Origin of the sequence: Clostridium sp. DSM 17811 (genome assembly GCF_018861905.1) — a bacterium.
GTDB classification, from domain to species: Bacteria; Bacillota; Clostridia; order Clostridiales; family Clostridiaceae; genus Clostridium_AD; species Clostridium_AD frigoriphilum.
Window position 1 is genome coordinate 173,015 of the sequence record NZ_JAHLDU010000002.1, and the last position, 115,343, is coordinate 288,357.

A 115,343-nucleotide genomic window follows, 5' to 3' on the forward strand; every position below is an offset into this window, starting at 1 on the left:
TGACATGGGAAGTACTGGAGTTACAGTTTTGGGTATAGCACTGGTATCAATTAAAAGGTTAGGAAATGATTTTGTTGATGTGACGATAAATGACAAGATTATAAGTTTATTTAATGCACATAAACATACTGTTATGGATGTGATGATGCAAGAGGGTATAAATCCTAAGATATTGATTGGTAAAAATGGACGCAATATAAGATTTATAGTTGATGGAATAAAAAGAGTGGCATTTGGAAGCTTAGCTACGAGCGCTGAAATTAAGATTAATAACTTGCTTAGTAATATTGATTCTGAAGTGGCTGAAGGTGATATCATTGACGTTAGCTTTAGTGTAGATGGGAAAAGTGCTGAGCCTAAAATTATGGATTATGTAAAAAACATTCAAACTGTAAGTTTCTATTTTGAAGATGTAATTCGTAATATTGAGCCTGTAGCATTTATTAATGGTATAAGAACTATAATAAATGGTGTAATAAAAGAAGATGATGATGTTTCAATAGTAATACCTACTACAATTAGTGAATATGAAAAGTATTTTGGTGATGATACTCGTGGCTTAGCTTTTATGATAGATAATAAAAAATTACTTTCGGATTATGTTATAAAAGAAGGGGACAGAATATATAAAGTAGCAGAAATTACTAAAGAAATTAAGGTGGAAAAAAAAGATAATAAAAATGAACAAAAGGAAACACAAAGTTTGAATGTTAAAGTGAACAAAAATATGATAGATCTTAAAGGAAAAGATAAATACATATTTGTAGATATTTTTAATTATGTGGATTTTGATTTGACTATTTCAAAAGGAAACTTAATATTAAAGCTTAATGGTAGTAAAGCTGATTATTATCAGCCGCTAAATAATGGAGATGTAATTGAAATATATTGGGAAAATATTATTGGCACAGAGGAAACAAAAATAAAAATAGGATGATTTAACATAGGTGAAGGGGTGATTGCGGTGAATTTTTTAAATATGGCAAAAAATATTGAGAGTGAGTTAATAGATATTAGGCACGATATACATCAAAATCCAGAATTGGGATTTGATTTATTTAGAACTAGCCAAAAGGTAAAAGATTTTTTGAAGGCTGAAGGCATTGAATTTTATGAGGTAGCACAAACTGGAATCTGTGCTATTATTCGAGGTAATGGTAAAAAAACGGTTGCTTTAAGAGCAGATATGGATGCACTTCCACTTCAAGATAAGAAGGTTTGTGATTACTCATCTAAGATTAATGGTAAAATGCATGCTTGTGGACATGACGCTCATACCACTATACTTTTAGGTGCAGCTAGGATATTAAATAACATGAGGGATGAACTCAAGGGAAATGTTAAATTGTTTTTTGAGCCAGCAGAAGAAACTACTGGTGGATCACCTTTAATGATTAAAGAGGGAGTACTTGAGAATCCGAGTGTTGATGCTGTTATTGGGCTTCATGTAGAAGAGTGGCTAGAAGCCGGAACTGTTGGTTTAAAAAGAGACATCGCGTACGCAGCATCAAATCCATTTACTATAAAAATAATAGGTAAAGGTGGACATGGTGCAAGCCCACATGTGACTATTGATCCTATTGTAATAGCAAGCAACGTTATAGTTGCACTTCAAAGCATTGTAAGTCGCGAGATTCCACCTACAGATCCTGCAGTTATAACTGTAGGTTCAATTCATGGTGGCACAGCTCAAAACATTATACCTGAAGACGTGACAATATCAGGGATTATTAGGACAATGAAGAGTGAACATAGAGAATACATAAAGATAAGATTAGTCCAGGTAGTGGAAGGTATAGTTAAAGCCATGAGGGGAAAATGTGAAATTGAAATTGAGGAAAGTTATCCATGTCTTCATAATAATGATGAACTTTCAGATATGTTTGATAATAAGTCAAAAGAACTAATCGGAGAAAGTAATGTTTATAATTTAGATAAGCCTACTATGGGTGTGGAAAGTTTTGCTTATTTCTCTATGGAAAAACCATCGCTATTTTATTTCTTAGGGAGTGGAAACAAGGAAAAAGGTATAATAAATCCGGCTCATGGAAGTTTATTTGATATAGATGAGAGCTGTTTATCCATAGGTGTAGCTATGCAATGTACGTTAGCTTATGAATTTCTATTGAAATCATAATGCAACTTAGTATATAATTGATACTTGATGTGAATTATGTATAGAAGTTAATCAATAGATAAAAGAGATCTAGGAGGATATGTATGAGGATAGAAATTGGAGCAAATGAAGCAGGACAAAGAACAGATAAATTTATGAGGAAGGTACTTGGAGATGTGCCACTCAGCAAAATATATAAAGCTTTTAGAAAAGGTGATATTAGAGTTAATGGTAGCAAAATTAAGGAAAAACATTCATTAGTAGAAGGTGATATTGTTGAAACAAAATATATCACTAGTGAGTTTAAGAAAGATGAATTTGTAAGAATTGATAATAAACTTAAGATAACTTTTGAGGATGCTAATATATTAATGGTAGAAAAATGGCCAGGGGTTTTAGTTCATGCTGATAAAAAAGATGGAGAACCTACTTTAACAGATTATGCACTTTCTTATTTATTTGATAAAGGTGATTATAAACCAGAAAATGAAATAACCTTTACGCCAGCACCTTGTAATAGATTAGATAGAAACACTTCAGGTATGGTTATATTTGGTAAGAATTTTAAATCTCTTAAACTATTGAATGAAATGATAAGAGATCGTAACATTGAAAAATACTATATGGCACTTGTATCAGGAAGAATTAAGGATGGAATTTATGAAGGCTATATATATAAAAACGAAGATGCCAATATATCTCAAGTATTTAAAGAACCAAAGCCAGATACTAAAAGAATAGCAATGGACGTTAAAACTATAGAAAGTTGTGGTACATTCTCTTTACTTGATATTAACCTTTTAACAGGCAGAAGCCATCAACTTAGAGCCCATTTGAGTATGCTTGGTAATCCTATTCTTGGTGACCCTAAATACGGGAATAAAAAAATAAATAGTTTTTTTAATAACAAATATGGTTTGGATTCTCAATATTTGTATGCATATAAATTAATATTTAAGAATTGCCCAGAGGATTTGTCTTATATGGAGAATAAAACTATTGCAGAGAGCTTACCACCAGCATTGAAAAAGATTAAGAGAGATATATTTAAATTTTAGAGGGTGAATTTATGGGTGAAAAAGCAAAGTTAAATAAACAATCTACCACAAAAGGTTTTGCAATATTAACTGCAGCAAGTTTTTTGGTTAAGTTTTTATCATTGCTTTACGTTCCTTTTTTAGGAAAGATATTAGGAGATATTGGGATAGGAGTATATGCTTCGGCGTACAATATATTTACATATATATATATATTAACCAATGCGGGCATTCCTGTGGCTATTTCGAAAATCGTGTCAGAACTTATAGCTCTCGGAAATTATAAGGATGCTGTAAAGACTTTTAAAATAGCTAGATTTTTACTCTTTATATTAGGAATGATTATGTCAATTCTAATGCTTATATTCGTATCACCTATAGCTAATTTAACGAACAGTGCTCCTTCAAAATTAGCTATTATGGCACTTGCCCCAACTATTTTACTTACTTCTGTTTTATCAGCTTATAGGGGTTATTTTCAAGGAAGAGGTAATATGACACCTACTGCAGTATCACAAGTGTTTGAACAGGTTGCAAATACTGTATTTAGTTTAGTTTTTGCAGCGTGTTTTATAAAATATGGAGTAGAAGCAGGGGCTGCAGGTGGAACTATTGGAACATCTGTAGGAGCACTGGTTGCTGTAATTTATATGATCCATTTTTATGAAAAAAACAAAGTGTTTAGAGTTCCTAAAGGATATAATCAGTTAGGTATAAAAAGATTTACTACTAAAAAAATAATAAAAAAGTTATTGGGTGTTGCAATTCCTATGACGATATGTTTAGGAATACAACAATCGGGATTATTTATTGATTTGTGGTTAGTTAAATTAAGGATGATATCTTTTGGAATGACTAAAGTACAAGCGGATGTTTTATGGGGTGTGTTATTTAAATATACAACATTAATAAATGTGCCTATAGCTATTATTTCATCACTTGCCATAACTATATTGCCATCTATTTCTAGTTTAATGGCACTTAGAGACAAAAAGGCTGTAAGAAATAAAATTAATTATGCTTTTAGGCTTTGTTTTTTAGTTGCAGTACCTTGTGCAGTTGGACTTGCAGTTTTAGCGGGCCCTGTAGTGAATCTAATCCAATATGGTACTAGTGTTGCACGATTACTAATATATGGATCAGTTGTGATATTACTTATGGCTGTGGTTAGTATTCAAACGTCAATTCTTCAAGGAATTGGAAAAGTTTATTTAGTTACTGTATATGCATTTTTCGGAATAATTGGAAAAATAATTACTAATTATATTTTTGTAGCAATTCCAAGCATTAATATATTAGGTGCTATTATGGGAAATGCAGTAAGTTTTGCAATACTTCTAATATTGAACTATATTACTATCAATAAAGTTCTAAAAATTAAAATAAAATTATTAAGTCATGCAATTAAGCCTATACTGGCCTCGGTAGTTATGGCAATAATTGCAAAGTTAATGTATAGTAATTTTAATTATATATTTAGTTATGTTAAGGAAGGGTATTTTGCTAATGCTATTGCTCTATTAATTTCTATAGTCTTTGCGATAGTAACTTACTTTTTCACATTAGTGCTTCTAGGTGGATTAAGTAAAGAAGATTTAGAAATATTCCCTAGTAGAATTACAAAGATTATACCTAAGTCTATTTTAGGTAGACTTAAATAGGTAGCAAACAAATCTAAAGCACATCATCTTGTATGATGTGCTTTAGATTTTTCTGATTTTTTTGTGAGAATTAGAGAAAATAATAATAGAGAGAAGCCAGTTAGAATAATTATTATGTTCTTAGTAATAAAAATAGAATCAGGTATAGTATTACTTAAAATTTTTAATATAAAATATAACAGGATACTAAGACAAATATCAATTAGAAACTCACTCCCTGAAAAATCTATATAACAGCATTTTTCGATTGATACAATATTCATTATAGCGCTTAAAATAGAGCTTATAAGGAGAGCAATACCATAACCTAAAATATTAATACTTGGAATGCCAAGTAGTATATATAGTAAAACTAGTTGGACAATAGAAGTTACTACAGAATTTATTAGGAGAGATTTTTGTTTGCCAAGTCCATTTAAAATTCCAAAGGTTGATCCAGACATATACATGAAGGGTGCACTTACCGCTGCAAGCCTAATATATACGCCTAGGTCATATCTATCAAAAAATAATTTTCCAAGGGAGGATCCTATACATAAACATATTATCATAGTTGAAATTCCTAGTAAAAAAGAAATTTTGATTACTTCGTGGATTCTATTTTCTAAAGCGTTATAATCATTTTTACTTATACTTTTAGAAATGTCGGGAGTTAACATGGTAGACATTGACATCACAATAATAAATGGGAAAAATACAATACTCATAGCCATACCAGAAAATTTACCAATTAAAGATAAGCTCTCGGTATATTCTATTCCAGCTTGGACTAGCCTGCCAGGAACAATTAGGGTTGATAGTGCTGAAATTACAGTGTTTAAAAAGCCGTTTAGGCACAAGGGAAATGAAACAATAAGAACATTAAATAAAAGTTGAGCTCTTCCTTCGGTCTTTTTTATAATTACCTTAAATTTATTTTTGCTCTTTTCATAAAATACATATAGAAGAATAAAACTTATAAGTTCTCCAATTGACAAAGAAATATATGTAGCAGTTACTGTAGTAGTTACATTTGTTAGAGCAAAGAAATTTATTAATCCAAGTATTATGGCCATTCTTGCAGTTTTTTCAACAATGTCTATTATTGCAGGTACTTTAACATTAGAAATGCCATAAAAATAGCCCTTGTATATAGAAGATAGGGCAACAAAAATTAATGCGGGACAAATTATCCAGAGGGAGTATAGTGTTCTTTGGTCTTTTATTATATATGTACTGATATACGGTGAGAAAAAAAACACTAAAATTGCTATGAATATAGATAAAACAAAATCAAAAACTAATGCAGTATGTATAGATTTGTTAAGGTTACCGTAATCATTTATTCCATAATAGGATGAAGATTCTTTTGAAATAGCTGTTACCATACCACCGCAAATAAGGCAAGTGAATAAATCGTATATAGGCATTACAAGGCTATATAAGCCCATTCCTTCTGCACCTAATTTTCTTGAGAGCAATATTGAAAACATAAATCTTAATATGCCAGCAACCAAATTTGAAACCGTAAGTATTATTGAATCTCTGTAGAAATCGTCTTTTATCATAAAGGGTCCTCCCTGCGGTTAAACTTAAATATATTACAACTATTAATAATTAATATGTTAAGTTTTACGATTATATTCTAAATGCATCTGATTATGGATAACAATTAAATATACAAATGTCATATAATTTCTACATATACGCGAACTTATATAAATATATATAGATTAGAGATTTATAATTTAGGGGGAGAAGTATGAAAAAGACCATTGGATTTATAATTATTTTAGCTTTGATGGCTTTTGCACTATTTTCATTGAGAAGTTCTTTTAAAGAATATAGGGTTACAGGGAAAGAGGGGAGTATTAAAACACAAATTTTATATAAAGGATTAAGTAATTCAGTAGATTTCACTAAAGATAATGAGGGGAATTATTATATTGCTTTTAAAGATAGAATAGAGTACATAGATAAGTCAGGTAAAGCGTATAATATATTCGTAAATAAGAAGTTAAATATAACTAGCTTAGATTACAATAATAAAATATTGTATTATGCTTCTGGTACAAATGTCTATTCATATAATTTAATATCAAAGGAAAGTAAAGAAATAATAAAGAATATACCGAATTACGGAGATTATAATAATAGTTTGGTTCGAATCAATGGGGATTACTTATTTGTTACTATAGGGTCAGCTACAAATTCTGGGGTAGTTGGACTCGATAATAAGTGGTTGGATAATTATCCTCAAAATCATGATATTACTCCAAAGAGTATAACTATAAGAGGAATGAACTTTGGAGGGAGAAAAACAGGAGCATTTGTTCCATATCAAACTAGAAACATAAAGGGGCAAATTATAACGCAGCATGTAATTGGAAATTCATCAGTAATAATTTATAATTTAAAAACTGGTGCACAAGGAAACTTTGCTTGGGGTATAAGAAATATGATGGGGATAGATTTTAATAGTGAGGGCAAAGTATTAGTTACAGTTGGAGGAATGGAGGAAAGAGGATTAAGAACAGTGAAAGGTGATAGTGATTATATTTACCAAATCAAAAAAAATTCATGGTATGGGTTTCCTGATTACTCTGGAGGTGATCCAATAAGCTCACCAAAATTTAGAGATTCGTTTAATAAGACTATACCAGCTATTCTAGATAATCACCCTACAATAAATCCACCTGCACCAATATACCAACATAAATCAGTAGGTAGCTTAATAAGTTTGGCAATAGACAGGTCAGGAAAACTCGGGGATAAAGATTGTATATATTTTTATGAAAAGAATGATAATAGTATATATAGTTTAAACAAAAACAGTGCTCTTAAGGAAAAAGCAAATTTTGAAGAGGATGCATATATATCTAGCATGAAATTTTTTGATAATTTGATAATATTAGATTCTAAAAATGGATATTTAATTAGTATGGAAAAAGATCAATATAATAACACAAACATTGGAATGCATAGGTTTTATTACTTTTTGTTAACAATAGTTATAACTTTAATAGTAGGAATACTTGTTGGTTTAAGAAAAAAAGACTAGAATATAGTAAGAATATATTATTATGGTAAAATTAAACATGTTTTTAAAGTATATTTAGCGTATACTAAATTGAGAGGTGAACAGGTTGAAGAAACAATTTGAAGCTACATATGGGAAAACTTTAAAAGGTTTAATGGTAACAATAAATCCAATTAAAAAAAGAATTATGAAAACTCATTGTATTGTTCACAAATTTATTAATATTCAAGCTATAGAGATATTAAAAAATAAGGGATACCGTGAAGTTCATACTTTTTACAAAAGTTATGTAAAAGAATTAAACAATGGGGTTACTTGGGCAGACCAAGATTTTAAGAGTTCAAATCATTTTTATCATCACATTACGGGTACAGGGTTATATGGATTTTCGAATGCATTAACAGAATTTAACAAATACTACAAATGTGCGTTAAGGTTTGTAGAAGCTGGTGATCTACGGCAAGCAATGTTTTATTTTGGAGCAGCGTGCCATTTGATTCAGGATGCAACTGTTCCTCAACATGTTAACAATAAACTACTTAAAAATCATAGAAATTTTGAACTTTGGATTATAGGTAGATTAATGAGTGATTATTCGTTTCCTATTTTCAATGAAATAATTAAGCAAGATAATATAGAAGATTATATAAAAAACAATGCAACATTTGCAAGTGATACTTATATTTCACATGTGCATATAAAAAACAAGGAAGAGCGATATAGGAAAGTATCTACGCTTATAGTACAGAGAGCACAAAAGACTACTGCGGGCTTAATGTTAAATTTCTATAACGAAATTTACAAATAATTCCTTTATTTTAGAGGAATTATCTTATTTTTGAAGAATAGATTTTAAATAAGTATTTATAAAAATTTTATAAAAAGGGGGATAACAATTGAAGAAGGAGGTTTTGTTAAATTTAGAAAAGGAGATTTTTAAAGGGAATCTATTAGATATAGGGTTTTCTAATCATGGTATCATATATAATATATACAAAGAGTACGTTGATGATAGTAGTAGTGTAGATTATGTAGAAGGAAAAGTGGAAAAGAAGGCAATAGAGGAAGGCGTATATGATACTTGCGCACTATTTTTCACTTTAAGTGATATAAAACTTACATATAATAAAAGAAAACTGGTACAAGATATATATAAATATTTAAAAGTTGATGGATTGTTATATATTTGGGATATTGATAAAGGAATTGCTAAAACTTTTAATAAGGAAATTAAAATTGTGTTACCAGATAAAAGTACAAAACAAATAAATTTAAGAGATTTAAACATATTTAAAAATAGTTCTAAAGATAAAACAATGAGAATTTTAGAACCATATTTTAAGGTGGTAACATTAAAAAATTCAGACAATGTTTATTATATGATATGCAAAAAGAAAGGCAAAAGGAAAGATTGAAGTAAAACTAATAGACGTTGTTAAAGATTTATTAGCCTCTCTGGACATATCTTTGAGTTGTCCAGTAAGGCTTTTGATTTTTTTGTATTATTACAAAATTCATTTAATGTGAAATCTACAGCTTAATCATAAAAGCAACTAGGATATAATTGCTTTTATGCAAACTAATATTGTATACTGTACAAAATAGATGAGTTAAGGAAGGAATTAAAAATGAAAGTATTGTTGGTTGGAATAAATTCGAGGTTTACACATAGTAACCTTGCAATTAGATATTTAAAAGCCTTTACTGAGGATCTATCTTATGAGTCTTTTATAAGAGAGTTTTCTATAAATGATAGAGTAGAAAGAATTGTGGAAGAAATTATATCAGAGAAAGCGGATATAGTAGTTTTATCTTGTTACATATGGAATAAATATTATGTTAAACAGATATCTAATTTAATCAAACTCATAGATAATAATATAAAATTGTTATATGGAGGGCCAGAAGTATCATTTGATAGTGAGAACTATCTAAAAGATAGTCTTTCAGATTATTTAATTGAGGGAGAAGGAGAAGAAACATTTAGAGAGTTTATAAAATGTATGATAGGGAATATTAGCCTAAAAGGTGTTAAAGGCTTGTACTATAAAGAAAATGGAAAAATACTTTATGGTGGAAAAAGAAAACTTATGGACATAAATAACATTGTGTTCCCCTATACTAAGGATGATGATTTAAACAATAAAATAATATATTTTGAATCATCTAGGGGATGTCCATTCAATTGTAAATACTGTCTTTCTTCAACTATACGTGGAGTTAGGTTCATGAATTTAGAAAGGGTTAAAAGGGATTTAAAATTTTTAATAGATAAAAAAGTGAAACTCATAAAATTTGTTGATAGAACTTTTAATTGTAGCGATGAATTCGCCATGGGTATCTGGGGATATTTAATGAGCATAGATACCGAAACTACGTTTCATTTTGAAATTTCAGCAGATATACTAAATGATAAGCAACTTAAACTTTTAGAAAAAGCTCCTAAGGGTAGGTTCCAATTTGAAGTTGGAGTGCAGACTACAAATAATGAAGTATTAAAAAATATAAATAGATTTGTAGTTTTTGAGGATATAAAAAAGCAGGTCGCTCAGCTAAATAAGTATGGTAATATAAAGCAGCATCTAGATTTAATTGCAGGACTACCCGGAGAAAATCTTGAATCATTTAAGAAGTCTTTTAATGATTTATACACAATAGAGCCGGATGAAATACAACTTGGATTCCTTAAGATATTAAAAGGTGCTCCTATGAAAGATGAAGTGGAAAAATGGGGAATGGTATATGCTCCATATCCACCTTATGAGATCTTAAAGACAAGCGATATAAGTTATGAGGAAATTATTCTTTTAAAACGAGTTGAAGAGGTAGTGGATAAATATTATAACTCTCGTAAATTTAAAACTATATTAAAGTATTTTATCCCTAAGTTTGATAATGTGTTTGATTTTTATTTAAGACTAGGTACGTTTTTTTATGATAAAGGATATCTAAGTAGAAGTATATCATCTGTGGATTATTATAAAGTATTTTTAGAGTTTAATGATGAACATCTCAATTTAGATAATAAGATCTTAAAAGAAATTGTTAAGTTTGATTATTTGCAGTTTAATAAGAAAAAGTATATGCCTAATTTTCTTTTAAGAGATCCTAGTAAAAATTTTGAAAGATATCTAAAGGATTCACAAAGAAAAGGTGATATAGAACTACCATATATGGATTATCATTTAGAGAATTTTAAGATAGACATTATTAAGTTTTTGGATAATGGACAAATAAGTGAAGGCGAATTTTATCTGATTTTTGATATGAGTGAAGCTGAAAACATAACGGATATATCTTATTTCATCAATGAAGAAAAAACATTAAAATAAAGTTTTATGAGCCTGGAAGTACTAATATAAAAAGAGGAGAAGATAAATGGCGGTTAGAGAAATATTACAATATGGTGACAAACGTCTTAATTCAATTTGTGAAAAGGTTGGAAAAGTAGATAGAAAAATTTTAAATTTAGTTGATGATATGATGGATACTCTTTATGAGGGAAATGGAATAGGTCTTGCTGCACCTCAAATAGGTGTTTTAAAAAGGGTGGTCCTAATTGATCTAGGAGAAGAAGAGGGAGAGCCAATAGTTATTATAAATCCTAGAATAACGGCTCAATCTGGAAATGAGAAGGATTATGAAGGATGTTTAAGTTATGTGGGATATGAGGGCGAAGTTTACAGGCCAACAGATGTTACGGTTGTAGGAATTAATATTAAAGGGAAACCAGTCACTTATAATGCTACAGGATTACTTGCAAGAGCATTTTGTCATGAAATTGATCACTTAGACGGAATAATGTATATGTCTAGAGCTGAAGAAACACATGAATTAACTGAAAAATAATTTTAAAAATTTATTATAAAAATTTTATGAAAAGTATATTTCTTGATTATTAATATCAAGGGGTATGCTTTTTTATTTTATTAACGATTGATATCTTATTACACAAATGATACTATAATATAGAAAACAAGTGTATATACAGTAGCATATACACAAAAAGAGAGGTGTATAAGTAATGCAAGAGTTAAAAGAAAAAATTCAGAAATTAAAAGCAGAGAGAAACGCTATAATTTTAGCACATTATTATCAAAATGATAATATTCAAGAAATTGCTGATTTCGTGGGAGATTCTTATTATCTTAGTAAAATAGCCAAAGAATGTAGCGAGCAAATCATAGTGTTTTGTGGAGTAAAGTTTATGGCTGAGAGTGCAAAAATACTATCACCGGAAAAAACAGTGCTATTACCCAATAATGACGCAGGTTGTACTATGGCAGATATGATTAATGGAGAAGATGTTAGAGAACTAAAAAAACAACATCCGGGTGCAAAGGTTATATGCTATATAAACTCAACGGCAGAAGTAAAATCAGAAAGCGATATATGTTGTACTTCTTCAAATGCATTAAAAATAGTTAATAAATTAAATAGTGATGAAATAATATTTATACCAGATAAAAACCTAGGTGATTATATAAATGAAAAAGCTCATGTTAAAAACATGATATTTTGGAATGGTTTTTGCCGCGTACATGAATTTGTTGATGCTAAGGAAATTATTAATGTTAAAAATTCAGATAAAGATATTAAGATTTTAGTGCATCCTGAGTGTAATCGTGAAATTAGAAAATTAGCTGATTTTATAGGAAGCACGGGGGAAATAATTAAATTTGCTACCGACGATACGTGTCAAAAATATATGGTTGTAACAGAAGAAGGTATACTCTATGAGCTTAAAAATAAAAATCCGAATAAACAATTTATAACTCCAAAATCCCCTATGACATGCTGTAGTATGAAGAAAACTACCCTAGAGGATGTTTACAAAAGCCTTCTTAATAAGCAATATGTTGTAACATTAGATGAAAATATAAGACAAGCAGCGCACAAATGTTTAAGTGCTATGCATGAAATGGTGAGGTGATATTATGGATATATCTGTAGATGTATTAATAGTTGGAACGGGGGCAGCAGGTTTATATGCTGCATTAAATCTAAACGAAGATCTAAATGTACTTTTAATAACTAAGGAGGCTGTAGACAAATGTAATACTTCATTAGCACAAGGTGGAATAGCGGTGGCTAAAGATGAAAAGGATTTTGATTTATTTGTTCAAGATACTTTAAAAGCAGGAAAATATAAAAATTCTATGGAAGCAGTAAAAACTTTAGTATATGAATCAATAGATAATATAAATGAAGTAGTTGATTTTGGAGCACATTTTGACAAAGTAAATGAAAATTTTAAGTATACAAAGGAAGGGGCACATAGCACTAGTAGAATTGTGCATACCAAAGATGAAACTGGAAAAGAACTATTTTTATCTTTACTCGGGGCACTTAAAAATAAAAAAAATGTAAGAATATTTGAAAACACTACTTTACTTGACCTTATTACTAAAGATAATATATGTTTCGGTGGCACAGCGATTAGAGGTAAAGAAAGAATAAACATATATTCTAGGGAAACAATTTTAGCTACAGGGGGAATTGGAGGACTATTTAAAAATTCGACTAGTAGGCGAAGATTAACCGGGGATGGAATAGCTATTGCATTAAGGCATAATATTAAAACTTCTGATTTAAACTATGTGCAATTTCACCCAACTGCTTTATATGATGATAAGGTTAATTGCGAGAAGTTTCTTATATCAGAGTCACTAAGGGGGGAAGGTGCCAAACTCTTAAACGAGCGTGGGGAAAGATTCGTAGATGAACTTTTACCAAGAGACGTGGTTGCAAAAGCAGTTTATAATGAGGAAGAAAAAAGTAAGAAGCCTTATGTTTTTTTAGATATTTCGTTTAAAGGAAAGGAATATATTATAGATAGATTTCCAGGAATTTATAAAAAATGTTTAGAGTGTGGTATAGATATTACAAAAAATAAAATTCCAGTTACACCGGTTCAGCATTATCATATGGGAGGAATAGCTGTTGACCTAGATTCTAAAACATCTATGAATCATCTGTTTGCATGTGGTGAGGTAAGTTGCACAGGTGTGCATGGAGCAAACAGATTAGCAAGTAATTCATTGTTAGAAGCCTTAGTTTTTTCTAGAAGGGCTTCAAGATTTATAAATAAATCTATTTGCAGGATCACTACATTAAATTGTGGGGACATAAAAAGTATAAAAAGTCTTAGTGATTATAGCGAAATTAATAAGGGTGTAGTGTTAAATAAATTTAGAGAAATGGGAGATGAGATAAGCAGTGAATTGGTTAATTATTGATAAACTAATTATAGATGCTATAACAGAAGATGTACCTCAAAATGATATTACAACAGAATTTATTATAAGTGATGAGTGTAACTGTAGTGTTGATTTAATAGCCAAAGAGAGTGGCGTAATTGCTGGACTTTATGTATTTGGGAGAGTTTTTAAAATACTCGGAGAGGTAAATATAGAGTTTTTTAAAAAAGATGGAGATTTAGTATGCGGTGGAGAGTCTATTGCAAGATTAAGAGGAAAAACAAAACATATATTGACCGGAGAAAGAACTGCATTAAATTATCTACAAAGAATGAGTGGTATTGCAACGTTGACAAAAACATATGTGGATAAATTAGCAGGCACCGGAGTGAAAGTCCTTGATACAAGAAAAACCACACCTGGTATGAGAATATTTGAAAAATATGCCGTAAAAGTTGGTGGAGGTTATAATCATAGATATAATCTCTCAGACGGTGTATTAATAAAAGAAAATCATATAAGTGCAGCTGGAGGAATAAGGCGAGCTGTAAACATTATACGTGAAAATGTATCTTTTATTAAAAAGATTGAAGTTGAAATTGAATCTTTAAATCAGATAAATGAGGCCCTAGAAGTAAAAGCAGATATTATAATGTTAGATAACATGGACAATGAAACTATGAAGAAAGCCGTAGGGATAATTAATAAAAAAGCCCTAGTAGAAGCATCTGGAAACATAACATTAGATAATATACTCGAAGTCGCAAATTGTGGCGTAGACTATATATCGGTAGGGGCATTAACTCACTCATGTAAAATTTTAGATTTGAGCATGAAGAACTTAGTTAATATTTAAAGTATCTAATTTTTCATCAATGACTTGCAAAAGAACTTGAAACATGAAATTTAATTAAGAAATTCTAATCTTTTGTAAATATAAAATTCTCTGCCGCTCACACTCGACGTCCTGTCTCGGGTTCACTAGCTTCCACTTCCTGTGGAAGCTTACGAGAATGTTATATTTACAAAAGAAGAATTTCTAAATGAAATTTCAATTGTTTCTTCATTTCTTTTGCAAGTCACTTCTGAAAAAAAATAAACATAAATATTAAACTATCTGATAGGCTCCCACATTATTAATTTCCATGATTATAGATTTTCTGTAATATACTACTACTACTACTACTACTACTACTACTACTACTACTACTACTACTACTACTATGATGATGATGATGATGATGATGATGATGATGGGTATTTTAGAAATAAAATATTTTTCTTTGATTATGCTAACAAAAGTATATATTGCGTAAAATGCGTTTGAACAAGCCTTAGTAATTCTTAATTTATTATATTTGAATTTGCGTAAGAAAACCGCATGTTTGAGCGAAGCGAGTTTGCGGGTTTTAGCAACTGAAAATATAATAAATTTTAGAATTACAAGGCGAAGTGAACGCATCTGTAGCAATATATGCTTTTGTTTTTGCAAGATCTAAGGAAAGCTTGATACATAAAATATATGTGATACTTAAACTTTAAAGCATTTATTGATATACTCGCGAAGTCTATCATCCCAAGGAGCAATCTCAATACCCAAAGCTTCTTTTATATGTGAATTATCTGTGCAAGTATATTTAGGTTCCTGAATGAGATTAGATAAAAGTTTATCTGAACTTACAACTAAAGGAACATTTAGATTACCAAATTCTATTATGCTATTTATTAGTCTCGATTTTGATATACAACCCTCATTAGTATAGTTATATACCCCATATTTATCAGTTCCTAATAATCCTTGGATAGCTAAAGTTAAATCCTCAATATAAGTTACACAAAGAGTTGGATTTGAAAATAGATAAATTGCTGAATGTTTTCCATTTATGAGTTTTCTAACAAAACAATCATTGCCACCAAATATAGTTGAACTGCGGATAATAAAATATTTTTGACAAATAGTTTGAATTAATTCCTCTCCACCAAGCTTACTCTTGCTAAATACATTTATTGGAAAACATTTATCAACTTCGCTGTAAGGCATTGAACTATTATCACCGTATACATCTGTGCTAGAGAGGTATACTATAGGTATATTAAGGTCATTACAGCAATTAGCAATATTTAATGTTCCTACAGTGTTTACATCGTATGCTAAGGTCTCATTGTATTCACAAATATATTTATTAGTTATGGCTGCAGTATGGATTACAGCATCTGGTTTTAATAAATTCAAGGTTTTTTCAGTACTTAGTTTGTCTACTATGTTAAGTTCAGTTTTATCTAATCCATATACAGTATGTGATTTTGACAATACATTACATAAATAAGTTCCTATATTACCATTTGCACCAGTTATTAAAATATTCATAGATCCCTCCTGAAAATTCATTTTATTAAAGTATATGACACAATAATAATATTATTAAGAATTTTGGGTATTAGATTTTATTTAAAATAAAAACTATTAAAAAAATTCTAGAGAATATTATAATATTTACGTGACAAACTATTTAAAATAAGTATTTATATATACAAAATATATGCTAGTTAATAACCATTGTTAGTTGAACAGAACTGGGAAATGTGGTAAAATAAATTATAATAAGAATCATATAATTATGTAGATAAATAGAAAAGGTAATAATTATCTACTGAGAGAAGTTTGAGGAGGATTTTTAAGATGGAAACAACAAAATTAAAAGACAATATTTATTGGATTGGGGTAAATGACCCAAAGCTCAAGGTATTTGATATTATAATGGAAACAAAAAAAGGAACTACATATAACTCATATCTAATAGATGATGAAAAGATAGCTATAATAGATTCCGTTAAAAATGGCTTTCTTGATGAATCTTTAAGTAAGATAAAAGGAGTTATTGGAGAGAAAAAAGTTGATTATATAATTGTTCAACATACTGAACTTGATCATAGTGGTTCTTTAAGTAAACTCTTAGAAGTTTATCCAGAAGCTGTTGTTGTTGCATCAAAAGCTGCTATAATTTATTTAAAAGAAATTATGAATAAAGAATTTATTAGCCAGCCGGCAGTAGGAGAATTATCATTAGGAAAAAACACATTACAATTTATATCAGCACCTAATTTACATTGGCCTGATACAATGTTCACATATGTTAAGGAACAAAAAATATTGTTTACTTGTGATGTAATGGGTTGTCATTATTCACCAACTAGTTGTATAACAGATGCTTGCTCCGGTGATTATTTTGATGAGATGAAATATTATTTTGAGGTTATAATGGGACCTTTTAAGAAATTCGTAAATTCAGGACTTGATAAAATTGAAAATTTAAAAATAGATATAGTAGCACCAAGTCACGGACCTGTACATATAAATGATGTTAAAATGTATATAGATCTTTATAGACAATGGGCTAAAATTTATGAAATAAAAGAAAAAAATATTCAAATATTCTATATTTCCGCTTATCATAATACCGAAGAGATGGGAAAATATATAGCTAAAAAAATTAACGATGCAGGTGTAAAGGCCGAGGCTCATGAAATTACATCTATGAAATTAACTGATATTGTATCATTGATTGAAAAAGCATCTGGTATTATGATTGGATCACCAACCATTAATCAAGATGCGGTAAAGCCTGCATGGGATGTTTTATCACTTGTATGCCCAATAACTAACAAAGGTAAAGTTGCAGCGGCTTTCGGCTCATATGGATGGAGTGGAGAGGGAGTTCCTATGCTTACACAAAGATTAAAATCTTTGAAATTTAAAGTTGTAGAGGAAGGACTTAAGTTCAAATTTGTACCAGCCAAAAAAGAGTTTGAACAAGCTGATAGTTTTGTAGAGAAGTACTTAGAGATTTTAAATAAATAATTACTAATAAATATTAGTTTACAAAGTTATATAATAAAAAAGAAAATCTCACTTTCGTAGTGAAATCTTTCTTTTTTTTTATAATGAATGATGTATGGAGGCGATATATTTGAATAAACAATATATAGTAAATTTTTTAAGCAAAAATGATTTAAGTGATATAGCTGAAATTCAATATAAAAAAGAAACCATAGCTCTTAAATTCAAATATTATTATGATGAGGCAGAAATTGAGGCAGCTACATCTTATGCAGATGATGAAGGCAATTTCAAAGAAGAAAAAGAAGATTGGTATGAAGAATTTTTTCTTCCTTATTTAAGTGATATTTCAGCAGATAATGTTGAAGATATTATGGAAGAATGTGCTGAAAAAATGGAAATTGAATACGAATTCATTGGCTGTGACATATCCGAGGATGCATATGAATTTAATGAATTCGCTGTAGTTTTTTATGGTAAAGAATCAGATATTGATACTGATGATATCTTGCTTGAATTAGATTTCTAAATTTATGCTTGTACCAAAAAAAGTGGATGTGTTAAGCTGCTTTCTTACAAGTAGCTTTAACTTTTTGATATTTAACTATAACTTCATCTAATTGCTGACTGCAACATACAACCATTTTATCAGTTGGGTCTTTATGATTTAATAAAAAATGTAACAATGCTCTTAACGATTCTAGTTCTTTATTTATGATTTTTAATTTAAGATTCATGTATTTCTCCTTATTTATGTATTTGTGAGGCAAGTACATAATACCATATTATTCTAAGTATGTTAAATTTAATGTTAGTCATTAAAATGTAATAAATTACAAAATACACTATAATCTTATGAAAAACACAACGAAGAAATGGTAAAAAATAACATTATAAAGCATGTAGGTGTTGAAAAAAGCTACTTGGAATAATATGTAAATGACGAAAAAAGTCTTAAAGTTTTTGTAATACAATCATAAAAAGTAGAATATGTTTGATAGCTACTAGTTATGCATAAAATATTTTAATATAATAAAATAGGTCAAAAATAATAGAGGGGTGGTATTATTAATACAGATGAATTAACTAACAGGATAAATTATCTTTATAAGAAAAGTAAAGAAGAAAAGCTTACGGATGAAGAAATATTAGAGCAAAAAGAATTAAGACAAAAGTATATTGATAATGTTAAAAGAAATTTTCGTGCGCAACTAGATACAATCAAAAAAGTATAATATAAACAATAAATTATTAGGAATGGGGGGATTATTTTGGCTGTTACCATAGAGGAACTAATAGAACATTTTAGTTTAGAAGTTTTGGTAGAGGGTGGTAAGGGGAAGTTAATTAATGTTAGTGATATTAATAGACCAGGATTACAAATTGCCGGCTTTTATGAATATTTTGGTAATAAAAGGGTGCAACTAATAGGCATGGCAGAGTGGAGTTTTTTAGATTGTATGGAAGAGGACCTTAGGCAGAAACGATTAAATAAATATTTCAAATTGGAAACGCCTTGTGTTATATTGACTAGAGATTTGCAGCCGCATAAGGAAATCATTAAGGCGGCAGAGGAAAATGGTCAATGGCTTTTACGAACAAAATTAATTTCTACAAGATTTAGTAGTAAGCTTACTAATTATCTAGATGCAGAGTTAGCACCAGAAACAAGGCTTCATGGTGTCCTATTAGATGTTTATGGTATAGGAATATTACTAACTGGGGAAAGTGGAATTGGTAAAAGCGAATGTGCTTTAGAACTAATAAAGAGGGGCCATAGGTTGATTGCAGATGATGCAGTAGACATAAAAGAAGTTGATGGTGTGTTACTCGGAAGATGCCCTTACATAACCTCTGGAATGCTTGAGGTAAGAGGAATGGGAATAATAGATATTCCAGCAATTTATGGAATGAGTTCAGTTTTAAACACTAAGACCATTAGTTTACTTATTTCGCTTACGCAGTGGAATGAGAGCGAGGAATATGATAGACTTGGTATAGATGATCAATTTATGGATATACTAAATGTGAATTTAAGGAAAATAACGTTGCCAGTTAGGCCAGGGAGAAATATAGCAGTTATTATTGAAGCTGCTGCAGCCAATTATATATATAGTTTAAATTCTAAGATAACCCCTGTAGAAACTATAAATATGAGAATAGAGGAAGTAACTAAAGCGCGTATTGATTAACTAGAAATTATAGTGAAAAGCAAATAACAAAATATTTAATATTTGAAATTTAAGGAAAAATTTAGTAATATAGTAGATGCGAAAAGTAATTATTGTATGGAGGTAGTAAAAATGTCAGATGTTAAAAGTTTAGAAAAAACATATGAAGTAGCTTGGGACAAATATAATAAAAATGATCTTGAAAAAGTATTTACATTATCTGATAATTATATAGATTTTATGTCAAAATGCAAAACTGAAAGAGAATGTGTAACAGAGTTTATTACACTTGCTAAAAAAAATGGTTATAAAAATATTGATACTTATATAAACGAGGGTACTAAATTAAAAGCTGGTGATAAAGTTTATGCAAGTAGCATGGGAAAAACTTTAGCATTATTTTTAATTGGGTCTGAGCCTATTGAAAAGGGTTTTAAAATTTTAGGTGCTCATATTGACTCACCAAGACTTGATTTAAAACCAAATCCACTATATGAGGATTCAGATTTAGCATTAGTTAAAACACATTACTACGGTGGTGTTAAAAAATACCAATGGGTTACGTTGCCTCTTGCTATACATGGTGTTGTAGTTAAGAAAGACGGAACAGTGGTAAATGTAGTAATAGGAGAAGATGAAAAAGAACCAGTAGTTGGAATTTCGGATCTTCTAATTCACTTATCTGCAGATCAAATGAAAAAAACTTTAGATAAAGCTATTGAAGGCGAAGATTTAAATGTATTTATGGGAAGTATACCAATAAAAGATAAAGATGCTAAAAATAGAGTAAAGTTAAATATTTTAAAACTTTTAAATAATAAATATGGTATAGATGAAGAAGACTTTGTATCATCAGAATTAGAGGTAGTACCTGCAGGTAGGGCTAGAAATTATGGCTTAGATAGCAGTATGGTTATGGCTTATGGACATGACGATAGAGTTTGCGCTTATACTTCATATGAAGCATTAATGAACATGAAGCAAACAGACAAAACATGTATAGTTTTACTTGTTGATAAAGAAGAAGTTGGAAGTATTGGGGCAACTGGAATGCAATCAAAATTCTTTGAAAACACAGTAGCTGAAGTTGTTAATTTACTCGGAAAATACAGTGAGTTAAAAGTAAGAAGGGCACTTGCAAATTCAAAAATGTTGTCTTCAGATGTAACTGCTGCATATGACCCAACATTTCCATCAGTTATGGAGAAACGTAATTCTGCATATTTTGGTAAAGGTATAGTTTTAAACAAATATACTGGAGCTCGTGGAAAAAGCGGATGCAACGATGCAAATCCAGAATTTATTGCAGAGCTTAGAAGCATAATGGAAAAGCATAATATAACATGGCAGACATCAGAACTTGGAAAAGTAGACCAAGGCGGTGGAGGCACTATAGCTTATATATTAGCTGAGTATGGCATGCAGGTTATTGATTCAGGAGTTGCTCTTCATAATATGCATGCACCATGGGAAATTGCAAGTAAAGCAGATATCTATGAAGCATGTAGAGCCTATGAAGCATTTTTAATAGAGGCATAAAAATAAGAAAGTATATATTACTAGCGCTTGATCAAATGCACTTTACGTAATATATACTTTCTTTACCCTTCTAAAGGAAAAAAAGGAGATGTGAAAAACATCTCCTTTTATGATTCTAGTGCGTTTACAAAGATAGCTAGTTCTTCATTACTTAAGGAAACTGAGCCAACAAGGCCATGACCTGTGTCAGATGTTGAAATTCCATGAAAATCTGAACCGGCAGTAATAAATTTGTTGTATTCTTTAGCTTTTGATTTTAGTAGCGATTTTTGTTTTTTTGTGTTTAGTGGATAAACTGCTTCAATACCGTCAAAATCAAATCCTAACATCTCATCTATAGAAGTTTTTTTAATTAAAACTGGATGTGCAAGTACAACTAATGCGTTAACATTCTTTAATAGTCTTATACCATCAGCTGTTGGAATTCTTTTAATGTGCACATATGCAGGGCTATCGTTTGAAAGAAAAGTATCAAATATGTAGTTCCAATCATATTTATAGCCAGCATCAATTATGGCTTTAGCTATATGTGGCCTAGCTATTACCCCTTTTGCCTGATCTAGAACCTTTTGGTAGTCTAATTTTATTTTGAAAAATAGATCCAGATTTTCTACTATTTTTCTGCCTCTAAATACTCTGGAATCATCTATATCTTTTAAAAAATTTTGAAAATCTAAATTTTTATATTCATCGTCTTTAAAATATCCAAGAATATGGATGCTTTCATTGTTATGAACTGTAGATAATTCTATACCAGGTATTACCCTTATATTATTATTTATACCTTCTCTAATTCCTTCTTCGACATTTAAAGTAGTGTCATGATCAGTTATTGCAATAATATCTAATCCATTTAAAGAAGCTTCGTGAATTAATTCCTTAGGACTTAGTTTTCCATCAGATGCATTTGTATGAAGATGGAAATCACCTCTGTTGTACATATAATCACCTCTAATTTATTGTTTAACATAGTACCATTTTAACCAATCTTTACGTATATTAAAAGGGGTTTGTTATAAATAATAATTATTATTAGTTATCAAAGAAATTTTATTTGGGTGACTATAAAGCATATTAGTCACTTTCAATATTTTATTACTAATGATTTTGTGTAAATTATTTGATATAATAGGTAATTATAAGAGAATAGGAGATCGTTTATGTTTTTAATGATAGATAATTATGATTCATTTGTATATAACCTAGTTAGATATTTTGAAGAATTAGGTGAGCAGGTATTAATATATAGAAACGATAAGATTACATTAGCTGATATAAAGAGAATTAAACCAGAAGGAATAATTATTTCGCCAGGCCCAAAATCTCCAGAATATGCAGGAAAGTGCATGGAAATAGTAGAAAAATTTAAAGGATACATACCTATTTTGGGGATATGTTTAGGGCATCAGGTTATTGCTAAAGTTTTTGGTGGTGAGATAGTTCCTGGACGTGAACCTGTGCATGGGAAGGTATCTGTAATTAAACATAGTGGAAAATATATTTTTAAAGATATAAAGAGCCCAATGAAGGTTACAAGGTACCATTCATTAATAGTGGAAAGAGATTCGCTACCTGAGGTATTAGAAATTACTAGTGAAACCGATGATGGAGTTATAATGGGAATAAGACATAAAAATTATTTTATAGAAGGATTACAATTTCACCCAGAAGCTGAGCTTACGCAGTATGGACACGAAATTCTTGAAAATTTTATTAATGAAGTTAGAAGTCAAAACAAATTAGTTAAAGTTTAAGGAGAAAAAATGAAACTCACAATTGAAAAAGTACACACTAAACTTGATGGCTTTGATATATATACTTTATTTAAAGAAAATCTTGATACTATATTATTAGATAGTGTTAGGGATAAAGAAACATTAGGGAGATATTCTTTTATAGGAGTTAATTGTTTTTTAAAATTTAAAAGTAAAAATGGTATGTGTAATACTTTCGGTGAAGCATATGCAGGGGATACATTTGAAGAGTTAAATAAAATTCTAAAAGAATATTATATAAAAAATAATACAGAATTACCATTTGTGGCTGGTGGCATAGGATATTTTTCATACGACCTAGGTAGGGAACTTGAAGAGTTACCGAATACAGCAAAGGAGGATATAGATATACCTCATTGCTGTTATAACTTTTATGATAATATAATTATTATAGATAATCTTAAAAAAAACACTTATATATCGGCACTAGGAATGCTTAAATCTCAGAAAGACAGTATTTACGATATAAAAAGCCGTATACAAAATGGTAATAAAGTTATATATGAAAAAGTAGGAGACATAATAAACAAATTTACATCTGATTTTCAAAAAAGTAAGTACATTAATACTCTATCAAGGGTAAGAGCTTATATAAAAAGTGGAGACATATATATTACAAATTTGTCACAAAGGTATAGTTGCAGCATAAAGCAAAACGCATATGAAATATATAAAGATTTAAGACATATAAATCCGGCACCATTTGCTGCTTTTATGAATTTTGAGGATTTTAATATAATATGTTCTTCACCAGAAAGATTTCTAAGTATAAAGGATAGAATGGTAGAAACTAGACCTATAAAGGGAACTATGCCAAGGGGTAAAGATGTAGATGAGGACATCAAAAATAAAAATATATTAATAAATAGTGAAAAGGATAAAGCTGAACTTTTAAATGTGGTTGATTTAGAGAGAAACGATTTAAGCAAGGTTTGTAAACCCAATTCAGTTAAAGTAACACAGCTTTTTAAATTAGAGGAGTATAGTACAGTCTTTCATTTGGTATCTACAGTAGTAGGTAAATTAAAAGAGGAAGTAGGTCCAATCGAATGCATTAAAGCATGTTTCCCCGGAGGATCTATAACAGGGACACCTAAAATACGTTCCATGGAAATTATCGAGGAATTAGAACCAGTGCGGAGAAATATATATACGGGCGCTCTTGGATATTTGGGATTTGACGGGAATGTAGATTTGAATATAATTATTAGAACAATTTTAATAAAGGGAAATAAAGCCTATTTCGGAGTAGGTGGAGGTATAACTTGGGATTCTAACGAAAAATCAGAATATGATGAAACTCTAGATAAGGCGAGGGCATTAATGAGAGTCCTATAAATTATAAAAGAAAGAATAATTAAACTTGCCACTTGCCACGTGGGTGGCACCGAAAAAGGAGGGTATTATGATACTTATGAATGGTGAAGAGAACGAGGATAAGCTATCTTTAGATAGTGGATTTTTCTTTGGTAGGGGAGCGTTTGAGACAATACTTATCAAAGAAGAGCCAATTCTTCTTGCAAATCATATAAAAAGGTTAAACAGCGGGCTAACTACACTAGGCGTAAATAAAAAGATTACCCAGGAAGAAATTTATGCAGCTGTTTTAAAGCTTAATTGTAAAAATTGCGTGCTTAAAATTATGGTATCTGAAAGGAACACTATAATTACTACAAGGCAAATTCCGTATAAGAAGAGTGACTATGAAAATGGATATTCATTAGGGTTAAGTGAAGTTAGGCGAAATGCATATTCTAATTTGACATATATTAAATCATTTAATTATGTTGAAAATATAATTGAACGAGGTATTATTATAGATAAAGGATATAATGAGGCATTATTTTTAAATACTGATGGACTTTTAAGTGAGGGAGCGGTAAGCAACATATTTTTTATTAAGAATGGAATTATATATACTCCTAAAATTAAATGTGGTTTACTACCAGGTATTGTGAGAGAGTTTGTTGTTCAAAATTCATCAGCTATGGGATTTATTGTAGAGGAAGGAGAATTTACATATGATCAATTGGTGGATGCTGAGGGTGTATTTATAACTAATAGTATTATGGGTATAATGAAGGTGAGTAAAATTGATGATAAGGTTCTTAATCAAAGCACAGTTGTATCTGAAATAAAAAGGTATTACGATACATATGTACAAAGATACAAGGGTTAAGGCTACTCTAAAGGGGTGGGAATCATAAATAACAGTTTAATAGATGATAAAGTAGATCTTATTATAAAAAATAATATATTTCAGTATAACTTAAGGAAAATAGAAGACTTAGAAAAAAACAGAAAATACTGTAAACATGATATGCAACACTTTTTGGATGTGGCAAGAATTATGTATATAATTAGTTTGGAAAATGATTTTAATATACCCAAATACATAATTTATACAACTGCACTTTTGCATGATATAGGTAGGGGAGAGCAATATGAAAATGGGACAGCCCATAATATTGCGAGTGTACTAATTGCTAAAGAAATACTGCACCAGTGTGAATATGGTGATAAGGAAATAGAGGAAATTTTAGAAGCTATAGGAAACCATAGAAATGACACTGAGAGTTTTGAAGGTTTGAGTAATTTATTATATAAATGTGATAAACTTTCAAGAGATTGTGTCCATTGCGAGGCAAGCGAGGGATGTAAATGGCCTTTAGGCAAGAGGAATTTTAAGATGAATTATTAGAACTGATTATATATAGCAAAAAAAAATTTAGGGGGAAATTTATGATAATAGGGAATAAAGATTTTGAAATAGGTAAAAGGACTTACATAATGGGGATTTTAAATGTTACTCCTGATTCGTTTTCAGATGGGGGTAGATTTAATGATATCAGCGCAGCTATAAACCGTGCTAAGATAATGGTTGCGGAGGGAGTAGATATTATTGATATTGGTGGAGAATCTACAAGGCCAGGTCATGAAGATGTTAGTGAGGAAGAAGAAATTAAAAGAGTAGTTCCGATTATAAGGGAATTAAAGAAGCAGCTAGATATTCCTATTTCTGTGGACACATACAAAGGGAAAGTTGCAGAGCTCGCAATAAAGGCTGGGGCAGACATGATTAATGATATATGGGGATTTAGGATGGACCCATATATTGCAGTAGTTGCTGCTAAATATAATGTACCTTGCTGTTTAATGCACAATCGTGATAATAAAAACTATAAAAATTTAATGCAAGATATAATAAATGATTTAGGTGAAAGTATAATTATTGCGCTAGATGCGGGAGTAAAGAGAGAGAATATTATTTTAGACCCAGGTATTGGTTTTGCTAAAAGCTATGAGGATAATTTAAAAACAATGAATAACTTAGAAAAGTTAAAAAGCTTAGGGTATCCGGTGCTCCTTGGAACATCAAGAAAATCTATGCTAGGAATTGAACAAGGACTAGATACTAGCGAAAGGCTTGAGGGAACACTTGCAACTACAACTATAGGGATAATGAAGGGCTGCGAATTTATAAGAGTACATGATATAAAAGAGAATAAAAGGGTTTGTGTTTTAACTGATGTTATATGTAAAAGTTAAATAAATATTTGTTCTCAAGATATAAAAAGGAGATAATACTATGGATAAAATGTACATAAAAGACTTAGAAGTCTATGCTCATCATGGAGTTTTTCAAGAGGAAAAGGTACTCGGACAACGATTTTTAATTTCTATAGAGCTGTTTTTAAGTTTAAGAGAGGCTGGAATCTCTGATGACATAACAAAAACTGTTCATTATGGAGAGCTTTGTCACAAGGTCGAAGAGGAATTTAAAAAAGAAAACTATGATTTAATAGAGAAAGCTACAGAGAAAGTAGCCGAATTTATACTATTAAATTATGATTTAGTTCAAAGAGTAAAGCTTAAAATAAAAAAGCCATGGGCTCCCATTGGAAGACCGCTTCTTTATGCAGCTGTAGAAATAGATAGAAAATGGCATACTGCATATATTGGTGTAGGTGGGAATATGGGGGATAAAGATAAAAATGTGAAAAGTGCTTTAGAGCTTATAAACAACTCTTATAATACCAAAATAACAAAAACATCAAAATTTTATAATACAAAGCCTGTGGGATATATAGATCAAGAAGACTTTTTAAATTGTGTTATTGAAGTGAAAACACTTTTAACTCCACTAGAACTTGTAAGATTCCTACTATCCATCGAAAAGGAATTAAAGAGGGAAAGAGTTATAAGATGGGGTCCTAGAACAGTAGATTTAGATGTATTATTATTTGATGATATAATTAGTTCAATAGAAGAAATAATATTGCCTCATCCGAGAATGCATGAGCGAATGTTTGTAATAGAACCGATGTGTGATGTAGCACCATATGTTTTGCATCCAATTTTGAATAAAACTATGATTCAAATAAAAGAGGAAATAAAAGCGCAGTAGGCTTTTATTTCCTCTTTTATACTTTAGTGATAATATAATCTTTTTTGAAAAACAAATACCTTATTTAGGTATAAGATATTTGCATAGACCATAGAGGTTATAAGCTTTGAACATTTTACTTGTATCAATGTAATCCATTTTGTAATCACCATCCCAGGGATATATGGAGATATATTTTTCGTTATATATATTTAATACGTACTTATTTTTACTAAAGGTTAAAAATATTTTATATAATGGCTTAGTAGGCAAGGTTGTCGGCTTATCTATAAAGCTAGTATTAGTTAATGAATTAAAGAAATTGACGAATGTAGTTGAATCCTCCTTTGAAAAATCTTTTTTCTTATAAAAATTCATATATATAGCATAAAGTTCTTTAGGTGTCTCTAAAGATAAATCATTCATTAATAACTTGGTATAATAATGATTGCTTGGTTTATTTTTGGTGAAAATGCTTTTATTAAAATTATATTTACATCCGAAGAGGCTTAAGGAAAAGGAAATACACATTATTAGTAAAACACATTTCTTTATATTAAATCTCAAATAATCACATCCTTTAATTATATCCATTAAGTACCTTATCTAATTACCTTTATCAAACGCATTATTTATGCTCCCTATAAATAAAATATGTTAGATAATTATATTTTAGTACACAAAATGAATACATTGGAATATTGTAGAATATGGTTGAAAAATTTATCTAAGATTAGAGCAAAAAATATGGAGGTGATTGCTTTGAAGTACGGTATTGATATTGGTCACAATTGCCCACCCTCAGATATAGGATATGTGGGTATAAGAAAAGAAGATGAGCTAAATAAAGAGGTTGGAGTTAAGGTAATAGCAAAGCTTAAAGAACTTAAGCATGAGGTAGTGTACTGCACCCCAAGTGCTGACTCTAGTTTAAGTAATTCACTTTATAGAAGGGTAAATAAGGCAAATGAAGAAAATGTAGATTTATATGTGTCTATTCATTTCAATGGAGGAAGAGGAGACGGAACAGAAGTATTTGCGATATCGGAATCAAGTAAAAAAACGGCTAAAAGAGTTGTGGATGAGATAGCCCAGCTGGGATATGTTAATAGGGGAGTAAAAGATGGAAGCTTTTTATATTTACTAAAAAACACGAAAATGCCTGCAATACTTGTGGAAGCGGGATTTTTGGATTCTAAAGATGATATGGAAAGGTTTAATGCAGAAAACATAGCAAATGCCATTGTAAATGGAATAACTACATTTTAGAAGGAAAGAAACTTATTTTTATAGCTTAATACAATAAAAGCACTAGGAATAATATTAGTAAACATAAACTATGTAATTAGTAAAACGGGCAACCATAAGGCTGCCCGTTTACATAGAAATATACTTAGCTTTTCATAAAAATTATTATTTTTAAAACCTGAATTTATTTATTAATTTTATCAATTCATTAGCCTTATCATTCAATCCCTCAGCCAAAGAATTCATTAAGGTATTTGACTCCGCTTGAGTTTGAATTGTTGCTGTGACTTCCTCAGTTGCTGCAGTATTCGCTTCAGAAATTGACGCAATACTATTAATAGAATCATTTAAGAGGTTTTTACTTTCATCAATCACGTTAATGGAGTTCATACTAACTTCCATAGCACTTGAAATATTTGAAATTGATTCTTTAATTTTACCAAAGGATGTTATTGTACTGCTAACCTGGACTAGTTCTTCTTTAAATAGCTTTTTAGCATTTTCAGATATTTCTAAAGAGGCTCCTATAGATTGATTAACTTGATCTACAATTGTCCCTATTTCTGAAGAAGCACTTTGAGACTTATCTGCTAGTTTTCTTATTTCGTTTGCAACTACTGAAAATCCCTTGCCAGCATCGCCCGCTCTTGCCGCTTCTATAGAAGCATTTAAGGCAAGTAAATTTGTTTGTTTAGTGATGTCGTTAATCTTGTTTAATATTGTAAGTATGCTCTTAGTATTATCATTTAGAGTTTCAACTGTACTCGCAACCTTTGTCATAGCATTTGAATTATTTTCAGAAGTTTTACTTAAGTTGTTGATAATATTTGTACCTTCATTAATAATGTCAATAGATGCTTTAGTAGCATTGGTTACATTTCCAAGAGAAAAAATGGAACTAGTTATTTCATTATTAAAATCATCAGATATTTTAGAGCATCCAATAGTTTCTTCTGTTTGTTTTGAAGAACCACTAGTAATTTCTTCAACGGCTATAACAACTTCTTTGGAACTATCAGAAATAGTGTTAGATAAATTTAAAATTTTAGCAGCTGAGTCTGTGGTTTCTTTAGTAAGTCCCGCTGTTAAGGAAAGCATTTCTTTTAATTTCTTTATCATATTATTAAAATTAAGACTTAATTCGTTTATTTCATGTATAGCATACTTATTTGTTTTAACCGTAAAGTCTCCATTTGAAACCTTTTCAGCAACCGCAATAATATCATATATAGGTGTTGTTATTTTGCGAGTAGTAAAAACTGAAAGGATCGCTGTAAAAATTAGGCAAAGAATTATTATCGGTATTGATAAAGCACCCACGCTATTTGCAGTAGAGGCTAACTCTGCTTTTGGCACAACTGCTACTATTTTCCATCCTCTAGTATCATAAGAGCTTTCAACGCCATACATGTTTTTTCCTGCTTGTTTATATTCAAAGGAACCTTCTTTTAGGCTTTTTATTTTAGACCAAATTGTGGAATCTACTTTCTTTCCTAAAAAAGTTGGATCCTTGTGTGCTATAATTTGTCCCTTTTGATCTACTATAAACATATAACCATTTTTACCTATCTTTGCATTTTTTATAGAAGAAGAAAAAACTTGAGGGTCTACATTTATTTTTAAAATAGGAGCTGATTCTGAACTAGATGTAGATATTAATCGTCTCATAAGACTAATATTTTTATTATCTGGGCTAGTATTAAAAGTGTCAACTTGAACATTAGTCCACTGTGACTTACCATCTGATTTAATTATATTAGTATAATCTTCTGAAGTTTTAAAAGCAGAATATTTAACGGCATTGGTATCACTATTACTTACATCTACATTTCCACCAGAAGATACAGATAAACCATTATCTCTTAATATGTACATACTTTTAATGAATTTAGAGTTACTGGTTAAATTATTCAAACTATCTTGGACTTTTTGTACAAGTTGCCATTTAGTATATTGGTCTCCTGTAATAGTATTAAAACTATTACTTATATCTTTATTAGATAAGACTTGCATGGATAACTCTTCTAGGGATGCATCTACAACATCAATATAGTTTTTGTTTTGATTTAGGATTTGCATAGTGGAATTCTCAAAATCTGTTGATACCTTTTGCTTAGTAACTTGATAGGTAAGTAGAGCTGATATTGATAATGTTATTAAAGATAATACGGTAAACGTTAACACTAAACGTTTAAATAAGCCACCTTTTATTTTAAAAGTCTTAATAAGTTCATTGTTTATAAGTCCATTTTTATTGATGTTTTTGAAGCGATTTTTTGTAGTTTTTTTTGATTTTATTGATTTTGGTTTCTTTAAAAATTTTCTTTTCATAGTCATTTTCTCCTTGTTTGCTATAATTATAGTAATTTGATGTATAAATTGTTAAATAAATCTTATTTAATTATATAGTTCGACAATAAATATGTAACTCCTTTTTTATAAAAAATATTTTGTATGAATTTATAAAAAAAAACAAATATTGTTTAAAGTTCCTATTATAATTGAATATTGCAGCTCCGCAGGAGATGATTTAACCAAAGCAACATTAAATTTGTTAAATGAGCAAATATCACATGAATTTAATAACCACACTATTTATAGAAATATACAATCAATAGAGAATAGATACTTGACGTATGACGTAAAAACACCGTAAATTCAGTTATGAATAATACGATGTTTTAATGGATTATTAGGTTTTAGTAGTTGTGACTGTCAATATACATATGCTTCTAGAAATCTGTAGAATGCATTTTTTTAAACTCGATGTTACCTAGTTTATTAAAATCATACCACCGCTGTATCATTTCCTCAGAATCTAGATGGAGTTTACTGAAAATGAGTCTAGCAAATTCAAGAGGTGCTGATCCATTTGCAGTTATAATGTTACCATCCATCACAGCAGGTTCATTTACATAACCTTGTGCATTGGTATATTCCTTGGCAGCATATTTTTCTAAGTCCTCTAAATCGTTTGAAGTATGCTTAACATCATTAAGAAACTCATGCTTCGCCAGAAAAACCGAACCATCACAAATTCCTGCAACAGGCTTGTCATTTTGTAATGTTGCTTTGACCAAAGGTACAACTTTCGTGGACTCAGATGCCCGCCAGCCTGTACCACCAATAAGTATCAGCGCTTCATAATCGTCAGGTACTGTCTCTAGAGAATAATCAGGTAATACCCTTATTCCTCCTATTGAGTACACTGGCTCCTTGGATATGCTGATGGTTTTAATACAGTAAGGATTGCTATCATCATCACAATTCAATTCAGCAGCTACATAACCGGCTTCCCAATCGGCATAATTGCTTAATAAAAATAGTAATACTGTCTTTTTCATATCATTTCATCCTCCTCGTATAATGTAAATTATCATTATTTCACAATGTTTTATAAAATTGATTTAAGTCTATAGAAATTATAGCATATTTTAACAAATATAAATTTCTATAATTGTAATAAAAAAGCTAAAAATTAAAGGTATTCTTGTTACGAATTAAAATGAACTTTGAGAAATTATATGATATTTCAGCTAGAGTGGATTGGTGTATTGAAAAGGAGTATATTGCTATCGAATATTATATTCCGATTTTTATATTGCTTTATGCCCTCAGCTATTATTTGAAAACGTAAGTTACAACTGATTTTGAGGCAATATTTTTAGATGAGTTTTTAGAAGAATATAAAAAAAAGCTTTAGTAAATCCACTACGATTTACTAAAGCTCTTGCTATAACTGGTGCCGGAGGCGGGAATCGAACCCGCACGGTATTGCTACCACTGGATTTTGAGTCCGATGTATTTCTTATTAGATAATTTTATTAGAAATGTTCACTATCAACATTTCAAGTCAAAGCCTGCAATTGCTAGTAAATGTTGCTTATTAGAAACTTTACGATGCACCGAAAAATCGTTACGATGTTTAATAAAGTTTTGTGCACCTTTTCGTGCACCTTTTTGAATTATAGTGTGTTAATCTTTTTAATAATCTCATCGTTGTATTTCTTTGCTGTATCATCGCCAATATGTTGATAAACTTTTTTGATTGTTTGTAAATCATCTCCAAGTCTTTGAGCAGCAAATAGATCTGGTATACCATTTTTATATAACCAGGTAGCGTGATAATGTCTCAAATCATGAAATCTAATATCTAATTTCAATTTAGTCATACATTCAGCAAACCAACTTGAGAAAGAATCGGGCCTACTTGGGAATATTCTTTCTTTTATAACTTTTTGTTTTTTTCTTTTTATTTCAAGCAACTCAAAAATTTCTTCAGGAGCTGCAATGGTCCTGAAACCATTATTACTTTTAGTTTTTTTCTCTACATAACCATTATCTGAAATACATAGGGCTTGATCTATTCTAATTGTTTGAGCTTTATTATCTATATCATCCCATTTAAGCGCAAATATCTCTCCTCTACGCATACCGCATAATGCTCCTAGCAATATTATAGGTTCATAAGATTTGCCCCTAAAAAACTCACGTATAGTCTTATATTCATCATCGGAAACAATATGATATTCATAATGCGCCACCTCAGGAATTTCAATATATTTGCATGGATTTTTATGCTTAAGTATATCTTCCAATATGGCACTTAAAATATATATGTGTTTTCTAACTGTAGTTGAAGATAATGTTTTTAGTTTTTCAGCAATATATCTTTTAATCATTAGTTCGGTAATTTGAGAAATCTTATATTTTCCAAAGTAGGGCTCAAAATGTTTATTAATATATATTCTGTAACTTTGGAGTGTGGATGGAGAGATCCGACTTTCTCTAAGCTCAAGCCATTCCTTTGCCCATTTTGAAAATCTCATTTTCTTAGTATCAACATAAAGGCCATCTTCATATTCTTGCTCTATTACTCTAGCCTTATTTTTGCACTCTTTTTCAGTAGAGGCATAAAGTGTTTTTCGTATTTGTTTATTATTAGCATCACGGCCTAAACTAACTGTAGCTTTAAATGAGCCATTTTCCATTTTTCTTATGCTTGCCATTAATTTCACCTCACACTTTAAATTTTACAAATTTAACTTTGCCTAGTATTTTAAAGTATTTGTCTTTTGCATTAAATTCCATTTCACTTAAGGATGGATTTTCTGGTCTTAATATAACTGTATTACCATATTTGAAATACCTTTTAAGAGTTGCGTTCTCTCCATCTACAAGGGCCACTACAATATCACCATTATCAATAACTGAGTTTTTATCTACATAAACTATGTCCCCCTCATATATTCTAGCACCAATCATACTATCACCCTTAACTCTCAAACAAAAATCTATGGTGCTATCTTCTGTATGCTCATAACCTTCAATACATTCAGTTGCTATAATTGGACACCCTGCCGCTATAACACCTAAAATGGGAACAGTTTTTTTATAGTCAAGTTTGTCAATACCAGCATACTTGTCATCATCTTTACCAATTAAATATTCAATTCTTACATTAAAAAATTCTGATAAACTTTTAACTGTAGTAAACTTTGGTTCTTGTAGACCATTTTCATATTTTGACAATGTACCCTTATTTAAATTCCCATCAAACTTAGAATTATATAGATCACAAAGGGAATCTAACGAGTAATTATTATCGTTCCTCAATTCTTTAAGTCTTTTTCCAAAACCTATTGTAATTTCTTTTTTCATATACATCTCCTCTAATAGAAAAACTAACTTTATTGAATTGATTGTATCATTACGTTTCCTATTTTACAACAATTAATTCCGATTTATTTAAAAAAGTTATTGACATGGCAACAATGGAAGATTATACTAAGGTTGCGAATAAGAAACGAAACGAAAGGGGTGAGGCTAAATGAAAAGAAAGAGAAATAAGGTACATGAACCATATAATAATTTAAAAGGTTGGCTAAGAGGCAACTCACTTAAATATGAAGACATCGCAGAATTGCTAGGAATCAGAATCGGTACTGTGTCCGATAAGATTAATGGACTATCTGATTTCCACTTATATGAAGTGGAAAAAATAGTATCCAAATATGGTACAAGTTATAATATTTTTTTTAATTAAAAGTTGCGTAAAAGAAACACTTCTTCAATATATATTATTCGATACATTTCAAAAATATTACAGTATATCAAACAAAATAAAGCGCAATGCTTAAATGAAGTTAAGGGGGATAAGCCATGGACAATGAAATGCTAAAAGTTTACCAAAGAGATATTACAATTTTAAAAATGCAAAAGAAAGGTTTGTTGAAACAGCTTGCAAAAGTAGAAAAGGGAATAATTGAAACTCAGGAATATTGCAGACAAATTTTAGGGGGAATTAATGTGGACATGTTAGTGAGAAGTAGAGCTTCGAAGGAATTAAGCAAAGCGATGTTCATAAGTAAAAAAGAAGCAAATAAAATTATGAACAACATGGTACGCGAAGTTAAAAGTACTAAAAAGATATAGGAGGATTGGAATGCAGGAAGAATTGATTCAACAGTTTAAAAATGGGAATAGACAAGCTGGAGACGATTATTACAAAGCAAATTTGGGTCTTGTATATCGAATAGCTATAAAATATAAAAACTTGAGCATTGATGAAGAGGAGATTTTAGCCATAGTTAACCAAGCATTTGCTTATTCATTAAAAAAAGTGAATTTAAAAAAAGCAAAGTTTTCCACATATTTCGAGATAGTTTCAAAGGGATTGATATTAAGGCATTTCAGAGATTGTGAAAGAAATATAAGGACCCAGAGAAGAGATGTGACATCAAAAAAAATAGTATATTGTGATAGTTTAGATGAAGTATTGTTTCAAAGCGAAACTAAAGATATTACGAAAGGTGATTCCATTGGTACGGATGACGATTGTACAAGTGTATTGGTCTGTGAAGCTTTGAATAAACTCAATAAAAGAGATAGACAAGCATTTGAATTGAAATTATATCGGGGACTTTCACAAACCCAAATTGCGAAGCTGCTTGAAACTAGCCAAGTGGACATAAGCAGGCGTTTAATAAGAGCAAAACAAAGGCTAAAAGTAATTTTGAAAGAGGTGAGTTAAATGGCAATACGAAAGACTAGATGTAAACAGTGCATTAGTAAAGATAAAAAGGCAACTCAAGAACCTTGTAACAAATGTGCAGAAATTCTCTCTTCACCAATACATGATTATGAAAATGAATTTCTAGATGCAAGTAGAAATTTAATGCCAGAAAGTAAGGAGAATATTGATGAGAAAAACTAAATCTAAAAATTTCCAAACTAACTTAATATATGTTTTTAGTTATAAAAAGTATAAGGAAAGTAAAAAAATGAGATTCGAGATATCTAATTGGGTAAAGGAATTAAATGGACGTTTAGTTACCCAAAACGTAAATCCCAATAGAGCTGGTACGATATTAGGAACTGGTTATTCAATCAATATTAAATGGTGTAAATGCATCGGAAGGAAAAATAACGATGAAAAACGAAATCGTCCAAGCCATCATAGAGCTTAAGCAAGCAGAACAAAATTTCCAGTATGCAGATGAGGAGTTTGTAGAAGTAGCTATACATCAGTTAAGAGCTACAGAATGTAAAGTAAACCTACTGCTAGCGCTTAGACTAGAAGAAAAAAAGAAAGCAGATTCTCTCGTAAAGAATCCACTTAAAATTGATTGGTTAAAAAAATTATCCATTGATAGTATACCACAAAAAAGGCGGGTGATTAAACGGAAAATTAAAACTGAAACCGTTAATGTTGGAAATATTGATGCAAAACACTTAATGACTATAGGCAAAAATTTCTAGGAGGTAAATATGAGGGAAAAAGATACTAAAAATTTGATTGAATCACTGGGAGATTATAAATTTACCATTACGGAATGTGCAAAGTCTTTGGATGATTATATGCAGATAGTTGAATACCAGGATGACGAGATTCTAACTTTAAAAAAGCGAATTGCTGAGCTTGAAGAAAGCTGTGAAAACATGAATGAAGTTGAGAAAAATTTGCGTGGGAAAATTAAAGCATTGGATTCAAATACAACATGGCTCAGAAGGGCACTTGTAGACAGTGATAATGCGTTGAGAGAAGCTGAAGAATTAAATATAGGACTTAGGAAAGCTAACAAACAGGCAAGTTTATTAAATAGAAAAAACTTTAGAAAAATTAGAACTTTAAGAAGTAAATTAAATAATAAATTAAGAGGAGATTGTTAAGTATGAAATCAACTGGAATTGTTAGAAAAGTAGATCAATTAGGAAGAATAGTAATCCCAATAGAATTAAGGAGAGTTTTAAATATTGAGGAACTTGATCCACTTGAAATTTATACAGAGGGCGAAACTGTAATTTTAAAAAAATACACACCAGATTGTATATTTTGCGGAGATGGTAATGATTTGGTTAATTACAAAGGAAAAAATGTTTGTAGAAGTTGCTTGAAAGAATTAGAGGAGGTTAAATAATGTCAGAAAATATAGTAATAGCAATAACAAATGATTACCCAACTGATAAATACAATTTATTAATACCGGAAAAATCAATGCAGGAGCTTTCAGATATGTATAAAATCGTTGTCAATGAAGTCCAAATTAATAATGATGCTACAAATGGTGGCGATGTATATGTTCAAACCAAAGGATATAACGGTGGTGACGACAAATTAGCGTTGAATAAAACAGCATTGTCAAAACTTATGAGTGCTGCAGGTATTCAAATATTATCTTCAAAAGCAATAATTCCAAGTACTACTTTAGCAGCAATTGAAATGGCAAAAGCTATAGGTAAAGTAGTGGATTATGACACTAGAGATACAGCCCATGAAGTAACAATCTTAGTGCCAGTAGCGAGTGGACAATTTAGGACCGTAACGGCCACGAATGAAATAATTATCGCAGATTTAAAAGCTGAATACATGGAGCAAAAAAAGAATCTCAAAGTTTATGTAAATAAAAAACCAGTTCCAGCAACGGATGAAGAAAAATTAGATGCAGTAGAAAAACAATTAACTCAGTTTTTGTCACACAAGAGAGGGCAGTGTGAGACTAAAACACTTAACAGAGCATTGAGAGAAGCTATGGGAATTAAACCAACTTATACTAAGGCTGAATTACAAAAACCTTTCATAGTAGCTCATGTGGTTCCTAATCTAGCTAATCCAGAACTTAAAAAGGTAATGATAAGCCAATATGCTGATAGTATGTCAAACTTATTCGGGCCCAGAAGTACCGTGAAAAATATAGAAGCACCTGCGTCAGAAGCTCTTCTTATAGAAGAACAAAAGGTAAATGATGAAGAGGAAGCTACAAAAATTGATGCTGAAATAATAGAAGATATACCCGTTATTGTGTGTGGAAAATGTGGGGTTGTCATTGAAGGTATAGATAAACAGTGGACTGCTGATGCAATAATCGAATACTCAAAGACTAAATTTCAAGGTGAAATATATTGTCCTGATTGTCAAAAAGAAGTACTTGATGCATTTAGAAAAGCAAAGGGAGGAAATTAAATTGAAAATATTACACACTGCAGACATCCACCTTGGAGAGTTGAATGGACCTATTATAAATGGCGAAAACGCTAGAATGATGGATACAGTTAGATGCATGGATTATATTACTTCTAAAGCCGTTACAGAAGACGTTGACATAATAGTGATTTCAGGAGATTTATTTAATAAGAGTAAGTTATGGGCTGATGAAATGCTTAAGGAAATAACAATCGCGACAAGCTGGTTAAGATCCTTGTGTTCCATAGCGCCAACAGTACTCATGTGGGGGACTGGAAACCATGACAGTATAGCAGCATTTGAGAATATTAGAAAAATGAATATAGACAATTTAACAGTAGTTACTGAACCTAAACTTTTAGAGATATACACTAAAAGCGGATCCATCCAAGTTGCTGCTGTTCCAGGTATGGATAAAGGTTATTTCAGGTCATTGTTTCCCGGCATGGATATGGAAGATGAAAATAAAGCAATAAGCAAAGCACTTGGAAATGTAATTTTAGGAATTGGAATTGATGCTGTAAAAGCATTCCCGTTAATTCTAATGAGTCATTATACAGTAATGGGATCCACTACTGGAAATGGTGAAGCATTATTTATGAATAGCGATATTATTATTCCGACTGAGGCGCTAGAAGCTTCAAATTATGATTTAGTATGCCTTGGTCATATTCATAAAGCTCAATCAATTCCTAATTGTGGCAGACCTGTTTATTATAGTGGTCCACCTAATGCAATAAGTTTCAATGAAGAGGGGCAAAGGAAAGGTTTTTACATCCATGACTTTGATGATGAGTCAATGCAATTAAATTCGAGATTTATTAATACTCCTTCAAGAGAGTTTGTGACATTGGAAATGAGTGAGCTTGATATAGATTACTTTACTAGAAATGGGAAGATGGTAATTGAAGAAGGACACGAAGCTAAGAATAAAATCGTGAGAGTTATCTATAGTTGTAGCGATGAAGTTAATAAGCAATTCAGTAAAAAATCATTAGAGAAAGCATTATATGCTGCAGGAGCATTTTATGTGAGTGAAATAAGACCATCGAAAATAATAGCAACAGTTGATAAAAATGCATTGAATGAAAATGATTCAGTAGAAAATAATTTGAAGTTTTGGCTTGAAAAACAAGAGGTACCTGCAGAGGAAATAATAAAAATAATTGAGATTGCAAGACCTATGATATCTACAGTAAGTGCATCTTTACCAACCGGAAAGCTTTCAGGTGTATTTGAACCGGTGCGGTTAGCAGTAAAAAACTATAGAAGTTATTTGGAAGAGGAATTCGATTTTACAAAAATATCATTTGCAACAGTAAATGGCCCTAATGGAATAGGTAAGAGCTCATTCTTCATGGATGCAATGGCAGATTGTTTGTATGAGCAACCAAGAGAAGGCGAACTCACAGGATGGATAAGTAATAATCCAGAAATAAAAAGTGGCGCCATGACCTTTGAATTCTTAATGGGAAAAGATATTTGGAGAGTTATACGAACTCGAGTTAAGTCGGGAAAAACTACACTAGCACTTCAACGATATGTGGAGACTGAATGGAAAGATTTTTCTGAGGATAATAAAACACAAACCCAAGAGAAAATTTTGAACTTACTTGGGATGGATGCTCTAACATTTAAAAGTTGCGCTCTGATAATGCAGGACAATTACGGAGTATTTTTAGAAGCAGACAAAACAGACCGTATGCAAGTATTAGGTAATATATTAGGACTAAATGTATATGATAAGCTTCATGCTATAGCAAAAGAAGATCTCAAGATCCAGAACCGCAACATTGAAAAACTAAAATCAACAATTGCGGAGCTAGATACTAAAATCAATACAAAAGTTATGTATGAAGATCAATTGTTAGATTATCAGAGAGCAAAGGATTATAAACAGCAACAAATTACAATTGCAGAAAATAAATTAAAAGAAGCCAACCTGCAGGTTGAAAAATATAAGAATATAATCTCTAAAATAGCTGTAATTTCTGAGAAAGTAGAAACTATGGCCAATGAAATTAATGTTAAAGAATCTGAGATGTTAAAACTTGATGAAGAAAAAAAGAGAGCTGAAAATATCACTGGTATGGAAGATAAAATACTATCTAAAATTACTGAGTATGAGACTACTAGAGACAAGATAACAACGCTTAGGGCTAGACAATCTTTAGTTAACAATAAGCGCTCTGAGGTTGCCTCTGTGAAATCAGAGGTCAGTAAAAATGGTGTTGACATAATAGTGAATGATAGAAAAATCGGTACCCTTGACGTTGATTTGAAATGTAAAAAAGGTTTGGAACTTGAAGTAGCATCATTGGATGCATTGGAGAAAGCATTAGAGGTAATGGATAAAGAAAAGCTTAATTTGTCATCATTAGAGCAAGAACAATCAAAAGCACTTCAAGAACATAAAATAGCTCAGAAAAATTATGATAACAAATTGGAAAAAATAGAGAGTGAATTAAATAGTTGTAAAAGAAAAGCTGAACTAATTGAAAATAGTAACTGTCCAATTGAGAAGCCTACATGTAATTTCTTAAAAGATGCAATGGAATCTAAAAGTAAAATTGAAGGTTTTGAAAAAGATAAAAAGGATTGTGAGTCTATAGATTTTAATGAAGTTCTTGCACTTAGTAAAAACTATAGATTACTAACAGAGAAGGTAATGGCTCATGAATACAACCCTATAACACATCAAATAACCAATAAAAGAATTGTTGAAATAAGGAAGCAAAAAGAACAGCTATTAAGTCTTTCAGGTAAAGATGAAATGTTAAAAAATGAACTAGAGCTACAGTCTGAACTTAGAAAAAAACAAGGGACTTTAAAAGAAAAGTTAATAATTTTAGAAGCTGAGTACAGTGTGCTTGAATTGGAAACAAATGAACTTAAAATACTAGAGATTTCCTTGCCTACTTTAGAAAAATGGTACAAAGGGAAAGATGAGCTTCCAGCTGCTAAGCAATCGCTAATTAATGTAAAAGCTCGACTAGATGTACTTGTAGAAGAAATTAAGGATAAACAGATATTATCAATAGCTGAAAAAGCTAAGCAATCTAAATTATCGGAAGATGTTTTCTTAATTAAAACTAGTGATCCAGAGCCAATAGAAAATGAATTAAAGGGGCTCAGAGGAGAGTTAACAACTATAGATGTAAATATAGGTATAGCCAATTCAAAGATTGTAGAGTTTAAAAGCTTTGATGTAGAAATGATGGAAAAAGCTAAGGAACTTAAAGAATATGCTTCAAGAGCTAGCAAACTCACATTACTTGTAAAAGCATTTAGTATCGATGGAGTGCCATTCCAAATTGTTAGGTCAGCAGTGCCTGAGCTAAGTGCTCAAGCAAATGAAATATTATCACAAATGACCGGCGGAAAAATGTCCATTGAAATGAAAATGGATAAGATTCTAAAAAATAAAAGTGAAGTAAATGCACTTGAAATATGGATTAGTGATTATCAAAGAGGTACTATGCCATACCTAAGTAGGTCCGGTGGTCAAAAAGTAAAGGCAGCTCTTTCAGTAGCATTCTCATTAGCAGATTTAAAAGCAAATAGAGCTGGAATACAACTTGGAATGATGTTTATCGATGAACCGCCTTTTCTTGATGGAGATGGTGTACAGGCTTACTGTGATGCACTTGAATTGATTCATAATAGATACCCTAATATGAGAGTGGTTGCAATTAGTCATGATCCAGCAATGAAGGCTAGATTTCCACAAGAAATTGAGGTTATAGATACTGGCGATGGTGGCAGCAAGATTATTTTTAATGATTAGGGGTGGAACTATGGAGGAACGAAAATTTATAAAAATAAAAAATGAAACAAGAGAAATGAATTGCAGTGAAGTATATGAGCAATTTAAGAAATTTATTTATAAAACTGCTCTTAGTTTCAACAATTCGAGTGAAAGTTTAGAGGATCTAGTTCAAATCGGAAGTCTTGGATTAATGAAGGCATTTAATTCATATAAAATTGAATCTGGGTATGCGTTCTCGACATTACTTGGAAGAATACTAATTAATGAATTTTTAATGCAAATAAGAAAAGAAAAAAACAGGAAAACAGGAACATACGAAACAAGCTTTGATGATTATTTGTACGTGAATGAAAATGGAAATTATTTGACACTTTTAGATTTAGTGAAAGAGCCAACAGATTGTGAAGAAATAGTTATGGAAAATCTGAACAACATTGAATTAATAAATTATATAAGTGAACTTGAGCCTAGGAATGGAAATATAATTAAATCCTTTTACTTCGATAATATAAGTCAAGTTCAGATAGGCAGAAAATTTAATATTAGCCAAAGCTATGTGGCTAGATTAATTGAAAAATCGCTTAAAATTTTAAAAAGTAAATATGAAAAAGGAGAGATTGAAATGATTACTAAAAGAGAAGCATGCTATGAAATTTTTAATAATAACCAAGGAGCTACTAGAGAACGAGTTATTAGTTTAGTTATTGAAAAGGTAGGTGTAACCAAAACAACTGCACAAACTTATTATCCATTATGGAGAAAAGAATTTATAGATAAGACGATATTCCCTAACTCCGAAAAAACCAAGAAACAGGAAAAGTCTAAAATTATCACCAAAAGCACTGATATTATCACAGAAACGGCCAATAAAATCACAGAAGTGGCTGATAAATCACCAATAAAGCAAGTTATCGTTAATAAAAATATTACTCCTGGTTGGGGAAAAATAAATGAGGAATTTGAGGAAGAGGTTAAAGACATGGATGCAAAAAATAAGGAGAGGAAAGAAATAGTTAGTAATGAAGACGATGATATCTTTGAAGTTACAAAGCTTGTGCCAGTGGTCATGAAAGGTAAACATGGTACTTACAACTTTGATAAAAGTGGAGTTAAGTCTACACCAACAGAAAACTTTATAAGCAAAGATAAAATGGATGAAGCACTGGAAGCCCTTGCAATTTGGGAAAGATGTTATGGAAAGGAAGGTGTACAGGCATGCTAGAAAAAGCAATTGAAAAGTTAAGGGCCGAAATAACTAGTAGTAAAAACGATCCTGTCATTCAAATTATTGGGGAATTTCTTATTCAGCACCTTCTGAACAACAATAGTAATGCAGAAAAAATAATGCAAGAGGGGAAAACAATCGAAAAAAGTTTTGAAGAGATGCGAAAAGTTGCGACAACAAGGAAAGTTGGAAATCGTGCGGTCTTAACGGATCAAGAAGGTTTTAATATTGTATTGAAATATTTTGGAATTGAATCAACCATTACAGATAAAGTATCTAGGGTCAAAGAACCTGCAGAGAAGGATCCTATTAAAGAGAAAAAGTCTGACATTGAATTTAATGTTGAACTTGATTTTTAGGAGATGAATGTGTTGGAAATGAATAATAGAAACAAAGACTACACCGACCATTTTTCGCCAGATATAAGCAATGAGATAAAGGAATACGCGATAGAGAAAGCATTCAAATTTAGTAGGTATATATTTACTCGTAAAGATAAAAAGCAGCAGTATGGCTATTGTACATACTGTGAATCTGAATTTAAAACAAATGGCTTGAAACATAACGAAGAAACTACTTGTCCTAGATGTAGAAGTAAGGTAATGGTCAGATCCGGTGGAATGGGCAGAAAATATATGATTGATACTGTATATTTTGTCTACTATGAAAAGTCTATAAAAGACCCAAATGTGCTTATAGCAAGAGGTATACAAGTTCAAAGAGATTACAGATATGATTATACTAGGGTAAAAACGGATTACTTTTTAATGGCTATGTATGTGTTTGATGCAATTAAAAGTGAAAGCGTAATGCTGAAACATTCTTACTATGGCGATAGGTTTGAACGAACAAGAAGTATCTGTTCACTATCAGGGGCATTTGATCAGAGAGGTGCTAGGGTAAGCTACTCAAGGGAAAGTATAGAAGTGGCAATTAAAGATACACCTTTTAAATACAGTACATGGGATAGTTACTACAGTGGTGATATGACTAAGTTTTTCGAGTTTTATACTAAATACCCTTGCGTTGAGTATCTGACAAAAGAAGGTTATAAGGGATTAGTAAAAAATAAGCTTGATGGAGGGCTTACCTACAGAACTATAAACTGGAGAGGCAAAACTATATTTAAAATATTAAAAATAAATAAACAAGATTTGCAGCAAATAAAAGCTAAAAAAATAGATGTTACATTCTCCTTTTTAAAGATCTTTCAGGAGGCGAGAAAACGTAATTGGAACCTAACATTAGAAGAGACAATTAGTGTAGCAAAAGATTATTTGTGTTGCTATGACTCTTTACAGAATGCATTAAAGTATAGTTCCATGAAAAAACTTTTAAATTATTTCTCAAAGCAATACAACGATTATAACATCTGTAAAATAGGAAAAAATTATTATGGCCACAGTAGTGTACTTACAACATTTAGGGACTATATCTCAGATTGCATAAAACTTGAAATGGATACTACAAAGGACCAAGTTATATTCCCAAGAGATCTCTTCACTGCACATCAAAATACCATTAAACAAATTAAAATGCAGAAAAATGAAAAGCTTGATGTATTAATTAGAGATAGGGCTAAAATCTTGGAGAAATATATATTTAAAAGTAATGGATTGATGATAAGACCTGCAATGAGTTCTCAGGACTTAATAGATGAAGGGAGCGCACTTACTCACTGTGTGGCTACCAACTATACAGATTCTTACGCTAAAGGTAATACCAATATCTTCTTTATACGTAAAACTTCGGAGTTAGACAAATCCTATTACACCATAGAAATCAAGAAAGATAAAATTATTCAAGTTCACGGGAAAAATAATCGTTCTCCTAGTGTTGACGTGCAGGAATTTATCAAAGCATTTACTGCAGAAAAATTAAACACAAAGAAGAAAAATAGAGTCAAATTATCAGCCTAAATTATGAGGAGGAATCAGTATGAATGAAATTCAAAATATCGATGCATTAACCACAGAGATATTGATTTTAAAACAGCAAACAGCTCAAAATATTATTGAAATTGGTAAAAGGTTGGTGTCAGTTAAGGAGTCATTACCTCATGGTGAATGGGGAAAATATCTTGAGGAAAAAGTAGATGTCAGTCAGTGGACAGCCAATAAATTCATGAAAGTAGCAAAAGAAAATTCAAATTGTGGTACGTTCAACAATTTGAATCAATCAAAGGTTTTCGCGTTGCTTTCATTACCACAAGAAGATAGAGAAACCTTTGTAAAAGAGAATCCGGTAAATGAAATGACAACTAGAGAATTGCAAAAAGCTATTAAAGAAAGAGATAAAGCTGTAAAGGAAAAAAATAATGCAGAAAATAAGTTTCAGACATATCAGGCGCAATTGGACCAAGCAAGAATTGATGAAAAGCAGCTTGAAGATGATAAACAAATATATGAATCAAAACTAAAAGCTATGGAGTCTGCTCTTCAAAAAGAAAAAGATAATTCTAAAAAGAAAATTGAGGACCTTCAAACATTTATTGGTGAGGCCAAGGCAAATGGAGACAATGAAGAGGTAATAAGACTCCAGGCATCCCTTAAAGAAGTACAAACTGACTTGGATAGTTCAGCTCAAAAGATAGATGAACTCGAAGCTCAGCTCAAAGAAAAAACTATCGATGTAATAACCGCTGAGCCAGTAATAGTTGAAAAGGTACCCGAGGAAATCGAAAAAGAACTTCAGGATCTAAGACAAAAAGCAATGCAAAGTGGTAATAATTCAGTTATTAGATTTAAAATTTATTTTGCAGAACTTCAAAAGATTTTTAGAGATGAGTTAGAAGTAATGGCTGAAATAAAAGAAACTGATCCCGAAATGAATGAAAAATGTACCAATGCTATTTCAGTACTTATCAGCAAAATGTCTGAAAGATTATAATGCAAAAAAACTAAATAAAACAAAAGTGGGGGATATCATGCAAATTCATTATAGGCTTACAGATACAGAAATAAAAAAACTATTAAAAGAAAATTTTATGATTTTATATGATACGAGAGAGCAGCAAAATGCCCATATATTAGAGTATTTTGATAAGGCTAAAGTGAAATATAAAAAACAAAAGATAGATGAAGGGGACTATACTGCAATAATTACTAAATGTCCAGAAATGGGTATTCACAGAGACTTACATTTTAAAGTAGCGGTGGAACGTAAAAATAGTATTGATGAGTTAGCTAGCAATTTAGGAGAAGAAACTGACACTAGAGACAATATAAGACTCGAAAGGGAACTTGAAAGAGCAAAGCATAAAGGCATAATGATGTTTCTTATCATTGAAGATAAAAATGGTATGGAGAATATCAAAACACATAATTACAGAAGTTTATATTCTCCTCAAGCTTTTATCGGAAAATTAACCAGTATACAAGTTAGATATTTGAACGACACAATGTTTGAAGATAAAAAAAATACAGGTTGTGAAATATTAAGAAAACTAAAATATGCAGTAAGATATTTGCTTAAAGAAGGAAACTTAGATATTGACCCGGAGGAACAAAACGCAAAATGATTACTGAAAGGTGGTAGCGCATGGACTTTAGCATTATCTTAAATAGGTTTAAAAATGTAAAAAAGAAAGGTAAGGGATATATAGCTATTTGTCCTGCGCATCCAGATAAGGAGGCTAGTTTATCACTTTGGCATGATGAGAGAGAAGAAAAAACTGTTATGACATGTCATGCTGGTTGCGATATTGCTGACATTTTAGATGCAGCAGGACTAAAGATGAGTGATTTATTTGATAGACCATTACCTGATGGTGATTATGATAATAGATTTGAAAGAATATATCAGTATCGGAGTAGTGATAATAACGTTTTATTTGAGAAAGTGAGATTTAAAGCTACTGATGAAAAAAAGAAAAATTTTACTCAGAGAAGAAAAATAGGGGATGCCATTGTGTGGGGTTTGGATGGTGGCCTCCACTATGAAACTTATCCAGGTAGTAATGAATGGACTAGAAATCTTGGTAAAAAGGTGGCCCCAAAAGAAAGAGACTTTGAAAGTTGTGAACCTGTTATATACAATTTACCAATAATTTTAAAAGCTATAGCTGCAGGTGAAGAGGTTCATATTGCAGAGGGTGAGAAAGATGCGGACAACCTTACATCGCTGGGATTTCCTTGTTGTTGTAATTTTGATGGTGCATCTACTAGCAAACAAAAACCTAAGTGGAAGAAATCTTATAATGCAATATTTAAAGGCGCTAAGGTTGTAATATTCAATGATAATGATGACCCAGGAATAACACATGCAAATTATATTGCTAAAGAGCTTTATGAGGTTGCCGAATATGTTAAACGTCCTGAGATACCAGGCATTTTAAATAAAGAAGATATTACAGACTTTATAATAGCTGGCAATGGCAAAGAAGAAATATCAGAATTAATAAATTCTACATCATTTTATGAATATGATGATGCAGAGGAACAGAGCCTCATTAGCTTCAATTTTTCTGATGTTGGTAATGCTGAAAGGTTAATGGCCATATACGGTAAAAATATTAGATATAGTCCAATTCGAAAAAATTGGTTTGAATGGTCAGGTAAGTGCTGGGAGTTCGACAGCAATGGTAAAATAGAAAATTTGTCAAGAAAAGTAATTAGAAGATTACAAGCTGAAGGTGAGGCAATTTCTTTAGATGGCCTAGAATATGAAGAGGAAAAGAAAAAAACTAAATTTAAAATTCAGATAAAAAGTTTTGTGTTAAGAAGTGAAAGTGATGGAAGACTTAAGGCAATGACTAATCAAGCCAAAACCTTTATTCCTTATATCTTAAAGGAAACCGATCAAAACGTGTATCTGATAAATTATAAAAATGGAACTTTAGATCTAAAAACTGGATTATTGAGAAAGTTTGACCGTAAAGATTATTTAACAAAAATAGTAAATTTAGAATATGATCCAAAGGCTCAATGCCCAAACTGGATAGAATTTGTTAATAAGATATTCTTGGAGGATAAGGAATTAATAAACTACGTCCAAAAATCTATTGGTTATTCTATGACTGGAGATGCAAATTTGCAGTGCTTTTACATACTTCATGGTAAAGGGAGCAATGGTAAGGGCACATTTATTCAAGCTATAGAGCAATTGTTAGGTGCATATTATTCCACGTTGTCTCCTGAGAGTCTAATGGAAAGGACCGGGAATAATGAGGGAGCAAGAGAAGACTTGGCAAAACTTGAAGGCACTAGATTTGTTTGTGTTAATGAATGTGATGAGAATAAGTATTTTGATGAAAATTTATTGAAAAGAATGAGTTCAGGAAGTAATGAAAAATTTACGGTAAGGAGAATGTATGAAAGTTATTTTGATTTACGACCTGAATTCAAAATGTGGATGACAACAAACGGACTTCCAAGGATTAAAGGAACTGACAAAGGTATTTGGAGAAGAATTAGAAAAATACCTTTTGAATATGATTTTGATTTAGATCCTACAAAAGATGTGAATTTTTATGAAGAAAAACTTGTACCAGAGCTTAGTGGTATTTTAAATTGGGCCTTAGAGGGTTGCTTAAGATGGCAGCAAGAAGGTATGAAAGTACCTAAAGCAGTTGAGGTAGAAATCGAAAAATACAAAACTGATATGGACCCCATTGTTAGGTTTATAGATGATTGTTGCATCGTTAGCGAAACATGTAGAGCAAGGATACCAGAACTTTATGATGCATACGCCGACTGGTGCCATGAAAACAAAGAATATGTATTATCCTCAATTAAATTCTCCAAGAGGTTAGCAGATAAGGATTATAAGCAATCTAAGATTATGAGTAATAGATACTGGACTGGTATTGGGATTGCAGACGAGTCCCATCAAGTAGAACTTGTTGAAGATAAAGATAATGTTTCTCCATTTTGGAATAATAAAGAACAATAGGTATTTTGAAAATGTAGACTTATGGGAGGTAGTGAATTGGAAAGACCAATATTATTTAATACAGCGATGGTACAGGCTATTATAGAAGACAGGAAAGTAAGTACAAGGAGACCAGTAAAGAGGACACCATCAAATGATGATCCGAGTGGATATGGTTTTTGGAAAGAATATAGTGAACGGGACAAGCGATGGTATGTAAAAGATTATACTCACTCTCCTATTTGGTGGACCTTAAGAGAATATATAAGTAAATTCAGCAAATATCATATTGGAGACACTATTTGGGTTAGAGAGACTTGGACTAATCTTCAAGCTCTTGATGATAATGAAAATTTTATTGATGGAACTGAAAGATATTATTATCGTGCTGGGGATTGTCCTGAGTTTACTTATTATTTAAATGATGATGGCACATATCGTGATTCTCCAAAATGGAGCCCAAGCATCCATATGCCACGAAAAGCAGCAAGAATATTTCTCAACATTACGGATGTAAGAATTGAAAGATTAAAGAATATTACAGAGCCAGAAGCTTTAAAAGAAGGTTTTGTATCAAGTGTTATATCGAATGCTAAAGGGGATGATTATACAGGGTTTTATGCCCATGAACATTTCATAGATACCTGGGATAAAACTTATGCTAAGAAAGGTAATGGATGGGATGATAACCCTTGGGTTTGGGTGATTGAGTTCGAGGCAGGTGATATAAATGAAAAATAAAGTAAGAGTCTTCAAAGGTAAGCTAAGGGCTATAAAGCTGATATTTAAAGCAGATGTAATGGTTATAACAAATGATAATTATGGTGGAACACAAATAAATGTAAAAATCAATTAACGCAAAACATGATTATATATCGACATAACTAAAAAATTTAAAGAGGTGCAAAATGAAAAAATATCAAAAGATAATAACGGGATTAGTATTATGCATAATGATGTCATTACCTTCGCAATTAGTAATAGCAAGGGGATCATCAAGTCATTCGAGTTCAGGAGGATTTCATTCCTCTTCAAGTTATCATTCATCAAGTAGCAGCTCTCATGTAAGTTCTACGCCAAAGAGTTCATCTTCAAGGAGTTCTGGATTTAAAAGTAGTAGTTATTCAAAAGCTAGCACACCTAAAAGCAGTAGTTATAAAAGCTCTACACCTCATAATAGTACAAGTTCTACAACCTATAAAACGTATAACACATATAGGACCACACATATAAATACCAGTTATGTGCATCCGACTTATCACACTTATTTTAAACCATCTTATTATAGTTTCGGCTCTAGCAATAACTTTTGGTCACATTACTGGATGTATCAGGCAATATCACAACATTCTATGTATCCCAATAATATTGTAACTGCTGGTCAGCCAAATACCTACTCAAGGGGGCACGATTTAGTAACAGTTATTATATTAATTATTATAGGATATGCAATTTATAAATTTGTAAGAAAGAAAAAATATTAAATAGTATAAGTGAGAATACAAAAAACATTGTTAGTTAATATGATTATAATGCGAAGGAGGAAGTTATGAATTTATTAGAAAATTATTTAGTTGAAGTTGTAAAAATAGAACCACAATGTACTGAGGATTGGACAAAAGAAAATTGGGCAAAGGATAAAGAATGGAACTATATTACTGCAACGTTTAATTGCTATGGTAATAAAACAACACATAGGAGAGTTTATACCAAAACGGAATGGCAAAGCATTATAGACAAAGGTTATTACATGGGTTAGATTGTCGAGGTACAAAAATAAATTGATAAAACATACGGTTTGAACCTGTGTAAATTTATAGATATAGGAAGTGAAAGTTTAATTTTCGTCAATATTGTGATATTTAAAGTCTTGTCAAATAATAATTAGGGACAGGAATTAATTCTAAAAATATGATTAGGGAATTTAAAATATTCCAATATTTGCAATCAAGATAAAAAGTTAGGGACAAGACTTGTTAAGTAGGGACATAAAAGGACAAGAAAAAGACAAGAATTGTTTAGCTTAAACCACTGGTTTTACTATGTTTATATATACTTAGGGACAAGAGGGACATAAATAATAAGTATATGTATATGGATAAATAACAAAAAACAATAAATATACACATAATACTCATGTATATATAAGTCTTTTTAATTCTTGTCCCTACCCCCTAAAAAACCATTGTAGCCTTAGAGCTGTCAGCGGTAGCAAGATTTCAATTTTTGTCCCTAGAGAAAAAAGATGTCCCTAATGAAAAATGGAGGTATTTTATGGAAAATATAACTGTTTTGAAGAAAAAATATAATGATCTTCTCCTGAGAGAGAAAAAAGCTTGCCTGTATTTAAATAATAAAAATATAAAACTTGAGATTATAGTTAAAACATATATTCCAGAATATCAAAAAATAACTAAGGAGCTTAGTGAAATTGGAAAGCAAATTAAAGGTGCCAGTAAAGATGAATTGCTAAATGGTTTTAAGATTTAAGGAGGTCCATATGAAAAGAGATTTTAAGGATATGTACTTAGGCCGAATAGATCAAATTAAAATAGATATCAGAATTGCTGTAAATAAAAAGAACTGGACACTTAAAGCTAAACTTGAAGCAGAAAAGAAAATGGTTCAGGAACGTATCGATAAATTAGAATAAAGCAAAACTGGGGAGGATAAATTTGGATTATATAAGAGAGGCTATAGAGTTTTTAACTAATTATGATAATCTTAAAACGTCATTAATAAATCTTGAATTAGATATAAGAGAAATTAAGGCAGACTTAAATGCTGGTCAAATCAAAGCTATTGAATATTCAGATATGCCATCAGGAGATAGTGCTCAGTTACCGGATGATAAACTAATAAATAAAATGTATATGTTTCAAGTAAAGAAAAAAGAGTATTTTCTTACTAAGAAGACAATTAAGAAAATGGATCAGGTATTGGCTAGACTTCCGAGTGATGATGAACGAATATTAAGGGCTTATTATATATTAGGGCTAAGAGAAGGTACATTGTTTAAACATACTTTCTGTTCTGAAAGAACTTTTTATAGAATGAAGACTCAGGCCATTAGGACATTTGCAATTCAATTACACGGAATAGATGCTATAAAGTAATGGCAGAAATGTGGCAGTAGATTTGACAGTATATAGTGTATAATAGAGTATAACGATAGATAGTTAATTAAGGGGCACTGGTGTACAACTGGTGTCCTTTACTTATTTAAGTGTAACCCACAAAGGAGATGATTAAATGTTGGATGAGAGGCAGATAAGAGCGGTAGAAGCAAAGGCAAAAGGGTTCACAATCACAGATGTAGCAAAGGAAGCAGGAGTTAGTAGGAATACTGTTTATGAATGGATAAAATTGGAAGAATTTAAGGCTGAGCTTAGCAGGTTTGAGCAGGACTTTTTATCTTCAACTAAACAGGCGGTCATCTCCTATGGACCTATAGTTGTAGAGGAACTTAAGAAGCTTGCTACTAAGGGTAAGAGTGAGAAGGTAAGGCTTGATGCACTCTCTAAGCTATTAGATAAGACTATGAGCAATGCCAATAAGATAGAGTTGAGTGACACCAGAGATACTAAGGACAATGTACCCGTTGACGTATTGGACAAAGAGATTGAAGAGTTCGATAATGAATAGCGTATATGTTAATATATAGTTCATAGTTAGTTAATATATAGTTCATAAATATACATAGTAATGTCGTCAATAATTAGTGTATATTGAATGAATGGCTATATGACTACGTTCATAGGTTTATCATAACGTCGTGAAAACATTATTTCACGACATTAATTATTTGTTTGTATATCTGGGAGAGTTGAAATTATATTAGGGGGTACCCTTCTGTTTTTAGAAATTGTCAGGAGCCCCGGATTGGGCTATACAATTATTTATAATATTTTTATAACTCAAAGACAAATGCAATAATTATTTTTTATATTTTTTCTAAGGCAGGTGATTCTAACAATGTTTAATAGAACAGATGAATTATTAAAGAAAAAAGCAAAAATAGATTCTAAAATAAAGGAGAATCCATTGTCGCAATACACAACCTCAGAATTAAAAAGAGAATTAAGAAGACGTAAGGCATTGCAATAATGAGATTTAATATTGATAGGTGTGGTATTAATCAGTTGATCCATATTAAGTGAAAACAATATAACTGGCAAGAGCACAATTGCTACTGTATGAGAGTTCTACCTATTAATTAAATATAGAACTAGATGAAGGCGGTGTTATTATGAAAATTGAACAAGCAAAAGTTCTCGTACTAGATACACCAGTAACTGTAATTGACCCAAATACAAATACCGAAGTAGCTGGAACAGTCAAAGGTATATATGAAGACAAATTCGGTGTTATAACTGTTACTGCTTTATATCAAACACCCGCAACAACTCAATTTCAATTAAAAGATGTAAACCCTGAAGCTGTAGCAACTGTTTAATTAAAAAATATTACGTGAAGGTTGTGAGTATACCGCGAAAGTAGGGAACTCTCACAGTACCGGGGTGTAGCACAGTTGGGAGCGCGCATGTTTTGGGTACATGAGGTCGCAAGTTCGATTCTTGTCACCCCGACCAATGACCAAATAATTAGCAAATGAGGTGAGGATAGTGAAAGTAAAACTATTAACTTACTGGAAAGATGAAAACCTAGAGTGCTGTTGTCCACTTAAAAATAAGTGTAACAAAAATCATGGGTGTGAGGAATTAGATTTTATAACAGATGATTCATTCAATGTAAATGAGTGTATGAAACATACAAGTTATAACAGAGTTAAAAGCAGAATGCAGCAAAGAAGATAATTAGAGGTGATTAAATGGATTATGATGAGGGCAAAGAAAATAGAAAGTTATTGTATCTTGCACTTAAGAAATTTTATGGTTCTAAAAGAGCCGCGGAGCTAATGCATGAGAATAATGAAAAATTATTTGGATTTCACGAACTCGCTTGGGCAATTGGTAAGAGATCAATATCTTTTTTCTGTCAATACTTTCTTCAGGATACATTTACACCTAAGCCTGGTAATGTTGCTAGAGAATTAGCACCAATGCATTATGAACTTTGGGAAGAGGCCGAGAATATATTTATTAAAGATAGATACGATAAATTTGCGGCAGCTGAACCCAGAGGATCTGCAAAGACTACAATATTAGATTTTGCGATAACAACCTGGCTTCATGCTTACGAAACATCACCTTACACACTTGTTTGTGGAAAGGTCGAACAGGATGCTACTGACTTTATATCAACATCAAGGCAAGCCTTTGAAGAAAATCAATATATTATAAAAGCTTTTGGGAAATTAATTGATACTAGAAATTATACTGTAAATAAATTAGAACTTGAGCTTGCTAATCATACAAAGATACAGGCAATTTCTTCTACGAGCTCTATTCGTGGTAAAAAATATAAAAATGATAGGCCATTTTGTATTATAGCAGATGATTATCAAGGCAAAAGTGACATTATAACTTTTGAATCAAGAGAAAAGAAATATAGAACGTGGCAGGATGATGCAAAGTATGCAGGTGATGAAGCTGTTTATCGTGATGGCATTAAAATTAAGATGGCCACAAAATTTATTGTGCTAGGAACTATTCTCCACCGTGACTGTTTTATGTCTCGAATTTTAAAGAATAAAGAATATAAATGTATCGTCAGAAAAGCAGTCTTGGTTGATGATGTAGATAAACTTTATACTACAGGCTTATGGGAAAAATTCAAGAAAATATATTTTAGTGATATATATGATAATTCCAAGGCGGCAGCATTAGAGTTTTATTATCAACATGAATCAGAAATGCAATATCCGATATCGTGGCCTGATAAATGGAATTGTGCAAAGCTTGCAATAGATTATTATACTGATGAAATTGGATTTAAACAAGAATTACAAAATGACGCTTCTAAGATTGGAATTAAAAGCTTTAAATCCATAATAACTCAAACACCAGAACAAATTGAGGACCATACATTTATTAAAACAATGCTTTGTATGGATCCCGCAGGTACCGATAATAAAAATAAGAAAAAAGAAGATTTCTATGGATTTGTAGTTGGGTCTTTAGGTGATAACAATTTTAAATATGTTCGTAAAGGTGAAATATTAAAAATTGAGTTTGAGGGATATATGAAACACACACTTAAACTTTTAACTGACTATAAAGATATAACCCATATATGTATTGAAAAAAATACTTATTCTGGGGCTGATGTAGTTAAGATAAAGGAATTAATAGCCTTAGACGAGGTTCTTAAGTTAAGAGATTTCACTTATGTAAATGAAATGCAGCAAAAGAACAAAGATGAAAAGATTAATACTATAGTTTCTGACGTTAATAACGGTAGGATAATATTTAATTCTGAAGATGTTCCATTCCAAGATCAAATAATGGATTTTGCAGGACAGAATTTTACAGAGCATGATGATGCACCGGATATAACCGCAGAATTTGCAAATAGGATTAATGATATTAAAGTTTGTCAAAGAGTTACATCCATGGATAGACGTAAATTGTTTGGGAGGTGATAAAAATGTTTGATTTAGCATCAAATAAAGAATTACTAGAAAAAGTGTTTGCTAGATTTCAAATGCAGTGGCATATATATCAGAAGATGTATTATTACTATTGTGGTATAACCGATACTGGTAAAGCTTTCAATGCAACACAAGGTGGAGCTTTTGATGATCCTATGATTGATAATTTTATTGATGCTGAAGGTGCCGGAAATTATAATTTTGTAAATGATAGATTTAATAATAGAATAAATACTAATTTTGTTAAAAGATTTGTTAAAGAAGAGGTTTCCTATAGTGTTGGTAATGATATTACTTACATAAGTAAGTCCAGTAATGACGATATAGTTAATACTTTAAAATATAATTTGGCTCATTGGAAAGAAGATCATGATTCCGTATTAGCTAAGAATATGCTTATATATTCTACAGCATACGAATTATATTATTTAGACAAAAACGCTGATTTTTGTAGTAGAGTCATTTCACCTCGACATGGGTTTGCTTATACTGATAATTGTGGGAATATAATATTTTTCTTACATATCTTCAGAAATGCTTTTGATCCTAAAATGTATATTGATATTTACACTGATAATGAAATAATACATTGTGATGAAACATTTACAGAAGCATCGAGACAACCGCATTTATTTGGAGAGGTGCCTGTAGGAATCGCTAATTTGAGTGAAGAGGGTTGGCTTGATAGTGTATACCACGATATTAAAACTCTTCAGGATGCATATGAAACTAATTTAAGTGATATAAGTCAGGAAATAACTGAATTTAGAAATGCTTATCTTGCTTTTAAAAATGCGCAGGTGGATGAAACTGATTTACCTGAAATGAAAAAAAATGGGATTATTCAATTTAAAGGTGATGGCTCGGCTGAATGGTTAGTTAAAAATATTAATGATACTTTTATCCAGAATACGTTAACTACCTTACAAGAGGTTATGTATAAAATTGCCGCGCACATAGATACAAATGAAAAAGCTAGTTCCAATACAAGTTCTTTAGCTTTAAGAGCAAAATTAATTTCGTTGGAAGAGAAGTGCAAGCTTAATCAGAAAGCATTATCTAATTGCATCAAAACAAGGAATCGTATGTTATTTCATATCCTTAATAATTTAAAAAATACAAACTATGATTATAAGGATATAAAGATAAAATATACTGCTAATATCCCAAGTGATGATTTTATTATGGCTCAAACGATTGCTCAACTTGGAGATAAAATATCTATTGAAACCGCAGTAGCACAGCTTAGTTTTGTTGATAATCCAAAAGAAGAAAAGAAAAAACTTGAAGAACAGAACAAAGCTAATAGTATTGGAAATAATTTATTAAATCCTCCTATAAAAACTGAGCCAGTGGTGGTGAATAAGCAATGAAAGAAATAGTATCTGAGGAAAATATTATAGATTTAACAAAATGTATTAAAGCTTCTGATATATTAGGGCTAATTTATACAATTAAAAAAGAAAATATCGGGACTAAGGATATTCCAATATACGTAAACACATTTTATTTGAATATTGGTGATGAATAAATGGATAAAGAATACAGAAAATTAATTGAGCAAATTAAAGTAGATGGTGAAAATTATAGCGATGAAGAAATGAAAATTATTTATAAAGGTCAAAAAACTGAACTAGATAAGCTTCATGCTTTGTTAGGAACACTATTTATTAAATATGGTATAGATGGATTTTTGAAAATGAATGCCTCTCAAAAGGCTGATGTAGATATTAAAAGTATGTTAAAGTTAATGGGAAAGAATTTAGGCAATAGTGAGGTTTCAAAGGTTACTGACATATTGGAAAGTGTATTTAAAGATACTTACTATAAAAATGCTTATACAATGCAAAAGGGTATGAAAGTGGGACTCAAATTTGATATGATAAGCCAAAAACATATAGATGCTGCAGTAAATGCAAAATATGATACTGAAATATTTTCAGATAGAATATGGAAACATAAAGCTGACCTTGTAGATAAATTGCAAGCTAGTTTAATTAAAACTATGAATGGTGAAACGACTATTGATAAAGTAGCTAGGGATATTAAAAATACATTCAATGTAACGGCTTATGAATCAAAACTACTTGTCGGTAATGAGTGTGCTAGAGTCCAATCACAAGCAAACGAGGATATAGCAGTTAGTACTGGAGTAGAACAGCAGATGTATTCGGCCACATTAGACGGGCAGACCTCTAGTGAATGTGCTGGTGATGATAGTAAAATATGGGATATAGATGATCCTGAAAAGGTAATTCCTCCTGAAAACCACGTTGGATGTAGATGCTGCTTAATAAATGTGCCTTATGCTGGTTGGAGTCCAACTCAGCGTAGGGATAACGAAACTCATGAATTAATACCTAATCAAACTTATGCAGAATGGTCAAAAGATAAAGGAATAGATTAAATAAACTGTCATCTTAGAAATAAGGTGTTATTTTTATGCTCAAAATAAGAAAGGTGGAGTTAATATGAATTTTGGTTTAGCGTTTGAAGAAGTGAAGAAAGGTAAAAGTATGAGGTTACCTAGTTGGGCACCAGATGTAATTATAAAAGCTCAAGTACCTGATGCCCATAGCAAAATGACCGCTCCTTATTTATATGTTGAAAGTAGATTTGGAAAGGTCCCATGGAAAGAAACTGTAATAGAACTATTTTCTGAGAAATGGGAGGTAGCCGAATAATGAATTCTCAATTAGAAAATAATTTTAAGTATCACACACCAATAGAAGGACAAACAGAAAAATATAATAAGATAAGAGAAAAGGCAAAAGAATTAGCATATTTGATTGATAAAATATGTCCTAATAGTAGAGAAAAAGCATTAGCAAACACTAAACTTGAAGAAGTTTCAATGTGGGCAAATGCCTCAATAGCAAGAAACTAGCACTTATTTAATTATAGGTGCTTTTATTATACCCCAAAATAAGATGCGTTCTAGGTTCTAAGGAGTCTGAGAGGGCAAAAGGAGTTATTAATATGCCAATAGAAAATTTTGCAGAGGTACAAGAATATTTAACAGCAAACAATGTAGAGGGAAATGAAGTAAAAACCTATATGGATAGTTTAAAGGTCGAACCGACTTTAGAGGTATTTAAAGGGTTAGCAAGCACTAACGTAGATTTTAAAAGTTACATGGATTCAGAAAAAGATAAACATTCAGCAAAAGGGTTAGAAACTTGGAAAATAAATAATCTTGGTAAAGCCGTTGATGATGAAGTTAATAAAAGATTCCCAAAGGCTGATCCAAAGGATGTGGAGTTTGCTAAATATAAAGCAGAACAAGAAAAAACAACAGCTGCGACTAATGCAACCATAGCTAAAATGATAGCTGATAGCGCACATAAGGACCTAACAAATAAGGCCTTACAGTATGCCAGTGAAAAAAAACTTCCCGCTGATTTAGTTGGTTACTTTATTGGAGCAGATCAAGAAACTACTGATAAAAATTTAGAAAAATTGATGGCAACTATGACGGCACATGATGAAGCAATTAAATTAGAATTTGCGAAAGGTAATAGTTATACTCCTCCCGCTGGTGGAACCACATTAACTGGGGATGAAAAAATAAGGGCAGATATTGCGAAATGGATGAAATAAAGGTTTCAGGCTTCCTTAAAAAGCACTTTATAAAAAGAAAGAGGTAATTTAAATGCCAGTTAACGTATTAGAATATGCAACTTTATTTCAACAGGAATTAGATAAACAAGTAGTAGCTGGAGCCGTTACAGGATTTATGGAAGGTAACGCAGGCTTAGTTTCATATTCTGGTGGTAAAACCGTAAAGGTACCTAAAATTTCTATGGATGGATTAGGCGATTATGATAGAAATACAGGATTTAAAAAAGGTGCTGCAACACTAGAGTTTGAACCATTTGTTATGGGACAAGATCGTGCAACTAGCTTTTCTTTAGATTCTCAGGATGTTAATGAAACAAACTTTGTTGCTTCTGCTTCAAACTTAATGGGAGAATTTCAACGTGTTAAGGTTATTCCAGAAGTTGATGCGTTTAGACTTAGTAAAATTGCAACGCTCGCTATAGCTAAAGCTGGTAATTGCGTTAGTTATGGATATACACCTATAGCAACTGATATTCTTACTAAAATAAGGGCAGACATTGCAGCGGTACAAGACGTAATTGGTTCTGGTGTGCAATTATTAGTAGTCATGTCAATTCTTACAAAAAATGTTTTAGGAAATAGTACTGAAATTGTTAAACAGTTAACCGTTGGAGGAATATCACCTGTACAGGCTGGAATAATGACAACAGGTGCGAGTATCGACCTTAAAGTAACTATGATTGATAAATGTCCAATAATTGAGGTTCCAAGTGCTTTAATGAAAACTGCTTTTGTATTTGCAGATGGTTCAACTAACTTTGGATTTAAAGTTGCAGACGATGCTAAAAATATTAACTGGATTATAATGGCACAAAATACAGCAATAGCAGTATGTAAAACAGATACTATGAGAATATTTGATCCTAATACAAACCAAGATGCTGACGCTTGGAAATTAGATTATAGAAAATATCATGATTTATTTATCATGGATAACAAATATGTAACATTAAAGGTAAACATTAAGGAGGCTGCGGTATAGTATGTTTGAATTAAAGAAACTTAATGTACACAAAATCGTGCAAACTGAGAAAGAAAAAGATATGTTATTAAACAGAGGCTATGTTGAATGTATCAGAAAAGAATTTTTAGAAAACATTGATTCGGAAATGGTACCAGCTAAGTTTGAAGAACCAGTAAAAGTTGAAGAAAAAGAACCTAAAAAGGGTAAGGCCTAAAGCCTACCCTTATTTTTAAGGGAGGTAATTATGGTAATTGATGATTTGAAAATACTATTGCCTAGTGCAAATGAGATAATATTGAATTTATATATAAGAAAAGCCACTACTTTAATAGTAGCTTATATGAATAATGACAAGATAACTGATGCTGAGTTATATCCAGATGCTGTTATTGAGTATGTGACTATAAGTATGAATAAGAGAGGGAATGAAGGACTTCAAAGTTTTGGTCAAGGCAGTCGTAGTGGAACTTATGTTACTGGATTAACCGATACGGTAAAAGCTTTATTACCTCCTCCTTATGTGAGGATGTTGGGTGTTAAAAGTTGTAAGGAGGTGGATCCAATTGCTTAAAAACAATACAGTCGGAATATGGAATAAAGGACCTAGTACAAAGGTTAACGGCATTACAATTCCTGGTGTATTAGGTTGGGTTAAGGATATTGACGTCGATATACAACCCTATAGTAAAGCTTTATTGCTTAAAAACTATGGCTATGATATTGAAGTAGATAAGCGTGTATATGTTGATTACTTTGATAGCAATATCAATATAGGAACAATTTTAAAATATACTGATAAATATGGAAAAGAAATTAATTTAAGTGTGAAAGTTATCCCTTGGGATGATGAATATATGGAAATTATATGTCTAGGAGTGAGTTGAATGGATTATAAGAGTTATAAAAATGCTGTATTACTAGCTATGAAGCTATGTAAACATGAATTTTGTGTTGGTATAGGAACGCTAGCTGTTGCTGAGGTTCAATCTATAACCCCAGTTGGTGTTGGTACTGTTAATCCTGGTAACTTAGAAAAATGTATTGTTTCTGAGGTGATTTCAGGTGATGAGGGCATTTATATAGGTGTTACTACTGGTGCTCCTTATGGGAAATGGGTAGACCAAGGTTCTAGCAAACAAAAGGCTCAACATTTTTTACAAGATGGTGCAAATAACGCGTCACCTAAGTTAGCTTTGGTTGCAGAGAGAGTTTATAAACAAAGGATGGGTAAATGATGTTAGAGCTATATGAAATATTAAGTAATATTATTGAGCCTATTTGTCCATGTTTTGTGGACCATTACCCAACTACATTAGATAAGGTTTATCCCTATGTAGAAATTAGTTTTCCCAACGTAACACCTAATAATAGCTTTAGTGATAATAACCTCTTAGAAGTGAGCATATGGCATAATTTAGACACTGATATAATGGCGATTGAGACTATAACGGATACTATTCATAAATTATTAAATAAAACTCATTATTTAACATCCAATATGCATGTGTCTATAAATAGAGAAACACCACATCGTATAGTATTGAATGATGAAATGATAGGAATACAAAGAAGGAAATTGAGGTATAAAGTAACAATTTACAAAATTTAAGGAGGAATTTACATGGGAAAAGGAAGCACAAATACAATAGGACTTACCGCTGCAACCTTACAACATTTACTAGTAGATGCCGGAGCAGTATATAAAAATTATGCCTTAGCAAACGAGGCTCTTATAGGTGCAACCTCAGGGGGAAATGAATTTGATATCAAGCCCAAAACGCGTGACATTAAAGTAGATGGAATTAAAGGTACCGTAAAAGGGCTAACTCAATTGGTTAGCACAGAGGTATCTCTAAAGGTTAATATGTTAGAAATAACTACTGATACGTTGAAAATGGCGCTTATGGCTGATGTTGATACTGCAAGCAATCCGGATTATGACATAATCACTGGAAAAAATAATATAGAGTTAAGTGATTATATTGATAACATAGCATTAGTTGGTACAATTAGTGGTTCAACTTTACCAATTGTTATTATATTGAAAAATGCACTTTCTACTGATGGTATTAAATTTAGTAATAAAGATGCAGCCGACAACTTATTACCTATTACATTTACTGCCAATGTAGACCCAGCAATACCAGCAGCAAGTGTTTACGAAATACATTACCCAAAAATAACAGATGGCGTTTTATTTAGTATACAAGAGATTCCAATAATTGATAATGGCAAGATTGTATTAACCTTTAATGAGATAGTGGCTGCAACAGTCGCAAAAGATGGATTTGTAGTTACTATTGATGGTGTAGCAGACATTGTTACAGCTTCAGCGAGAGGTGTAAATAATCTCTATACTATTGCACTAACTTTAACTACATCGCCTACTAGCGGACAAGTAGTAACCGTTGCTTATACTAAACCTACACTTGATGCAAATGATGTTAAATCATTAGAGGGTATAGTGTTAAATACCTTCGAGGCAACAGCAGTAACAAATAACTAAAAGCAAGCACTCTTTAATTAGGGTGCTTTTCTTATTATAAAAAAATATTGGAGGTACTTATTATGAGAACATTAAAAACTGCTGATTTATTCAGCTTAAGTCGAATATTAAAAAAAATGAATGTGAAAAAAGATATTAAGGAAATAGCAAAGAATGTTACAGGACTAGCAAAAGAGGACAAGGCAAAAGCAGAACAGGAAATGCAAATTGACTTGATGATGATATTTATTGAAAATATTGGTGTTGCTGAAAAGGAAATAGATAAATTATTAGGTGATTTAACTGGCAAAACAGCTAAAGAAATTGAAGAATTAGGGTTAACGGAGTTAATAGATTTATTTAAAGAACTAATGGCCCAAGAAGGTGTTGGCAGTTTTTTATCTCAAGCAGTCAAATAGATGATGTTGGCTGCCTAGATATGCTTTTAAATCGTTATAAATCTATAGACTACGTAATGGACCTAGATATTAATGAGGGCATAGAGCAGATAACGCAAGCCTATAGAATGGATGCAGAGGACAAACTCTATAAACAGTATTTAATAGATTACGGGAATATGGATAAAGAACATTATATGAGTTTTGAGAGCTATAAGGAAAAAGCTTTTAAACCTAAAGTCGTTGTAACTGAGAAAAATGTAAAAGAAATATTAAAGGAAGCTGAACGAATAAAGGCTATGGACCAAAAGGGAGGGAAATAGATGCAAATATTTGAACTCTTTGGTACCATCTTATTAAAAGATACTGGTGTTAGTAAACAATTAGACGATATAGATAAAAAAGGTTCTCAAACGTCTAAGAGCATGGGGTTAAGTTTTGGTTCCATTGCAGGTGCTGCTTTAAAACTTGGCGCTGTATTAGGCGTTGGTCTTGGAATAAAGGAAATGATAACAAGTGCTGCAAAAGGTCAAGAAACCATGGCTCAAATGGATGCTGTATTGAAAAGTACTAATGGAAGTGCTGGAATGACAAAAACAGCATTAGTTGACTTAGCTTCTAGTTTAAGCAAAACAACAACATTTAGTGCCGGAACAACTAAAGCTGCTGAAAATTTATTATTAACATTTACAGGGATATCAAGTAAAACCTTTCCTGATACCATGAAAGCAGCTCAAGATATGAGTACGGTTATGGGAACTGATTTGAATAGTAGTGTAATGTTATTAGGTAAGTCATTAAACAATCCTACCGAGGGAATGGGGCGACTTACAAAGAGTGGTGTAACATTTACAGCAGCACAAAAAGAACAGATTACTACAATGCAGAAAGCAGGAGATACGGCAGGAGCTCAAAAGATTATACTTGCTGAATTAAGTAAAGAATTTGGTGGTAGTGCCGAAGCTGCTGGAAAGACTTTCAATGGTCAAGTAACAATATTAAAAAATGGATTGATTGGAATGGGTGCAAGTATAGGAAGCACAGTTATTCCTTATTTAACGCAATTTATTACAGCCGTAAATACTAATATGCCTAAAATTAAACAAGTATTAACAGATGTGATAAGCGCAATTGTACCTAAATTTCAAGAGTGGATAAAGTTAATTATACAGATTGCTCAAGAACTATTGCCTTCTTTTGGGACTTCGTTAACCGGGGTTAAAGGTAAAACGGATATCTTTAAAACTGCATTAAATGGTATTACGACTGTATTGACATTTTTAAAAGATAATATAGGACTTGTAAAAACAGGGCTAGCAGCATTAGGGGTAGTATGGTTACTTCATACAGGGTATATAATAGCTTGTAATACAGCAATGGCAGCACAGAAAATAGCACAAGCAGCTAACATATTAATGAACGGAACAGATGCGACAACTACAGGTATATCAACTGTAGCAAGAATAGCGAATACAGTGGCAACTGGTGCATGGAATGTTGTAACAACCATTGCAACAGGAATAACAAAAGGTGTAGTAATAGCACAAGAAGCACTAAATGCAGCTTGGTTAGCTAATCCGATAGGTATTGTGATAGCTTTAATAGTTGCTTTAGTGGCTGGATTGGTAGTCTTATTTGAAAATAATAAAACTTTCCATGATTTTGTAATAGCTTCATGGACTTTAATTAAACAAGTTGTTGGAGATTCCGTTACAGCTGTAGTTGGATTTTTTACAAGTCTAGGAACTTCGGCAAGTGCTACATGGGAAGGTATTAAAACGGGAATCACAGATTTTTTAACAGCGGTAGGAACTTTCTTTAGTGATAGTTGGAATACTATAAAAACTACCACAGAGACCGTATGGAATGGAATTAAGGATTTTTTTAAGACTGTTTGGGATGGAATTAACACTATTTTCACAACCATTGTTACTACAGTTATTACATTTGTAAATGATAAATTTGGTTGGCTTGAGGATGGTATAAAAACTATATTTAATGCGGTTAAAGATTTCTTTGTTACTATTTGGGATGCAATTAAAACTGTATTTTTAGGTGTTATTCTATTAATCTTGGATTTAGTAAGTGGTAACTTTGATAAGCTTCAATCAGATGCAGTTACTTTGTTTAATAAATTGAAAGATGATTTTCAACAAATTTGGAATGACATAAAAACTGTGTTTACTACAGTAATTAATCTTATAGCAGAGTTTGTTAGAACAACTTTCACTAAAATAATTGATGATGCAAAGACTATATGGAATGCATTTAAAGATTTTCTTACGACGTTATGGACTACCATAAAAACTGATGTTACTACTGGATGGACTAATGTTAAAACAGAAATTGCTAAATTAATTAAAGATATAATAGATGGTGCAAAAACTGTTTGGAATGCATTTAAAGATTTCTTGGTAACATTTTGGACTGATTTAAAAACTAACGCAACGACTGGCTGGAATGCTTTAAAAGACGCAGTAATCACAGTATGCAAAGACATAATTCAAGGCGCAAAAGATATATGGAATGGTCTACTTGACTGGTTTAGAGAGTTACCAGGTAAATTAAAAACTATTGGTTCAGATATGTTCACTTCAATGAAAAATGGGATTAGTTCAGTAATAGGAACTATTAAAACCACAGTTGTTGATGGAGTTACAAAAGCTATAGACTGGCTAAAAGCATTACCAGGGCAAGCATTAATATGGGGCTCTGATTTTATACAGGGATTTGTAGACGGAATTACAGCAAAGGCAAATGCACTTTTAAAATCAGTTGAAAATATAGCTAATAGTATTAGAGGAATGTTACATTTCAGTACACCAGACTACGGCCCACTTGCGGACTACGAAACATGGATGCCTGATTTTATGGAAGGTATGGCAAAAGGTATAGATACTAATAAATTTAAAGTAATAGACTCTATAAAAGGTTTAACAAATGATATGAAAGTTAATGCTAGCGTGGTAGGTGGAATTACAACAAAGAGGGAAAATACCAGTGCCGTTGCAAGTGATGATAAGTCAAAAGGTGATGTATATGTAATTATAAATAGTCCAACGCCGGTAAGTCCATCCGAAATAGCAAGGCAGGTAAAAAGAACACAGAGAGAACTAGCATTACAATTTTGAAAGGAGAGTGATTTAGATTAAAACTTTAACATATATTAATAGCAATGGGGTGGAGTTAGTTTTAACTAATTCAGCCCCTTTTGTTTTAAGTTCTTTTGATATTTCCAATGACGTTAATATTTACAATTCAAAGGGCGTGAACCAAGATGGTGCCAATTATTTAGGGAATACCTTAGATATAAAAGATATCTCTTTAGAGGTTGCTATTATGTCAAATAACTTTGAAGAAGCTGCTAATTATAGGAATCTTTTTAATAAAGTATTTAACCCTAAAATAGGTGAGGGATACCTAGTTTACAAAGACGAATTAAAAGAAAGAAAAATAAAGTGTGTTATAAATAAATTGCCATACTTTGATAAGGATAGTGATGCAACATTACAAACTTGTTTGATATCGTTAACTGCTAATTACCCATTTTGGAATGATTTATTAGAATCCAAGGAAGAAATTGCATTATGGAAAGGTGATTTTAGTTTTCCTTTAAAAATAACAAGTGCTGGGATTAAATTTGGGCATAGAGAGCCTTCTTTAATTGTTAATGTGCTTAATACCGGTGATGTAGAGTGTGGAATGAGAGTTGAATTTAAAGCACTTGCTACACTCACTAATCCTAGTATTTTAAATGTTAATAACCAAGAATATATTAAAATAAATAAGACAATGGTAGCTGGAGAAGTTATAGCAGTTAGCACTTATTTGGGTAGCAAAAAAATAACAAGCACATTAAATGGAGTAGTTTCAAATGCTTTCAATTATATAGATTTTCAATCGACGTTTCTACAGCTTGATGTAGGAGATAATTTATTTAGGTATAATGCAGACACCAATTTAGATAATTTAGAGGTAAGCATATATTATCAACCTCAGTATTTGGGGGTGTAATAGATGGAAATCTATATATTTAATAGAAGACTAGAGTTTCAAGGTATACTAGACAACTTCACATCTCTCAGGTGGGTACGTAGATACTTAAAGTGTGGTGAGTTTGAATTAAATTGTGATTCAACTCCTGAAAGTTTAAATTTATTAGCAAGAGAAAATATTATTTACAAAAAAGGTGACACTGAAGCAGGTTATATTGAGTTTAGAAACTTAAAACAAGATATAGAAGGCAAAGAAGTATTAATTATCAAAGGAAAGTTTTTAACAGGATATTTGAATCGTAGAATTATATGGGGAACAGAGATATTAAATGTTACAACTGAGGTAGCAATGAGAACATTAGTTAACAAAAATGGTGTAGCTCCAGTTGATCCAAATAGGATCATTCCTAAATTAATGTTAGGTACCATAAAAAACTATACGGAAAAAGTAGATTATCAGGTGTCTTATGCAAATTTAGCAGAGGAACTTGAATGTTTATCCAATGTAAGTAATTTGGGGCATAGAATCACATTTGATATTACAAATAGAAAACTTGAATTAGATGTTTATAAAGGAATTGACAGAAGTGTGAATCAATCTATTAATCCCAGATGTATTTTTGCTAAGGAGTTTGAGAATATACTTGAACAGGAATATGTAGATAGTCTAAATAATTACAAGAATCTAGCTTTAATTGGGGGTATTGGCGAAGGTGCCGAAAGAAAACTTGTTACAGTTGGGAGTTCAAGTGGACTTGACAGATTTGAAATATTTGCAGACCAAAAGAGCTTATCAAATACAGAGGATATTGGTGGCGTTTCAACAACCATGTCTGATGCAGATTATACCCTTTTATTAATTGGAAAAGGTAATGAGACTCTAGCAGAAACATTAGAAATACAGACATTTGACAGTAAAATCAATTCTAACAGTAATTTAACTTATAAAATTGATTTTGATTTGGGCGATATAGTTACTTATGTCAGTAAAAAATGGGGACTAACCATAGATAGCAGAATAACAGAGGTAGAAGAAGTATATGAGGAGGCAGGGCCACAGATTAATATTACTTTTGGAAACAATATCCCTACACTTATAGATAAAATTAAAAGATTAGTAAAGTAGAAAGGGTGTGATAACTTGGAAAAATCAAGTTTTTTTAATAGTGTTGGTGATGATAGAGTATACCAAGCGAGTGATTTTGCAGCTTATTTTAATAGCTTAATTACTAATGGTGTATTCCCTAATCCTAGTACGAATTTACAGATTATATCTAATAACAATATGACAGTTACTATTAAGGCGGGTAAGGCTTGGATTAATGGTTATGTATACATTAATGATAGTGATTTAATATTGCCTATATCAGTGGCTGATGGTGTATTAAAAAGAATAGATAGGATTGTAATACAGTTTAACACGATAAATAGAAATATTACTGCTAAAGTTAAGAAAGGTACATTTGCAAGTACACCAGTTGCGCTAGATTTACAGAGAGATGCAGATGCATATGAACTGGGTATAGCAGATATATTAATTAGTAATGGTGCAACAACCATAATTCAGGCTAGTATAACGGATTTAAGAATGAATACTATTTATTGTGGTTGGGTTAATAGTTTAATCCAAGTAGATACTACTGCGATATTTAATCAATATCAGGCATGGTACACATCACAACAAAATGTTTATAATACAGATTTTACATCATGGACAGTTGCTAAAAAGGCAGCTTATGATGAGTGGTACACAACTACGACTAATGGTTATGCAACAGCTATGACATTAAACGAAACACAATTTAAAATTGATTTTGAAGCATGGTTTGCTACTGTACAAAATCAACTGAATGGAGATATTGCAGGTAATTTAACTAATGCAATTAATGCTCTTGCTGGCACTGGGAGAACTACAGAAACAGTTAAAGGAAATGCTGCAGCACTTGCGTTGCACTTGACTGATAACATAATGCAATTTGCGACTAAAGTTGATAAAACAGATTACGTAAGAAGTGGCTCATATGGAGTTACGACAGGTACTTCAACAGCATATGAAATAACACTAAACCCTATGCCTACAACGTATGTAGATGGTATGCAACTCATAATATTACCACATGTAACCAGTGGTGCAATTCCAACTCTTAATGTAAATGGATTAGGTGCTTTAACTATATTAAAACAAGATGGAACTGCATTAATTGCAGGAGATATTATTATAAATAAACCGCTTGGATTAGTGAGGGTAGGAAGCAATTTTTTTATTCGTAGTTCCAGTGGAGGTAGCAATATTAAAAGTATTCAACGTGGCAGTGTTACATTAACCACAACTACAAGCTTAGTTACTATATCTCCTATAAATATTGCAAACTCTATTGTACGAGTATTTGGTCAACCCGATTATGGGGATAGAGGTACTTCCTTTAATATTAGTGGTACCATTACTAGTCCAACAACGGTTATGATTACTCGTGGTGGGACTGAAGTTTCAGTTAACATTAAATGGGAAGTTATTGAGTTCAACAATGTAAAGAATAAACAAACTGGTATCTTTTCCAAAAATGCAACTCAAACAATAATACCTAATAACACCTATGTGGTAAATATAGCTAGTATTAACATTTCTAAATCAATGTTATTTTGTAGTCTATATCAAACTCAAAACAATGAAGGCTATTATTATACGATTCAATATGAAATCACCAATGCAACAACAATATCATTTACTATTGTTGGTCCGTATAATGCAAATATCAACATTGTTTGGCAAGTAATAGAATTTAATTAGGAGGGAAATATATATATGAAAATTTATGCAGTATTAAATGGAAATAATATATGTACTGGAATTAGTCAATTAAGCGGTGAAGTAATTCAAGCAGATATGATTGAAATATCTTCACCAGATATGAGCTATATGTGGAAGAAATATGAAGGTGGTGTTTGGAGTGCGGAAACATTTGAACCGGTTACAACTGCTCCAATAAATGATTTTGATCAACTAAAATTGGATAATGAACAGTTAAAAGCAAATTCAGTAGACACTAATCAAATGCTTTCAGATTTTATGGATTATGTAACACCATTACTTCCACAAGAATAATTTTTTAGGAGGCTTTATCAATGACAGAATCAATAGTAAATGCATCAGCAGTAACAATATTACCATTTAGAGTAGTTCCATATGTAAGAGCAATATATGCGAATGATACCAATAGACTTACAACTAGAGATGGCTATCCAGGTGTAGCTGCAGGATATTATGAAGCAGTAAAAATTTATGCAGCAACAGGACTTGTAAATGGTGCACCCTATATAAAAACCTTCGCAGGATATACAAAAGAACAGATAGCCTTAGCACTAGCAAGTGGATGGCTTACACAACAGGAGCACGATGAAACTGTAAACCAAATGCCATCAGTTATACAAACACCTGCAGCACCAACTGTAACACTTGATGATATAAATAATATTATCATAGGTATAAATTCAACAATGGAATATGCAATTAATGGGGTTGCGAGTTATACGGTCTACAATGCAACCACACCACCAAACTTAAAAGGAGATAATACTGTAAATGTTAGAATTTCCGCAATTGAGGGTGTAAATAATGCTAGTTTAGATACTACCTTAGTATTTACTGTTAATTCAGTAACACCAGATGCTCCACTGGTAACTATGGATGATGTTGAAAATAAAGTGATTGGAATGGGCGTAGGTATGGAATTTTCAATAGATAATTCAGCATACGTAGCATATGATCCAATAACATTTGATATGTTAGATTTTAGCGGAGAACATACTTTATTAGTAAGAGTTGCATCAGAAGGAGTAAACCCTGTAAGTCTTGATACAACGCTAGTTTTTACTACTAACGTTGTTACGTCTTAGGAATATATGATGAAACAACATTTAGTGCTATAGACTTTAGCGGAAAACATACTTTATTAATAAGAGTTGCTGCAGAGGGGATTAATCCAGTAAGTGAAGATACTACATTAACATTTATGACAAACTAATATAAAGGGCAGAATAGAAGCTTAATAGGCTTTTTTATTTTGCCTTTTATTAAACATTAGAATTATAGTAGTATGCTATAAAGATAATCACATTTATCTCCGATATATGAAGTAAGAGTTTATTTCTAAAAGGCGAGAAATATGAAATGAATTGTTACTCTTAAAATTTATAACAAATGTGGATGGAGGTGTTCTAAATATCAATTGAAAGCAGAATTAAGATTTTAAGGAGGGACAAAGAGAGACGAATGGCTAATAATAAATGGCATGCTGCGCTAGTTATGTACGTTAAATATTGTTTTTTAACATTGTTTGGATTGATAGCTATGATAGTGTTTACTATAGCGATTGTAACAGAGACTTTTAATGTAAATACTGTATTTACACATTTTTTATCAGAGAATTTTACTTTTAGTACATTAACAAATATCGCTTCAGTAACATTTAATATATATTTTGAAATACTAAGTAAATATGCTAATATTTTAGTTCCTATGGTTGCCATTGACTTATCTGTATATTCAGCATGTAAAAATAATGAGATTACCAGAATAAATGAGTATTCACATAATTTATTTAAGTGGACAACTATTGCTGGAGTTACAGCTTTGTTTTTTATGGTAATGCTAGGATACACTGATGGGTTTATAAGCCTTTATGCACCAGGACTAAATTTGTACAAAAATAACATAAAACAGGGATTCTTAATATTTGTGATATTAATGGCTGGTATTAAAGGTTTCCCTATTTACTTCGCACGAAAAAATAAAAAAATAGGATAATAACCCAACATAACTAAGAGGACTTAACCAGCCCCCTTAGTTAATTGAAAAATAAAATCAATGGATGATAATTAAATTTTAAAGACTATTTGGAGAATCAGAATAAATGGGACATGGTTTTAAATCGCATCCCTTAGAATTACTTTTTTCACAGCGATAATTACCTCTTTTATAATATGTTCTAGGATCTCCAGCCATGTTTACTTCAGTGTAGGTAATTTCAATTGAACCTTCAGTTTCATACTTAGGACATAAACCTGAAAAATCTTTTTCCACTATTACCACCTCCTTTTGGTGATAGTATTCTACAAAAATATGTAAAACCCTTTAAAACTATACAAAAAATTGAATAATTAATAACTAAGGACACCTGAGAGGGTGTCCTTTCTAATGTAAAAAATATTAAAGAGAGGTGAAACATGATGAAAGTAAAAAAATGTGATGAAGAAAAGAAAGCTATATCAAAAACTATAATTGGAATACTTACATCTAATGAATTGAGCTATTCAGAGGCAACAGAAGTGCTTGAGATAGCTCAAACCAAATTAGAAAATTGTAAAGTCAATATTAATTAATCAAAATCCATATTAGGATCATTAGAGTATACAATTGTAATAAGCCCCTGTTCTTTATTGATATCACAAATAGAATCTTTAGAATTAATTGAAACATCATCACTTGAGTCAATTGAAATTGTAGCAATCTTTAATGAGTTAAACTCAACCATAACTTTATCTTCACTTGACCATAAAGTGTAGTTAGAAGTAAAAACCCTTATTATCCAAGAACCTAATTTTAGTTCGCGCATAGTTAGCACCTCCTTTTTATCTTTTGGTGATAGTATTCAACAAAATAATGTAAAATCCTTTAAATCTATACAAAAATTGAATAATTAACGACTAAGGACACCTGAGAGGGTGTCCTTTCTAATGTAAAAAATATTAAGGAGGCGGATCACGTAATGTAAATCGATAAGAGCTATTAAATAAAGATATTGGGGGCATATAAAAATGAGTACAGTAACGGTGACAATAGTAATATCAGCAGCAGGTGCAATTTGTGCAATTGTAGGTTCAGTTTTAGCTGTAAGTAACTTGTTCAGGACATCACGTAAAGAAGCAACAACAGAAGCTACCGCAGATGCACAATCTACAACAAGACTTGAAACTAAATTAGATTATGTAAGCAAAGGTGTAGATGATATTAGATTAGATAATAAAGACCAAAATAGAAGGATTAATGATATTAGTGATAAGGTCGCAAGAGTCGAAGAATCAACAAAGTCCGCTCACAAACGGTTAGATGAATTAGAAAAGTAAAAGGAGGATATTGATGAGAATATCAGTAGATTTTGGTCATGGTACTGGAGAAGATAGAGGGGCTGAGGGGTACTTAAATGAAGAAAAGGTTATAAGAGAATATGGTCCTTTAGTAGTCGCTGGATTAGAAAAGTTAGGGTATACAGTTCTAAATTGTACACCAACAATGGCGGGCTTAACATTAGCACAAAGTTTAGCATATAGAGTAAATGCATCTAATAATTTTAAAGCAATATTTCATTTATGTTTGCATGTAAATGCTTTCGAGACAGATGAAGCGCAAGGCTGTGAGGTTGAATATATAAGTGCAACTGGTAAGCGATATGCAGATAATATAAGTGCGCAAATAGCTAATTTAGGTTTTACCAATAGAGGGAGCGTTTCAAGGCCTAACTTATATGTGCTTAAATACACAAATGCTGCAGCTATTCTAATTGAGCCGTTCTTTTGCGACACAAAAACAGATTGCAATAAATATAGTGCCGCTAAGCTAGCTAATGCAATTGTAAAAGGATTCACTGGTAAAGATATTCCAGGGACTGTAGTTGTTAAACCAGCAGTAGTAACTAAACCAGTAATAGTTGCACCAAAAGTAGTTACAAGCGTTAGAACATATAGAGTTGTTACAGGTAGTTTTGTGGATGAAACAAATGCAGATGCAAGAATAGCAGAGTTAAAGGCCAAGGGTTTTGAGTCTTTCAAAGTATTAATATAAATAAAAATCTAGGAGGAATGTAAAATGACAAATACAATAATAGATGGGGCTTCGACAATATTGGTACAGACTATATTCACGATTTTAGGGCTTGCTATGACATACTTAATAGCAAAGGTTAGTTTATATCTTGATAAGAAAAAGAAAGCAGAGGTGGCCAAAGAGGGGGTTGATGCTTATAATTCTCATGCACTAGTAGCTAAAGGTATATATTATCAGGTAGAACAGTTATTTAGGCTAATACCGGGCGCTGGTACCTTAAAAGCTACAATGTTTGATAAACTATTATTAGCTAAGTTCCCAACATTAGCTCAATCACAACTAGATCATTTTAGAGAGTCCGTAGTTGGAGAAGTTAATTCACAGGTAGAAACTTTATTAGCTCCAGCTTATGATCCTTTGAAAGATGAATCAGATGTTAAAATTGAAAATATAGCAGATAAAGAAGTAGTAAAAGAATCAATACCATTAACAAATTCAACTACGAATTCAGCAGATATTCCATTAAATACATTAGTAGTAGAACAATAGTAAAAAGCCTGAGGCTAGAGAAATCTAGCTTCAGGCCTTTTATTGTTTTTACAGTGATTTGAAAACTTTAATGTATTCTTCTGATTGAGTAGGAATTAATCCTCCTTCAACTCTTAACAATATATTATTCTTTTGTTCAATATATTGCATGAGCATAGGCATAGTTTTAATAATACCTTCTAAATAAGTTTTCCTGGCAGTAGCATCTGCTTCAGTTTTAAAAACTTCAATAGATGATGTTACTTGAGAATCTTTTATTCTACCATCATTCCATTCAATTTTTTCAGTATATTGGTTAGGTCTTCCAAACAGACCAGACGTATCATGGGTGGCATCAACCATTACAGTCTTAGTTATGTTTTTACTCTCAGTTTCTTTAAACTTATTAAATATTAGTTTTGCGGTCAATTTAACCTTAACTGGTTTTGGAGTAGTTACTGTTGGAGCAACATTACTTGATGTGCTTTTGGTACCACTTGAGCATCCTATAAGAGTAAAGAGTGTAAAACACAATAAAGATAATATAATTAATTTTTTATTTTTCAATTTTTATTCCCCCTAATTATTTGTTATTTATCCCTAATAAATAATAGCACCATAATCCAACAAAGTAAATAAAAGGTATTTTAAAACATATGGAGAATACTTACATATAATAAACTAGTGATGAGGTGGTTATATGGGTGTTAAAAATAAGCTTAAGGAAATTCGCATGAGAGAGTACATGATGAATCAAACTGAATTTTCAAAAGTATTAGGATATGATTTAAAAACTGTATCTAATTGGGAAAGAGAAGTTAGTACTCCAACTCTTGAAAGAGCTATAGGCGTATCTAATAAATTGAATAGAAAAGTTAATGATATTTGGTACCTTGAATAAGGTATCATTTATTTTTTTACATAAATACTTAAATTTTAAGAAAAATTTTATATGGACAGGCAATAATTCGCGCGAACTCACATATATTAGAATTATAAGACACGCTAAAAGGAGGATTTAAGATGGCGCAATGTATAAATGTGAGCTTTAAAAACAATGATAAAGAAATGAAAATGTATATGGAAGCGGTAAGTCATTCAGGGAGAGTAAATTGGATCAAGGATTGTATAAAATTTTATATGAATTATGGTCATATGGAAAAACAATTAAAAGAGTTATTAGAAAAAGAAAATAAAAAAGAGCAATAAAAAAGGCCACCTTCCCACAGGAAAATAGTCGATTCTTACTGACCGCTACATACGCACGCTTACCAGTAAGGTATGCCAGCGAATGTAAAAAGATTACACAATCACATCTTAATTTTGAAATTTTACATTTCATTCATATCTATAATTTAAGCGCCAATTATTTTAGCGACAATATATAAACCACCTATTACGTAGGGAATTACAAACATTCAAATCACCACCTTGTTAAATTATTATGCCACGTATTAGATTAATTATACAGGAGGAAGTTATGGAAATATTAATTATTAAAAATCACCATACTATTGTAAACTGGGAATCAAAAACACAATATACAAAATATCAGGAGTGTGACATTGAAAAGTTATCAAGCCAGCTTACAAAAAATAAAAAAATAAAAAAATTTGTTATTACACTTTTAGGTTGCACACTTTATTTTAAAAATGTATTTGCATCAACTAAAGGAATTGATTCGCTAGGTTGGACACTTTTAGGGTTAATAAGACATTGGGCATATTGGATACTTTTGATTTGGTGTATTGTAGATGTTGTTAAAAGTGGGTTATCAGGAGATTCTAAAAAAACACTTCCAATTGTATTAAAATACGTAATAATATTTGCATCGATGTATTTAATTCCAGTAATATTTGATGCTGTTAAGGGGGCATTTTAATGAATAATATTACAACATTAGTGGACGGTATAAAAAATGTAGGAGCTGACGGTTGGAACTCTTTAAAAACGATTGCTACTTTTTTGAATTATATGATACATCCGTCTTTAGTTGTTAAATTATTATGGAATTATACACAAATTTACTCATTTTGGGTATGTTTATTTATAGCGATGTTCTCAATTATATTTTATGGACTTGGGTTTAAAAAATTTATAAAATATGTTCCAGGGTCGATTGCCGTTTACACACTCATTAAAATGATAGGAAGTGCATTTTGATGTTTAATAAAAAAGATTTCTCTATTCCAGTATCTAAGTACTTACAGATTATAAAACCTGACTATGTATACTTACAAATCAAGCCATATAAGACTAAAAACTATGATAGTACAAATATAGCCAAAGCAATACAAGGCACTTACCAGGCTATTACTAAGCGTATAAAAATAGAGTATAAGAATAAATACTTGGGGTTTAAACTTCCACCTTATAATGTGCAATATAAAACCAATTTTAAAATAAGCTATTGCGTAGATATCCATAAAGGTAATACTAATTTCTATTTCATAGTTCCAAAGTTATTTCTTAATATAGTAATTGAAAAAATTCGAGAAATATGGTCAAAAGTAGAATTGGATATAGTTGATCCTATTGAAAAGTTTAGTAATGAAACAGTTTTTTATCAGGTCAATTACAAAAAAGAGGATGCACTAAGTTTAAAAATTGATAAAAAAAGTAGTGAACCGCTAAATTCTATATTATCCGTTATGGAAATTATGCAAGATGCTGACAGAGTTACATTAGTATATAATTTCTTGCCGAAGAGTCAATTTAACTGGATTAAAAAATATAATGATACAAGAAAAAAAATTGATAATAGTGAGCAAGTTATTAAAGATAGGACTACCTTTAGATATAAACTAGGCGCTGGGTTAGGTATTTTAAACTATATAGGTAATTCTATACAGAGCGTTTTAAAAGACTTTCTAGGCGATGATAAGGAAGTTAATACAGTAATGGCAGAGTTGCTGATAACATCCAATATATTAGAAACTAATAAAAGATTAAGTGATAATACCCTACGTAAAAAAGATAAAATTGTATTAGATGCACAAATTTTAATTGCGGCTAGTAGCCCGGATATAGAAAGAAACGACCAAAATATACAATCAGTATGCCAAGCATTTAAACGTACTGATGAAGAGGGAGGGAATGAATTAATTGCAAAACCAGTAAAATTAAAGGAAAAAGATCATATTAACATAGAAGATTATAAATTTAAAAGGGTGATTGAGAATACTTTCAGCGTTGATGAATGTCAAAATTTCATTCAACAACCAAGTCGTGACCTAATGAAAACACTAGGAATAAGCCATGTAGCAGTTACCGCAATGCCAGTTCCAAAAGAATTAACACATGGATATATCAGCACTGGAAAAGTTAAATGCAAGGATGGTACCCAAAACAGCTATTTACAAGACACATATGATAAAGGTTCACTACCATTAGTTCCGGTTGGTGCCCAAGGTGCTGGAAAGTCTAAATTTATTGCTAATTATTATAAATTCGTAAATAAGAGAAAAGAGGGCGGGGTGGTCATAGATTTTATAAAAAACTGCGAATTATCTGATGATATTATAAAAGATATACCACCGGAGGACCTAATTGTTTTAGATTATACTAATCCAAGAGATATACAAAGTCTATGCTTCAACGAATATGAAGTTGATCCTGACATGAATGCTTTTGACAGACTTGACTTAATGAATAGACAAGCACAACAAATATTAAATTTTGTAAATGCTATAAACGTTGAACAACCGTTACAGGCGCGTATGAGAAAGTACTTAAGTGCTGCTACAAATATCGTATTTGCAACTGGGGAAAGCTCATTCAAAGAGGTTATAAAATGTTTAGAAAATTATGAAGTTAGAGCATCCTATATTGAAAAATTATCAGAGGAGGAGCTAGCATTTTTAGAGGATGAAATAAAAAGTTTGCAGGACCTAGACGATTACTCCAAAACGAGTGTAAAAGAACCTACACCATATATTATTGGCACGAAGGTAGATCGCATTTCAGGCATATTGGATAGAGTCAGTTTATTAAAGGAGGATTTCAAGCTCAAATATATGTTTAATAAAAGTTCTAAAAACAATATCAATTTTGCAAAGGAGCTAGAAAAGGGGAAAATTATAGTAATAAAAATGAGACAAGATAAATTTACGACTCATTCTAAAAATGTTATAACTACTTTCTTATTAAGCAAAGTTTGGATTGCTACAGAAATCAGAGGAAGTTTGAACCTACAACCCAAACCAACGCATATTTGCGTAGATGAGATTTTTCAAACTAAAACAGCTATGCAAATGTTGGCAAATCAAGATATCTTGGAACAGACCAGGAAATTTGGCTGTAAATTTTTATTATCATGTCAGTTCTTACAACAGATTGAGTTAATAAATAGTACCCTAGAAGGGGCTGGAGCTAGTTACATGTTATTAGGTGGAACTAGTGAAAAAGATTTTAAACACTTTGAGAATAAACTTGATGATTTTGAGTACTCAGATTTGCGAGATATGCCACAATATAGTAGTTTAAATTTAATTTATTATAGTGGAGGTTATGCATCATATATAAGTAAATTACCTAGACCTATTCGTAAAAGAAGAAGATTAAAATTAATAAAACTTAACAAGGTTGCATAAAAGTAATTATAAAAAAGCATCTAGCTAATAACTAGATGCTTTTTTTGTTTACTCTAAATGTTCATTGTCCTGTAAAATAACTTCCATTAATTCAAAAGGACATATGTTTAAAGCTGTAGATATGAGTGCGACTACTTCTAATGTCGGTGATTTAGCTTCTAAGCTCAATTTGGATATATAGGATTGTGATAATCCTGTTTTCTTAGCCAACTCTGTCTGCGTCATGTTATGAAGGTATCTCAAGTTATTTAGTTTAAATTTAATGTGTATTTAAATCAATCCTTTTTTAATTTCAATGATATAATAACATTCGACAAAATACAACGCATAATTATTTACAATATGTAGAAATAAGTGGGAAAATACAACCCTATGTGGTAAGGAAGTGATGTATAATATTATATAAGCAGGAACACACATTCTAAAAGGAGGATGAAGAGATGATATTATTTTTGCTTTTTAGGGTATGGAGTTTGTGTGTCAGTCCTACCCAATAAAAAATCAATAGATACCTTGAAATAGTCAGCTATATTTATGAGCAAAGGAAAGCTAGGCTCTCTCATATTATTTTCATAGTAATTCAATGCACGACTAGTAATGTGCATTATTTCAGCAAATTCATTAGATGTAAGGTCACTATCTTCACGTAAAGCACGTAATCTATTACCAAAAATCATAATTATACCCCCATGGAAAATAATAACATAAAGGTATATTTAAAATTACAATAGGAACGTTTTGTTCTCGGTATATTAAAGTATGCAAATGACAAAATAATTATCGGGAGGATTGTTAAAATGAAAGACAACTGGAATATGGATGGCATAGAGAAGGTGTGGGATTCAAAAACGGAGGCACATAATAACATAATTAATTATTTAGAATCAAAAGGTTTAGATGAAAAAGAGTTATTGAAATTTGCAGAATTGCTAAACCGATTTTCAGAAAGTATTATTAAATTAAACAATTGCATATAGACAACATAATTTATAGTAAAAAGTTTTGTGCACCTTTCGTGCACCTTTTTGCTGTTTTGGGCATAAAAAAAGGCTTTCAAGAAAACCTTGAAAGCCTTTTGGTGCCGGAGGCGGGAATCGAACCCGCACGGTATTGCTACCACTGGATTTTGAGTCCAGCGCGTCTGCCAGTTCCACCACTTCGGCATGCCTGACAAAAAATAGTTTACCATATATTTATACACATTGCAATAGATATATGTATATTTAGTAAAAAATAAGTACAAATTAATATACAGTTCGTTACTTTTTGGGTATATATTTGTTATAATACAATAGAAACTGTTTTACCTATATTAAGGTAAGAGGCGATTTTAAGAAAGTCATCTTAATGTTATAACAAAAGGAATGTTAGTATTAAGAAGTTGATATTTTAATTTAGAACATATATTATAAAACGTTACATATAAAGTTATAAACATAGTAGAAAGAAGGGATTTAAAATGTCTAAGGAAAGACTACTAATTTTAGATGGTCATAGTCTTATGTATAGAGCTTTTTATGCATTACCGGCCCTAACAAATTCGGATGGGATATACACTAATGCAGTTTATGGATTTACAACTATGCTTTTAAAGATGAAAGAAGAGTTTGAGCCTGATTATATTGTCACAACATTTGATAGGAAGGCACCTACTTTTCGTCATGAAGAATATAAGGATTATAAGGCAGGTAGAAAAAGAATGCCTGATGAACTGCAAGGACAGTTTGCTATAGTTAGGGAACTTTTAGAGAAAATGGCTATAGATATATTTGAATTAGATGGGTTTGAAGCAGATGATTTAATAGGTACATTATCGGTGTTTGCAGAAGAACAAGGACTGGAAGTCTTTATAATAACAGGAGACAGAGATGCGCTTCAGCTTGCAACAGACAATGTTAAGGTTGTAATAAATAAAAAAGGGATGTCTGAAAAAGAAATATATGATAGAGACCGTATAATTAAGGAATTCGGAGTAACTCCAACAGAATTTATAGATGTAAAAGGTCTAATGGGAGATGCTTCTGATAATATACCAGGTGTTCCAGGAATTGGTGAAAAAACTGCATATAAGCTTATCAAAGAATATAAGAGTATAGAAAATCTTCTTATGAATATTGATAAGGTTAGTGGTAAAAAGCTTGTTGAAAATTTAAACACATATAGTGAACAGGCAATTTTTAGTAAAAAATTAGCCACAATTATTACTTGCGTGCCTATGGAAATGGATCTAAGTTCAATTAAATCGAAAGAAAATTATGATGTTCGCGCTGTAAAAGATTTGTTTTATAAATTACAGTTTAAGTCATTAATAGACAGAATATCTGTAGACGATGATTCAGCTGAGGAAATATTTTCTGCAGATTATGGAGTGATAGATAATTTGCAAAAGCTTTCAGAGCTTACTTTGGAAATTAAGGATACCATCTATATAATTTTTGATATAGCGGATACAAATGTTTTTTCTAAAATGTGTCTTAATAACATATACATTAATTATAAAGAAAAAAATTATCTTATCAAGCTTGATGATTTATTTAAGGAAGATGAAGAAAAAACTATAAGTTATTTAAAAACTATACTTGAGAGTAATGATATTAAAAAAGTGAGTCATGCTGCTAAAAATGCATATACTGCACTTAACAAAAAGAAGATCAAATTACATGGAATACAATTTGATACAGAACTTGCAGCATATCTTCTAGACTCTGCAAAAAAAGAATATAGTTTAGAAACTCTTATGGATACCAATCTTAGAATTAGTATTAAGGGCGAAGGTCATGCAAAGGAAATTAATAAAGTTGCATTACTAAAAAAACTTTATGAGATATTAGAACCAAAAATAAAAGAGTATGAAATGGAAGAACTTCTATATAAGGTTGAGCAGCCATTAGCAGAAGCTATATCATATATGGAGGCTGAAGGATTTACAGTAGATAAAGCTAATTTAGAAGAACTTGGAGTTAAATTTGCTGCAGATATAGCAAAACTTGAAAGCACCATTTTTGTTTTATCTGGAGAAGAATTTAATATAAAGTCTCCAAAACAATTAGGAAAAATATTGTTTGAAAAATTAGATTTGCCTGTTATAAAAAAGACAAAAACAGGATATTCAACTAATGCAGAGGTTTTAGATGCACTAGTGGATAAACATCCTATTATCGCAGAAATTACTAAGTATAGACAAGTAACAAAGATTTTTTCTACATACATAGAGGGGTTAAAAGTTGTAATTGACACAGATTCTAGAATACATTCAAACTTTATGCAAACAGTCACTACAACAGGAAGATTATCTAGTACAGAACCTAATCTGCAAAATATACCTATAAGACATGAGATGGGTAGAGCTATTAGGAAAGCATTTATACCACACAATGATAAGTGCGTTATATTATCTGCGGATTATTCACAGATAGAGCTTCGAGTATTAGCACATATTGCTGGTGACGAAAATTTAATTCAAGCTTTCATTGATCATAGTGATATTCATACTAAAACAGCGTCTGAGGTGTTTAATGTACCAATGGACGAGGTTACAAAACTTATGAGAAGTAATGCAAAGGCTGTAAATTTTGGTATAGTATATGGTATCGGGGAATTTAGTCTTGCAAAGGATTTAAATATATCAAGAAAAGAAGCTAAAACATATATAGAAACATATTTTGAAAGATATCCTAGTGTCAAGAAATACATGAAGGATATAGTTACTACAGCTGAGGAAAATAATAGTGTTACTACTATACTTAATAGACGTAGATTTATACCTGAAATAAATTCAGCAAACAAAATGGTGAAAGCTGCGGGTATTAGGCTTGCTATGAATACGCCTATACAAGGAAGTGCAGCAGATATTATAAAACTTGCTATGGTTAATGTATTTGATAAATTAAAGGAAGAAGGATTGAAAAGTACTTTAATTCTACAAGTACATGATGAATTAATATTAAATGTATATAGAGATGAGCTAAAGCAGGTTGAATTGTTGGTTAAGGATCAGATGGAAAATGTTATTAAACTTTTAGTTCCGCTAGAAGTAGAAATTAGCATTGGAGAAACTTGGTATGAGGCTAAGTAATTGAAACTTACGGGTGTGAGTTAAGCTCAGGATGTTAAAAATTCAATTTTTAGTTATAAAAAAGTGGGGGAGAAGATAATGCTAAAGGTTGGAATAACAGGTGGTATTGGCAGCGGAAAGAGTACAGTAACCAATATGTTAAAAGATGATGGGTTTTCAATTATCGATGCAGATATTGTAGCTAGGGAGGTTTTTATAATATATCCCGAAATAATGAGCAATATCAAAAGTGAATTTGGATATAATTTTTTTGACGGTGAAGGTAAACTTAATAGAAAAGAGTTTGGAAATTATATATTTAAAAGTGATATACGTAGAAAAAAACTTGAGAATATAATGATACCTTTTATAACAAAAGAAATACATCACAGAATAAAAATGTGTGAAGAAGATGACTGTAAGTTATGTTTTCTAGATGCACCTACTTTAATAGAGAACAATCTCCATACTTGTATGGACGTAACTATTTTAGTATGGGTATCTAGTGATGTTCAAATACAAAGAGTTATACTTCGTGATGACTTAAATTTAGATGAAACAATGGATAGAATAAGAGCCCAAATGCCGATAGACGAAAAAAGGAAATTTGCAGATTTTATTATTGATAATGGAAGAAGTTTTGAAGACACAAAGTTGCAACTAGATTTAATTATTACACAGCTCGAAAGGTTAGATGTGAAGTTATGAAAATTTCAAAAATCATAAAATTATTAATATTAATTCTATTGGTTATTATAGTAATAAATATAAAAAGTATTTTTAAAAATTTTTACCCGATAAAGTATGAAAATAAAATAATTACATATTCAAAAAAGTATAACGTAGATCCTTATTTGGTTGCGGCTGTAATAAGAACAGAAAGCAATTTTGATGAGAAAGCTGTTTCAAATACGGGAGCTTATGGTCTTATGCAGATAATGCCTGATACTGCAATATGGATTGCCGGTAATATGAAATTAAAAGACTTTAATACGGAAAAATCTTTTGACTCCGAAACTAATATTGCTATGGGATGTTGGTATCTTGATGATTTAAATAGTGAATTTAATGGTGATTTAGAATTGGTACTTGCAGCTTATAATGGTGGACGTGGAAATGTTAAAAAGTGGCTTAAAAACAAGGAATATTCTAGTGATGGTAAAACACTCAATAATATACCATTTGGAGAAACAGATAAGTATGTTAAAAAAGTAAAGGTAAATTACCGCATTTATTCAAAATTGTATGCTGATGAGATTAAATAAAAGAAAATAAAAACTATTGACAATTTGTATGAAACTAATATATAATTAACCTTATAGTTATTAGATTAATAATTCTATATAGCTATAAGGTTTGATCCTTTACATTAAAAAAATTTGCGACAGTGGCGGAATGGCAGACGCGCACGTTTAAGGGACGTGTGGGAGACCATACGGGTTCAAGTCCCGTCTGTTGCACCATATGAATGAGCAGTACCAATAGAGTTGGTTTATTACAAGTAAAAAACTATCACACGACCTTTGTATGAAAATGAGGGTGAACGTGTGATAGTTTTTTTTCGTTCCCTTGGATGTATTTATTTATATTACAAGGAGGTAGAGATAAAATGCGCAAGAAGATTGACATGAAGAAAAAGATAGGATGTAAAACTTTTGATGAGGGGTATGATGAGTTTATTCTTAACTGTAAAGTCAGAAACCTTAGACCGACTACAATAAAGCACTACGATGACATTGTCAATCACATCTGGTATAAGTTTATGGATTACAAGACACCAATCGGTGAAATTAATCATCAGACGATTCAGCGATTTGTTCTCTTTTGCAAAGAGAGAATGAATGAGAATGACACCACTATAAATACTAATCTGATAGCGATGAGAGCGATAATGTACTATTATATGAAATTAGGATACGTGGAGGAGTTTAAGATTTCATTGATAAAGGCAGATAGAGGCATTACTGAAACATATAGCGAGGACGAGATAAATATATTGTTGAAGAAACCTAATTTGGATAAGTGCAACTTCGTTGAGTGTAGGAATTGGGTTATAGTTAATTTCTTACTTGCTACGGGTTGTAGAATAAGAACGCTTGTGAACATCAAGATAAAAGATGTAGACCTCAGCAATCAATTGATTTCATATACACATACCAAAAATAGAAAAGCACAGATAGTTCCTATGAGTAATAGTATTAAAAAGGTATTGATTGAGTACCTAAATTATCGTGGTGCTGATTCAGAGGACGACTTGATGTTTGTAAATGCTTATGGTACGCCATTGAAAACAGACCTACTATCGCATAACCTATGTACCTATAATAGACGACGTGGGGTTATGAAAACGGGGGTACATAGATGGAGACATACATTTGCAAAAATGTGGATTCTTAAAGGTGGAGATGTATTTAAACTTCAAAGGATGCTAGGTCATAGCAGTATGGATGTGGTTAAGAATTATGTAAATATGTTCACTAATGATTTGCAGGAAGATTTTAATGAGTTCAATCCTCTTGAACAGATGGTACAGAACAATAGACATGTAAAGATGAGGTAGCGTTCTTGACAATTATAGGATAGCACTTGCCGTTATGGTAGGTGCTTTTCTTAAATAAAATATAATTCATCATTGAACAAAGAGTATGGATGTGCAAAACAATGATTTAAAACAAAAAAGAGCATTGGTTGTATAGGTCAAGAAATACTTGACAAACAATGTCGAAAGAGGTAAACTAGAAGGGAATATATGGATTTTAGCATAAATATAACATCATATTCTAACTTAATTACAGTATATCACAGTGAAAACCAAAAAACAATCCCAGGCACCACAAAGTTTGATGTTTTTTTTGAAAATTTTGCGATGTCTGGAATAGGAGGGAACAAAATGATAAAGAAATTTACTTGTATTAAAGAGTTGGAGGAGATAAAGTGTCTTAGTCAAATGAAACATCACGTAGAAGAGCAAAGTGGATATCGTGATAAATTAAATTCGTTACTATACGGAGGGTATAATGAAGAGTTAGAGATAGAATGCAGTTGTGGTAATGTGTATAAGGCAACGGCATATGAATATCTTTTATACTATAGACGATGCAACAAGTGCACTGTATATGTAAAAAGTAATAATGCTATTGATGATAACATAACAAGAACTATAAGAATACCTATAAGAAATAATATGATTCAAGTTTTAAGACAGGACGCTGACCAAACAAGTTTTGTTAATGGTATGCAATTTAAAATTCCTAGATTGATTTGGTTAGATGGTTTGGCAGATATACAAAGCAATAGTTCGGGAAGACTTAGTATGCAAGTGACATATCAACAGTGTTTTAATCAATGCAAAAAGAGGAAATCAAAATATGAGAAAATTGTTTCAAAAGAATTGACTAGACGAGGACTTATATTCAAAGAAGAAAAAAGCATATGGTTTGAGATGAAATCCTATCAATTTGATTTTTGGGTATTGGATAGTGAAGGGAAAATAAAATTTTTTATTGAGATAGATGGGGAATTGCATTTTAGGGACTGTTTTAAAAAGAAAAGGTTGTTATACCAACAACTGAACGACCAAAAGAAAAATGAAGTTTGCCAAAGAAGTAATACAAGTTTAATAAGGATACCATATTGGGAGATTCAGTTCATTGATAAAATATTAGATGAAAAATTGGATTTCAAATATGCCAAAGAAAGCAAATTGAACAAGGCGTGGAATGGATTTGATTTAAATGAGGACTAGTAATTCGTATTGAGGCGAAGTGGTAATCTATATTGTTATAACTTATTAGTTTGAAGGGTAAACATTTATCGAGAAATAGTCTAATGGCGAAATGAATGCAAAATTAAAACACAAGAGGTGAAGCGTATTATGAAAAACAAAGGATATGAAATATATAATTGTAATGATGAAAGTCTAGAGCGACAAAAGGAATTTTTACAAAATGAAATTATTAGAGGAAACAACAGAGACCGATTCATGGTCGTAGATATGGAATGTGGTACGGGAAAGACGATAGAAACTGAAAAGGCGCTGGCAAATATGGTAATGACATCGGGACGAAAAGCCATATTTGTAAGAGAGAGAAAGGCTGATTGTCTTGCAAGTGTAAAGAGAATTAATGAAATGGCAAGTATGCTTGGAGAAGCGACAGTTGCTATTACAATCAATAGAGATACACACACGCCCGAGCAATATGACAAGATTAAATTTGAATTAAATCAGTATCCAATAATAGTTATAACACACGAAAAATACAAGGCACTATCAATTAGTAAAAATAAAAGATACTTTGAAAGTGGAAGACATGTGCTTGTTATCGACGAGTTTTTGGACATGACAAAAGGTAATGAATTGTCGATTAACAAGGATTTTATGAATAGATTTGAAATTTTACTAGACAACACAGCATTAGTAAAACAGTATGAAAAGTGTATCGGTGAGTTAAAAGATTATTTGACCTTAAACGAAGGCAGACACTCATTTTTAAATACTAAGAGCGATTTTAAAATCATTGGGAAAGATATTAACAAATTAATAGAGATGGTTAAGAGTAACATTACGGTTGCATATGCAGAAACAACTGAATATATAACAAAAGGGAACATTTGCTATAAAATTATGGAGTTGAAACAATACTATAGTCAAACATGCGTTGTTGAAGGCAACGTAATATATTGTACAGATAAGAATCCACAATACTGGTTACTGGACAACAATATAATCCTTGATGCGGGTGCAAGATTAAACGGTGCATATAAGTTAAACAAAGAGTTGTTCCATGTTCAACATCAAACTCCCGTTCTTGAGTACTCAAGATGGTTTTTTTCATGTCCCAAAATCAACAGTAGTAAAGGTTCAAAGGAAAAGGCAATTAATTATTATGATGTGGTTAACAAGGTTATAGAAGAATGCAAGTCAGAAGAGACTTTGGTTATAGGAAATATAATAGATGAAGAAATGATATGTGCTATAAACAAAAATCATTTTAGAAATATTAATGGTTCGAATGAATATAGACATTTAAGAAACGTAATAATCACCCACAATCCAAATATGCCGTTTAGAGTTTATGTATTAGAGTATCTATATTACTCTAATCAACGATTGGATAATAGGTGCAATTGGAAAGGTAAGAATGTTGGTAAAGGAATTCACAAGGTATTTAGATTTGCCGATTCTAGGTTTGAGGATTACCGACAATATAAAAATGCAAATGAAATTTACCAAGCAATTAAACGTGTCAATAGAAATATGGAAAGGGAAAGTATGGTTATTATATTCAACAATGATGCAGAGACAATTGATATAGTGATTAAAATGTTTGAAAATTGCATTGTAACCACCAAAGAAGAGTGTGATATTGTAGAATACAAAGAAACGAAAAAAGACAGAGACACTCTTCATAGAAGAGAAAATAGACAAGCGGGGAGGTTTATAAAGGTATGCCAAGAAATGTTAGAGTTCGAACGGCATGATTTGTTACAACAAAAGAAGAATAGAAAAGGCGAATATGATGTTGTAAAGGGTGTTTATTCAAAGCAAAAGATAAGAGAATTTCTTGGGATAGCGGACAAGAATAATTTTAAAACAAAGGTTATGAATGATTTAGATGTAATTGACTTTTGTGGAAGACATAACATCAAGGGTTTAGATAGTGGGCAAACGTTGAATTTCAATGTCTAGTATTGCTTTTGTCCGAAGGAACACTAAATAGTTGACACTATTTAGCCCACGAAATCATTACATGATTTGCGTCGTATGATTTATTTATATTTAATTGATATGTAGGAAAAGTAGGTATTCGACATTTAATAAATATCTATTAGAAGTCAACTACCTACTTTACTGATATGAACAATTGATTGTAAAGATTGTAAAAAAACGGAACAAGAATGAGCAGGGGTTAGAGTATGCTTTTGATGTGCAAAGGGCATTGAATTCGGCTTGTAAGGGAGATTTGATTATTATGAGAGAAAAAATAAATTTATATGTTGATGATTTACGTGACTGTCCAGAGGGGTTTGTAATAGCGAGAACAGTAGACCATGCAATATATTATCTTGAAAATTTTAAAGTTGAGATTCTTTCACTTGACCACGACTTAGGGAGTGATGAACAAGGCAATTTATTACCTACGGGATACGATTTAGTCAAATATATTTGTGAAAATGGGTTAAGAGCAGAGAGTATATATATACATACTGATAATTCTGTAGGTAGAGGAAATATGTATCATACTCTATTGGGTGCACAAAAAAGGGGGTTTATCGATAATGACATTAAAATTTATTACTACTCAATAACTCAAAATAAGTATTCAGAAAAATAAGCAATATTATATATTAAGGGCAGTTAGTGATAGGGCAACTACCAATGTTAAGATGTGTTCTTCATATATTTTGGTGCGACAAGAAGTCGCTAATTATTAGTGTTTCATTAGAAACTATGTTGGTTACTAAACATATCCACGCTTGAAACTGCATTTCTTGTAATTAGGTTGTGTGTTGCATAAAAGTATGCACATAATGTTATTGCCTTATGTAGTAGAAGTGACACTGGAGTAACTTGGATAAGGTAATTTGGAAGGAATGGAGTATTCAATTTAGAATTTGAAACCATTCGCCAATTTAAAATGAAAGAGGCAGAGTTGCTCTGGTGAAACAATGAGATTAGAACGGTTAAAATCGAGCATATTAAAGAAAAATATTAAATGGAGTTGATATAAATGAAAGACATAAGTCCTAAAGTTTCCAATGTAATAATGCATGAAAATCACACTTTGACTATAACGTTTGAAACTGGTGAAGTAAAAACATTTGATATAAAACCATATTTGAGATATGAGGTTTTTGAACCATTAAAAGATTTAGACGAATTTAAAAAATACCATATTGACTTTGGCACAGTATGTTGGGAATGTGGGGCGGAGTTGAGTAGAGATACTTTTTATATCAAGGGTGAAATGCTGAAACATATATAACAAAATATAATATTGAAAAGGAATGGGAGTGTTTTGCTAATGGAGGATAATTTAATTAAAGAAGATGATGAAGTTTAAAATTGCGAACGTTATACTTGTCAACAATCAACTGTCACAAAGGGATAGTAGTGATTTCATTTTGAAAATCATACCTAACAAATGGAATAAAATATTGATTTCATTTGATACGAATTATCTAATAGTGGAATTGAGATAACTGTAGTAATAAAATAGGTTTTTTTACATTGGATGACCTTAAAACATTATAAACATATATGGTATAATATTACTGGTGGTAAACATCTTATAACTGACGGTGGTGGAGAAGTGAGGACGAGGAAACGGAAACAGAAAAGTAATTTTACTAAAGGGGGATTTTAAATGAACAAAAGAGGTGTGACAATTACATTAAGTATTTTTCTAATGGTTGGTCTGGTAGGTTGCGATAGCAAGAATACTGTAAAATCGACTACGGATACTAAAACCGCAACCACCGCAAAGGCGATACCAAAAATAATACCGAAACCAGTACCGAAAGTGGAAGTTGAAACCGTAGTAAAAAATCCAGACTTTAGAAAAGTTAAATGGGGAATGACAAGGGAAGAGGTTAAAAAAACAGAAAAGACTCCGATAATGGCAACCACCGATGATGCAATTATGTATAAGGACAGAGTATGCGGGATTTCAGATGTTCAGTTGGCGTATCAGTTCAACAGTGAAGGTAAATTTACCGAAGGGTTGTTTATGTTTACTGGTAGACACTCGAATCCTAACGACTACATTGACGACTATGAATCAATAAAAAAACAATTAATTGCAAAGTACGGCGAGCCATCAACCTATGATAACGGTGGAATATGGAAGGATAGTTTATATAAAGATAGTCCCCAAGAGAGGGGTATGGCGGTAATTACTGGTGGATTAATCTATGGTACAAAGTGGAACTTACCCAACACCATTATAACACTATTCCTACAAGGCGATAAGTTTGAGCCGTCAATGGATGTTATATACGAAAGTAAAACTGTTAAAAAGGATGCTACTAAGTCTGGTCTATAATATAGGAGGAAATTAAATAGATGATTATGAAATGTTTATATCGTAAGTAGAGAATTGCTTGTCTAAGAAATGTATAGACTTAATAACATATATGGTCGTTAGACAAATAATACAATTACTGGATAGTTATTATCAGTAATTGTATTATTAAAGGGGTAAAAGCAATGGAGGAATCTATTGCTTTTTATTGAGTTCAGATGTGATTTAGCAATTACTTATCAACTGATTATTTACAGTTACTTTTATACTTGGCAATGAAGAAGATAAAATAATATTTTATCTTAGAGACTGTAGTTGATTTAACCTTATACTCATAAAAGGCATAATAGACATTAACATGACTTGTTATAGTTAGGAATCAATGTAAGTTTATAAAGGTATACCTTAAAGGATAGAATAAAGTTGACCACTTTAAGCCATTCATACCGTTTGATAAGGTAATGAAATGATTTAAAAACGTTTGTAAATAAACATTGACCTTTACAAACTGATATGATATATTATTTACATGTTATAAGTAAAGGGTGGAGGTTGGAAAATGAGAATATATGGGTATGCACGAGTAAGCACCAAAGAACAAAACTTAGACAGACAAATGGTAGAACTTCGAAAGCACGTTGATGAAGGATATATATTCACTGATAAGCAAAGTGGTAAGGATATGGAAAGACCTCAGTATCAATTACTCAGAAAGGTTTCACAGAGAGGCGATACAATATACATAAAGTCATTGGATAGATTAGGAAGGAATAAACAGCAAATAAAGGATGAGTTGGAATACTATAAGGCAGAAGGCGTAAGGGTAAAGATACTAGACATTCCAACAACAATGATGGAGATTGCAGAAGGGCAAGAGTGGTTAATTGATATGATTAATAACTTACTGTTAGAGGTGCTAAGTACCATGGCAGAACAAGAGAGAATGAATATAAGAACAAGACAAGCGGAAGGCATAGCAGTACTGAAAGCAAAGAATAATGGTAAGGGAATTGGAAGACCGAAGGTAGATTATCCAAAGGAATGGAAGAAGGTATATAAGGACTGGAAAGCAGAAGAAATAACGGCAGTAAAAGCGATGGAGCAATTAGGACTAAAGAAGAATACCTTCTACAAATTGGTAAAGCAGTATGAAAGCAATTAGGTCATATGGTTGAAAAATCAACGTGGCAAGGATGCGAGAGAAATAAATTGTAATAGGTGACAGTAGATTCACCTATTTTTTCATTCTAATACGATGTCATGCACTAATATCGCGTTCCTATAATAAAGGGGGAGGGTGGTTAACAACTTTTTAGGACATGCTATACTATACTATATAGTATAGTACCTTCGGCACTGGAAGAAAAATATTGAATAGATATAATGAACAAATTCTTTAAAGTTGATTTGAAAGTAATTATAAGATTTATCGAGTAAAACAAACCTATCCCTCATATCATTCCATAGTAGTATATAGTCTGTTGTAGATTATTTTACAATGTTAGCAAGATGAGGGTTAAGTTGTAAGACTGTATTATTGATTGTATAATATACATATGTGATATGTTCGGTTGTGTAATAAAGTATGAGGAAAAATTATCTTTTAGGAAAATTACTAATGGAATGGAGGATTAAATAGTGGGAAATCAAGAGGAAAATGACGAAGAAAATGACGAAGCAATAAAAAAGCAATTTGATAAATTAACCAAACAGTTCAAGGGCATCAGTGGGATGTCAGCAAGTATGACACCGTTAATGGGTGTAAGTTCAGTGTTAGCAGGTATGCAAAACAATGTGGGTAGTCAGTTCAAGGACATTGGCAGAGTTTCCGCAATTATGTCAGCAAGCATGACACCGTTAATGGGTGTAAGTGCAGTGTTAGCAAATATGCAAAACAATGTTGGTAGTCAGTTCAAGGACATTGGCAGAGTTTCCGCAATTATGTCAGCAAGCATGACACCGTTAATGGGCGTAAGTGCAGTGTTAGCAAATATGCAAAACAAGTGGGGTAATCAGTTTAAGGATATTGGTAGAGTTTCAGCACTTATGACATCAGTATCGTGCGTAAGTACAGTGTTAGCAGACATGCAAAACAAGTGGAGTAGTCAGTTCAAGGACATAGATATAAGCAACATAAAAATAAATGAAGATGGAACCATTTTTATGGATGATGCTATAGATGAAATTAATGATTGTATTAATAGTGATACTCCTTTGGAAGAGAAATTCATTAAAATTTACGAAGGAATAAAGTTTCAACATCCTCTGGTGGTTTTTATAATAGTGATGCTTTTGATTAATCCACTATATCAATGTTATCTTGATTATGCTAAGGGAGTAATAAGAACATCAATTGAATCTGTTAAAGGTAAAGTTGAAATTCAAAGTAATAAAAATAAGGTTATAAAAGATATAAAAAAGGAAGTAATAAAACAATCTGATATCAACTATAGGCATGATATAAATGCTAAAAAGGCATTAAGTGAATATGGATTTGTTAACGCAGAGAGTTTAAACATTAGAATTAGTAATTCCGTAAATGCTAGGATTATATATAATTTAAAACGTGTACAAGTAGTTAGAATTTTAAATGAGAATAAGAATAACGTGAAGAATAAATATAAGAATAAAAGTTGGACATTAATAGAATTTACTGATGAAAACATATGTGTTAAAGGATGGGTATTTACTAGATATTTAAGCACTTTTAATTAATATATTCTCTTTTGAATCTCAGTAAGAAGAGATAAGAACTAGATAGGACTCTGTATGTTTACAAAAGAGAAGTGGCGGAATCTAGGTTTGGGTACAGGCTCTAGCAAGGGAAGAGTTATCGAGATTTTTGACTACAGAGATATATCATTTGATGGATTAGGACTATATCAAGTAAGACATTCAATTGTATAAGAGCCTATATATTGGAAGTAAGAGTAAGATGAAATTCTATGTTGAGATGTACACTCATAAGTGTATTGGGCAATGGAAAGGTATAAGATGACGCATATTAATGATTATGGGTTGATAGGTAATCGAATAGTACATTTGCTTCTATATTTTAAAAGGGATTATAGACACCTCCATCACGCTGAGAAAAGGTGAAGTCTGTTACGAAGTTTACTTGGTATAGGATAATGAAGTCATTCGGAGAAATACGAACATTTGTTCGTAAAAATGCCTTGCAATAGCTAGATTTAACGATGAAATCAATGGATATGAATGGATACCAGACTATATACATTATAAGCACCTAAGGCTTGTAACGGTAGGACAAGGACACTTTGGTACATATATAGTCTGAAGTATATCAACACGCTTAGATACACTTAGATAGTATCATTGAACTAGATAATAATACCTTGACTTTACATCGAAATGAAGCTATTATTTAACCAATAGATATGTCCGAGGACGTGTGATAGTTTTACAAGAAAATTAACCAACTATGGCTTATATAAAGGGTTCTAGGGGTACTGATTCGTTGGCACGTTTAAGGGACGTGTGGGAGACCATACGGGTTCAAGTCCCGTCTGTTGCACCAAGTTAAATTCAGTAGTATCAGCACTTTGAAGGTGTTGGTACTTTTTTTATACCAAAAAATATTTTAATATTGGTAGATATGAATTTTAGAACAAATGAATTATAAAAAGAAATATGGAAAAACTAACATCTGAAAGAGGTGTTATTTATGAAAAATAAAAATAGTGGGCCTAATGAAAATCAACAGAAGGTAAATAAAAGTAAGGAAGAAAATCCTGTAATTATTAATGGAGATGCGAATATGAGAAAGCCTGTACGTGGATTAAGCAAATAGTGGCATAAAGAGGGTGTAATTGCACCCTCTTTATTTTTTTTATAAAACTAGTATCAAACTCTTACATTTAGCATAAATTGTTAATGTATTAATAATATTAAAATGGGAGGATAATTATGAAAATAGAGGACAGCAATAGTGAAGCCATAGACATGATTGAAGAATATGACATGGTGCCATTACAATCTATGATGTATGGATATGACCAAATGAATATGATGTCAAATATGGGAATGCCCGTGGGATATATGCAGGATATGAATTCTAATATGGAAACGAACCAATATAGGGGAATAAATCCCTGGGTGGGTATGGGTCAATTTAATTATGCAAGGTCTATGAATGAATTTAATCAATTGGGTAGAATGTATAGAAATGAAGCTATGGACGATTACGATGAGGTAAATAAAAACAAAAGCTATATTGATAAGTATCAGAACCAACCTGATAGACCTAGTATGACGGCTTCACCTAGTCTTCAATATAATGAGGTAGATTCGATTGTAAAAAGAATTGAAAAATATAATCCTGCAATATTTAGGCGCTTGACTAGATACGGGGATCCTTATGTAGAAGCAAGAGAAATAGTTTCGAGAATTGTAAAAGTATCCCTTATGTACAGAGATGAATAGAAAATAACATTTATTTAACATAAAAACAGAACTTATTTTCATTACAACCCTATAAATTTTATAGGGTTATTTTAATTATATTATTTATATTTATTTTTTTATTCTAAAATAAGTTTTTAAATAATAATATTATAAATAAGAACTTATTAAGTTAGGGGATGATAGAGTGAGATATACTAGATATAATTACAAACGACCTAAGAAAAATAACAATTTTATAATTGTTATTACATTAATACTAATAGTTGCAATTGCTTTGGGCACTATTTTTGCAAAGCTATTACCTAATAATAGTAAAATAGCGAGTGCAGATAATAAAGTTACTAAAATAAGTTTGCAAAAAGATACAAAAATAAATAAAGTTAGTGGGGATAGTTCTAAAGATACAACTCAAAATGATATTAAAGAATATGTAGCATTACAATGTGGTGTTTTTACCAAAATGGAAAGCGCACTTGTACTCAAAAAGAGTCTAGCTGAATATGGTACACCATTTATTATTGTGGAAGATAAGTTAAATAAAGTGTTACTTGGGGTATATCCTAAAAGTGGAGCTGATAGTATTATTAAAGAACTTACGGCAAAAAAAATAACTTATTCAAAAATTAATTTCCAGCTGGAAGGTAAGGATTTAACAAGTGCGCAAACTAATGAAATGATTAGTGCAGATATTAAAATATTAAATAAACTTTCGGAAAAGGATACTAAATATGTTGAAACTGCAGAATTAAAAAAATGGATGGCGACTTTAACTGGTGCAGATACGAAAAATAAAAGTTATGTCTCAATGACAACTATAAAATCTTATTTAACTGCCTTGCCAATAAAAGTTGAAAAAGAAAAAACAGAGGACGGATATATATATATATATAAATTTATAAAGAAACTGATATAGGTATAATTATAAATTTTTTCTGAATAATAAATTTATGCACTTGTGTATGAATTTATTAAATGTTAAAATGTATAAGATGTATAAGATATATAAGTAAGGTGGGGGGGTATAATTTGAAGAGTGCAGAAAGAAAAAATCCATATTTTGTTTTTTTTATAATGATAGGAGCTATTTCTGGAAGTTTTATAGGTGAACTATTAGGAGACAACGTGGCTGCACTTAAATTTTTGAAGAGTACGTACACCATAGGGATGAGTAATCCTATGCTTATAGATTTTAAAGCATTCGCAGTAACTTTCGGTATAAATTTTAATATTAATATTATGACTATTATAGGCATTATTTTGGCAATAATATTATATAGAAAATATTAGGAGTGATGTAGTGGATATTATTTTAGCTTCTGCCTCGCCACGTAGGGCTGAACTCCTAAAAAAAATAACTAGTAATTTTCAGATAATGGCAAGTGACTTTGAAGAGAGTGACATAATGTTTTCTGGGAATTGTGGCGAATATGTTATGACCTTAGCAAAAGGTAAGGCTATGGCTATTTGTAGTAGCGTGAAAAAACCAACTGCTATAATAGGTTGTGACACTGTTGTTTATTTTAAGGGTGAAGTGCTAGGAAAACCTAAAGATAGTTACGAGGCTTTCAAAATGCTTAGTAATCTAAGTAACAATACACATGAGGTATATACAGGAATTGCGGTAATAAATTCGCAAACTAAGGTAATTAATACTGAGTATGTGTGCACTAGAGTAAAATTTTCAAAGTTATCAATAAAAGACATAAACAATTACATAGAAACAAAAGAACCATTAGGTATGGCTGGAGCTTATGCTATACAAGGAGGAGCATCTTTATTCGTTAAAGAATTAAAGGGCTGTTACTATAGTGTTGTGGGGTTGCCAGTGAACAAATTATATTATATGTTAAGGGAAATGGGGGTCAATCTATAAAGGAGTTGTTTATGGGTATGACGTTCAAAATTATGGATTTGCCTCAAAATGAGAGACCAAGGGAAAAATTGTTAAGATACGGTGCTGAAACTTTATCCAACAATGAACTATTAGCTATAATACTTAGGGTAGGATCAAAAAATGAAAATATTGTAAGTCTTTGTAGTAGAATAATTTCGCAGTGTGGCGGACTAAATGGACTTTTCAGTTCAAGTGCAGAGGAATTTATGAATTTAAAAGGTGTTGGAAATGCCAAAGCGACACAACTTTTAGCACTTGTTGAAATTTCCAAAAGATTTAGAAGCTATAAATCAGGAGAAGAATATAAAATTACATCACCAAAAGATGTAGCAGAGTATCTTATGGAAGAAATGAGATACTTAAAAAAGGAATATCTTAAATTAGTTATGCTCAATACAAAGAATGTAATTATTAGCATAAAGGATATCTCAATTGGTAATTTAAATACTTCAATAGTTCATCCGAGAGAAGTTTTTTACGAAGCTATTAAAAATTGTAGTGCTTCCGTTGTTATTTGTCACAATCATCCGTCAGGAGACCCAACTCCTAGTAAGGAAGACATAAGCATTACTATAAGACTTAAGGAATGTGGTAAATTACTAGGAATAGAGCTACTTGATCATATAATTATTGGTAATGGGGTTTATACAAGTTTAAAAGAAAAAGGAATGCTTTAGATACGAAAGGAGAAATTATAATGGGAATATTCGGAACGTCTCGTGATATGGGAATAGATTTAGGAACAGCAAACACATTAGTTTACTTGAAGGGGAAAGGTATTGTTTTACGTGAACCTTCTGTTGTAGCTATAAATATAAATACTAATAAGGTTCTAGCCGTTGGTGAAGAAGCTAAACAAATGATAGGTAGAACTCCAGGTAATATAGTTGCAATTCGTCCTATGAAGGATGGAGTGATTGCAGATTTTGATATTACTGAAAAAATGCTTAGACACTTCATAAACAAAGTTAGTCCAAAAGGATTTACAAGTCCAAGAATTGTAGTTGGATATCCGTCTGGCGTAACTGAGGTTGAAAAAAGAGCAATAGAGGGAGCAACTAAAAGTGCAGGGGCACGAGATGCATATTTAATGGAAGAACCATTTGCAGCCGCTATTGGGGCTGGTCTACCTGTAAATGAACCAACTGGAAGTATGATAGTGGACATTGGAGGCGGAACTACAGAGGTTGCCATAATTTCACTCGGTGGAATTGTAACGTGTAAATCTTTAAGAGTTGCAGGTGATGAGTTCGATCAAGCTATAATAGCTTTTGTTAAAAAACAGTATAGTCTTATGATAGGTGAGAGAACTTCAGAAAATATTAAAATGGAACTTGGATCAGTATACGAACAAGAAGATGATGATATGAGCATGGAGATAACAGGAAGAGATTTAATAACAGGACTTCCAAAAGTTATAGAAGTAACACAAAAGGAAGTAAGAGAAGCACTCAGTGAGCCGGTTCAATCAATAATTGAAGCAATAATAACTACACTTGAAAAAACCCCACCAGAACTTGCATCAGATATTATGGAAAAAGGAATTATGTTAACTGGTGGAGGAGCGCTTCTAAAAGGAATAGATGCACTTATCAACAGGGAAACACATATGCCTGTGCACATAGCTGAAAATCCACTTGATTGTGTAGCTATTGGAGCAGGAAAAGCTCTCGATAATATAGATGTTATGAGTAAGAGAAGGTAAATATGAAATTTTTAAAAAACAAACTGGCAGTAGTAATTATATTACTGTCAGTTACCTTTTTATCACTAATAGGTTATAGTGTAAATCGAGAGAAAATGTCTTTTGTGGAAAATGGTGTTGGGGTAACAATGAATTCAGTACAAGGTGTATTTTTTAGTGGATTTTTTAAAATAAAAAGTTCTTTTAAATTTATAACTAATATCTCAAATGTTAAAACAGAGAATGAAGAACTTAGAAGGACTAATAGTGAGCTCCAAAGCAAAGTCATAGAATACAGTGCTTTAATAAAAAAGAATGAAAGAGTAAGCAAAATGTTTAAATTTTCAGATAAAAACGCCCAATATAGTTATATAGGTGCTGATATAAATGGATTGTGTGGAAATAGTTTTTCAGATGGATTTACAATAAATAAGGGTGAAACGAGTGGAATAAAAAAAGGAATGGTCGCTATGACTGGGGATGGACTTGTAGGACAAGTTAATTCAGTTGGCGATAATTGGTCGATAGTACAATGCTTGGCTAATGAAAATATTGCAGTGGCAGGTCTTGTTGATAGAACAAGAGATAATGGTATTGTAAAAGGATATACAGATGAAAATAATAAATCACTTGCACAAATACAGCGTCTTTCTTTAGAGTCAAAAATAAAAAAAGGTGATGTAATAGTAACATCTGGACTTGGAGGTAAATATCCATCTGGAATAAGAATTGGAAGCGTATTAAGCGTTCATGAAGATAAAGGTGCAGTAATGAAAGGGGCTATAATAAAACCATATGTTGATTTTTCAAAGATAGAAGAGGTTTTCATTGTGGTACCAACAGATGCAAAAGCTGGAGAAATAAAATATTAGGGGTTGTATTATGAAGAGAATATTAACAATAGTATTTTTATGTATTCTATTTCTAATATTAGATAATACTTTAATGCCTTTACTTAAGATTAATGGTGCATACCCAAGTCTATTATTTATATTTGCACTGTGTTACTCTATTGTTAGTTCTCCAAGAGATGCAGTGATAATTGGGGTTTTTACTGGAGCACTCCAGGATGTGTATTTCTTAAATGCGGTTGGAATCAATATGCTAAGCAATATGCTTATGTGTTTTGTTGCTGCAAAAATAGGTAAAAACATATTTATTGAAAAATCATTTTTCCCAATAATATCATCTTTTGTGTTAAGTTTAGTAAAGGGATTAATACTATTTTCTATATTGTTTTTTATAAAACAAGATGTATATATGAGAGTAATACTATATCAGGCAATATACAATTTAATAATTTCTATTTTTATGTATAAGTTTACGTATAAACTATCCCAAAAGGAATATATGAAGAGAGAATGGGGATTTTAACGAAAGCACTTTTAGTTTATTATTAAAAGGTTGATAGAATACTTAACAAATAAACTCTGACAAATTTGTTTGTTGGAGTTTATTTGGTTTTATAAGTATGAATAATATATATATAAATATTAATATTAAAATTAAGAAGGAATTTACTTGTATTATGTTGAAATAATATGATAAGTTAAGTTGTGTAACAGTTCAATTATGAAAAAATAATTAATAATTGATTTAGGAACGTTTTATTTATTTTAGTGTCACACACACCCCAGATGAGAGCTAGGAGGTTAAGGTTATGGTTACAGATAAAATAGTTATTAAAGGAAATAAAGAGGGATTAAATGTAGTTATAAATATGAACCATTTTAGTGACTTTGATGATATGTTAGAGGCTTTAATTGATAAGCTTGCGCAGGGAAGGAAATTCTACAAAGGTAGTACACTAAAAATAACTACTGAGCTAAAATACATAAATGAGAGGGAAAGTAGAAAATTAAAGGAAATATTATTTGATGAATTTTTAATTAGTGATTGTATTTTTCAAAATCAAGAAGAGTCTATTGGAAATGTGTTTACTGGCATATACGAGGGAAGAACTAAATTTTTGAGAAAAACAATAAGAAGTGGACAAAGTATAAATTATCCTGGTAATATAATTATAATTGGTGATGTAAATCCAGGAGCAGAAATATATGCAGCAGGAAATATAATTGTATTTGGTACATTAAGAGGAGTTGTTCATGCAGGTTCTAATGGTAATGATAAAGCCATAATTGCTGCGTTTAAGTTGGAACCTCAAATACTCCAGATTGGTGGTATTGTAACAAGGTCTCCTGAAGATGAAGTAAAACCTAAATATCCTGAGGTAGCAAAAATTAAAAATGGAAATATTATTGTAGAACCGTATTTACCTAATAAATATATTTAATGGAGGAGTTCACATGGGAGAATCTATAGTTATAACTTCGGGTAAGGGTGGCGTAGGTAAAACGACGACCACAGCAAATATAGGAACAGCTATTGCATCAATGGATAAGAAGGTTGTAGTAATTGATGGAGATACAGGACTTCGTAATCTCGATGTCTTGATGGGACTTGAAAATAGAGTGGTTTTTACATTAGTAGATGTTATAGAAAAAAGATGTAGATTAAAACAAGCCTTAATAAAAGATAAAAGATTTAATAATTTATTTTTATTGCCAACGGCTCAAACAAGAGACAAAAATGACATTAATATAAAAGATATGCTCATGGTTGTAAACGAGTTAAAGGAAGATTTTGATTATGTTATTATAGATTGCCCTGCTGGCATCGAGCAAGGATTTGAAAATGCTATAGTTGGAGCAGATAGAGCCATTATAGTTGTAAACCCAGAACTTACATCTGTTAGAGATGCAGATAGGGTAATAGGGAAATTAGATTCTAAAGGAATTGATAGGCATGAGGTTATAATAAACAGGATGAATTATGAAATGACAAAAAATGGGGACATGCTGTCTGTAGATGATATTATAGAATGCCTTGCAATTAAATTAATTGGAGTTGTACCAGACGATAGGAAGGTTACAATTTCTACTAATAAAGGAGAGCCGATTGTTTTAGATGACAAGTCAATTGCTGGACTCGCTTTTAAAAACATAGCAAGGCGAATAATGGGTGAGGAAGTGACCTATGCTTCACTAAATGGATCATCAAGTGAGGCAGGCTTTTTTGCTACTTTAAAAAGAATGTTTAAAGCAATATGAGAGGGGGGGACATAGATGAATATACTAAAAATATTTTCTAACAAAATTTTCTCAAAGGATATTGCAAGTGATAGATTAAAATTAATTTTAATACATGATAGAGCAGACTTTTCACCTGATTTTTTGGAAATGATTAAAAGTGACATATTACAGGTAATTTCAAAATACGCTGAAATAGAAACTGGAAATATTGAGGTTAGATTAACAACAACAGATGAATATGAAGGTAGTTCACCAGCGCTAATTGCCAATATACCAATAAAAAAGATAAAAAGATAAGAGATCTAAGAGCTATGTATAATTATCAACTTATGCATAGCTATTTTATTTTTATATGATATAATCATATTTGAGATGGAGGTAGGTTTAAACATGAAATTTCTACAAAGCCTAAGACTTAATAAGAAACTTTTAAGAGAATTAGATTATGTTACAATTATAATTACGATTTGTATCGTGATTTTTGGATGTGTAAATATTTATAGTGCCACAGTAAAGAATTATGAAACTCATATTTTTAAATTGCAGATTATGTGGTTTATAGTAGGTCTTGTTGTGTTGTGTATTCTTTTGGCTTTTGATTATATGTTAATAGAAAATTATGCCGTTATAATATATTGGGCAAGCATTATACTGCTAATAATTGGTGATGTTTTTGGAAAAGTCACCAATGGTGCAAATTCTTGGATAAATATTGGTCCGGTCAATATACAACCTTCGGAATTCGCTAAAATTGGCATGACAATAATGATTGCCAAGAAATTAGATGAAATGGAAGGGAAAATCAATGATCCTAAAAATCTGTTAGAGTTAATATTTTATGCAGCAGTGCCAATGTTATTAATTGTTATTCAACCTGATATGGGAATGACTATGGTTAGCTTTTTTATAGTGCTTGGTATATTTTATTGTATAGGACTAAATTATAAAGTGATAATTGGAGGAATAACTTCAATTTTGATTTTAGTTGTAGGTGTATGGAATTCACCGCTAATGCAATCTTACTGGAAAGTAAGACTCTTATCAGTCTTTACACCTGGCAAAAATATAACAGGTGCTGGACTTCAACTGGATCAATCAAAACTTGCTATAGGTTCAGGAGGGATTTTTGGACGTGGATTTGGAAACGGAGTGCAATTTAATTCTATTCCAGAACATCATACAGATTTTATTTTTGCGGTTTTATCAGAAGAATGGGGACTTATTGGTGCATTAATGTTGCTATTATTATATGGTATTCTTATATATAGATTAATAAAAATTGCGAAAGAATCTAAGGATATCTTTGGAACGGTATTATGTGTGGGGTATATTTCAAGTTTGCTATTTTTAATAATGGAAAATATCGGGATGACAATTGGACTTATGCCTATTACAGGAATAACCCTTCCATTTGTGAGTTATGGTGGAAGCTCGATGCTAACATGCTTTATATCACTAGGACTTGTGTTAAATGTAGGGATGAGAAGAAATAAAATAAACTTTTGATGATATTTCAGCGCTATATGCGATGATTTAATATATTTCATAAAAATTGCACTAGGGGGGAAAGATATGAGAATAGCATTAGTAGCACATGATAAAAAAAAGGAAGATATGATTGACTTTGCAAAACGATATAAGGATATTTTAGCTAAACATGAATTATATGGAACTGGTACAACAGGAAAATTAATAAATGAAGAAGTTGGTCTTCCTGTTACTAGATTTTTATCAGGACCACTCGGAGGCGACCAGCAAATAGGTGCTAAACTAGCTCAGGGGGAAATGGATATGATAATTTTCCTTAGAGATCCACTAACACCTCAACCTCATGAGCCTGATATTTCAGCACTTCTTAGGTTATGCGATGTACATTGCATTCCACTTGCTACAAATTTAGGTACAGCTGAAGTTTTGATGAGAAGTTTAAAAGATCGTGAATATTAATAATAAATAATTGGGGGCGCTGCAAATTTTGCAGTGCTTTTCTTGTTTTAGATGATTAATATATCTTTTTTCTTATAATTTGTAATATAAATGCTGAAAATTAAATATATATAAAGAGTAAAAGATTGTATAAGGGGGAGCAAATGGGAAATTATAATACGCAGTACCAAAGCTATTATAATAATTTAGCTAGAAGGCAAAGAGGCACAAATAAATTTCATAGTGAAAACTATAAACATAGCAGTGTATCAGAGTTATATATAAAGAGATTAACAAGGGAGTTAATTGGAGTGCTTACATTATTCATTATTGTTTTGCTTCTCAAAGTAATTATTACACCAAAAACACAATTTGCATATAATTATTCTAAGGAAGCGATAAATAAGCAATATAATTATAGTGTATTACTTGAAAAAGCAAGGGATATTAGATTTAATGATGTAAAAACAATTACGATAAAGTTTTTAGATAAGGTTAAAAGCACGATACCTAAGGAAAATGGAATAAATAATAATATTGATTTTTAGTAAATGGAGTGATTTATAACATCTTTAGCAATTGCTTTGGGGGATTAATTGATAAAAATAAGTAAGTTGTTTATACCGTATATTATTTTGCTAATAGTATTAGGATTTAAAGGGAAATTAGTAATATCTTTTGTTTTCGTATTCCTCCATGAGTTAATGCATTATTTAACCGCAAGAATTTTAGGGTTTTCTGGTTTTGATATAGAAATACTTCCTGTAGGCGCAGTACTTAAGCTAAAAGATTTAGATGAAGCAAATGCCAAAGAAGATTTAATAATTTCTTTATCAGGACCATTATTAAACTTAGTTCTTGCATTCATTTTTTATATTCTATTTATAATATTTAAAAGGCCTTATTTTGATTTGATTTTTAATAGCAATTTAGCAATAGGTATATTTAATCTTATACCAGCTTTCCCATTAGATGGGGGGAGGGTGCTTCGTGATATACTTAGTTTTAATAATATCTATAGAAGAGCTAATGAGATCACAATTAGGGTTAGCATGATTCTTGGAAGTGTTTTTATGTTTATATATTTTGTAAGTGTGTCTGCAAACAGGGGGAATTTTAATTTAGGCTTAATTTCAATATTTATTTTAATATCTTCAATCAAAGAGAAGGAAAGGATAGTATATTTGATTATGGGCTACATTATTAAGAAAAAATATAGATTTATAAAGCGAGGATATGTAGAGAATAGGAGTATATCTATTTTTTGTGAGAAAAGCTTATTATATGTTTTAGGAATAATTGATAAAAATAAATATAATTTGTTTACTGTACTTGATGAAAATATGCGTGTAATCGAGACATTATATGAGGAAGAAATAATCGAAGCAATAAAAACATATGGTAATATAAGTTTAAATGAATATATTGATATTAAAAAATTAAAACATATTTTATGACATGTCTTGCATCAAAATGATCAACCTATTATTAGGTTGGTTATTTTATTTTAAAGGTTAAAAATTTTTAGTTTTGAGATTTAAGACTCATGTGTTAAAATAAAATAATGTAATGTACGTAAATTGTTATTTACCGTAGATGAAAAAACGAGGAGTGGTTTCTATGAATAAAATTTCCGATGATATCTTATTTAAGGTTGAAAAACCTGCTAGATATATAGGTGGAGAACTAAATTGTTGTTATAAAGATATAGATAAAATTGATATAAGATTTGCTTTTTGTTTCCCAGATGTATATGAGGTAGGTATGTCACATTTAGGAAGTAGAATACTTTATCATGTTTTGAATGAGAGAGTTGACACTTATTGTGAAAGAGCTTTTGCGCCTTGGCCAGATATGGAAAAACAAATGAGAGATAACAATATATCTTTGTACGCATTAGAGAGTAAGGATTCTTTAAAAGCGTTTGATTTTTTAGGGTTTACACTTCAATATGAGATGAGTTACACAAACATTCTTAATATGCTTGATATGGCAGGCATTACTATAAGAGCATCTAAGAGAGGTGACGATGAGCCTATAATTATGGCTGGTGGTCCATGTGCCTATAACCCTGAACCATTATACGATATAGTGGATTTCTTTGAGCTTGGTGATGGTGAGGAGATAATGAATGAGGTATTAGATGTTTATAAAAATTATAAAGGTAAGAAAAAAGAATTTTTAAGAGAAATATCTAAAATAAGAGGAGTATATGTCCCTTCATTATATGAAGTATCTTATAATGAGGATAATACTATACGTGAATTTAAACCTAAATATGATGATGTTCCTAGTAATGTTAAGAAAAGATTTGTAGTAGATTTTGATAAAGTTGCTTATCCAGAGAAAATAGTAGTTCCATATACTGAAATAGTACATGATAGGGTAATACTTGAGACATTTAGAGGATGTACAAATGGATGTAGATTTTGCCAAGCTGGAATGATATATAGACCAGTTAGAGAAAAAAGCACTGCTACCCTTATAGATGAAGCAGATAAATTATTAAAGAGTACCGGATATAGAGAAATATCTTTAAGCTCTTTAAGTATTTGTGATTATTCTGATATTAAAAACCTTGTAACAACCCTTATAGAGAAAAATAAGGAGGACCACGTTAGTGTATCGCTGCCGTCTATTAGGATAAATTCTTTCTCAGTGGACTTAATTAAGGAAATACAAAAGGTGAAGAAAACTGGTATAACTTTTGCACCTGAAGCAGGAACACAGAGAATGCGAGATATTATAAATAAAGGTGTAACAGAAGAACAAGTATTAGAAGCGGTTAGTAGTGTATTTGCTTCAGGGTGGTCAACTATAAAACTTTACTTTATGGTTGGACTTCCTTATGAGACATTAGAGGATGTACGTGGCATTGCAGAGCTTTCAGATAAAGTTGCAGGGGAATACTTTAAAATCCCGAAAGAAACACGAAAAAGAGGATTAAGAGTTACTACAAGTACAGCTATATTTGTACCGAAACCATTTACTCCATTTCAATGGGTACCTCAAAGCAGAATGGAGGATGTAGTTGAAAAAATAAAAGCAGTTAAGTATGCAATCAAAAGTAAGGCAGTTACATACAATTATCATGAATCAATAGTTTCGTACTTAGAGGCAGTTATGGCTAGAGGGGACAGACGAATTTGCGATGTTATAATAAAGGCATTTGAAAAAGGTGCAAAATTTGATGGCTGGGGCGAATATTTTAATTTTGAAATATGGAAAGAAGCAATGGAGGAATGCGGAGTCTCTGGAGATTTCTATGCTTATAGGGAAAGAAGTTATGAGGAAGTACTTCCATGGGATTTCATAGATATTGGTGTAAATAAAGAGTATTTAATAAATGAAAATGAAAAAGCTAAAAAAGTAGAACTAACTCAAAATTGCAAAGATGGATGCACGCATTGTGGGGTTAATGTTAACTTTAAAGAAGGGACGTGTTTTAACGGTGCGTTATTTAATCAAGTATAGTAAGGAAAGTGAAATTAAATTTGTTGCTCACTTAGATTTAATGAGGACTATCCAAAAGATAATTAAGAGATCAGAACTTCCAATTGGGTATTCAAAAGGTTTCAATCCACACATGGCAGTATCTATCGCGCAACCATTGTCAGTAGGGGTACATTCAAATGGTGAATATATGGATGTAGTACTAGTTGATGAACTAGATGAAAACTATATTATGGATAAAATGAATGAGAACACACCACGTGGAATTAAAATTTTAGATGTTGTAAAAGTAATCCCGGTTGAGGGAACAAAGCAAAAGCAAGCTATGGCAATTATTGATGCAGCTAGATACACTATTAAATTTAAATGCACCGATATAGAAGGTATTAAGGAAAAAATGGATGATCTATGTGCTTTGGACGAATGGAATATTATTAAAATCAGCAAAAAAAGTGGAGAAAAGTTGGTTAATATAAAACAATTTATTCATGAGTTCGATTATAACGTAGATAATTTTGTGATGTCTATTAAAGTTCTTATTTCTTGCGGTAGTCGAGATAATTTATCTGCTAGTCTACTCTGCGAATACATAAAGGAAAATCTAGAGTTTATTAATAAAGAGACTTTTGTTGATATAACTCGCGAAGAAATGTATGCATATAAAGATGAAAAATTAGTCACTCTTAGCGAGTTTTTCTAAAATAGTAAAATAGGAGTGGGTCAAAATGAAAGAAATATATATTGAAAGACAAGAAGAGATTTTGAGGATAGCAATAAAGGAAAACAATAAACTAAAGGAATGTTTTATAGAAGAAGAGAATAGTGGTCCAGTTCCAGGAGAAATATATAAAGGCGTAGTAAAAAATATTGTTCCAGCAATTAAGTGTGCTTTTATAGATATTGGTCATAATAAAGATTGTTATATGTATCTTGATGAAAAGTTTCATAATACCAAGATAAAAAAAGGTGACGAACTTATAGTTGAAGTTTTAAAAGAAGCAATAGATAAAAAAGGGGCAAAAGTCACTAGTGCTTTTGGTATTCCTGGTACATACTGCGTTGTTGTTAATATGAATAAAAATATTAGTTTTTCAAAAAAAATAAACAATAAAGATTTTGAGGCGTTGGTTGAGAGGTCATTAATTAAACCAAAGGATATTGGGGTAATGATTAGAACTAATGCTGCCCAGGTTGATATCAATACTTTAAATGATGAGGTTGAATCCTTGTATGAGATATATAAGAATGTTATTAAACGCTCTGAGTATTCAAGAAATCCTATTTTGTTGTTTAGTGATGCAGGGGCTTTAAACAGAACACTGCGTGATATTTTAGATAAAGATACTTTTAAAATAGTATTGAATAATGAAAGTGATTTTGAGTATACAAAAAAAAATACGCAGACTAGATCTGACATTGATGTAAAGGTTGAACTTCATAATGAGAGTAGGATGTTATTCGATTATTATGGAATAGAAAAAGAAATACTAAGTCTACGAAATCACAGGATTACACTAAAATGTGGTGGGAATATTGTTATTGATAAAACTGAGGCAATGTATGTAATTGATATTAATTCAGGGAAAAATATAAAAAGTCGTTCACTGCAAAAGACTGCACAAACTACTAATATTGAGGCAGCAACAGAAATAGCAAGGCAGATAAGACTTCGAAATCTAAGCGGAATCATTATAATAGATTTTATTGATATTGAGGAGCCAGATGTTAGAAAAAGCATATTAAGTGTTCTAAGAGATGGATTTGAGGACGATAAAAATAAGACGGTGATTTATCCATTTACAGAGCTTAACCTAGTCCAGATTGCAAGGAGGAGGCGAGGTAAGTCTATATATGAATTCATTGAGGAACCTTGCACAGTATGTGGTGGAAAGAGTAGTAGGGTTAAATTAGCTTATATGCAATTTTTAATTAGAAATGAAATTTTTAAGATTAATAGTGAACAGGATTTAAAAGACATATATATTGAAATTGGTGAAGTTTATAAGAAAGATATAATGGACAATGTTCTAGAATTTGCAAGTCAAATAGGGGCGATAGAAAATAAAATTTATGTCAATTTTATTCCTCATTTGGAGAAATTTAAAGTAGAATCGCTAATTTTTGCAAATCAAATAAGAAATTTGCAAACATATAAGATATATGGGTAAATATACTTTACAAACATGTTCGTATATGTTAAAATGTCCTTTGTAGACCGCACACGTAAGGTTGTAAACATATTTTATTATTAGGTATGTACCTGGGATGGCGAGACTGGATCAAGGAGGTGTATTTTATGTACGCAGTTGTAGTAACTGGTGGAAAACAATACAGAGTTCAAGAAGGAGACGTTTTATTCGTTGAAAAATTGAATGCTGAAGTTGAAACAACAATTGAGTTAAATGAAGTTCTTGCAGTAGGTAAGGAAGATGGTTTGATAGTTGGAAAACCTGTAGTTGAAGGAGCTAAAGTTGTTGCTAAAGTATTAGCACAAGGAAAAGCTAAAAAGATTATAGTTTTCAAATTCAAGAGAAAGTTAGATTATAGAAAGAAACAAGGACATAGACAATCATATACTAAAATTCAAATCGAGAAGATAGAAGCTTAGTTATGGTTAAAGTTGGATTTGTTCGAAGTCTTGGTAAAATAGTTTCTTTTAAAATAAAAGGTCATGCAATGCCTAAAGAAAAACAGTTGGATGTTGATTTAATTTGTAGTGCAATTTCAGCAATTTCTCAAACTACTATTATTGGGATTGAGGAAGTTTTGAAAATTAAGGTAAAGTATGATATGGATGATGGATTTTTAAATTTAAATTTAGAAGGTCAAACTCTAGAAGATATTGAAAGATGTCAAGTTTTACTTGAAACAATGATACTTGGACTTAAAAGTGTAGAAATTACTTATGGTAAATATATAAAAGTGGAAGTAGAGGAGGTGTAAGGCTATGTTAGTTATGAATCTACAATTATTTGCTCATAAAAAAGGAGTAGGTAGTACAAGAAATGGTAGAGACAGTGAATCTAAGAGACTTGGAGCTAAACGTGCAGACGGACAATTCGTTCTTGCAGGTAACATTTTAGTAAGACAAAGAGGAACAAAAATTCATCCAGGAAACAATGTTGGAATAGGTGGAGATGATACTCTTTTCGCTAAAATTAGTGGAATAGTAAAATTCGAAAGAATGGGAAAAATGAAGAAAAAAGCAAGCGTTTATCCTGTTGTTGAAGAAGAAATGTCTATTGCTGAATAATTTAAGGCACCCTTAAAGGGTGCTTTTTTAAAATTCTCTTTTGGAGAATATAAATTAATAAATTAGAAATACAATTTTACATAGAAAACAGAGATAGGTGGCAATATATAAATATAAGTTTAAAGATTTATATATGCTATTTTGATAATAATAAAACTTTTATTAAAATTAAACAAGATAAAAAAATTGAAAATGCGCTAAGGTAAGGTGAAATATATGTTTATTGATACAGCCAGGATTTTTGTAAAATCAGGAAACGGTGGTAATGGAGCTGTTTCGTTTAGAACAGAGAAATATATACCTCTCGGTGGACCAGATGGTGGAGATGGTGGAGATGGTGGAGATGTAATATTTGTAGTTGATGCTAGCATGACTACGTTATTAGATTTTTCATATGCAAGAAAATTCGTAGCTAAAAATGGAGTAGGTGGTTCTGGCTCTAAGTGTTATGGAAAAGCTGGAGAAGATTTGTATGTTAAAGTTCCCATGGGTACTATTGTACGTGATATGGAAACAAACAAAATAATGTATGATTTAGCTCATGATGGTGAAACTTTTAGGGTTTGTAAAGCTGGACAAGGCGGAAAAGGTAACGTTAAATTTTGCACACCTACAAGGCAAGCTCCTAATTTTTCTGAACCAGGTATGCCAGGAGAAGAACGATGGATTAAGCTTGAACTTAAGATTTTAGCTGATGTTGGTTTATTAGGTTTTCCAAATGTAGGAAAGTCAACATTATTGTCAGTAGTATCAAAAGCAAGACCTAAGATTGCTAATTATCACTTTACAACTTTAAAACCAAATTTAGGAGTAGTAAGTGTTAAGGGTGCACAGCATTTTGTTATGGCAGATATTCCAGGAATAATTGAAGGTGCAGCTGAAGGTGTAGGTCTAGGAATAGGATTCTTAAGACATATTGAGAGAACTAGAATGCTTATCCATGTGGTTGATATTTCAGGTATCGAAGGTAGAGATCCTGTAGAGGATTTTATAAAAATAAATAACGAACTTAGAAAATATAGTGTTAAATTATGGGATAGACCTCAAATAATAGCTGCAAATAAAAGCGATTTACTTTTCGATGATGAAGTGTTTGAGAACTTTAAGAAAAAATTAAATGAATTAGGATATGATGATAGTAAAATATTTAAAATATCTGCAGCTACAAATCAAGGCGTAGAAGCTTTGATGAAAGAAGCAGCTAGAATATTATCTACTATTCCAGTTACGGAACTAGTAATAAATGATGAAGAAAAATTCGTAATAGAGGAAAAGAGATTTACGTACACTGTAGAGAAAGATTCTCAAGGGACATTTGTTGTTGAAGGAACTTTTGTTGATAGATTACTAAGTGCGGTTAATATAAATGAGCCTGATTCTCTTAAATATTTCCATAAAGTTTTGAAGAATAAGGGAGTTTTTGATACTTTAGTTGAAAAAGGAATTAAAGACGGTGATTTAGTAAGATTACAAAACTTTGAATTTGAATATTTAGCATAAAAGATAATTAATACATCTTTTAAAAAGTTGTTGCGGCGACCCAGGAGATGATTTAACAAGGCATGTAGGAGGATATTATGATTACAAGTAAGCAAAGAAGTTACTTAAGAACTTTTGGCAATAAATTGCAACCATTGTTTCAGCTTGGAAAAGCTGGAATAGAACAAAATTTTTTAAAGCAAATAGAAGAGGCACTAGAATCTAGAGAAATTATTAAAATTAAGGTTTTAAATAATAGTGGGTTAACTGCTAGAGAAGCTTCTGATATAATTTGCGAATCGATAGGTGCTGAGGCAGTTCAAAGCATTGGTAGCAAATGTGTATTGTACAAAAGGTCTATAAAAAAACCTATAATAGAATTACCATAAAAGCATGTAATGTTACATGCTTTTTCTTCTATGCAAAGTTGAAAACTTTTTATTGTTTTAGTTAAATTGTCCTATTATAATATAAAGAAGGTGTTAAAGTGAAAAAGGCCATTTTTGGAGGTACTTTTGATCCAATTCACATAGGTCACATTCATATTGCCTATGAAGCATTATATAGTTTAAAGCTAGACAAGATTTTATTTATGCCAGCAGGAAATCCACCAAATAAGCTAAATAAACAAATTACAGATTCTAAAATCAGATATGATTTAGTTAATAGGGCAATAGAAGGTGAGAGCAACTTTGAAATAAGTGATTATGAAATAAATAAAAAAGAAAATAGTTATACATATGAAACTATTGAACTTTTTAGTAAGCTACAATCTAACACTGAATGGTATTTTTTAATTGGTGCAGATAGCTTGATAGATCTAGATAATTGGAAGAATGTAGATAGACTTTTAAATAGTTGTCGGCTAGTGGTTTATAATAGGGCAGGATTTGAATTAGAAAAAATACTTAAACAGAAAAAGTATTTAGAGAGTAGATATAATAATAAGATAATTTTTCTTGATATGCCAATTATAGATATATCATCAACAAGTATTAGGAAAAGTATAAAAGAAGGTAGGAATATTAATTATCTTCTACCTAAAGGTGTAGAGAAAATTGTTGAGAAGCTTAAATTATATAAATAAGCTTTAAATTTACAAAAAAAGTAAAATATATAAAAAAATAAGTGCATAAATCTTTTTCTGTGTTAAAGTAATAATAAGGGGTGAGGCTTAAATGTGGAATGAAAAGGAAATGCTTGATTATATAAAGAAAAATTTAAAAGAAAGTAGATTTAAACATAGTGTAAGTGTTAGTAAAACTGCAATAGAACTCGCAACTATATATGGGCAAAATATAGAAAAAGCACGGATTGCAGGATTAGTTCATGATTGTGCTAAGAATTTGGCGAATGAGAAACTTATAAAAATGGTTACGAACCATAAAATAGAGCTCGATGAAGTAAGCAAACAAAGCCCACAAATTATTCATGGACTAGTGGGGAGTATAATAGCGAGAGATGTAATGGGGATTCACGATGAAGATATTTTAAATTCTATTAAGTATCATACTACTGGAAGAAAAGATATGAGTATTTTAGAAAAGATAATATTTTTATCAGATTATATTGAACCATTAAGGGCATTTAATGGTATAGATGAGGTAAGAAGGTTAAGTAAGGTGAATTTGGATGTTGCGGTAATATTGTGTTTGGAGAATACTATAAAATATGTTATAGGTCAAAAACAATTATTGCATATAGATACAATTGACGCAAGAAATTATTTATTAAGTGAAAAGAGTAGGAGAAAAGATGAGTAATAATAAAAAGCAAAGAAAAACAATCAATTATAAGAGATTTGCCATTAAAATCGCTGCTTTTTTGTTGGCAATTTTTGTGTTAGTTTCTGGAGGACTTTATTTATACTTAACTGGGTTTAATGATACTGCAGTAGATTTATCATCAAAATTAAATAACGACAATATAACAAGGATCCAGACAAATGGAAAATCATGCAATATACTGGTTATGGGTGTAGATGTAGGGACGGCTGGTTCAACAAATGCTAATGATCCTAAGAGAACAGATACAATGATATTGGTACATTATAATGCGAGTGATAAAAAAATTAGTATGGTATCTATTCCTAGAGATACGTTAATAACTATAAATGGTAGGAATCAGAAGATTAATGCAGCGCATGCTATTGGTGGTGTGACTTCTGCAGTAGCTGCTGTACAAAAATTAATAGGTGTTAAAATAAACTACTATGCAAAAGTCAATTATAAGGGCTTTGATAAATTGATTGATGCTATTGGTGGTGTTGATATTAACATAACAAGAAAAATGGATTATGATGACCCTACGCAAGATCTCAGCATTCATTTCAAAAAAGGTCTAGTTCATTTGGATGGCAAAAAAGCTGAGGAATTTTTTAGGTGGAGAAAAAACACTGATGGTTCAGGTTTGGCAAATGGTGATTTAGGAAGAATAGAAAATCAACATATATTTATCGCAAAGGTTATGGAAAAAGTGAAAAGTCCATTTATAATATTTAAGATCCCAAGTGTTTTAACTGCGGTTAAAAGTGCTATAGAAACTAATATGGATGCTAGTGAAATATTTAAGTTTGGATACATATTTGCTAGTATTGACAGTGATAAACTTTCTATGGAGACACTTAAAGGTGCAGAAAAGTCTATAAATGGTGTATCATATGTAGTGTATGATGAAGCACTTAATAAAAAGGTTATTTCAGAGTTAAGTGATAATAAAGCTCAGGTTGTTAACAAGTCAAAGCTTAAGATAAAGGTGATAAATGGTACCAAAAAAACAGGCTTG

The 115,343-nt window shown here is 31.2% G+C and carries 137 protein-coding genes and 3 tRNA genes (2 of these 140 running past the window's edge); 125 read left to right on the top strand and 15 right to left on the bottom strand.

Going from position 1 to position 115,343, the window contains the following annotated elements:
* The 4 genes from KPL44_RS03400 to KPL44_RS03415 form a co-directional block, all read left to right on the top strand.
* On the top strand, positions 1 to 937 hold the final stretch of the coding sequence (locus KPL44_RS03400; RefSeq protein ID WP_216247412.1) for a cell division protein FtsA. The gene continues 1,100 nt to the left of window position 1, outside the view; the window shows 937 of its 2,037 coding nt (coding positions 1,101-2,037); its start codon lies off the left edge, out of view; the stop codon is at positions 935 to 937.
* Between the two features lie 42 nt (positions 938 to 979).
* The gene (locus KPL44_RS03405) at positions 980 to 2,137 is read left to right on the top strand and encodes a M20 metallopeptidase family protein (RefSeq protein ID WP_216247844.1); all 1,158 of its coding nucleotides are present in this window, start codon (positions 980 to 982) and stop codon (positions 2,135 to 2,137) included.
* A gap of 83 nt (positions 2,138 to 2,220) precedes the next feature.
* The gene (locus KPL44_RS03410; protein WP_216119614.1) at positions 2,221 to 3,174 is read left to right on the top strand and encodes an RluA family pseudouridine synthase; all 954 of its coding nucleotides are present in this window, start codon (positions 2,221 to 2,223) and stop codon (positions 3,172 to 3,174) included.
* An 11-nt stretch (positions 3,175 to 3,185) separates the two neighbouring features.
* Entirely contained in the window at positions 3,186 to 4,814 is a 1,629-nt protein-coding gene (locus KPL44_RS03415; RefSeq protein ID WP_216247416.1) for a putative polysaccharide biosynthesis protein, read from the top strand.
* A 23-nt stretch (positions 4,815 to 4,837) separates the two neighbouring features.
* On the opposite strand, the gene spoVB is transcribed toward KPL44_RS03415, so the two are convergent.
* Positions 4,838 to 6,361, bottom strand: coding sequence for a stage V sporulation protein B (gene spoVB / locus KPL44_RS03420; protein ID WP_216247418.1), 1,524 nt, complete (start codon positions 6,359 to 6,361; stop codon positions 4,838 to 4,840).
* Positions 6,362 to 6,555: 194 nt separating this feature from the next.
* Here spoVB and KPL44_RS03425 point away from each other — a divergent pair, with 194 nt between their 5' ends.
* From KPL44_RS03425 to nadC, 8 genes are all read left to right on the top strand, one after another.
* Positions 6,556 to 7,854: a hypothetical protein gene (locus KPL44_RS03425; protein WP_216247419.1), complete on the top strand. Its 1,299-nt coding sequence runs from the start codon at positions 6,556 to 6,558 to the stop codon at positions 7,852 to 7,854.
* An 85-nt stretch (positions 7,855 to 7,939) separates the two neighbouring features.
* A complete protein-coding gene (locus tag KPL44_RS03430) occupies positions 7,940 to 8,641 on the top strand; it encodes a zinc dependent phospholipase C family protein (RefSeq protein ID WP_216119618.1) in 702 nt (233 codons plus the stop codon).
* An 88-nt stretch (positions 8,642 to 8,729) separates the two neighbouring features.
* Positions 8,730 to 9,248, top strand: coding sequence for a class I SAM-dependent methyltransferase (locus tag KPL44_RS03435; RefSeq protein WP_216247421.1), 519 nt, complete (start codon positions 8,730 to 8,732; stop codon positions 9,246 to 9,248).
* Between the two features lie 213 nt (positions 9,249 to 9,461).
* Positions 9,462 to 11,165, top strand: coding sequence for a B12-binding domain-containing radical SAM protein (locus tag KPL44_RS03440; RefSeq protein ID WP_216247424.1), 1,704 nt, complete (start codon positions 9,462 to 9,464; stop codon positions 11,163 to 11,165).
* 46 nt (positions 11,166 to 11,211) lie between these two features.
* Positions 11,212 to 11,682: a peptide deformylase gene (def, locus tag KPL44_RS03445; RefSeq protein ID WP_216247425.1), complete on the top strand. Its 471-nt coding sequence runs from the start codon at positions 11,212 to 11,214 to the stop codon at positions 11,680 to 11,682.
* A 175-nt stretch (positions 11,683 to 11,857) separates the two neighbouring features.
* Positions 11,858 to 12,766, top strand: coding sequence for a quinolinate synthase NadA (gene nadA / locus KPL44_RS03450; RefSeq protein WP_216247427.1), 909 nt, complete (start codon positions 11,858 to 11,860; stop codon positions 12,764 to 12,766).
* A gap of 4 nt (positions 12,767 to 12,770) precedes the next feature.
* Positions 12,771 to 14,072, top strand: a complete 1,302-nt coding sequence (locus KPL44_RS03455; RefSeq protein WP_216247429.1) for an L-aspartate oxidase — start codon at positions 12,771 to 12,773, stop codon at positions 14,070 to 14,072.
* Positions 14,053 to 14,889, top strand: a complete 837-nt coding sequence (gene nadC, locus KPL44_RS03460; protein WP_216247431.1) for a carboxylating nicotinate-nucleotide diphosphorylase — start codon at positions 14,053 to 14,055, stop codon at positions 14,887 to 14,889. The genes KPL44_RS03455 and nadC overlap by 20 nt, the downstream gene beginning before the upstream one ends.
* 675 nt (positions 14,890 to 15,564) lie before the next feature.
* Here nadC and KPL44_RS03465 read toward each other — a convergent pair.
* Positions 15,565 to 16,401, bottom strand: a complete 837-nt coding sequence (locus KPL44_RS03465) for an SDR family oxidoreductase (protein WP_216247432.1) — start codon at positions 16,399 to 16,401, stop codon at positions 15,565 to 15,567.
* 312 nt (positions 16,402 to 16,713) lie between these two features.
* Here KPL44_RS03465 and KPL44_RS03470 point away from each other — a divergent pair, with 312 nt between their 5' ends.
* Both KPL44_RS03470 and KPL44_RS03475 read left to right on the top strand, forming a co-directional pair.
* Positions 16,714 to 17,892: an FprA family A-type flavoprotein gene (locus KPL44_RS03470; protein WP_216247433.1), complete on the top strand. Its 1,179-nt coding sequence runs from the start codon at positions 16,714 to 16,716 to the stop codon at positions 17,890 to 17,892.
* 109 nt (positions 17,893 to 18,001) lie between these two features.
* Positions 18,002 to 18,400: a hypothetical protein gene (locus KPL44_RS03475; RefSeq protein WP_216247434.1), complete on the top strand. Its 399-nt coding sequence runs from the start codon at positions 18,002 to 18,004 to the stop codon at positions 18,398 to 18,400.
* A gap of 31 nt (positions 18,401 to 18,431) precedes the next feature.
* Here the strand turns inward: KPL44_RS03475 and KPL44_RS03480 are convergent, their stop codons facing one another.
* On the bottom strand, positions 18,432 to 18,608 hold the full coding sequence (locus tag KPL44_RS03480) for an aspartyl-phosphate phosphatase Spo0E family protein (protein ID WP_216101986.1): 177 nt from the start codon (positions 18,606 to 18,608) through the stop codon (positions 18,432 to 18,434).
* Positions 18,609 to 18,938: 330 nt separating this feature from the next.
* On the opposite strand from KPL44_RS03480, the gene KPL44_RS03485 reads away from it, so the two are divergent.
* The 3 genes from KPL44_RS03485 to KPL44_RS03495 all read left to right on the top strand — a co-directional run bounded on the left by KPL44_RS03485 (position 18,939) and on the right by KPL44_RS03495 (position 21,581).
* A complete protein-coding gene (locus KPL44_RS03485) occupies positions 18,939 to 19,106 on the top strand; it encodes a DUF896 domain-containing protein (protein ID WP_071615011.1) in 168 nt (55 codons plus the stop codon).
* A 36-nt stretch (positions 19,107 to 19,142) separates the two neighbouring features.
* Positions 19,143 to 20,063, top strand: a complete 921-nt coding sequence (gene hprK, locus KPL44_RS03490; protein WP_216247435.1) for an HPr(Ser) kinase/phosphatase — start codon at positions 19,143 to 19,145, stop codon at positions 20,061 to 20,063.
* 111 nt (positions 20,064 to 20,174) lie between these two features.
* Positions 20,175 to 21,581 carry an aminopeptidase gene (locus KPL44_RS03495; protein ID WP_216247437.1) on the top strand — a complete coding sequence of 469 codons (1,407 nt, stop codon included), beginning with the start codon at positions 20,175 to 20,177 and terminating at the stop codon, positions 21,579 to 21,581.
* Positions 21,582 to 21,688: 107 nt separating this feature from the next.
* Here KPL44_RS03495 and KPL44_RS03500 read toward each other — a convergent pair whose 3' ends face one another.
* Positions 21,689 to 22,522 (bottom strand): PHP domain-containing protein, encoded by an 834-nt coding sequence (locus KPL44_RS03500; RefSeq protein WP_216247439.1) that lies wholly within the window; start codon positions 22,520 to 22,522, stop codon positions 21,689 to 21,691.
* A 219-nt stretch (positions 22,523 to 22,741) separates the two neighbouring features.
* On the opposite strand from KPL44_RS03500, the gene KPL44_RS03505 reads away from it, so the two are divergent.
* The 6 genes from KPL44_RS03505 (at position 22,742) to folK (ending at position 27,764) form a co-directional block, all read left to right on the top strand.
* Positions 22,742 to 23,335, top strand: coding sequence for an anthranilate synthase component II (locus KPL44_RS03505; protein WP_216247440.1), 594 nt, complete (start codon positions 22,742 to 22,744; stop codon positions 23,333 to 23,335).
* Between the two features lie 9 nt (positions 23,336 to 23,344).
* The gene (gene pabB / locus KPL44_RS03510; RefSeq protein WP_216247442.1) at positions 23,345 to 24,694 is read left to right on the top strand and encodes an aminodeoxychorismate synthase component I; all 1,350 of its coding nucleotides are present in this window, start codon (positions 23,345 to 23,347) and stop codon (positions 24,692 to 24,694) included.
* A 67-nt stretch (positions 24,695 to 24,761) separates the two neighbouring features.
* Positions 24,762 to 25,535, top strand: coding sequence for an aminotransferase class IV (locus tag KPL44_RS03515; protein WP_216247455.1), 774 nt, complete (start codon positions 24,762 to 24,764; stop codon positions 25,533 to 25,535).
* A gap of 15 nt (positions 25,536 to 25,550) precedes the next feature.
* A complete protein-coding gene (locus tag KPL44_RS03520; protein ID WP_216247458.1) occupies positions 25,551 to 26,057 on the top strand; it encodes an HD domain-containing protein in 507 nt (168 codons plus the stop codon).
* Between the two features lie 41 nt (positions 26,058 to 26,098).
* Complete coding sequence (gene folP / locus KPL44_RS03525) at positions 26,099 to 26,905, top strand: dihydropteroate synthase (protein WP_216247460.1); 807 nt, start codon at positions 26,099 to 26,101, stop codon at positions 26,903 to 26,905.
* A gap of 40 nt (positions 26,906 to 26,945) precedes the next feature.
* Positions 26,946 to 27,764, top strand: coding sequence for a 2-amino-4-hydroxy-6-hydroxymethyldihydropteridine diphosphokinase (gene folK, locus KPL44_RS03530; RefSeq protein WP_216247463.1), 819 nt, complete (start codon positions 26,946 to 26,948; stop codon positions 27,762 to 27,764).
* A 60-nt stretch (positions 27,765 to 27,824) separates the two neighbouring features.
* Here folK and KPL44_RS03535 read toward each other — a convergent pair whose 3' ends face one another.
* Complete coding sequence (locus tag KPL44_RS03535; protein ID WP_331701104.1) at positions 27,825 to 28,337, bottom strand: DUF4883 family protein; 513 nt, start codon at positions 28,335 to 28,337, stop codon at positions 27,825 to 27,827.
* A gap of 168 nt (positions 28,338 to 28,505) precedes the next feature.
* On the opposite strand from KPL44_RS03535, the gene KPL44_RS03540 reads away from it, so the two are divergent.
* Positions 28,506 to 29,012, top strand: a complete 507-nt coding sequence (locus tag KPL44_RS03540) for an N-acetylmuramoyl-L-alanine amidase (RefSeq protein ID WP_216247465.1) — start codon at positions 28,506 to 28,508, stop codon at positions 29,010 to 29,012.
* 150 nt (positions 29,013 to 29,162) lie between these two features.
* Here KPL44_RS03540 and KPL44_RS03545 read toward each other — a convergent pair whose 3' ends face one another.
* The 4 genes from KPL44_RS03545 to KPL44_RS03560 form a co-directional block, all read right to left on the bottom strand.
* Positions 29,163 to 31,322 (bottom strand): methyl-accepting chemotaxis protein, encoded by a 2,160-nt coding sequence (locus KPL44_RS03545; protein ID WP_216247466.1) that lies wholly within the window; start codon positions 31,320 to 31,322, stop codon positions 29,163 to 29,165.
* 401 nt (positions 31,323 to 31,723) lie between these two features.
* A complete protein-coding gene (locus tag KPL44_RS03550; protein ID WP_216247468.1) occupies positions 31,724 to 32,335 on the bottom strand; it encodes a type 1 glutamine amidotransferase family protein in 612 nt (203 codons plus the stop codon).
* A 621-nt stretch (positions 32,336 to 32,956) separates the two neighbouring features.
* Entirely contained in the window at positions 32,957 to 34,000 is a 1,044-nt protein-coding gene (locus tag KPL44_RS03555) for a tyrosine-type recombinase/integrase (protein WP_216247470.1), read from the bottom strand.
* A gap of 10 nt (positions 34,001 to 34,010) precedes the next feature.
* Positions 34,011 to 34,652 carry a helix-turn-helix domain-containing protein gene (locus tag KPL44_RS03560; protein ID WP_216247472.1) on the bottom strand — a complete coding sequence of 214 codons (642 nt, stop codon included), beginning with the start codon at positions 34,650 to 34,652 and terminating at the stop codon, positions 34,011 to 34,013.
* A gap of 169 nt (positions 34,653 to 34,821) precedes the next feature.
* Between KPL44_RS03560 and KPL44_RS03565 the strand changes: the two genes are divergently transcribed.
* From KPL44_RS03565 to KPL44_RS03805, 51 genes are all read left to right on the top strand, one after another.
* Positions 34,822 to 35,037, top strand: a complete 216-nt coding sequence (locus KPL44_RS03565) for a hypothetical protein (RefSeq protein WP_216247474.1) — start codon at positions 34,822 to 34,824, stop codon at positions 35,035 to 35,037.
* Positions 35,038 to 35,153: 116 nt separating this feature from the next.
* Entirely contained in the window at positions 35,154 to 35,426 is a 273-nt protein-coding gene (locus KPL44_RS03570; protein ID WP_216247478.1) for a hypothetical protein, read from the top strand.
* A gap of 10 nt (positions 35,427 to 35,436) precedes the next feature.
* A complete protein-coding gene (locus KPL44_RS03575) occupies positions 35,437 to 36,024 on the top strand; it encodes a sigma-70 family RNA polymerase sigma factor (RefSeq protein ID WP_216247480.1) in 588 nt (195 codons plus the stop codon).
* Positions 36,025 to 36,207 (top strand): hypothetical protein, encoded by a 183-nt coding sequence (locus KPL44_RS03580; protein WP_216247482.1) that lies wholly within the window; start codon positions 36,025 to 36,027, stop codon positions 36,205 to 36,207. It abuts the gene before it with no gap.
* On the top strand, positions 36,194 to 36,460 hold the full coding sequence (locus KPL44_RS03585) for a hypothetical protein (protein WP_216247484.1): 267 nt from the start codon (positions 36,194 to 36,196) through the stop codon (positions 36,458 to 36,460). The genes KPL44_RS03580 and KPL44_RS03585 overlap by 14 nt, the downstream gene beginning before the upstream one ends.
* Positions 36,423 to 36,752 (top strand): hypothetical protein, encoded by a 330-nt coding sequence (locus KPL44_RS03590; protein WP_216247486.1) that lies wholly within the window; start codon positions 36,423 to 36,425, stop codon positions 36,750 to 36,752. Before KPL44_RS03585 ends, KPL44_RS03590 begins: the two co-directional genes overlap by 38 nt.
* Positions 36,753 to 36,761: 9 nt before the next feature.
* Positions 36,762 to 37,163, top strand: coding sequence for a hypothetical protein (locus tag KPL44_RS03595; RefSeq protein WP_216247488.1), 402 nt, complete (start codon positions 36,762 to 36,764; stop codon positions 37,161 to 37,163).
* A gap of 2 nt (positions 37,164 to 37,165) precedes the next feature.
* Positions 37,166 to 37,411 carry an AbrB/MazE/SpoVT family DNA-binding domain-containing protein gene (locus tag KPL44_RS03600; protein WP_216247490.1) on the top strand — a complete coding sequence of 82 codons (246 nt, stop codon included), beginning with the start codon at positions 37,166 to 37,168 and terminating at the stop codon, positions 37,409 to 37,411.
* Entirely contained in the window at positions 37,411 to 38,454 is a 1,044-nt protein-coding gene (locus tag KPL44_RS03605) for a hypothetical protein (protein ID WP_216247492.1), read from the top strand. The genes KPL44_RS03600 and KPL44_RS03605 overlap by 1 nt, the downstream gene beginning before the upstream one ends.
* 1 nt (position 38,455) lies before the next feature.
* On the top strand, positions 38,456 to 42,241 hold the full coding sequence (sbcD, locus tag KPL44_RS03610) for an exonuclease subunit SbcD (RefSeq protein WP_216247494.1): 3,786 nt from the start codon (positions 38,456 to 38,458) through the stop codon (positions 42,239 to 42,241).
* A 10-nt stretch (positions 42,242 to 42,251) separates the two neighbouring features.
* Positions 42,252 to 43,445: a sigma-70 family RNA polymerase sigma factor gene (locus KPL44_RS03615; RefSeq protein ID WP_216247496.1), complete on the top strand. Its 1,194-nt coding sequence runs from the start codon at positions 42,252 to 42,254 to the stop codon at positions 43,443 to 43,445.
* A complete protein-coding gene (locus KPL44_RS03620) occupies positions 43,403 to 43,807 on the top strand; it encodes a hypothetical protein (RefSeq protein ID WP_216247499.1) in 405 nt (134 codons plus the stop codon). Before KPL44_RS03615 ends, KPL44_RS03620 begins: the two co-directional genes overlap by 43 nt.
* Before the next feature lie 18 nt (positions 43,808 to 43,825).
* A complete protein-coding gene (locus KPL44_RS03625; protein WP_253201627.1) occupies positions 43,826 to 45,367 on the top strand; it encodes a PcfJ domain-containing protein in 1,542 nt (513 codons plus the stop codon).
* Between the two features lie 19 nt (positions 45,368 to 45,386).
* Positions 45,387 to 46,337 carry a DUF3102 domain-containing protein gene (locus KPL44_RS03630; protein ID WP_216247502.1) on the top strand — a complete coding sequence of 317 codons (951 nt, stop codon included), beginning with the start codon at positions 45,387 to 45,389 and terminating at the stop codon, positions 46,335 to 46,337.
* Positions 46,338 to 46,374: 37 nt separating this feature from the next.
* Complete coding sequence (locus KPL44_RS03635; protein WP_253201605.1) at positions 46,375 to 46,968, top strand: ERCC4 domain-containing protein; 594 nt, start codon at positions 46,375 to 46,377, stop codon at positions 46,966 to 46,968.
* A 20-nt stretch (positions 46,969 to 46,988) separates the two neighbouring features.
* Entirely contained in the window at positions 46,989 to 49,340 is a 2,352-nt protein-coding gene (locus KPL44_RS03640) for a phage/plasmid primase, P4 family (RefSeq protein WP_216247504.1), read from the top strand.
* A 36-nt stretch (positions 49,341 to 49,376) separates the two neighbouring features.
* The gene (locus KPL44_RS03645) at positions 49,377 to 50,060 is read left to right on the top strand and encodes a hypothetical protein (RefSeq protein ID WP_216247506.1); all 684 of its coding nucleotides are present in this window, start codon (positions 49,377 to 49,379) and stop codon (positions 50,058 to 50,060) included.
* Positions 50,050 to 50,175: a hypothetical protein gene (locus KPL44_RS25690; protein ID WP_301182924.1), complete on the top strand. Its 126-nt coding sequence runs from the start codon at positions 50,050 to 50,052 to the stop codon at positions 50,173 to 50,175. The genes KPL44_RS03645 and KPL44_RS25690 overlap by 11 nt, the downstream gene beginning before the upstream one ends.
* Before the next feature lie 52 nt (positions 50,176 to 50,227).
* A complete protein-coding gene (locus tag KPL44_RS03650) occupies positions 50,228 to 50,803 on the top strand; it encodes a hypothetical protein (protein WP_216247508.1) in 576 nt (191 codons plus the stop codon).
* A gap of 65 nt (positions 50,804 to 50,868) precedes the next feature.
* Positions 50,869 to 51,078 carry a hypothetical protein gene (locus tag KPL44_RS03655; protein ID WP_216247510.1) on the top strand — a complete coding sequence of 70 codons (210 nt, stop codon included), beginning with the start codon at positions 50,869 to 50,871 and terminating at the stop codon, positions 51,076 to 51,078.
* A 515-nt stretch (positions 51,079 to 51,593) separates the two neighbouring features.
* Positions 51,594 to 51,809 (top strand): hypothetical protein, encoded by a 216-nt coding sequence (locus KPL44_RS03660; protein ID WP_216204782.1) that lies wholly within the window; start codon positions 51,594 to 51,596, stop codon positions 51,807 to 51,809.
* A gap of 10 nt (positions 51,810 to 51,819) precedes the next feature.
* Positions 51,820 to 51,972: a hypothetical protein gene (locus KPL44_RS03665; protein ID WP_216247512.1), complete on the top strand. Its 153-nt coding sequence runs from the start codon at positions 51,820 to 51,822 to the stop codon at positions 51,970 to 51,972.
* 22 nt (positions 51,973 to 51,994) lie between these two features.
* On the top strand, positions 51,995 to 52,435 hold the full coding sequence (locus tag KPL44_RS03670; RefSeq protein ID WP_216247514.1) for a hypothetical protein: 441 nt from the start codon (positions 51,995 to 51,997) through the stop codon (positions 52,433 to 52,435).
* Between the two features lie 136 nt (positions 52,436 to 52,571).
* Entirely contained in the window at positions 52,572 to 52,964 is a 393-nt protein-coding gene (locus tag KPL44_RS03675) for a phBC6A51 family helix-turn-helix protein (protein WP_216247516.1), read from the top strand.
* Positions 52,965 to 53,294: 330 nt separating this feature from the next.
* Positions 53,295 to 53,426 carry a hypothetical protein gene (locus KPL44_RS25695; RefSeq protein ID WP_301182925.1) on the top strand — a complete coding sequence of 44 codons (132 nt, stop codon included), beginning with the start codon at positions 53,295 to 53,297 and terminating at the stop codon, positions 53,424 to 53,426.
* A gap of 142 nt (positions 53,427 to 53,568) precedes the next feature.
* Positions 53,569 to 53,775 carry a hypothetical protein gene (locus KPL44_RS03680; RefSeq protein ID WP_216247517.1) on the top strand — a complete coding sequence of 69 codons (207 nt, stop codon included), beginning with the start codon at positions 53,569 to 53,571 and terminating at the stop codon, positions 53,773 to 53,775.
* 60 nt (positions 53,776 to 53,835) lie between these two features.
* Positions 53,836 to 53,911 (top strand) — tRNA-Pro (locus KPL44_RS03685).
* Positions 53,912 to 53,944: 33 nt separating this feature from the next.
* Entirely contained in the window at positions 53,945 to 54,136 is a 192-nt protein-coding gene (locus KPL44_RS03690; protein WP_216247519.1) for a hypothetical protein, read from the top strand.
* 14 nt (positions 54,137 to 54,150) lie between these two features.
* Positions 54,151 to 55,863 carry a hypothetical protein gene (locus tag KPL44_RS03695; RefSeq protein ID WP_216247520.1) on the top strand — a complete coding sequence of 571 codons (1,713 nt, stop codon included), beginning with the start codon at positions 54,151 to 54,153 and terminating at the stop codon, positions 55,861 to 55,863.
* A gap of 5 nt (positions 55,864 to 55,868) precedes the next feature.
* Positions 55,869 to 57,245: a phage portal protein gene (locus KPL44_RS03700; RefSeq protein ID WP_216247523.1), complete on the top strand. Its 1,377-nt coding sequence runs from the start codon at positions 55,869 to 55,871 to the stop codon at positions 57,243 to 57,245.
* Positions 57,242 to 57,403: a hypothetical protein gene (locus tag KPL44_RS03705; protein ID WP_216247525.1), complete on the top strand. Its 162-nt coding sequence runs from the start codon at positions 57,242 to 57,244 to the stop codon at positions 57,401 to 57,403. Before KPL44_RS03700 ends, KPL44_RS03705 begins: the two co-directional genes overlap by 4 nt.
* Positions 57,404 to 58,279, top strand: coding sequence for a minor capsid protein (locus KPL44_RS03710; RefSeq protein WP_216247526.1), 876 nt, complete (start codon positions 57,404 to 57,406; stop codon positions 58,277 to 58,279). It begins immediately after the preceding gene.
* A 64-nt stretch (positions 58,280 to 58,343) separates the two neighbouring features.
* Positions 58,344 to 58,556 carry a Thoeris anti-defense Tad2 family protein gene (locus KPL44_RS03715; RefSeq protein ID WP_216247528.1) on the top strand — a complete coding sequence of 71 codons (213 nt, stop codon included), beginning with the start codon at positions 58,344 to 58,346 and terminating at the stop codon, positions 58,554 to 58,556.
* Positions 58,556 to 58,759 (top strand): Acb2/Tad1 domain-containing protein, encoded by a 204-nt coding sequence (locus KPL44_RS03720; RefSeq protein WP_216247530.1) that lies wholly within the window; start codon positions 58,556 to 58,558, stop codon positions 58,757 to 58,759. Before KPL44_RS03715 ends, KPL44_RS03720 begins: the two co-directional genes overlap by 1 nt.
* Before the next feature lie 92 nt (positions 58,760 to 58,851).
* Positions 58,852 to 59,472: a DUF4355 domain-containing protein gene (locus tag KPL44_RS03725; protein ID WP_216247532.1), complete on the top strand. Its 621-nt coding sequence runs from the start codon at positions 58,852 to 58,854 to the stop codon at positions 59,470 to 59,472.
* Positions 59,473 to 59,524: 52 nt separating this feature from the next.
* Entirely contained in the window at positions 59,525 to 60,475 is a 951-nt protein-coding gene (locus KPL44_RS03730) for a hypothetical protein (protein WP_216247534.1), read from the top strand.
* Between the two features lies 1 nt (position 60,476).
* The gene (locus KPL44_RS03735) at positions 60,477 to 60,671 is read left to right on the top strand and encodes a hypothetical protein (protein ID WP_216247535.1); all 195 of its coding nucleotides are present in this window, start codon (positions 60,477 to 60,479) and stop codon (positions 60,669 to 60,671) included.
* A 30-nt stretch (positions 60,672 to 60,701) separates the two neighbouring features.
* Complete coding sequence (locus tag KPL44_RS03740; protein WP_216247537.1) at positions 60,702 to 61,028, top strand: phage head-tail connector protein; 327 nt, start codon at positions 60,702 to 60,704, stop codon at positions 61,026 to 61,028.
* Positions 61,021 to 61,341 carry a hypothetical protein gene (locus KPL44_RS03745; RefSeq protein ID WP_216247539.1) on the top strand — a complete coding sequence of 107 codons (321 nt, stop codon included), beginning with the start codon at positions 61,021 to 61,023 and terminating at the stop codon, positions 61,339 to 61,341. The genes KPL44_RS03740 and KPL44_RS03745 overlap by 8 nt, the downstream gene beginning before the upstream one ends.
* Positions 61,342 to 61,692 carry a hypothetical protein gene (locus tag KPL44_RS03750; protein ID WP_216247542.1) on the top strand — a complete coding sequence of 117 codons (351 nt, stop codon included), beginning with the start codon at positions 61,342 to 61,344 and terminating at the stop codon, positions 61,690 to 61,692.
* The gene (locus KPL44_RS03755; RefSeq protein WP_216247545.1) at positions 61,689 to 62,066 is read left to right on the top strand and encodes a hypothetical protein; all 378 of its coding nucleotides are present in this window, start codon (positions 61,689 to 61,691) and stop codon (positions 62,064 to 62,066) included. The genes KPL44_RS03750 and KPL44_RS03755 overlap by 4 nt, the downstream gene beginning before the upstream one ends.
* 12 nt (positions 62,067 to 62,078) lie before the next feature.
* Positions 62,079 to 62,963, top strand: coding sequence for a SwmB domain-containing protein (locus KPL44_RS03760; RefSeq protein ID WP_216247547.1), 885 nt, complete (start codon positions 62,079 to 62,081; stop codon positions 62,961 to 62,963).
* A 62-nt stretch (positions 62,964 to 63,025) separates the two neighbouring features.
* Positions 63,026 to 63,361 (top strand): hypothetical protein, encoded by a 336-nt coding sequence (locus KPL44_RS03765; RefSeq protein WP_216247548.1) that lies wholly within the window; start codon positions 63,026 to 63,028, stop codon positions 63,359 to 63,361.
* Between the two features lie 20 nt (positions 63,362 to 63,381).
* Positions 63,382 to 63,663, top strand: coding sequence for a hypothetical protein (locus KPL44_RS03770; protein WP_216247550.1), 282 nt, complete (start codon positions 63,382 to 63,384; stop codon positions 63,661 to 63,663).
* Positions 63,664 to 66,471 (top strand): phage tail protein, encoded by a 2,808-nt coding sequence (locus tag KPL44_RS03775; protein ID WP_216247551.1) that lies wholly within the window; start codon positions 63,664 to 63,666, stop codon positions 66,469 to 66,471.
* A 49-nt stretch (positions 66,472 to 66,520) separates the two neighbouring features.
* On the top strand, positions 66,521 to 67,354 hold the full coding sequence (locus KPL44_RS03780) for a phage tail family protein (protein ID WP_331701125.1): 834 nt from the start codon (positions 66,521 to 66,523) through the stop codon (positions 67,352 to 67,354).
* 3 nt (positions 67,355 to 67,357) lie between these two features.
* Entirely contained in the window at positions 67,358 to 68,461 is a 1,104-nt protein-coding gene (locus KPL44_RS03785) for a siphovirus ReqiPepy6 Gp37-like family protein (protein WP_216247553.1), read from the top strand.
* A 15-nt stretch (positions 68,462 to 68,476) separates the two neighbouring features.
* On the top strand, positions 68,477 to 70,123 hold the full coding sequence (locus KPL44_RS03790) for a hypothetical protein (protein WP_216247555.1): 1,647 nt from the start codon (positions 68,477 to 68,479) through the stop codon (positions 70,121 to 70,123).
* A 15-nt stretch (positions 70,124 to 70,138) separates the two neighbouring features.
* A complete protein-coding gene (locus tag KPL44_RS03795; RefSeq protein ID WP_216247557.1) occupies positions 70,139 to 70,438 on the top strand; it encodes a hypothetical protein in 300 nt (99 codons plus the stop codon).
* Between the two features lie 20 nt (positions 70,439 to 70,458).
* Complete coding sequence (locus KPL44_RS03800) at positions 70,459 to 71,229, top strand: DUF4073 domain-containing protein (protein ID WP_216247564.1); 771 nt, start codon at positions 70,459 to 70,461, stop codon at positions 71,227 to 71,229.
* Between the two features lie 376 nt (positions 71,230 to 71,605).
* Positions 71,606 to 72,139, top strand: a complete 534-nt coding sequence (locus KPL44_RS03805; RefSeq protein ID WP_216247567.1) for a hypothetical protein — start codon at positions 71,606 to 71,608, stop codon at positions 72,137 to 72,139.
* A 78-nt stretch (positions 72,140 to 72,217) separates the two neighbouring features.
* On the opposite strand, the gene KPL44_RS03810 is transcribed toward KPL44_RS03805, so the two are convergent.
* Entirely contained in the window at positions 72,218 to 72,415 is a 198-nt protein-coding gene (locus KPL44_RS03810) for a phage tail tube protein (RefSeq protein ID WP_216247569.1), read from the bottom strand.
* Between the two features lie 143 nt (positions 72,416 to 72,558).
* Here KPL44_RS03810 and KPL44_RS03815 point away from each other — a divergent pair, with 143 nt between their 5' ends.
* Positions 72,559 to 72,714: a hypothetical protein gene (locus tag KPL44_RS03815; protein WP_216247571.1), complete on the top strand. Its 156-nt coding sequence runs from the start codon at positions 72,559 to 72,561 to the stop codon at positions 72,712 to 72,714.
* Here KPL44_RS03815 and KPL44_RS03820 read toward each other — a convergent pair.
* On the bottom strand, positions 72,711 to 72,947 hold the full coding sequence (locus KPL44_RS03820; RefSeq protein ID WP_216247573.1) for a hypothetical protein: 237 nt from the start codon (positions 72,945 to 72,947) through the stop codon (positions 72,711 to 72,713). The genes KPL44_RS03815 and KPL44_RS03820 overlap by 4 nt on opposite strands.
* Positions 72,948 to 73,149: 202 nt before the next feature.
* On the opposite strand from KPL44_RS03820, the gene KPL44_RS03825 reads away from it, so the two are divergent.
* Genes KPL44_RS03825 through KPL44_RS03835 form a run of 3 tightly spaced genes read left to right on the top strand, consistent with a single transcriptional unit; the run spans position 73,150 to position 74,704 of the window.
* Entirely contained in the window at positions 73,150 to 73,458 is a 309-nt protein-coding gene (locus tag KPL44_RS03825) for a hypothetical protein (protein ID WP_216247576.1), read from the top strand.
* A gap of 13 nt (positions 73,459 to 73,471) precedes the next feature.
* Positions 73,472 to 74,173: an N-acetylmuramoyl-L-alanine amidase gene (locus tag KPL44_RS03830; RefSeq protein ID WP_216247578.1), complete on the top strand. Its 702-nt coding sequence runs from the start codon at positions 73,472 to 73,474 to the stop codon at positions 74,171 to 74,173.
* Between the two features lie 24 nt (positions 74,174 to 74,197).
* Positions 74,198 to 74,704 (top strand): hypothetical protein, encoded by a 507-nt coding sequence (locus tag KPL44_RS03835; RefSeq protein ID WP_216247580.1) that lies wholly within the window; start codon positions 74,198 to 74,200, stop codon positions 74,702 to 74,704.
* A gap of 48 nt (positions 74,705 to 74,752) precedes the next feature.
* Here KPL44_RS03835 and KPL44_RS03840 read toward each other — a convergent pair whose 3' ends face one another.
* Positions 74,753 to 75,250, bottom strand: coding sequence for a hypothetical protein (locus tag KPL44_RS03840; protein ID WP_216247582.1), 498 nt, complete (start codon positions 75,248 to 75,250; stop codon positions 74,753 to 74,755).
* A gap of 133 nt (positions 75,251 to 75,383) precedes the next feature.
* Here KPL44_RS03840 and KPL44_RS03845 point away from each other — a divergent pair, with 133 nt between their 5' ends.
* The 5 genes from KPL44_RS03845 to KPL44_RS03865 all read left to right on the top strand — a co-directional run bounded on the left by KPL44_RS03845 (position 75,384) and on the right by KPL44_RS03865 (position 79,275).
* Positions 75,384 to 75,584: a helix-turn-helix transcriptional regulator gene (locus tag KPL44_RS03845; RefSeq protein WP_216247583.1), complete on the top strand. Its 201-nt coding sequence runs from the start codon at positions 75,384 to 75,386 to the stop codon at positions 75,582 to 75,584.
* Between the two features lie 122 nt (positions 75,585 to 75,706).
* Entirely contained in the window at positions 75,707 to 75,892 is a 186-nt protein-coding gene (locus KPL44_RS03850; protein WP_216247585.1) for a hypothetical protein, read from the top strand.
* 271 nt (positions 75,893 to 76,163) lie between these two features.
* A complete protein-coding gene (locus KPL44_RS03855; RefSeq protein WP_216247587.1) occupies positions 76,164 to 76,565 on the top strand; it encodes a hypothetical protein in 402 nt (133 codons plus the stop codon).
* Complete coding sequence (locus KPL44_RS03860; RefSeq protein WP_216247589.1) at positions 76,565 to 76,846, top strand: hypothetical protein; 282 nt, start codon at positions 76,565 to 76,567, stop codon at positions 76,844 to 76,846. The genes KPL44_RS03855 and KPL44_RS03860 overlap by 1 nt, the downstream gene beginning before the upstream one ends.
* A complete protein-coding gene (locus KPL44_RS03865) occupies positions 76,846 to 79,275 on the top strand; it encodes a hypothetical protein (RefSeq protein WP_216247591.1) in 2,430 nt (809 codons plus the stop codon). Before KPL44_RS03860 ends, KPL44_RS03865 begins: the two co-directional genes overlap by 1 nt.
* A 48-nt stretch (positions 79,276 to 79,323) precedes the next feature.
* Here KPL44_RS03865 and KPL44_RS03870 read toward each other — a convergent pair whose 3' ends face one another.
* Both KPL44_RS03870 and KPL44_RS03875 read right to left on the bottom strand, forming a co-directional pair.
* Entirely contained in the window at positions 79,324 to 79,518 is a 195-nt protein-coding gene (locus tag KPL44_RS03870) for a helix-turn-helix domain-containing protein (RefSeq protein ID WP_301182926.1), read from the bottom strand.
* A gap of 203 nt (positions 79,519 to 79,721) precedes the next feature.
* Positions 79,722 to 79,952, bottom strand: a complete 231-nt coding sequence (locus KPL44_RS03875) for a helix-turn-helix domain-containing protein (protein ID WP_216247595.1) — start codon at positions 79,950 to 79,952, stop codon at positions 79,722 to 79,724.
* 120 nt (positions 79,953 to 80,072) lie between these two features.
* Between KPL44_RS03875 and KPL44_RS03880 the strand changes: the two genes are divergently transcribed.
* The gene (locus tag KPL44_RS03880) at positions 80,073 to 80,252 is read left to right on the top strand and encodes a hypothetical protein (RefSeq protein ID WP_216247597.1); all 180 of its coding nucleotides are present in this window, start codon (positions 80,073 to 80,075) and stop codon (positions 80,250 to 80,252) included.
* A gap of 99 nt (positions 80,253 to 80,351) precedes the next feature.
* Here KPL44_RS03880 and KPL44_RS03885 read toward each other — a convergent pair.
* Positions 80,352 to 80,438: transfer RNA gene (locus KPL44_RS03885), tRNA-Leu, on the bottom strand.
* 296 nt (positions 80,439 to 80,734) lie between these two features.
* Between KPL44_RS03885 and polA the strand changes: the two genes are divergently transcribed.
* From polA to KPL44_RS04080, 40 genes are all read left to right on the top strand, one after another.
* Entirely contained in the window at positions 80,735 to 83,350 is a 2,616-nt protein-coding gene (gene polA / locus KPL44_RS03890) for a DNA polymerase I (protein WP_216247599.1), read from the top strand.
* 78 nt (positions 83,351 to 83,428) lie between these two features.
* A complete protein-coding gene (gene coaE / locus KPL44_RS03895) occupies positions 83,429 to 84,037 on the top strand; it encodes a dephospho-CoA kinase (protein ID WP_216247601.1) in 609 nt (202 codons plus the stop codon).
* Positions 84,034 to 84,594, top strand: coding sequence for a lytic transglycosylase domain-containing protein (locus tag KPL44_RS03900; protein WP_216247603.1), 561 nt, complete (start codon positions 84,034 to 84,036; stop codon positions 84,592 to 84,594). Before coaE ends, KPL44_RS03900 begins: the two co-directional genes overlap by 4 nt.
* Positions 84,595 to 84,710: 116 nt before the next feature.
* Positions 84,711 to 84,792 (top strand) — tRNA-Leu (locus KPL44_RS03905).
* Positions 84,793 to 84,938: 146 nt separating this feature from the next.
* Entirely contained in the window at positions 84,939 to 85,889 is a 951-nt protein-coding gene (locus tag KPL44_RS03910; protein WP_216247605.1) for a tyrosine-type recombinase/integrase, read from the top strand.
* A gap of 330 nt (positions 85,890 to 86,219) precedes the next feature.
* A complete protein-coding gene (locus KPL44_RS03915; RefSeq protein ID WP_216247607.1) occupies positions 86,220 to 87,074 on the top strand; it encodes a hypothetical protein in 855 nt (284 codons plus the stop codon).
* A 129-nt stretch (positions 87,075 to 87,203) separates the two neighbouring features.
* Positions 87,204 to 89,018 carry a DEAD/DEAH box helicase gene (locus KPL44_RS03920; RefSeq protein WP_216247609.1) on the top strand — a complete coding sequence of 605 codons (1,815 nt, stop codon included), beginning with the start codon at positions 87,204 to 87,206 and terminating at the stop codon, positions 89,016 to 89,018.
* A gap of 283 nt (positions 89,019 to 89,301) precedes the next feature.
* Complete coding sequence (locus tag KPL44_RS03925; RefSeq protein WP_216247611.1) at positions 89,302 to 89,664, top strand: cyclic-phosphate processing receiver domain-containing protein; 363 nt, start codon at positions 89,302 to 89,304, stop codon at positions 89,662 to 89,664.
* Between the two features lie 396 nt (positions 89,665 to 90,060).
* Positions 90,061 to 90,315 carry a DUF2442 domain-containing protein gene (locus tag KPL44_RS03930; RefSeq protein WP_216247613.1) on the top strand — a complete coding sequence of 85 codons (255 nt, stop codon included), beginning with the start codon at positions 90,061 to 90,063 and terminating at the stop codon, positions 90,313 to 90,315.
* A 381-nt stretch (positions 90,316 to 90,696) separates the two neighbouring features.
* A complete protein-coding gene (locus KPL44_RS03935) occupies positions 90,697 to 91,374 on the top strand; it encodes a hypothetical protein (protein ID WP_216247615.1) in 678 nt (225 codons plus the stop codon).
* Positions 91,375 to 91,912: 538 nt separating this feature from the next.
* Entirely contained in the window at positions 91,913 to 92,515 is a 603-nt protein-coding gene (locus tag KPL44_RS03940) for a recombinase family protein (protein WP_216247617.1), read from the top strand.
* Between the two features lie 476 nt (positions 92,516 to 92,991).
* A complete protein-coding gene (locus KPL44_RS03945) occupies positions 92,992 to 94,068 on the top strand; it encodes a hypothetical protein (protein WP_216247619.1) in 1,077 nt (358 codons plus the stop codon).
* 54 nt (positions 94,069 to 94,122) lie between these two features.
* The gene (locus KPL44_RS03950) at positions 94,123 to 94,260 is read left to right on the top strand and encodes a hypothetical protein (RefSeq protein WP_216247621.1); all 138 of its coding nucleotides are present in this window, start codon (positions 94,123 to 94,125) and stop codon (positions 94,258 to 94,260) included.
* A 778-nt stretch (positions 94,261 to 95,038) separates the two neighbouring features.
* Entirely contained in the window at positions 95,039 to 95,164 is a 126-nt protein-coding gene (locus KPL44_RS25700) for a hypothetical protein (RefSeq protein WP_264174136.1), read from the top strand.
* 116 nt (positions 95,165 to 95,280) lie between these two features.
* Positions 95,281 to 95,796, top strand: a complete 516-nt coding sequence (locus tag KPL44_RS03955; protein ID WP_216247623.1) for a hypothetical protein — start codon at positions 95,281 to 95,283, stop codon at positions 95,794 to 95,796.
* 166 nt (positions 95,797 to 95,962) lie between these two features.
* Positions 95,963 to 96,691, top strand: a complete 729-nt coding sequence (locus tag KPL44_RS03960; protein ID WP_216247625.1) for a hypothetical protein — start codon at positions 95,963 to 95,965, stop codon at positions 96,689 to 96,691.
* 158 nt (positions 96,692 to 96,849) lie between these two features.
* Positions 96,850 to 97,065, top strand: a complete 216-nt coding sequence (locus tag KPL44_RS03965; RefSeq protein ID WP_253201628.1) for a DUF4321 domain-containing protein — start codon at positions 96,850 to 96,852, stop codon at positions 97,063 to 97,065.
* Between the two features lie 10 nt (positions 97,066 to 97,075).
* Entirely contained in the window at positions 97,076 to 97,651 is a 576-nt protein-coding gene (locus KPL44_RS03970) for a Maf-like protein (RefSeq protein ID WP_216247628.1), read from the top strand.
* An 11-nt stretch (positions 97,652 to 97,662) separates the two neighbouring features.
* The gene (gene radC / locus KPL44_RS03975; RefSeq protein WP_216247630.1) at positions 97,663 to 98,349 is read left to right on the top strand and encodes a RadC family protein; all 687 of its coding nucleotides are present in this window, start codon (positions 97,663 to 97,665) and stop codon (positions 98,347 to 98,349) included.
* Positions 98,350 to 98,369: 20 nt separating this feature from the next.
* Positions 98,370 to 99,377, top strand: coding sequence for a rod shape-determining protein (locus KPL44_RS03980; protein WP_216119694.1), 1,008 nt, complete (start codon positions 98,370 to 98,372; stop codon positions 99,375 to 99,377).
* A gap of 2 nt (positions 99,378 to 99,379) precedes the next feature.
* Entirely contained in the window at positions 99,380 to 100,228 is an 849-nt protein-coding gene (gene mreC, locus KPL44_RS03985; RefSeq protein ID WP_216247633.1) for a rod shape-determining protein MreC, read from the top strand.
* A gap of 10 nt (positions 100,229 to 100,238) precedes the next feature.
* Positions 100,239 to 100,730, top strand: a complete 492-nt coding sequence (mreD, locus tag KPL44_RS03990; protein ID WP_216247635.1) for a rod shape-determining protein MreD — start codon at positions 100,239 to 100,241, stop codon at positions 100,728 to 100,730.
* A gap of 286 nt (positions 100,731 to 101,016) precedes the next feature.
* Complete coding sequence (minC, locus tag KPL44_RS03995; RefSeq protein ID WP_216247641.1) at positions 101,017 to 101,649, top strand: septum site-determining protein MinC; 633 nt, start codon at positions 101,017 to 101,019, stop codon at positions 101,647 to 101,649.
* Between the two features lie 13 nt (positions 101,650 to 101,662).
* Positions 101,663 to 102,466, top strand: a complete 804-nt coding sequence (gene minD, locus KPL44_RS04000) for a septum site-determining protein MinD (RefSeq protein WP_216247643.1) — start codon at positions 101,663 to 101,665, stop codon at positions 102,464 to 102,466.
* Between the two features lie 15 nt (positions 102,467 to 102,481).
* On the top strand, positions 102,482 to 102,745 hold the full coding sequence (gene minE, locus KPL44_RS04005; protein ID WP_216247645.1) for a cell division topological specificity factor MinE: 264 nt from the start codon (positions 102,482 to 102,484) through the stop codon (positions 102,743 to 102,745).
* Between the two features lie 93 nt (positions 102,746 to 102,838).
* Positions 102,839 to 103,954: a rod shape-determining protein RodA gene (gene rodA / locus KPL44_RS04010; RefSeq protein ID WP_216247646.1), complete on the top strand. Its 1,116-nt coding sequence runs from the start codon at positions 102,839 to 102,841 to the stop codon at positions 103,952 to 103,954.
* Positions 103,955 to 104,020: 66 nt separating this feature from the next.
* Positions 104,021 to 104,395: a methylglyoxal synthase gene (locus KPL44_RS04015; protein WP_071613636.1), complete on the top strand. Its 375-nt coding sequence runs from the start codon at positions 104,021 to 104,023 to the stop codon at positions 104,393 to 104,395.
* Positions 104,396 to 104,538: 143 nt separating this feature from the next.
* The gene (locus tag KPL44_RS04020) at positions 104,539 to 104,922 is read left to right on the top strand and encodes a hypothetical protein (protein WP_216247647.1); all 384 of its coding nucleotides are present in this window, start codon (positions 104,539 to 104,541) and stop codon (positions 104,920 to 104,922) included.
* A gap of 48 nt (positions 104,923 to 104,970) precedes the next feature.
* A complete protein-coding gene (locus tag KPL44_RS04025; protein WP_216247648.1) occupies positions 104,971 to 105,831 on the top strand; it encodes a M50 family metallopeptidase in 861 nt (286 codons plus the stop codon).
* A gap of 163 nt (positions 105,832 to 105,994) precedes the next feature.
* Positions 105,995 to 107,848: a TIGR03960 family B12-binding radical SAM protein gene (locus tag KPL44_RS04030; RefSeq protein ID WP_216247649.1), complete on the top strand. Its 1,854-nt coding sequence runs from the start codon at positions 105,995 to 105,997 to the stop codon at positions 107,846 to 107,848.
* Positions 107,769 to 108,527, top strand: a complete 759-nt coding sequence (locus tag KPL44_RS04035) for a TIGR03936 family radical SAM-associated protein (RefSeq protein WP_253201606.1) — start codon at positions 107,769 to 107,771, stop codon at positions 108,525 to 108,527. Before KPL44_RS04030 ends, KPL44_RS04035 begins: the two co-directional genes overlap by 80 nt.
* Positions 108,528 to 108,552: 25 nt before the next feature.
* Positions 108,553 to 109,995 carry an Rne/Rng family ribonuclease gene (locus KPL44_RS04040; RefSeq protein ID WP_216247650.1) on the top strand — a complete coding sequence of 481 codons (1,443 nt, stop codon included), beginning with the start codon at positions 108,553 to 108,555 and terminating at the stop codon, positions 109,993 to 109,995.
* Between the two features lie 128 nt (positions 109,996 to 110,123).
* Entirely contained in the window at positions 110,124 to 110,435 is a 312-nt protein-coding gene (gene rplU, locus KPL44_RS04045) for a 50S ribosomal protein L21 (protein ID WP_071613630.1), read from the top strand.
* 2 nt (positions 110,436 to 110,437) lie between these two features.
* The gene (locus tag KPL44_RS04050; protein WP_216119706.1) at positions 110,438 to 110,770 is read left to right on the top strand and encodes a ribosomal-processing cysteine protease Prp; all 333 of its coding nucleotides are present in this window, start codon (positions 110,438 to 110,440) and stop codon (positions 110,768 to 110,770) included.
* Positions 110,771 to 110,774: 4 nt separating this feature from the next.
* Positions 110,775 to 111,080: a 50S ribosomal protein L27 gene (rpmA, locus tag KPL44_RS04055; protein ID WP_216107488.1), complete on the top strand. Its 306-nt coding sequence runs from the start codon at positions 110,775 to 110,777 to the stop codon at positions 111,078 to 111,080.
* Positions 111,081 to 111,296: 216 nt separating this feature from the next.
* Positions 111,297 to 112,580, top strand: a complete 1,284-nt coding sequence (obgE, locus tag KPL44_RS04060) for a GTPase ObgE (RefSeq protein WP_216247651.1) — start codon at positions 111,297 to 111,299, stop codon at positions 112,578 to 112,580.
* A gap of 77 nt (positions 112,581 to 112,657) precedes the next feature.
* A complete protein-coding gene (locus KPL44_RS04065) occupies positions 112,658 to 112,948 on the top strand; it encodes a YhbY family RNA-binding protein (RefSeq protein ID WP_071613626.1) in 291 nt (96 codons plus the stop codon).
* 98 nt (positions 112,949 to 113,046) lie between these two features.
* On the top strand, positions 113,047 to 113,646 hold the full coding sequence (gene nadD, locus KPL44_RS04070) for a nicotinate-nucleotide adenylyltransferase (RefSeq protein WP_216247652.1): 600 nt from the start codon (positions 113,047 to 113,049) through the stop codon (positions 113,644 to 113,646).
* A 91-nt stretch (positions 113,647 to 113,737) separates the two neighbouring features.
* Positions 113,738 to 114,322 carry a bis(5'-nucleosyl)-tetraphosphatase (symmetrical) YqeK gene (yqeK, locus tag KPL44_RS04075; protein WP_216247653.1) on the top strand — a complete coding sequence of 195 codons (585 nt, stop codon included), beginning with the start codon at positions 113,738 to 113,740 and terminating at the stop codon, positions 114,320 to 114,322.
* Positions 114,315 to 115,343 carry the 5' portion of an LCP family protein gene (locus tag KPL44_RS04080; RefSeq protein WP_253201607.1) on the top strand. It continues 228 nt past the right edge of the window, so the window shows 1,029 of its 1,257 coding nt (coding positions 1-1,029); it begins with the start codon at positions 114,315 to 114,317; the stop codon falls past the right edge of the window. The genes yqeK and KPL44_RS04080 overlap by 8 nt, the downstream gene beginning before the upstream one ends.

Excerpts from the sequence above, each read along its gene's own strand:
- KPL44_RS03660 (WP_216204782.1), top strand. The coding sequence starts at position 51,594 with ATGGAAAATATAACTGTTTTGAAGAAAAAATATAATGATCTTCTCCTG.
- KPL44_RS04050 (WP_216119706.1), top strand. The coding sequence starts at position 110,438 with ATGGTTAAAGTTGGATTTGTTCGAAGTCTTGGTAAAATAGTTTCTTTT.
- radC (WP_216247630.1), top strand. The coding sequence starts at position 97,663 with ATGGGTATGACGTTCAAAATTATGGATTTGCCTCAAAATGAGAGACCA.
- mreC (WP_216247633.1), top strand. The coding sequence starts at position 99,380 with ATGAAATTTTTAAAAAACAAACTGGCAGTAGTAATTATATTACTGTCA.
- KPL44_RS03440 (WP_216247424.1), top strand. The coding sequence starts at position 9,462 with ATGAAAGTATTGTTGGTTGGAATAAATTCGAGGTTTACACATAGTAAC.
- folK (WP_216247463.1), top strand. The coding sequence starts at position 26,946 with ATGGATAAAATGTACATAAAAGACTTAGAAGTCTATGCTCATCATGGA.
- rpmA (WP_216107488.1), top strand. The coding sequence starts at position 110,775 with ATGTTAGTTATGAATCTACAATTATTTGCTCATAAAAAAGGAGTAGGT.
- KPL44_RS03615 (WP_216247496.1), top strand. The coding sequence starts at position 42,252 with ATGGAGGAACGAAAATTTATAAAAATAAAAAATGAAACAAGAGAAATG.
- KPL44_RS03480 (WP_216101986.1), bottom strand. The coding sequence starts at position 18,608 with ATGAATCTTAAATTAAAAATCATAAATAAAGAACTAGAATCGTTAAGA.
- KPL44_RS03880 (WP_216247597.1), top strand. The coding sequence starts at position 80,073 with ATGAAAGACAACTGGAATATGGATGGCATAGAGAAGGTGTGGGATTCA.
- KPL44_RS03965 (WP_253201628.1), top strand. The coding sequence starts at position 96,850 with ATGATAGGAGCTATTTCTGGAAGTTTTATAGGTGAACTATTAGGAGAC.
- KPL44_RS03715 (WP_216247528.1), top strand. The coding sequence starts at position 58,344 with ATGAATTTTGGTTTAGCGTTTGAAGAAGTGAAGAAAGGTAAAAGTATG.
- minC (WP_216247641.1), top strand. The coding sequence starts at position 101,017 with ATGGTTACAGATAAAATAGTTATTAAAGGAAATAAAGAGGGATTAAAT.
- KPL44_RS03680 (WP_216247517.1), top strand. The coding sequence starts at position 53,569 with ATGAAAATTGAACAAGCAAAAGTTCTCGTACTAGATACACCAGTAACT.
- KPL44_RS03825 (WP_216247576.1), top strand. The coding sequence starts at position 73,150 with ATGAGTACAGTAACGGTGACAATAGTAATATCAGCAGCAGGTGCAATT.
- coaE (WP_216247601.1), top strand. The coding sequence starts at position 83,429 with ATGCTAAAGGTTGGAATAACAGGTGGTATTGGCAGCGGAAAGAGTACA.
- KPL44_RS03760 (WP_216247547.1), top strand. The coding sequence starts at position 62,079 with ATGGGAAAAGGAAGCACAAATACAATAGGACTTACCGCTGCAACCTTA.
- KPL44_RS03835 (WP_216247580.1), top strand. The coding sequence starts at position 74,198 with ATGACAAATACAATAATAGATGGGGCTTCGACAATATTGGTACAGACT.
- polA (WP_216247599.1), top strand. The coding sequence starts at position 80,735 with ATGTCTAAGGAAAGACTACTAATTTTAGATGGTCATAGTCTTATGTAT.
- KPL44_RS03640 (WP_216247504.1), top strand. The coding sequence starts at position 46,989 with ATGGACTTTAGCATTATCTTAAATAGGTTTAAAAATGTAAAAAAGAAA.
- KPL44_RS03920 (WP_216247609.1), top strand. The coding sequence starts at position 87,204 with ATGAAAAACAAAGGATATGAAATATATAATTGTAATGATGAAAGTCTA.
- rodA (WP_216247646.1), top strand. The coding sequence starts at position 102,839 with ATGAAATTTCTACAAAGCCTAAGACTTAATAAGAAACTTTTAAGAGAA.
- KPL44_RS03650 (WP_216247508.1), top strand. The coding sequence starts at position 50,228 with ATGAAAAAATATCAAAAGATAATAACGGGATTAGTATTATGCATAATG.
- KPL44_RS03630 (WP_216247502.1), top strand. The coding sequence starts at position 45,387 with ATGAATGAAATTCAAAATATCGATGCATTAACCACAGAGATATTGATT.
- KPL44_RS03605 (WP_216247492.1), top strand. The coding sequence starts at position 37,411 with ATGTCAGAAAATATAGTAATAGCAATAACAAATGATTACCCAACTGAT.
- folP (WP_216247460.1), top strand. The coding sequence starts at position 26,099 with ATGATAATAGGGAATAAAGATTTTGAAATAGGTAAAAGGACTTACATA.
- KPL44_RS03560 (WP_216247472.1), bottom strand. The coding sequence starts at position 34,652 with ATGAAAAAAGAAATTACAATAGGTTTTGGAAAAAGACTTAAAGAATTG.
- KPL44_RS03505 (WP_216247440.1), top strand. The coding sequence starts at position 22,742 with ATGTTTTTAATGATAGATAATTATGATTCATTTGTATATAACCTAGTT.
- KPL44_RS03500 (WP_216247439.1), bottom strand. The coding sequence starts at position 22,522 with ATGTACAACAGAGGTGATTTCCATCTTCATACAAATGCATCTGATGGA.
- KPL44_RS03555 (WP_216247470.1), bottom strand. The coding sequence starts at position 34,000 with ATGGCAAGCATAAGAAAAATGGAAAATGGCTCATTTAAAGCTACAGTT.
- pabB (WP_216247442.1), top strand. The coding sequence starts at position 23,345 with ATGAAACTCACAATTGAAAAAGTACACACTAAACTTGATGGCTTTGAT.
- KPL44_RS03635 (WP_253201605.1), top strand. The coding sequence starts at position 46,375 with ATGCAAATTCATTATAGGCTTACAGATACAGAAATAAAAAAACTATTA.
- KPL44_RS03695 (WP_216247520.1), top strand. The coding sequence starts at position 54,151 with ATGGATTATGATGAGGGCAAAGAAAATAGAAAGTTATTGTATCTTGCA.
- KPL44_RS03950 (WP_216247621.1), top strand. The coding sequence starts at position 94,123 with ATGTTTACAAAAGAGAAGTGGCGGAATCTAGGTTTGGGTACAGGCTCT.
- KPL44_RS03705 (WP_216247525.1), top strand. The coding sequence starts at position 57,242 with ATGAAAGAAATAGTATCTGAGGAAAATATTATAGATTTAACAAAATGT.
- KPL44_RS03410 (WP_216119614.1), top strand. The coding sequence starts at position 2,221 with ATGAGGATAGAAATTGGAGCAAATGAAGCAGGACAAAGAACAGATAAA.
- KPL44_RS03930 (WP_216247613.1), top strand. The coding sequence starts at position 90,061 with ATGAAAGACATAAGTCCTAAAGTTTCCAATGTAATAATGCATGAAAAT.
- KPL44_RS03455 (WP_216247429.1), top strand. The coding sequence starts at position 12,771 with ATGGATATATCTGTAGATGTATTAATAGTTGGAACGGGGGCAGCAGGT.
- KPL44_RS03600 (WP_216247490.1), top strand. The coding sequence starts at position 37,166 with ATGAAATCAACTGGAATTGTTAGAAAAGTAGATCAATTAGGAAGAATA.
- KPL44_RS03495 (WP_216247437.1), top strand. The coding sequence starts at position 20,175 with ATGTCAGATGTTAAAAGTTTAGAAAAAACATATGAAGTAGCTTGGGAC.
- KPL44_RS04030 (WP_216247649.1), top strand. The coding sequence starts at position 105,995 with ATGAATAAAATTTCCGATGATATCTTATTTAAGGTTGAAAAACCTGCT.
- KPL44_RS03545 (WP_216247466.1), bottom strand. The coding sequence starts at position 31,322 with ATGAAAAGAAAATTTTTAAAGAAACCAAAATCAATAAAATCAAAAAAA.
- KPL44_RS03515 (WP_216247455.1), top strand. The coding sequence starts at position 24,762 with ATGATACTTATGAATGGTGAAGAGAACGAGGATAAGCTATCTTTAGAT.
- KPL44_RS04020 (WP_216247647.1), top strand. The coding sequence starts at position 104,539 with ATGGGAAATTATAATACGCAGTACCAAAGCTATTATAATAATTTAGCT.
- KPL44_RS03665 (WP_216247512.1), top strand. The coding sequence starts at position 51,820 with ATGAAAAGAGATTTTAAGGATATGTACTTAGGCCGAATAGATCAAATT.
- KPL44_RS03565 (WP_216247474.1), top strand. The coding sequence starts at position 34,822 with ATGAAAAGAAAGAGAAATAAGGTACATGAACCATATAATAATTTAAAA.
- minE (WP_216247645.1), top strand. The coding sequence starts at position 102,482 with ATGAATATACTAAAAATATTTTCTAACAAAATTTTCTCAAAGGATATT.
- KPL44_RS03595 (WP_216247488.1), top strand. The coding sequence starts at position 36,762 with ATGAGGGAAAAAGATACTAAAAATTTGATTGAATCACTGGGAGATTAT.
- KPL44_RS03405 (WP_216247844.1), top strand. The coding sequence starts at position 980 with ATGGCAAAAAATATTGAGAGTGAGTTAATAGATATTAGGCACGATATA.
- mreD (WP_216247635.1), top strand. The coding sequence starts at position 100,239 with ATGAAGAGAATATTAACAATAGTATTTTTATGTATTCTATTTCTAATA.
- KPL44_RS03740 (WP_216247537.1), top strand. The coding sequence starts at position 60,702 with ATGGTAATTGATGATTTGAAAATACTATTGCCTAGTGCAAATGAGATA.
- KPL44_RS03875 (WP_216247595.1), bottom strand. The coding sequence starts at position 79,952 with ATGATTTTTGGTAATAGATTACGTGCTTTACGTGAAGATAGTGACCTT.
- KPL44_RS03800 (WP_216247564.1), top strand. The coding sequence starts at position 70,459 with ATGACAGAATCAATAGTAAATGCATCAGCAGTAACAATATTACCATTT.
- KPL44_RS25695 (WP_301182925.1), top strand. The coding sequence starts at position 53,295 with ATGTTTAATAGAACAGATGAATTATTAAAGAAAAAAGCAAAAATAGAT.
- KPL44_RS03925 (WP_216247611.1), top strand. The coding sequence starts at position 89,302 with ATGAGAGAAAAAATAAATTTATATGTTGATGATTTACGTGACTGTCCA.
- KPL44_RS03785 (WP_216247553.1), top strand. The coding sequence starts at position 67,358 with ATGGAAATCTATATATTTAATAGAAGACTAGAGTTTCAAGGTATACTA.
- KPL44_RS03865 (WP_216247591.1), top strand. The coding sequence starts at position 76,846 with ATGTTTAATAAAAAAGATTTCTCTATTCCAGTATCTAAGTACTTACAG.
- KPL44_RS03625 (WP_253201627.1), top strand. The coding sequence starts at position 43,826 with ATGAATAATAGAAACAAAGACTACACCGACCATTTTTCGCCAGATATA.
- KPL44_RS03795 (WP_216247557.1), top strand. The coding sequence starts at position 70,139 with ATGAAAATTTATGCAGTATTAAATGGAAATAATATATGTACTGGAATT.
- KPL44_RS03415 (WP_216247416.1), top strand. The coding sequence starts at position 3,186 with ATGGGTGAAAAAGCAAAGTTAAATAAACAATCTACCACAAAAGGTTTT.
- KPL44_RS25700 (WP_264174136.1), top strand. The coding sequence starts at position 95,039 with ATGAAAAATAAAAATAGTGGGCCTAATGAAAATCAACAGAAGGTAAAT.
- KPL44_RS03535 (WP_331701104.1), bottom strand. The coding sequence starts at position 28,337 with ATGGATATAATTAAAGGATGTGATTATTTGAGATTTAATATAAAGAAA.
- KPL44_RS04015 (WP_071613636.1), top strand. The coding sequence starts at position 104,021 with ATGAGAATAGCATTAGTAGCACATGATAAAAAAAAGGAAGATATGATT.
- KPL44_RS03900 (WP_216247603.1), top strand. The coding sequence starts at position 84,034 with ATGAAAATTTCAAAAATCATAAAATTATTAATATTAATTCTATTGGTT.
- KPL44_RS03675 (WP_216247516.1), top strand. The coding sequence starts at position 52,572 with ATGTTGGATGAGAGGCAGATAAGAGCGGTAGAAGCAAAGGCAAAAGGG.
- KPL44_RS03730 (WP_216247534.1), top strand. The coding sequence starts at position 59,525 with ATGCCAGTTAACGTATTAGAATATGCAACTTTATTTCAACAGGAATTA.
- KPL44_RS03750 (WP_216247542.1), top strand. The coding sequence starts at position 61,342 with ATGGATTATAAGAGTTATAAAAATGCTGTATTACTAGCTATGAAGCTA.
- rplU (WP_071613630.1), top strand. The coding sequence starts at position 110,124 with ATGTACGCAGTTGTAGTAACTGGTGGAAAACAATACAGAGTTCAAGAA.
- KPL44_RS03855 (WP_216247587.1), top strand. The coding sequence starts at position 76,164 with ATGGAAATATTAATTATTAAAAATCACCATACTATTGTAAACTGGGAA.
- KPL44_RS03830 (WP_216247578.1), top strand. The coding sequence starts at position 73,472 with ATGAGAATATCAGTAGATTTTGGTCATGGTACTGGAGAAGATAGAGGG.
- KPL44_RS03735 (WP_216247535.1), top strand. The coding sequence starts at position 60,477 with ATGTTTGAATTAAAGAAACTTAATGTACACAAAATCGTGCAAACTGAG.
- KPL44_RS03470 (WP_216247433.1), top strand. The coding sequence starts at position 16,714 with ATGGAAACAACAAAATTAAAAGACAATATTTATTGGATTGGGGTAAAT.
- KPL44_RS03570 (WP_216247478.1), top strand. The coding sequence starts at position 35,154 with ATGGACAATGAAATGCTAAAAGTTTACCAAAGAGATATTACAATTTTA.
- KPL44_RS04035 (WP_253201606.1), top strand. The coding sequence starts at position 107,769 with ATGGATGCACGCATTGTGGGGTTAATGTTAACTTTAAAGAAGGGACGT.
- KPL44_RS04040 (WP_216247650.1), top strand. The coding sequence starts at position 108,553 with ATGAAAGAAATATATATTGAAAGACAAGAAGAGATTTTGAGGATAGCA.
- KPL44_RS03845 (WP_216247583.1), top strand. The coding sequence starts at position 75,384 with ATGGGTGTTAAAAATAAGCTTAAGGAAATTCGCATGAGAGAGTACATG.
- KPL44_RS03955 (WP_216247623.1), top strand. The coding sequence starts at position 95,281 with ATGAAAATAGAGGACAGCAATAGTGAAGCCATAGACATGATTGAAGAA.
- KPL44_RS03720 (WP_216247530.1), top strand. The coding sequence starts at position 58,556 with ATGAATTCTCAATTAGAAAATAATTTTAAGTATCACACACCAATAGAA.
- KPL44_RS03425 (WP_216247419.1), top strand. The coding sequence starts at position 6,556 with ATGAAAAAGACCATTGGATTTATAATTATTTTAGCTTTGATGGCTTTT.
- KPL44_RS03815 (WP_216247571.1), top strand. The coding sequence starts at position 72,559 with ATGATGAAAGTAAAAAAATGTGATGAAGAAAAGAAAGCTATATCAAAA.
- KPL44_RS03550 (WP_216247468.1), bottom strand. The coding sequence starts at position 32,335 with ATGAAAAAGACAGTATTACTATTTTTATTAAGCAATTATGCCGATTGG.
- KPL44_RS03585 (WP_216247484.1), top strand. The coding sequence starts at position 36,194 with ATGAGAAAAACTAAATCTAAAAATTTCCAAACTAACTTAATATATGTT.
- KPL44_RS03910 (WP_216247605.1), top strand. The coding sequence starts at position 84,939 with ATGCGCAAGAAGATTGACATGAAGAAAAAGATAGGATGTAAAACTTTT.
- KPL44_RS03940 (WP_216247617.1), top strand. The coding sequence starts at position 91,913 with ATGAGAATATATGGGTATGCACGAGTAAGCACCAAAGAACAAAACTTA.
- KPL44_RS03980 (WP_216119694.1), top strand. The coding sequence starts at position 98,370 with ATGGGAATATTCGGAACGTCTCGTGATATGGGAATAGATTTAGGAACA.
- KPL44_RS03710 (WP_216247526.1), top strand. The coding sequence starts at position 57,404 with ATGGATAAAGAATACAGAAAATTAATTGAGCAAATTAAAGTAGATGGT.
- KPL44_RS04065 (WP_071613626.1), top strand. The coding sequence starts at position 112,658 with ATGATTACAAGTAAGCAAAGAAGTTACTTAAGAACTTTTGGCAATAAA.
- KPL44_RS03935 (WP_216247615.1), top strand. The coding sequence starts at position 90,697 with ATGAACAAAAGAGGTGTGACAATTACATTAAGTATTTTTCTAATGGTT.
- KPL44_RS03725 (WP_216247532.1), top strand. The coding sequence starts at position 58,852 with ATGCCAATAGAAAATTTTGCAGAGGTACAAGAATATTTAACAGCAAAC.
- KPL44_RS03580 (WP_216247482.1), top strand. The coding sequence starts at position 36,025 with ATGGCAATACGAAAGACTAGATGTAAACAGTGCATTAGTAAAGATAAA.
- spoVB (WP_216247418.1), bottom strand. The coding sequence starts at position 6,361 with ATGATAAAAGACGATTTCTACAGAGATTCAATAATACTTACGGTTTCA.
- KPL44_RS03755 (WP_216247545.1), top strand. The coding sequence starts at position 61,689 with ATGATGTTAGAGCTATATGAAATATTAAGTAATATTATTGAGCCTATT.
- KPL44_RS03655 (WP_216247510.1), top strand. The coding sequence starts at position 50,869 with ATGAATTTATTAGAAAATTATTTAGTTGAAGTTGTAAAAATAGAACCA.
- KPL44_RS03765 (WP_216247548.1), top strand. The coding sequence starts at position 63,026 with ATGAGAACATTAAAAACTGCTGATTTATTCAGCTTAAGTCGAATATTA.
- obgE (WP_216247651.1), top strand. The coding sequence starts at position 111,297 with ATGTTTATTGATACAGCCAGGATTTTTGTAAAATCAGGAAACGGTGGT.
- nadA (WP_216247427.1), top strand. The coding sequence starts at position 11,858 with ATGCAAGAGTTAAAAGAAAAAATTCAGAAATTAAAAGCAGAGAGAAAC.
- KPL44_RS03915 (WP_216247607.1), top strand. The coding sequence starts at position 86,220 with ATGATAAAGAAATTTACTTGTATTAAAGAGTTGGAGGAGATAAAGTGT.
- KPL44_RS03860 (WP_216247589.1), top strand. The coding sequence starts at position 76,565 with ATGAATAATATTACAACATTAGTGGACGGTATAAAAAATGTAGGAGCT.
- KPL44_RS03805 (WP_216247567.1), top strand. The coding sequence starts at position 71,606 with ATGGCTAATAATAAATGGCATGCTGCGCTAGTTATGTACGTTAAATAT.
- def (WP_216247425.1), top strand. The coding sequence starts at position 11,212 with ATGGCGGTTAGAGAAATATTACAATATGGTGACAAACGTCTTAATTCA.
- minD (WP_216247643.1), top strand. The coding sequence starts at position 101,663 with ATGGGAGAATCTATAGTTATAACTTCGGGTAAGGGTGGCGTAGGTAAA.
- KPL44_RS03465 (WP_216247432.1), bottom strand. The coding sequence starts at position 16,401 with ATGAATATTTTAATAACTGGTGCAAATGGTAATATAGGAACTTATTTA.
- KPL44_RS25690 (WP_301182924.1), top strand. The coding sequence starts at position 50,050 with ATGAAAAATAAAGTAAGAGTCTTCAAAGGTAAGCTAAGGGCTATAAAG.
- KPL44_RS03770 (WP_216247550.1), top strand. The coding sequence starts at position 63,382 with ATGCTTTTAAATCGTTATAAATCTATAGACTACGTAATGGACCTAGAT.
- KPL44_RS03590 (WP_216247486.1), top strand. The coding sequence starts at position 36,423 with ATGAAAAACGAAATCGTCCAAGCCATCATAGAGCTTAAGCAAGCAGAA.
- KPL44_RS03775 (WP_216247551.1), top strand. The coding sequence starts at position 63,664 with ATGCAAATATTTGAACTCTTTGGTACCATCTTATTAAAAGATACTGGT.
- KPL44_RS03850 (WP_216247585.1), top strand. The coding sequence starts at position 75,707 with ATGGCGCAATGTATAAATGTGAGCTTTAAAAACAATGATAAAGAAATG.
- KPL44_RS03700 (WP_216247523.1), top strand. The coding sequence starts at position 55,869 with ATGTTTGATTTAGCATCAAATAAAGAATTACTAGAAAAAGTGTTTGCT.
- yqeK (WP_216247653.1), top strand. The coding sequence starts at position 113,738 with ATGTGGAATGAAAAGGAAATGCTTGATTATATAAAGAAAAATTTAAAA.
- KPL44_RS03820 (WP_216247573.1), bottom strand. The coding sequence starts at position 72,947 with ATGCGCGAACTAAAATTAGGTTCTTGGATAATAAGGGTTTTTACTTCT.
- KPL44_RS03575 (WP_216247480.1), top strand. The coding sequence starts at position 35,437 with ATGCAGGAAGAATTGATTCAACAGTTTAAAAATGGGAATAGACAAGCT.